This is a genomic window from Micromonospora sp. WMMD723 (assembly GCF_049863385.1).
Classification (GTDB): Bacteria; Actinomycetota; Actinomycetes; order Mycobacteriales; family Micromonosporaceae; genus Micromonospora; species Micromonospora wenchangensis.
This window is the reverse complement of sequence record NZ_JBMKNR010000001.1, coordinates 2,979,116-3,094,458: the sequence shown is the minus strand read 5'-3', so window position 1 is coordinate 3,094,458 and position 115,343 is coordinate 2,979,116. Positions and strand designations below refer to the sequence as shown.

Annotated in this window: 99 protein-coding genes, 1 tRNA gene, 1 other RNA gene and 1 pseudogene (2 of these 102 running past the window's edge); 33 read left to right on the top strand and 69 right to left on the bottom strand. The window is 72.6% G+C overall.

Features of this window, described 5'->3' with window-relative positions; translation table 11 throughout:
• Positions 1 to 1,047, bottom strand: partial view of a LamG-like jellyroll fold domain-containing protein gene (locus ACN261_RS14140; RefSeq protein WP_425850463.1) — the start only. 8,505 nt of this gene lie to the left of the window's left edge; only the first 1,047 of its 9,552 coding nucleotides appear in the window; it begins with the start codon at positions 1,045 to 1,047; the stop codon falls past the left edge of the window.
• 1,236 nt (positions 1,048 to 2,283) lie between these two features.
• Between ACN261_RS14140 and ACN261_RS14135 the strand changes: the two genes are divergently transcribed.
• Entirely contained in the window at positions 2,284 to 4,626 is a 2,343-nt protein-coding gene (locus ACN261_RS14135; protein ID WP_144081827.1) for a hypothetical protein, read from the top strand.
• Between the two features lie 124 nt (positions 4,627 to 4,750).
• On the opposite strand, the gene ACN261_RS14130 is transcribed toward ACN261_RS14135, so the two are convergent.
• Genes ACN261_RS14130 through ACN261_RS14115 form a run of 4 tightly spaced genes read right to left on the bottom strand, consistent with a single transcriptional unit; the run spans position 4,751 to position 8,328 of the window.
• On the bottom strand, positions 4,751 to 5,596 hold the full coding sequence (locus ACN261_RS14130; RefSeq protein ID WP_364311221.1) for an ABC transporter ATP-binding protein: 846 nt from the start codon (positions 5,594 to 5,596) through the stop codon (positions 4,751 to 4,753).
• A gap of 24 nt (positions 5,597 to 5,620) precedes the next feature.
• On the bottom strand, positions 5,621 to 6,463 hold the full coding sequence (locus ACN261_RS14125) for an ABC transporter permease (protein ID WP_204927311.1): 843 nt from the start codon (positions 6,461 to 6,463) through the stop codon (positions 5,621 to 5,623).
• Positions 6,460 to 7,311: an ABC transporter permease gene (locus ACN261_RS14120; protein ID WP_425850459.1), complete on the bottom strand. Its 852-nt coding sequence runs from the start codon at positions 7,309 to 7,311 to the stop codon at positions 6,460 to 6,462. Before ACN261_RS14120 ends, ACN261_RS14125 begins: the two co-directional genes overlap by 4 nt.
• A 51-nt stretch (positions 7,312 to 7,362) precedes the next feature.
• Positions 7,363 to 8,328: an ABC transporter substrate-binding protein gene (locus tag ACN261_RS14115; RefSeq protein WP_204927313.1), complete on the bottom strand. Its 966-nt coding sequence runs from the start codon at positions 8,326 to 8,328 to the stop codon at positions 7,363 to 7,365.
• Between the two features lie 521 nt (positions 8,329 to 8,849).
• On the opposite strand from ACN261_RS14115, the gene ACN261_RS14110 reads away from it, so the two are divergent.
• Positions 8,850 to 8,978: a hypothetical protein gene (locus tag ACN261_RS14110; protein WP_255553766.1), complete on the top strand. Its 129-nt coding sequence runs from the start codon at positions 8,850 to 8,852 to the stop codon at positions 8,976 to 8,978.
• A gap of 443 nt (positions 8,979 to 9,421) precedes the next feature.
• Here the strand turns inward: ACN261_RS14110 and ACN261_RS14105 are convergent.
• Both ACN261_RS14105 and ACN261_RS14100 read right to left on the bottom strand, forming a co-directional pair.
• Positions 9,422 to 9,494 (bottom strand) — tRNA-Ala (locus tag ACN261_RS14105).
• An 85-nt stretch (positions 9,495 to 9,579) separates the two neighbouring features.
• A complete protein-coding gene (locus ACN261_RS14100; protein WP_088642982.1) occupies positions 9,580 to 10,179 on the bottom strand; it encodes a YqgE/AlgH family protein in 600 nt (199 codons plus the stop codon).
• Between the two features lie 141 nt (positions 10,180 to 10,320).
• On the opposite strand from ACN261_RS14100, the gene ACN261_RS14095 reads away from it, so the two are divergent.
• Entirely contained in the window at positions 10,321 to 11,124 is an 804-nt protein-coding gene (locus ACN261_RS14095; RefSeq protein ID WP_421485730.1) for an S-methyl-5'-thioadenosine phosphorylase, read from the top strand.
• A 154-nt stretch (positions 11,125 to 11,278) separates the two neighbouring features.
• Complete coding sequence (gene mdlC, locus ACN261_RS14090) at positions 11,279 to 12,874, top strand: benzoylformate decarboxylase (RefSeq protein WP_425850455.1); 1,596 nt, start codon at positions 11,279 to 11,281, stop codon at positions 12,872 to 12,874.
• Positions 12,875 to 13,038: 164 nt separating this feature from the next.
• Here the strand turns inward: mdlC and ACN261_RS14085 are convergent, their stop codons facing one another.
• The 8 genes from ACN261_RS14085 to pruA form a co-directional block, all read right to left on the bottom strand.
• Entirely contained in the window at positions 13,039 to 14,019 is a 981-nt protein-coding gene (locus tag ACN261_RS14085; protein ID WP_425850453.1) for a hypothetical protein, read from the bottom strand.
• 213 nt (positions 14,020 to 14,232) lie between these two features.
• Positions 14,233 to 14,608, bottom strand: a transfer-messenger RNA (tmRNA) gene (gene ssrA, locus ACN261_RS14080).
• A gap of 105 nt (positions 14,609 to 14,713) precedes the next feature.
• The gene (gene smpB / locus ACN261_RS14075; RefSeq protein WP_204927317.1) at positions 14,714 to 15,193 is read right to left on the bottom strand and encodes an SsrA-binding protein SmpB; all 480 of its coding nucleotides are present in this window, start codon (positions 15,191 to 15,193) and stop codon (positions 14,714 to 14,716) included.
• 134 nt (positions 15,194 to 15,327) lie between these two features.
• Positions 15,328 to 16,203, bottom strand: coding sequence for a permease-like cell division protein FtsX (gene ftsX, locus ACN261_RS14070; RefSeq protein WP_204927318.1), 876 nt, complete (start codon positions 16,201 to 16,203; stop codon positions 15,328 to 15,330).
• Between the two features lie 70 nt (positions 16,204 to 16,273).
• Entirely contained in the window at positions 16,274 to 16,954 is a 681-nt protein-coding gene (gene ftsE / locus ACN261_RS14065) for a cell division ATP-binding protein FtsE (RefSeq protein ID WP_088642977.1), read from the bottom strand.
• A 118-nt stretch (positions 16,955 to 17,072) separates the two neighbouring features.
• The gene (gene prfB / locus ACN261_RS14060) at positions 17,073 to 18,194 is read right to left on the bottom strand and encodes a peptide chain release factor 2 (RefSeq protein ID WP_421485727.1); all 1,122 of its coding nucleotides are present in this window, start codon (positions 18,192 to 18,194) and stop codon (positions 17,073 to 17,075) included.
• A 64-nt stretch (positions 18,195 to 18,258) separates the two neighbouring features.
• The gene (locus ACN261_RS14055) at positions 18,259 to 18,774 is read right to left on the bottom strand and encodes a PadR family transcriptional regulator (protein WP_067306179.1); all 516 of its coding nucleotides are present in this window, start codon (positions 18,772 to 18,774) and stop codon (positions 18,259 to 18,261) included.
• Between the two features lie 220 nt (positions 18,775 to 18,994).
• The gene (pruA, locus tag ACN261_RS14050; protein WP_425850448.1) at positions 18,995 to 20,623 is read right to left on the bottom strand and encodes an L-glutamate gamma-semialdehyde dehydrogenase; all 1,629 of its coding nucleotides are present in this window, start codon (positions 20,621 to 20,623) and stop codon (positions 18,995 to 18,997) included.
• Positions 20,624 to 21,072: 449 nt separating this feature from the next.
• Between pruA and ACN261_RS14045 the strand changes: the two genes are divergently transcribed.
• Complete coding sequence (locus tag ACN261_RS14045; protein WP_425850446.1) at positions 21,073 to 22,059, top strand: hypothetical protein; 987 nt, start codon at positions 21,073 to 21,075, stop codon at positions 22,057 to 22,059.
• A gap of 15 nt (positions 22,060 to 22,074) precedes the next feature.
• Here ACN261_RS14045 and ACN261_RS14040 read toward each other — a convergent pair whose 3' ends face one another.
• A complete protein-coding gene (locus ACN261_RS14040) occupies positions 22,075 to 22,584 on the bottom strand; it encodes a DUF6912 family protein (RefSeq protein WP_425850444.1) in 510 nt (169 codons plus the stop codon).
• 196 nt (positions 22,585 to 22,780) lie between these two features.
• On the opposite strand from ACN261_RS14040, the gene ACN261_RS14035 reads away from it, so the two are divergent.
• Complete coding sequence (locus ACN261_RS14035; RefSeq protein ID WP_067306191.1) at positions 22,781 to 23,008, top strand: helix-turn-helix domain-containing protein; 228 nt, start codon at positions 22,781 to 22,783, stop codon at positions 23,006 to 23,008.
• 102 nt (positions 23,009 to 23,110) lie between these two features.
• A complete protein-coding gene (locus ACN261_RS14030) occupies positions 23,111 to 23,692 on the top strand; it encodes an Rv3235 family protein (protein ID WP_421485721.1) in 582 nt (193 codons plus the stop codon).
• Between the two features lie 306 nt (positions 23,693 to 23,998).
• Here ACN261_RS14030 and secA read toward each other — a convergent pair whose 3' ends face one another.
• On the bottom strand, positions 23,999 to 26,926 hold the full coding sequence (secA, locus tag ACN261_RS14025; RefSeq protein ID WP_421485719.1) for a preprotein translocase subunit SecA: 2,928 nt from the start codon (positions 26,924 to 26,926) through the stop codon (positions 23,999 to 24,001).
• A 170-nt stretch (positions 26,927 to 27,096) separates the two neighbouring features.
• Here secA and ACN261_RS14020 point away from each other — a divergent pair, with 170 nt between their 5' ends.
• Complete coding sequence (locus ACN261_RS14020; RefSeq protein ID WP_425850440.1) at positions 27,097 to 28,251, top strand: GNAT family N-acetyltransferase; 1,155 nt, start codon at positions 27,097 to 27,099, stop codon at positions 28,249 to 28,251.
• A 34-nt stretch (positions 28,252 to 28,285) separates the two neighbouring features.
• The gene (locus tag ACN261_RS14015; RefSeq protein ID WP_425850437.1) at positions 28,286 to 29,416 is read left to right on the top strand and encodes a GNAT family N-acetyltransferase; all 1,131 of its coding nucleotides are present in this window, start codon (positions 28,286 to 28,288) and stop codon (positions 29,414 to 29,416) included.
• Between the two features lie 90 nt (positions 29,417 to 29,506).
• On the opposite strand, the gene hpf is transcribed toward ACN261_RS14015, so the two are convergent.
• From hpf to mtrA, 5 genes are all read right to left on the bottom strand, one after another.
• Positions 29,507 to 30,127: a ribosome hibernation-promoting factor, HPF/YfiA family gene (gene hpf / locus ACN261_RS14010; RefSeq protein ID WP_421485712.1), complete on the bottom strand. Its 621-nt coding sequence runs from the start codon at positions 30,125 to 30,127 to the stop codon at positions 29,507 to 29,509.
• A gap of 257 nt (positions 30,128 to 30,384) precedes the next feature.
• Complete coding sequence (locus tag ACN261_RS14005; protein ID WP_425850434.1) at positions 30,385 to 31,086, bottom strand: ComF family protein; 702 nt, start codon at positions 31,084 to 31,086, stop codon at positions 30,385 to 30,387.
• Positions 31,087 to 31,093: 7 nt separating this feature from the next.
• Positions 31,094 to 32,917, bottom strand: a complete 1,824-nt coding sequence (locus ACN261_RS14000; RefSeq protein ID WP_421485708.1) for an LpqB family beta-propeller domain-containing protein — start codon at positions 32,915 to 32,917, stop codon at positions 31,094 to 31,096.
• Positions 32,914 to 34,671 (bottom strand): MtrAB system histidine kinase MtrB, encoded by a 1,758-nt coding sequence (gene mtrB, locus ACN261_RS13995; RefSeq protein WP_421485706.1) that lies wholly within the window; start codon positions 34,669 to 34,671, stop codon positions 32,914 to 32,916. Before mtrB ends, ACN261_RS14000 begins: the two co-directional genes overlap by 4 nt.
• A 13-nt stretch (positions 34,672 to 34,684) precedes the next feature.
• Entirely contained in the window at positions 34,685 to 35,374 is a 690-nt protein-coding gene (gene mtrA / locus ACN261_RS13990) for an MtrAB system response regulator MtrA (protein WP_067306208.1), read from the bottom strand.
• 215 nt (positions 35,375 to 35,589) lie between these two features.
• Here mtrA and ACN261_RS13985 point away from each other — a divergent pair, with 215 nt between their 5' ends.
• From ACN261_RS13985 to ACN261_RS13965, 5 genes are read left to right on the top strand one after another with little or no spacing between them, the layout of a single operon-like run.
• Positions 35,590 to 36,435 carry a hypothetical protein gene (locus tag ACN261_RS13985; RefSeq protein ID WP_425850431.1) on the top strand — a complete coding sequence of 282 codons (846 nt, stop codon included), beginning with the start codon at positions 35,590 to 35,592 and terminating at the stop codon, positions 36,433 to 36,435.
• The gene (locus ACN261_RS13980; RefSeq protein WP_421485702.1) at positions 36,432 to 37,037 is read left to right on the top strand and encodes a DUF4129 domain-containing protein; all 606 of its coding nucleotides are present in this window, start codon (positions 36,432 to 36,434) and stop codon (positions 37,035 to 37,037) included. The genes ACN261_RS13985 and ACN261_RS13980 overlap by 4 nt, the downstream gene beginning before the upstream one ends.
• A complete protein-coding gene (locus tag ACN261_RS13975) occupies positions 37,034 to 38,464 on the top strand; it encodes a DUF4350 domain-containing protein (RefSeq protein ID WP_425850429.1) in 1,431 nt (476 codons plus the stop codon). Before ACN261_RS13980 ends, ACN261_RS13975 begins: the two co-directional genes overlap by 4 nt.
• Positions 38,461 to 39,450: an AAA family ATPase gene (locus ACN261_RS13970; RefSeq protein ID WP_204928226.1), complete on the top strand. Its 990-nt coding sequence runs from the start codon at positions 38,461 to 38,463 to the stop codon at positions 39,448 to 39,450. Before ACN261_RS13975 ends, ACN261_RS13970 begins: the two co-directional genes overlap by 4 nt.
• Positions 39,447 to 40,757, top strand: coding sequence for a DUF58 domain-containing protein (locus ACN261_RS13965; protein WP_421485698.1), 1,311 nt, complete (start codon positions 39,447 to 39,449; stop codon positions 40,755 to 40,757). Before ACN261_RS13970 ends, ACN261_RS13965 begins: the two co-directional genes overlap by 4 nt.
• A 10-nt stretch (positions 40,758 to 40,767) precedes the next feature.
• On the opposite strand, the gene ACN261_RS13960 is transcribed toward ACN261_RS13965, so the two are convergent.
• Positions 40,768 to 41,808, bottom strand: coding sequence for a stage II sporulation protein M (locus ACN261_RS13960; protein WP_425850424.1), 1,041 nt, complete (start codon positions 41,806 to 41,808; stop codon positions 40,768 to 40,770).
• Between the two features lie 41 nt (positions 41,809 to 41,849).
• On the opposite strand from ACN261_RS13960, the gene ACN261_RS13955 reads away from it, so the two are divergent.
• Entirely contained in the window at positions 41,850 to 42,836 is a 987-nt protein-coding gene (locus ACN261_RS13955; protein WP_425850423.1) for an RDD family protein, read from the top strand.
• Positions 42,837 to 42,866: 30 nt separating this feature from the next.
• Here the strand turns inward: ACN261_RS13955 and efeB are convergent, their stop codons facing one another.
• The 3 genes from efeB to efeU are packed head-to-tail and all read right to left on the bottom strand — an operon-like array spanning position 42,867 to position 46,342.
• Positions 42,867 to 44,168: an iron uptake transporter deferrochelatase/peroxidase subunit gene (gene efeB / locus ACN261_RS13950; protein WP_425850421.1), complete on the bottom strand. Its 1,302-nt coding sequence runs from the start codon at positions 44,166 to 44,168 to the stop codon at positions 42,867 to 42,869.
• Between the two features lie 52 nt (positions 44,169 to 44,220).
• The gene (gene efeO / locus ACN261_RS13945; RefSeq protein WP_425850418.1) at positions 44,221 to 45,354 is read right to left on the bottom strand and encodes an iron uptake system protein EfeO; all 1,134 of its coding nucleotides are present in this window, start codon (positions 45,352 to 45,354) and stop codon (positions 44,221 to 44,223) included.
• Between the two features lie 31 nt (positions 45,355 to 45,385).
• Positions 45,386 to 46,342, bottom strand: coding sequence for an iron uptake transporter permease EfeU (gene efeU / locus ACN261_RS13940; protein ID WP_421485690.1), 957 nt, complete (start codon positions 46,340 to 46,342; stop codon positions 45,386 to 45,388).
• A gap of 300 nt (positions 46,343 to 46,642) precedes the next feature.
• Between efeU and ACN261_RS13935 the strand changes: the two genes are divergently transcribed.
• Positions 46,643 to 46,801 (top strand): hypothetical protein, encoded by a 159-nt coding sequence (locus tag ACN261_RS13935; RefSeq protein WP_204928231.1) that lies wholly within the window; start codon positions 46,643 to 46,645, stop codon positions 46,799 to 46,801.
• A gap of 80 nt (positions 46,802 to 46,881) precedes the next feature.
• Here ACN261_RS13935 and ahcY read toward each other — a convergent pair whose 3' ends face one another.
• The 13 genes from ahcY to ACN261_RS13870 all read right to left on the bottom strand — a co-directional run bounded on the left by ahcY (position 46,882) and on the right by ACN261_RS13870 (position 61,698).
• Positions 46,882 to 48,369, bottom strand: a complete 1,488-nt coding sequence (gene ahcY / locus ACN261_RS13930) for an adenosylhomocysteinase (RefSeq protein ID WP_088642955.1) — start codon at positions 48,367 to 48,369, stop codon at positions 46,882 to 46,884.
• 288 nt (positions 48,370 to 48,657) lie between these two features.
• Positions 48,658 to 49,893, bottom strand: coding sequence for a mannose-6-phosphate isomerase, class I (manA, locus tag ACN261_RS13925; protein ID WP_425850413.1), 1,236 nt, complete (start codon positions 49,891 to 49,893; stop codon positions 48,658 to 48,660).
• Positions 49,894 to 49,895: 2 nt separating this feature from the next.
• Positions 49,896 to 50,900 carry a cation diffusion facilitator family transporter gene (locus ACN261_RS13920; protein ID WP_421485686.1) on the bottom strand — a complete coding sequence of 335 codons (1,005 nt, stop codon included), beginning with the start codon at positions 50,898 to 50,900 and terminating at the stop codon, positions 49,896 to 49,898.
• Positions 50,897 to 52,093, bottom strand: coding sequence for an SIS domain-containing protein (locus ACN261_RS13915; protein ID WP_421485684.1), 1,197 nt, complete (start codon positions 52,091 to 52,093; stop codon positions 50,897 to 50,899). Before ACN261_RS13915 ends, ACN261_RS13920 begins: the two co-directional genes overlap by 4 nt.
• Positions 52,090 to 52,275 carry a Trm112 family protein gene (locus ACN261_RS13910; RefSeq protein ID WP_088642951.1) on the bottom strand — a complete coding sequence of 62 codons (186 nt, stop codon included), beginning with the start codon at positions 52,273 to 52,275 and terminating at the stop codon, positions 52,090 to 52,092. Before ACN261_RS13910 ends, ACN261_RS13915 begins: the two co-directional genes overlap by 4 nt.
• A gap of 63 nt (positions 52,276 to 52,338) precedes the next feature.
• Positions 52,339 to 53,721 carry a phosphomannomutase/phosphoglucomutase gene (locus ACN261_RS13905; protein WP_421485682.1) on the bottom strand — a complete coding sequence of 461 codons (1,383 nt, stop codon included), beginning with the start codon at positions 53,719 to 53,721 and terminating at the stop codon, positions 52,339 to 52,341.
• Positions 53,722 to 53,790: 69 nt separating this feature from the next.
• Positions 53,791 to 55,056: a hypothetical protein gene (locus ACN261_RS13900; protein ID WP_425850410.1), complete on the bottom strand. Its 1,266-nt coding sequence runs from the start codon at positions 55,054 to 55,056 to the stop codon at positions 53,791 to 53,793.
• Between the two features lie 141 nt (positions 55,057 to 55,197).
• Complete coding sequence (locus ACN261_RS13895; RefSeq protein WP_421485679.1) at positions 55,198 to 55,926, bottom strand: endonuclease V; 729 nt, start codon at positions 55,924 to 55,926, stop codon at positions 55,198 to 55,200.
• Positions 55,913 to 56,110: a hypothetical protein gene (locus ACN261_RS13890; RefSeq protein ID WP_421485677.1), complete on the bottom strand. Its 198-nt coding sequence runs from the start codon at positions 56,108 to 56,110 to the stop codon at positions 55,913 to 55,915. Before ACN261_RS13890 ends, ACN261_RS13895 begins: the two co-directional genes overlap by 14 nt.
• 62 nt (positions 56,111 to 56,172) lie before the next feature.
• Positions 56,173 to 56,610, bottom strand: coding sequence for a hypothetical protein (locus ACN261_RS13885; protein WP_425850407.1), 438 nt, complete (start codon positions 56,608 to 56,610; stop codon positions 56,173 to 56,175).
• Positions 56,610 to 60,914 (bottom strand): toxin glutamine deamidase domain-containing protein, encoded by a 4,305-nt coding sequence (locus ACN261_RS13880; RefSeq protein ID WP_425850405.1) that lies wholly within the window; start codon positions 60,912 to 60,914, stop codon positions 56,610 to 56,612. The genes ACN261_RS13885 and ACN261_RS13880 overlap by 1 nt, the downstream gene beginning before the upstream one ends.
• Before the next feature lie 15 nt (positions 60,915 to 60,929).
• Complete coding sequence (locus ACN261_RS13875; RefSeq protein ID WP_425850402.1) at positions 60,930 to 61,274, bottom strand: hypothetical protein; 345 nt, start codon at positions 61,272 to 61,274, stop codon at positions 60,930 to 60,932.
• Positions 61,267 to 61,698, bottom strand: coding sequence for a YbaB/EbfC family nucleoid-associated protein (locus tag ACN261_RS13870; protein ID WP_363652643.1), 432 nt, complete (start codon positions 61,696 to 61,698; stop codon positions 61,267 to 61,269). The genes ACN261_RS13875 and ACN261_RS13870 overlap by 8 nt, the downstream gene beginning before the upstream one ends.
• A gap of 73 nt (positions 61,699 to 61,771) precedes the next feature.
• On the opposite strand from ACN261_RS13870, the gene ACN261_RS13865 reads away from it, so the two are divergent.
• Entirely contained in the window at positions 61,772 to 62,995 is a 1,224-nt protein-coding gene (locus ACN261_RS13865; protein ID WP_425850400.1) for an SUKH-3 domain-containing protein, read from the top strand.
• A 17-nt stretch (positions 62,996 to 63,012) separates the two neighbouring features.
• Here the strand turns inward: ACN261_RS13865 and ACN261_RS13860 are convergent, their stop codons facing one another.
• The gene (locus ACN261_RS13860; protein ID WP_425850398.1) at positions 63,013 to 64,452 is read right to left on the bottom strand and encodes an aldehyde dehydrogenase family protein; all 1,440 of its coding nucleotides are present in this window, start codon (positions 64,450 to 64,452) and stop codon (positions 63,013 to 63,015) included.
• A gap of 142 nt (positions 64,453 to 64,594) precedes the next feature.
• Here ACN261_RS13860 and ACN261_RS13855 point away from each other — a divergent pair, with 142 nt between their 5' ends.
• Together ACN261_RS13855 and gabT are read left to right on the top strand one after the other, a co-directional pair.
• The gene (locus ACN261_RS13855) at positions 64,595 to 66,031 is read left to right on the top strand and encodes a gamma-aminobutyraldehyde dehydrogenase (protein WP_425850395.1); all 1,437 of its coding nucleotides are present in this window, start codon (positions 64,595 to 64,597) and stop codon (positions 66,029 to 66,031) included.
• A gap of 196 nt (positions 66,032 to 66,227) precedes the next feature.
• Positions 66,228 to 67,487, top strand: a complete 1,260-nt coding sequence (gene gabT / locus ACN261_RS13850; RefSeq protein ID WP_425850393.1) for a 4-aminobutyrate--2-oxoglutarate transaminase — start codon at positions 66,228 to 66,230, stop codon at positions 67,485 to 67,487.
• Positions 67,488 to 67,558: 71 nt separating this feature from the next.
• Here gabT and ACN261_RS13845 read toward each other — a convergent pair whose 3' ends face one another.
• Together ACN261_RS13845 and ACN261_RS13840 are read right to left on the bottom strand one after the other, a co-directional pair.
• Positions 67,559 to 68,272, bottom strand: coding sequence for a hypothetical protein (locus ACN261_RS13845; protein ID WP_421485663.1), 714 nt, complete (start codon positions 68,270 to 68,272; stop codon positions 67,559 to 67,561).
• Positions 68,273 to 68,435: 163 nt separating this feature from the next.
• Positions 68,436 to 69,044 carry an endonuclease domain-containing protein gene (locus ACN261_RS13840; RefSeq protein ID WP_421487007.1) on the bottom strand — a complete coding sequence of 203 codons (609 nt, stop codon included), beginning with the start codon at positions 69,042 to 69,044 and terminating at the stop codon, positions 68,436 to 68,438.
• Positions 69,045 to 69,095: 51 nt separating this feature from the next.
• Between ACN261_RS13840 and ACN261_RS13835 the strand changes: the two genes are divergently transcribed.
• Positions 69,096 to 69,386 carry a hypothetical protein gene (locus ACN261_RS13835; RefSeq protein WP_425853676.1) on the top strand — a complete coding sequence of 97 codons (291 nt, stop codon included), beginning with the start codon at positions 69,096 to 69,098 and terminating at the stop codon, positions 69,384 to 69,386.
• A 44-nt stretch (positions 69,387 to 69,430) separates the two neighbouring features.
• Here the strand turns inward: ACN261_RS13835 and ACN261_RS13830 are convergent.
• The 7 genes and pseudogenes from ACN261_RS13830 to ACN261_RS13800 form a co-directional block, all read right to left on the bottom strand.
• Positions 69,431 to 69,619: pseudogene (locus ACN261_RS13830) on the bottom strand (hypothetical protein); the annotation flags it as partial.
• A gap of 159 nt (positions 69,620 to 69,778) precedes the next feature.
• Positions 69,779 to 70,981, bottom strand: coding sequence for a saccharopine dehydrogenase family protein (locus ACN261_RS13825; protein ID WP_421485661.1), 1,203 nt, complete (start codon positions 70,979 to 70,981; stop codon positions 69,779 to 69,781).
• Complete coding sequence (locus ACN261_RS13820; protein WP_421485659.1) at positions 70,981 to 71,184, bottom strand: hypothetical protein; 204 nt, start codon at positions 71,182 to 71,184, stop codon at positions 70,981 to 70,983. The genes ACN261_RS13825 and ACN261_RS13820 overlap by 1 nt, the downstream gene beginning before the upstream one ends.
• Positions 71,181 to 72,023: an ABC transporter permease gene (locus ACN261_RS13815; protein ID WP_363652629.1), complete on the bottom strand. Its 843-nt coding sequence runs from the start codon at positions 72,021 to 72,023 to the stop codon at positions 71,181 to 71,183. The genes ACN261_RS13820 and ACN261_RS13815 overlap by 4 nt, the downstream gene beginning before the upstream one ends.
• Positions 72,020 to 72,922: an ABC transporter permease gene (locus tag ACN261_RS13810; protein WP_425853597.1), complete on the bottom strand. Its 903-nt coding sequence runs from the start codon at positions 72,920 to 72,922 to the stop codon at positions 72,020 to 72,022. The genes ACN261_RS13815 and ACN261_RS13810 overlap by 4 nt, the downstream gene beginning before the upstream one ends.
• A gap of 5 nt (positions 72,923 to 72,927) precedes the next feature.
• Positions 72,928 to 74,079 carry an ABC transporter ATP-binding protein gene (locus ACN261_RS13805; protein ID WP_421485656.1) on the bottom strand — a complete coding sequence of 384 codons (1,152 nt, stop codon included), beginning with the start codon at positions 74,077 to 74,079 and terminating at the stop codon, positions 72,928 to 72,930.
• 5 nt (positions 74,080 to 74,084) lie between these two features.
• Positions 74,085 to 75,269 carry a polyamine ABC transporter substrate-binding protein gene (locus tag ACN261_RS13800; RefSeq protein WP_425850388.1) on the bottom strand — a complete coding sequence of 395 codons (1,185 nt, stop codon included), beginning with the start codon at positions 75,267 to 75,269 and terminating at the stop codon, positions 74,085 to 74,087.
• Between the two features lie 210 nt (positions 75,270 to 75,479).
• Between ACN261_RS13800 and ACN261_RS13795 the strand changes: the two genes are divergently transcribed.
• Entirely contained in the window at positions 75,480 to 75,992 is a 513-nt protein-coding gene (locus ACN261_RS13795; RefSeq protein WP_421485653.1) for an Lrp/AsnC family transcriptional regulator, read from the top strand.
• 140 nt (positions 75,993 to 76,132) lie between these two features.
• On the opposite strand, the gene ACN261_RS13790 is transcribed toward ACN261_RS13795, so the two are convergent.
• The gene (locus ACN261_RS13790; protein ID WP_421485652.1) at positions 76,133 to 76,318 is read right to left on the bottom strand and encodes a DUF397 domain-containing protein; all 186 of its coding nucleotides are present in this window, start codon (positions 76,316 to 76,318) and stop codon (positions 76,133 to 76,135) included.
• Positions 76,309 to 77,076, bottom strand: coding sequence for a Scr1 family TA system antitoxin-like transcriptional regulator (locus ACN261_RS13785; protein ID WP_425850386.1), 768 nt, complete (start codon positions 77,074 to 77,076; stop codon positions 76,309 to 76,311). The genes ACN261_RS13790 and ACN261_RS13785 overlap by 10 nt, the downstream gene beginning before the upstream one ends.
• Before the next feature lie 571 nt (positions 77,077 to 77,647).
• Here ACN261_RS13785 and ACN261_RS13780 point away from each other — a divergent pair.
• Positions 77,648 to 78,994, top strand: coding sequence for an aspartate aminotransferase family protein (locus ACN261_RS13780; RefSeq protein WP_425850384.1), 1,347 nt, complete (start codon positions 77,648 to 77,650; stop codon positions 78,992 to 78,994).
• 29 nt (positions 78,995 to 79,023) lie between these two features.
• Entirely contained in the window at positions 79,024 to 80,400 is a 1,377-nt protein-coding gene (locus ACN261_RS13775) for an NAD(P)/FAD-dependent oxidoreductase (RefSeq protein ID WP_425850383.1), read from the top strand.
• Between the two features lie 132 nt (positions 80,401 to 80,532).
• Here ACN261_RS13775 and ACN261_RS13770 read toward each other — a convergent pair whose 3' ends face one another.
• Positions 80,533 to 80,913, bottom strand: a complete 381-nt coding sequence (locus ACN261_RS13770; RefSeq protein WP_421485646.1) for a DUF3499 domain-containing protein — start codon at positions 80,911 to 80,913, stop codon at positions 80,533 to 80,535.
• A gap of 154 nt (positions 80,914 to 81,067) precedes the next feature.
• On the opposite strand from ACN261_RS13770, the gene ACN261_RS13765 reads away from it, so the two are divergent.
• Positions 81,068 to 81,517, top strand: a complete 450-nt coding sequence (locus ACN261_RS13765) for a metallopeptidase family protein (RefSeq protein WP_088642935.1) — start codon at positions 81,068 to 81,070, stop codon at positions 81,515 to 81,517.
• A 233-nt stretch (positions 81,518 to 81,750) separates the two neighbouring features.
• Here the strand turns inward: ACN261_RS13765 and ACN261_RS13760 are convergent, their stop codons facing one another.
• The 6 genes from ACN261_RS13760 to ACN261_RS13735 all read right to left on the bottom strand — a co-directional run bounded on the left by ACN261_RS13760 (position 81,751) and on the right by ACN261_RS13735 (position 88,383).
• On the bottom strand, positions 81,751 to 82,008 hold the full coding sequence (locus ACN261_RS13760) for a WhiB family transcriptional regulator (RefSeq protein ID WP_007455784.1): 258 nt from the start codon (positions 82,006 to 82,008) through the stop codon (positions 81,751 to 81,753).
• Between the two features lie 475 nt (positions 82,009 to 82,483).
• Complete coding sequence (locus ACN261_RS13755) at positions 82,484 to 82,777, bottom strand: phospholipase (RefSeq protein ID WP_421487005.1); 294 nt, start codon at positions 82,775 to 82,777, stop codon at positions 82,484 to 82,486.
• Between the two features lie 73 nt (positions 82,778 to 82,850).
• Positions 82,851 to 84,248 carry a DUF4331 domain-containing protein gene (locus ACN261_RS13750; protein ID WP_421485644.1) on the bottom strand — a complete coding sequence of 466 codons (1,398 nt, stop codon included), beginning with the start codon at positions 84,246 to 84,248 and terminating at the stop codon, positions 82,851 to 82,853.
• Positions 84,249 to 84,423: 175 nt separating this feature from the next.
• Positions 84,424 to 84,702 carry a hypothetical protein gene (locus tag ACN261_RS13745; RefSeq protein WP_088642933.1) on the bottom strand — a complete coding sequence of 93 codons (279 nt, stop codon included), beginning with the start codon at positions 84,700 to 84,702 and terminating at the stop codon, positions 84,424 to 84,426.
• A 126-nt stretch (positions 84,703 to 84,828) separates the two neighbouring features.
• Positions 84,829 to 87,351: a bifunctional FO biosynthesis protein CofGH gene (locus tag ACN261_RS13740; protein ID WP_425850379.1), complete on the bottom strand. Its 2,523-nt coding sequence runs from the start codon at positions 87,349 to 87,351 to the stop codon at positions 84,829 to 84,831.
• A 123-nt stretch (positions 87,352 to 87,474) separates the two neighbouring features.
• On the bottom strand, positions 87,475 to 88,383 hold the full coding sequence (locus ACN261_RS13735; protein WP_425850378.1) for a hypothetical protein: 909 nt from the start codon (positions 88,381 to 88,383) through the stop codon (positions 87,475 to 87,477).
• Positions 88,384 to 88,481: 98 nt separating this feature from the next.
• On the opposite strand from ACN261_RS13735, the gene cofD reads away from it, so the two are divergent.
• Positions 88,482 to 89,429, top strand: coding sequence for a 2-phospho-L-lactate transferase (gene cofD, locus ACN261_RS13730; RefSeq protein ID WP_421485640.1), 948 nt, complete (start codon positions 88,482 to 88,484; stop codon positions 89,427 to 89,429).
• Positions 89,426 to 90,553: a coenzyme F420-0:L-glutamate ligase gene (locus ACN261_RS13725; protein WP_421485639.1), complete on the top strand. Its 1,128-nt coding sequence runs from the start codon at positions 89,426 to 89,428 to the stop codon at positions 90,551 to 90,553. Before cofD ends, ACN261_RS13725 begins: the two co-directional genes overlap by 4 nt.
• A gap of 227 nt (positions 90,554 to 90,780) precedes the next feature.
• Here the strand turns inward: ACN261_RS13725 and ACN261_RS13720 are convergent, their stop codons facing one another.
• Together ACN261_RS13720 and ACN261_RS13715 are read right to left on the bottom strand one after the other, a co-directional pair.
• A complete protein-coding gene (locus ACN261_RS13720) occupies positions 90,781 to 91,761 on the bottom strand; it encodes a transcriptional regulator (RefSeq protein ID WP_421485638.1) in 981 nt (326 codons plus the stop codon).
• Between the two features lie 279 nt (positions 91,762 to 92,040).
• A complete protein-coding gene (locus ACN261_RS13715) occupies positions 92,041 to 93,078 on the bottom strand; it encodes a hypothetical protein (RefSeq protein WP_425850374.1) in 1,038 nt (345 codons plus the stop codon).
• A gap of 39 nt (positions 93,079 to 93,117) precedes the next feature.
• On the opposite strand from ACN261_RS13715, the gene ACN261_RS13710 reads away from it, so the two are divergent.
• Positions 93,118 to 93,750 carry an NUDIX hydrolase gene (locus tag ACN261_RS13710; RefSeq protein WP_421485636.1) on the top strand — a complete coding sequence of 211 codons (633 nt, stop codon included), beginning with the start codon at positions 93,118 to 93,120 and terminating at the stop codon, positions 93,748 to 93,750.
• Between the two features lie 148 nt (positions 93,751 to 93,898).
• Here ACN261_RS13710 and ACN261_RS13705 read toward each other — a convergent pair whose 3' ends face one another.
• Both ACN261_RS13705 and ACN261_RS13700 read right to left on the bottom strand, forming a co-directional pair.
• On the bottom strand, positions 93,899 to 94,990 hold the full coding sequence (locus ACN261_RS13705) for a mannose-1-phosphate guanylyltransferase (protein WP_425850371.1): 1,092 nt from the start codon (positions 94,988 to 94,990) through the stop codon (positions 93,899 to 93,901).
• 63 nt (positions 94,991 to 95,053) lie between these two features.
• Entirely contained in the window at positions 95,054 to 96,199 is a 1,146-nt protein-coding gene (locus ACN261_RS13700) for a glycosyltransferase family 4 protein (RefSeq protein ID WP_421485632.1), read from the bottom strand.
• A 151-nt stretch (positions 96,200 to 96,350) separates the two neighbouring features.
• On the opposite strand from ACN261_RS13700, the gene ACN261_RS13695 reads away from it, so the two are divergent.
• On the top strand, positions 96,351 to 97,040 hold the full coding sequence (locus tag ACN261_RS13695) for a TIGR03089 family protein (RefSeq protein ID WP_421485630.1): 690 nt from the start codon (positions 96,351 to 96,353) through the stop codon (positions 97,038 to 97,040).
• 172 nt (positions 97,041 to 97,212) lie between these two features.
• Here ACN261_RS13695 and ACN261_RS13690 read toward each other — a convergent pair whose 3' ends face one another.
• Both ACN261_RS13690 and ACN261_RS13685 read right to left on the bottom strand, forming a co-directional pair.
• Complete coding sequence (locus ACN261_RS13690; protein WP_421485628.1) at positions 97,213 to 99,189, bottom strand: acetoacetate--CoA ligase; 1,977 nt, start codon at positions 99,187 to 99,189, stop codon at positions 97,213 to 97,215.
• A gap of 526 nt (positions 99,190 to 99,715) precedes the next feature.
• Entirely contained in the window at positions 99,716 to 100,231 is a 516-nt protein-coding gene (locus tag ACN261_RS13685; protein ID WP_204928266.1) for an acyl-CoA thioesterase, read from the bottom strand.
• Between the two features lie 23 nt (positions 100,232 to 100,254).
• On the opposite strand from ACN261_RS13685, the gene ACN261_RS13680 reads away from it, so the two are divergent.
• On the top strand, positions 100,255 to 100,926 hold the full coding sequence (locus ACN261_RS13680) for a hypothetical protein (RefSeq protein WP_425850367.1): 672 nt from the start codon (positions 100,255 to 100,257) through the stop codon (positions 100,924 to 100,926).
• A gap of 82 nt (positions 100,927 to 101,008) precedes the next feature.
• On the opposite strand, the gene ACN261_RS13675 is transcribed toward ACN261_RS13680, so the two are convergent.
• Positions 101,009 to 101,785: a GntR family transcriptional regulator gene (locus tag ACN261_RS13675; protein ID WP_421485625.1), complete on the bottom strand. Its 777-nt coding sequence runs from the start codon at positions 101,783 to 101,785 to the stop codon at positions 101,009 to 101,011.
• Between the two features lie 218 nt (positions 101,786 to 102,003).
• On the opposite strand from ACN261_RS13675, the gene ACN261_RS13670 reads away from it, so the two are divergent.
• Both ACN261_RS13670 and ACN261_RS13665 read left to right on the top strand, forming a co-directional pair.
• Positions 102,004 to 102,156, top strand: coding sequence for a hypothetical protein (locus ACN261_RS13670; protein WP_421485623.1), 153 nt, complete (start codon positions 102,004 to 102,006; stop codon positions 102,154 to 102,156).
• Positions 102,153 to 103,373 (top strand): helix-turn-helix domain-containing protein, encoded by a 1,221-nt coding sequence (locus tag ACN261_RS13665; protein WP_425850365.1) that lies wholly within the window; start codon positions 102,153 to 102,155, stop codon positions 103,371 to 103,373. The genes ACN261_RS13670 and ACN261_RS13665 overlap by 4 nt, the downstream gene beginning before the upstream one ends.
• Here ACN261_RS13665 and ACN261_RS13660 read toward each other — a convergent pair.
• A complete protein-coding gene (locus ACN261_RS13660) occupies positions 103,313 to 104,476 on the bottom strand; it encodes an acyl-CoA dehydrogenase family protein (protein WP_425850364.1) in 1,164 nt (387 codons plus the stop codon). The two genes, ACN261_RS13665 and ACN261_RS13660, sit on opposite strands and share 61 nt — an antisense overlap.
• Positions 104,477 to 104,725: 249 nt before the next feature.
• On the opposite strand from ACN261_RS13660, the gene ACN261_RS13655 reads away from it, so the two are divergent.
• On the top strand, positions 104,726 to 106,153 hold the full coding sequence (locus tag ACN261_RS13655) for a UDP-glucose dehydrogenase family protein (RefSeq protein WP_425850362.1): 1,428 nt from the start codon (positions 104,726 to 104,728) through the stop codon (positions 106,151 to 106,153).
• A 153-nt stretch (positions 106,154 to 106,306) separates the two neighbouring features.
• Complete coding sequence (locus ACN261_RS13650) at positions 106,307 to 111,208, top strand: SCO7613 C-terminal domain-containing membrane protein (protein WP_425850359.1); 4,902 nt, start codon at positions 106,307 to 106,309, stop codon at positions 111,206 to 111,208.
• Positions 111,209 to 111,492: 284 nt separating this feature from the next.
• Here ACN261_RS13650 and purE read toward each other — a convergent pair whose 3' ends face one another.
• From purE to ACN261_RS13635, 3 genes are all read right to left on the bottom strand, one after another.
• Positions 111,493 to 111,984: a 5-(carboxyamino)imidazole ribonucleotide mutase gene (purE, locus tag ACN261_RS13645; protein ID WP_204956508.1), complete on the bottom strand. Its 492-nt coding sequence runs from the start codon at positions 111,982 to 111,984 to the stop codon at positions 111,493 to 111,495.
• Complete coding sequence (locus ACN261_RS13640; protein ID WP_425850356.1) at positions 111,981 to 113,141, bottom strand: 5-(carboxyamino)imidazole ribonucleotide synthase; 1,161 nt, start codon at positions 113,139 to 113,141, stop codon at positions 111,981 to 111,983. The genes purE and ACN261_RS13640 overlap by 4 nt, the downstream gene beginning before the upstream one ends.
• 202 nt (positions 113,142 to 113,343) lie before the next feature.
• A protein-coding gene (locus ACN261_RS13635; RefSeq protein ID WP_425850354.1) for a thioredoxin domain-containing protein crosses the window boundary here: on the bottom strand, positions 113,344 to 115,343 show its 3' portion. It continues 91 nt past the right edge of the window; the window shows 2,000 of its 2,091 coding nt (coding positions 92-2,091); its start codon lies off the right edge, out of view — the gene reads right to left on this strand; it ends in the stop codon at positions 113,344 to 113,346.

Here is a 115,343-nt window from a genome sequence, read left to right as displayed (position 1 = left end):
GTAACCCGTACTGGCCGACCACGACTCCGTCACCGGATGCACGGTCACCTGACGCGATCGGCACGATGCAGCGTCAAAGTTGACCGCAGACAGGGCCACGCCGTGGATCGTGTGGTTCTGTAGTTGGCCAACCAGGCCGCCGAACTTGAGATAAGCAGCGGCATTGGACCCACCCGAGCGGCCCACCAGCAGGTCCTGCCCACCGACGGTCGACGATCCCCCGTGCACGTACATGCTGCTGTCGGCACCCACGCCGCTGACCGGCGGACCCACCGTCGGATCCACCTCAACCGGGAATCTCCGGTCCGGGCTCCGCAACCAGTCGCTGTCGAGCGTGACCTTCAACGCGGATCGCCCATTCGACGTGACCAGTTCGTAGGCAACACCTGCCGACGTCGCCGGCCCACGCGACTCACTGCCCGCATCCAGCATGTAGCCAGGGGGGATAACCGCGCGCCGACCACCAACCCGGTCGTTGAGCTCCACCTGTCCATCAACGAGCTTCGCCGTCAACCCGCGGAGCCTCAGGGGGAAGACGAACGATGTCGGCCCCTCGGCCGAATGCAGAACGATGGTCTCCTTGACGCCCCCTGCCCTCGGTGCGAGGCGAACATCGACGCCTGGCTGCACCTGGGAGTAGGTGACAGAGTCCGCATCCGCTCGCCCGACGCTACGTGCCCCGTCAGCCAGGCCGTAGGAGAACTCCTCCTCTGCCGAGAAGGTCAGCTTCACCAGCTCGCTGTCGTCAGCCCGTCCCGCCAGCTTGAGGGCGACCGCGTCGGCAACGTTGCGCCATCCGCTTCCATCCTCGTCGGGCGTGAGCCGAGTGTCGATGGATGCCCAACTGCCGTCCGACTTACGGTAGTTCAACGCGTCTGTCGACAGCTCGGTGGTCTGCGTACCGTCGGCGTTGTCGTAGACCCGCTTCGTCTCCGACCGCTCACTGAGGCGCTCACGGCTCGTCGCTCTGTCGTACCCCTCGACATCCACCACTGGTGCCGCGATTACCGACGCCCTGTTCCGGCCCGGAGCCGGCTCCTGCTTCAACCTGTGCAGCGGATACTGCCCCCGCAGGGACTTCGGCAGTTCCCGGTTACCCCGCCCACGAGCCAGCAGCGAAGACGTGTCCGACGCCGACCCCCACCGCTGTGAGGGGGCAGCCGTGGCCGCCCGGCCGCTCGCTGCTTTCCCTCGTTCGGAGGCTGCGGTAGACAACCCACTCGCGCCGCTGCCCCCCAGATTCACAACCAGGAGGCAGGCCAAAGACATCGAGATTGTTGACCGAACTGCGGTCGACCGCATAAACGACCCGCGTCTCCTTGAATGGGCCATCGGTCCAAAAAGCATGAACATCGCCAATCATTTAGGCGGACGAAGAGCGGCGAATGAATGTTGGATGCGAGAGTTCACCGGCAAGCCTGCCGCGTTTCCGCGCGGACAGCGCCTGCGGCGTTCCCAGAATGAACCTGGACAGGCGGGATTCCGCTGCCGGCCAATTCGGCGCGCCAACGGACCCGAGACCTCAGCCAGCAATCCACAACAGCCCCCGTGATCGATCTGAGAGATCACGGGGAACTTACAAGCCCCAGGGTGCGGCTAGGAAGCATCGTTACAAGTTGATGCCACGAAACAGGTCAGAGCCGGACGAAATGCCACGGCAGGTAACTGTGAGCAACGGATTCATAGCTGAAAGCAGTGCGCGGAAGCCGAGACGACACAGCAGGCCCCGACGAACCCATCGGACGGCACGAGAAGATGATCAACTTCATCCGAGCCAAGGACGTCACTCACCCACCACCCCCGCCAGGTCAACCACGACGGGCGATCGCGGATCAACTCGACGACTCGATGTCGACACAGCGATTTGCATCACTCAAAGTGATCACGCGACTACGTTCGGAACACCTATGCCCCGTTTTGTGGCATCAACTTGTAACGACACTTCCCATTCACGCCCCGGGATCTGTAAGTTCCCCGTGGTCTTTCGGAGCTAGCACGGGGGCCGTTGTGAATTGCTGTCTGAAGTCTTCCGCTCGTTGGTGTGCAAGACCCGACGCGAGCAGGCAACACGACTGAACCGGTCGCACCTCTTCGATCTATGGAGCCGATCTGTTTCCCACCGTCGAACTCGGTGGCTGACAGCCGCAGGAGCAAGTGCGTCAGTGTCCAGCAGATCGACGTCCAATGGAAACCCCTCAACAGTCGTCAAACTTCTGCACCCGCACCTACTGGCAATGGCCACCCTGCCACACAGTAACCACTGCGCCCACATGCGAGGATGGAATGACCGATTCGGGAAAGCTGGACATCAAGGCTCGATTGCTTTTAGCCTACCTATTAGCACCAATCTTGATCATTGCTACTGCCATTACTCAGGGGTCATCCCCGGCGCTGGCGGACGCAGCAGGCAAGGGTGGTGATTTCCTGGCGACAAACGGTGTTTTATTGGATACCCGCACGGGCGTGGGCGGCACGGCCGGCACGCGAGCAGCTGGTTCCGAGACGAAGGTGACCGCACTCGGGGTCGGGGGCATTCCTGCCAACGGCGTCCGCGCACTGCTGGTAGACGTCACGGCCATCAATCCAACGGCGAACACTTTCCTGACGGTTTACCCGGATGGATCCGATAGGCCCGACGCTTCCACGATCAATGCTTCCGCGGGTCAGGTGCTGTCGAATTCCGCGATCGTGGTCACCGTCGGCGCCAACGGCAAGATCGTGGTCTACAACCATTCAGGGAATACCCATATCAAGCTGGACGTCCAAGGCTACTTCACCAGTAGTACGGGCACCACGGGTGGAGGCCTGGTGTCCCTGCCGCACACCAAGTTGATCGATACCCGCAGCGGCCTCGGGACGACCACTGGCACGATCGCGGGCAACAGCAGCCGGACTGTGACCTTGACTGGAAGCGTCGTTCCTGCCGGCGCTTCGGCGGCAGTCATCGATGTGATCGTGACTGGCGCCACAGCACTTGGCTGGCTTTCTGTGGCACCCGAGAACGACGCCACAGCGGCCAACGCAATCGACTATCCGGCGGGCACCACGTCCATGGGAATGATCGTGAAGTTGCCCGCCAATGGCAAGGTTGTGTTGACGAACAAGGGTAGTGGCGCGGTACACGCGGTCGTGACCGTACAGGCATACTTCACTGCCACACCGACGACGGGCGCAGGGTTGCGTACGGTGGCAGCAAGCCGTTTGTTGGATACCAGGACGGCCGGCAGCGGACAGCCGGTGCCAGCAAACGGTACGGTTGATGTGGCCGTTGGTGGCGCGTTCGGCCTGCCAACCAGGGACATCGCCGCAGCAGCACTGAACCTGACTGCAGTGAGCCCGGCTAGCAGCGGTTTCTTGACGGTATGGCCGGTCGATGGCACTGCGAGTGCGGCATCGACGACGAACTTCACTACCGGCCAGCTCGCCCGGTCAAGCTTTGCCGTCAGCAAGCTTGGCACCGAGGGTAAGATCCGAGTCAAGAACAACAGCGCAGGGACGCTGCATATTCTGGTCGACCTGCAGGGCTGGTTCGCCGACCCGATCCTACCCCAGCCGGTGACACCATTTACTCGTACATCGGCTATTCAGCAGTCACCCAACGGCACCACTCTGGGCCTGTTGTTCTACGGGTACACCGACAACCTGGGGCGCATGCGCCGCGGTAAGGCAGACCCCGATAATCCCAATGACATCGCGTGGGAAACCCCGGAGAGCAGCGAGGCTTTCACGGGCCGACCCACGCTGAGCGAACTCTCCGACAAGCGAATTCAGGCAGCGGTGCAGAGCATCGACGGCAGCACCTGGAAGAGCACCCAGGCTGGCTCCAGCCTGCCTTCCTGGGAGAGCGCGCGGACCCTCGGTGGTTCGATGGCGGGCCCTCCGAGCGCACTGACGCTGGGAGACGGAACCAATGTGATCTTCGCCGTCGACATCGACGGACGGCTGTGGAACTACCGCCAAGCAGGAGCAGCACCTCTCTGGAAGAGCCTCGGTGACGCTGACCTAACCGGCACAGTTTCCGTAGTCAAGGACGGCGAGGATGCCCGACTGGTGGCGGTCAGCGCCACCGGCACGGTAAAGACAGCCCTGTATTTCGCCGATGGCGCGCTATCGAGCTGGACTGATCTGGGTGGTACCGCAGAGGGAACACCGGCGGCGTTGCTCTCGACCGCGCATCGCCTGCGCATCGTGATCCGTGACGCCAGCGGTCACATCTCGACCAAGTTCCAGAACCTGGACGGCACCTGGCCCACAACCTGGCAACAGGTGGGAAGCCTCACTGCCATCGGATCACCCGACACTATTCTGGACCCACCGTCCGGCCGTACCGCCATCGTCGTTCGTCGAGATGACAATACGCTGCAACACATCTTCGAAACGGCACCGGGATCGTCGAACTGGGGTCAGTGGCAGCCATTGAACCCGAACCCCGACAAAGCCGAAAATGCAGCGACCGACCCGACCATGACCGCAGTGACCGGAATCGATGGAACGTCCTACATCATCATCTTCCGGGACACCGACGATGTGATCCAGATCTACAGTCGTCAGCTGTCGCCTCAGCGAGTCGGGGAAGCGTCAGACGGGAAGTTTGTCCGCAGCTCAGCTCCAGCACCCAGGCCCTGAACCGGTCGTTCTCGCATGGCGAGTCCTAGCGCATCCTGAGCAGTAGAGCGCTACAGAAGGGCGGGACGGGTCCTGAGGGGCCCGTCCCGCCCGTAGCCGCGTCAGCGCGGCCCGGTTCACCCGGTCAGCTCGGCTCCCCGGCCAGGGAGGTCCGCCGCTGCGAGGCCATGACCAGGGAGTAGACGTGCTCGCGGAGTTCCCCGAAGAGCGGGGTCTGCTTGGTCGCGATCTGGTCGCGGGGCCGGTCGAGGGTGACCGGCAGGTCCGCCACGACGACCGACGGGCCCTGGGACAGTACGACCACCCGGTCGGACAGGTACACCGCCTCGTCGATGTCGTGGGTCACGAACAGCACGGTCGTGCCGGTCTCCGCCCAGACCTTGAGCAGCAGGTCCTCCAGGCTGGCCCGGGTCTGGGCGTCCACCGAGGCGAACGGCTCGTCCATGATCAGCATTTCCGGCCGGACGGCGAGCCCCCGGGCGATGGCGACCCGCTGCTGCATGCCGCCGGAGAGCTGCCACGGGTGCAACCCGGCGGCGTGGGCCAGGCCGACCATCTCCAGCGACTCCTGCACCCGCTGCCGGATCTCGGTGCGGGGCAGGCCCCGGTCGCGCAGCGGGAGGGCGACGTTCTTCTCGACGGTCAACCAGGGGAACAGCGAGCGGCTGTAGTCCTGGAAGACGACCGCCACGCCGTCGCGGGGGCCGGACATGCGTTCTCCCCGGAACATGACCGCGCCGCCGGAGATGGGCAGCAGCCCGGCGATGCACATCATCAGGGTGGTCTTGCCGCAGCCGGAGGGCCCCACCACCGACACGAACTGGCCGGCGTGGACGGCGAACTCGATGCTGCGTACGGCGGGCACGTCGCCCTTGCGGGACCGGTAGGACTTGCTCAACTCCTGCACGTCGAGCACGGGGGTGTCGAGGGCGGCACCGGGCTGGTGCGGTCGGGTCGTCACGGGGTTCATCCGGGGCTCCTACGTGGTGTCGGGTCAGTGGCTTTCCGCGCTGTCGGGGCGCACGTTGCGGTGCCACCGCAGCAGCACCCGCTCGACCAGGGCGAAGACGGCGTTGAAGAGGATGCCCAGCAGCGCCAGCAGGACGATCGCCGACCAGAGCTGCGGGAACTGGAACAGCCGCTGCTGGCTCACGATGTAGAACCCGAGGCCGGCCGTGGCGGCGTACAGCTCGGAGATCACCATCAGGACCAGCGCGATGCCGATGCTGATCCGCATCCCCGCGAAGATGGCGGGGCTGGCGCCGGGCAGCAGCACCCGCAGGAAGTAGCGCCGCCGGGTCAGTCGCAGGCTCCGGGCGGCGGTGACCACCGTCCGGTCGATGCCCCGGACACCGTCGTACGTGTTGATCAGGATCGGCCAGAGGCAGCCCAGCGCGATGAGGAAGACGTTCATCCCGCTGGTGATGCCGAACAGCACGATGGCGATGGGCAGCAGGGCGGTGACCGGCACCGACATGCCCAGCCGGATCAGCGGGTTGAAGAACGCGCCGGCCGGCCGCCACACCCCGATCAGGATGCCGAGTCCGACGCCGAGCACCGTCGCCGCGCCGTAGCCCAGGCCGAGCCGGACGAGGCTCGGCAGGACGTCGGCCCGGAACTGGGAACTGAGGAACAGCGACGACGGCGACGCGGACAGCCAGGTGTCGACGAACGCTCCGAAGATCTGCGACACCGGCGGTACGAACAGGGAGCCCACCATCCGGGCGGCGACCTCCCACACCACCAGCAGCAGGGCGAGCAGCCACAGCGACCGCACCCCGCGTCCCACCGCCAGCGCCGACGTGACCACCGGCCGGCTCAACCCCTGCCCGCTCATCGTCCACCCTCCCGCTGCGCCTGGCCCCACGGCACCACCAGGCGCTCGACCAGGTTGAAGCCGTAGTAGAGGCCCATGCCGAGCAGGCCGACGAGCAGAATCCCCGCATAGACGAAGTCGGGTCGCTGCGCCTGCTGGTACGTGGTGATCACTGTTCCCACCCCGTTGGTGGCACCGAGCAGTTCGGCGGAGAGCACCACGATGAGCGCCGTCGAGCTGGCCACCCGCAGTCCGGTGGCGATGGACGGGGCCGCCGACGGCAGCACCACCCGGGTCAGCAGCCGGGTACGCGTCCAGCCCATGCTCCGCCCCGTGGCCAGCATCAGCGGTTCGGTGTCGCGGACGCCGTACATCGCGTTGAGCAGGATCGGCCAGAAGATCGCGTAGATCGCCAGGGACACCTTCATCTGGGTGCCCAGGCCGAACATCAGGATGGCGATCGGCAGGAACGCCGAGGAGGGGATCGACCGGCCGGCGTGCACCACCGAGGACGACGGCCGGTAGAGGGCGGAGAAGTAGCCCAGGGTCAGCCCCAGCGGAATGCCGACGGCGCTGGCGACGAGCATGGCGAGCAGCCACGCCCACAGGGTCTGCGCCACCTCGGTCAGGAACGTCGCGTCGACGAGCAGTTCGCCGGCGCGTCGCAGGGTGTCCACCGGGTACGGCAGGGAGTCCACCGAGACCGCCCCGGACCGGACCACCAGGTCCCACAGCACGAACATGGTCACCACGCCCGCCACTCCCAGCACCCAGTCGGGTGTGGGGCCCCACCGGCGGGCCACGACGGGCCCGCCGGTGGGTCGGGCGTCCGCCTCGACCTGGTCAATCACGTGGACGTCCGACGCCATGTCACGTCCTCTCCCCTCATGGTGGCCCGCCTACCGCGACGACAGGACAGGTCAGGACCGCGCGAAGTCGGTGACGAAGGGCCCCAGGTCGGGCTTCTTCTGGAGCATCTTCAGGTCGACCATCTGCTGGGCCATCCGGTCCAGCGCGGCGACGTCGACGGCCGCTTCGAGGGCGTTCTGCGGCTGTGCGGCGAGGGTCTCCGCAGGCACCTTCTGGCACTCGGAGAGCAGCCGGAACGCCTCGTCCTTATTGGCCGGGTCGCTGAGCTGCTGCGCGGTCTCGGCGATCGCCTCGTGGAAGCGTTTGGCGGCGTCGCCCTTGCCGACGAAGCTCTTGGCGGCGACGTAGGTCGCGATGTAGATCTTGTCGCTGCTGGCGAAGGGGTCGGCCAGGCTGCGTACGTTGTCGTTGTTGTTGCCCAGCAGCGAGTAGCCCAGCTGCGCGGCGTCGACCCGTCCACTGAGCACGGCGGGGATCTGCTCGGTGAAGGGCAACGCCACGAAGCTGACGCTGTCCGGCTCGACCCCGTTGGCCTTCAGCCAGCTCGCGGTCACGATCTGGTTGATGCCGTTGATCTCGTTGACCGCGATCTTCTTGCCGGCGAGGTCGGCGGCCGCCTTGATCGGGGAGTCCTTGCCGACGAAGACGCCCTGCGCGGGCTTGGCCGGCGGCAGCGCGTTGACGTTCACCCCGGAGACCATCTGGATCGGGAAGCCGGTGTTGTAGGCGTTGATCGCGGTGTAGCCGTTGACGTAGCCGAAGTCGGCCGCCCCGGAGAGCACTGCGGCGACCGCCGCCGAGCCACCCCCGGAGCGGACCAGTTCGACGTCGAGGCGGTGCTTGCCGTAGACGCCCTTCCCGATCGCCCAGGTGTTCCAGATTTCGCAGCCGAACGTCGTGACGGAGACCTTCGTGGTGCCGTCCGCGTTGTCCGCAGCGCCTTCGGCTCCGCCGCAGGCGCTCGTGAAGAGCAGCGCGGCGAGGGCGACCATCGCACCGGTACGTCGTGTGTTCATCGTGATGCTCCTATGTGCTTCGCGCGTGGCCCCGACGTCTCCCGTCGCCGGTGCCGGTGGCGGGAATGAGGGCGTTCGGTGGATACGAAGGGACGGCTCTGCCGCGACGGATACGACCGCCTGGCTGCTGCGGTGCGGGTCCGACGCGAGCTGCATCGACTTGGTGATGGTGCTGAATGCCTGAATTGCCGGTTCGAGGGGATCAATCAGGGCCGCGAGAACCGCAGACGGCGTCACGGCATGGCCGGGCAACGCTGGTCACGGTCGGTTCGGGCGGTCGGGCTGCACCCCAGCAGCACCCTGACGCCTCGCCGACTTGCAGCGAAGGTACGGGGCCCGAAAACCCCTGTCAAGATGCGGAATGTTATCTCGCATTGCGTCACCGGCCGGCCGTCGGCACGCTGGCCGGCCCGGCGAACACGCAGGTCGGCGGGCAGATAACGATACGTCTCCCCTGGTTGACCGGGCCGGTGCCGGCGACTAGCTTCTCCACCAGATGCCGCCGGCCCCCGGGAGTGGACATGAGCGTGGAAGAGCCCGTCGCGGCCGTTCCCGCCATCACCCGCGCGCCGATCGGCCACTGGAAGGGACCGGAGTTCCCCGCCATCCGCCCCGGCACCGGCGCGGGCAAGGCCCTCGTTCCGTTCTGATCGGCAGCTCCGCGCCTCGGCGCACCCTGCCCGGATCCGGCCACACCGTCCGCGTCGGCCGCTCCTGTCCACCCCGTGGCGGAGCAGCCCGTCGTCGGTGACCCCAGCGCCCCGGAAGCTGCGGCAGTCCGTCGCCCGTACCCGTGACGGCCCCTCCGTCGTCGCGGCCGGCCCCGGCGCAGGAGACCGCCCACCCCCGCAACCCCAGCCGGGCAGGCGGGCCGGTCCCCACACCCCAGCGCGCGGGCGGCCGGCCCGGTACGGGCGGAGTCAGGACGACCGGCCACCCCGCGCCACCGACCCCAGCCGGTGCCGGGGTGTCCGGCATCGTCAGCCCGTCGACGCACGCTGCCCCGGCCCGGATGGTGTGGCCAACCGGGGCCGGACACGGAAAAGCGGCCCGGTCGATGCTCGACCAGGCCGCTGACCTGTTGACTCAAGGGTGGAGCCGAGGGGACTCGAACCCCTGACCCCCACACTGCCAGTGTGGTGCGCTACCAGCTGCGCCACGGCCCCTTGCGGTCGTCCCCGGTCGCCCGGGCACGGAGAGAACTATACACACGCGGCCGAGCATGGTCATCTCGCGGGGGTCCCCGGCGGATCAGTTCAACGCCACGTCCGGTGGGAAGTGTGCGACGGCCGCCATCATGCCGCCCTGTCGGCGCAGCACCATCGGCCAGAGGTCGTCCGGGCGGTCGACGAAGGCGTCCCCGGGCAGCGCGTCGAGCACGAACCAGGAGCCGTCCTCGATCTCCTGCTCCAGTTGCCCGGACCCCCAGCCGGAGTAGCCGGCGAACACCCGGATGCCGCCGATGCTGTCGCGCATCCGCTCCGGATCGGAGGACAGGTCGACGGTGCCGACCGCGCCGGAGATCGGCTGGAATCCCTTCAGCCGGCGCATCGGATGACGCATCCGGGCCAGGCAGATCGCCGACTCCGGCTGCACCGGGCCGCCCTCGAAGAGCACCGCCGGATGCCGGGCGAGATCGCTCCACTCGCCGAGGACGTCCGCGACGGCCACCTCGGTGGCCCGGTTGAGCACCACCCCGAGCGCCCCGTTGGCCTCGTGGGCGACCAGCAGCACCACCGTACGATCGAAGTTCGGGTCCTTGAGGGCCGGCGTCGCGACCAGCAGCCGCCCGGTCATCGACTCCACGGCACGACCGCTGATCGCCGGTCCCTCCCCCTGCGTCTCGGACATCGTCAGCCGCGCACCGGGTCCGACAACCGGGCACCACCGACCATCTGTGCTCTCACCGCCATGCCTGGCACCATAGCCTGCACCCGGTGCGGTGGCTAAGGTCTGACCGACAGGTGATCGAGGGCGGTCGAGGGAGGATCGATGGGTCCGACGGCGGACATCGCGGTGATCGGCGGTTCGGGGCTGTACGCGCTCCTCGACGACGCCACGGAACACCAGGTCGAGACCCCCTACGGCGCCCCCTCGGACGTCCTCACCATCGCCACCGTGGGCGGCCGGTCGGTGGCGTTCCTGCCCCGGCACGGGCGTGATCACCGCCACCCTCCGCACCTGATCCCGTACCGGGCGAACCTGTGGGCGCTGCGGTCGCTCGGGGTACGCCAGGTGCTCGCCCCCTGCGCCGTCGGCGGGCTGCGCCCCGAGTTGGGCCCCGGCACGTTCGTGGTGCCCGACCAGCTCGTCGACCGCACCAGCGGCCGGGTGCAGACCTACTACGACCAGGGCGCGGTGCACGTGGCGTTCGGCGACCCGTACTGCCCGGTCGGGCGGCGTACCCTACTCGACGCGGCGGCCGGGCGCGACGTGCCGGCGGTCGACGGCGGCACGGTGGTGGTGGTCGAGGGGCCACGCTTCTCCACCCGCGCGGAATCCCGCTGGTACGCCGCGATGGGCGGCACGGTGGTCAACATGACCGGCCACCCGGAGGCGGTGCTCGCCCGCGAACTGGCCCTCTGCTACACCTCCATCGCCCTGGTCACCGACCTGGACGCCGGGGTGGAGGCGGGCGACTCGGTCACCCAGGAGGAGGTGTTCCGGGTCTTCGGCGAGAACACCGACCGGCTGCGCGGCGTACTGCTGGACGCGGTGGCCGCCCTGCCGACCGACCGCGACTGCCCCTGCGGGCACGCGCTGGACGGCATCCGGACGCCGTTCCCCCTCCCCTGACCTGTCGCCGCACGCCCCGGACGCGTCCCCGCCCCGGACAGGGCAATAGCCGGTAAAGCGCGCGGAACGCCGGCTGCCGCCCGCTAGATTCGGCAGGTCAGGGGTCCGGTCCCGGCGGACACCGGACGGGTCGGGGACACGGAGGCGGAGGGCGATGGCGACCGTCCGGGAGACCACCTACGACCTGCTCCGCGCCCTCGGCCTGACCACGGTCTTCGGCAACCCCGGCTCGACCGAGGAGCCGTTCCTCCAGGACTTCCCGGCCGACTTCCACTACGTGCACGCCCTGCACGAGGCGTCGGCGGTCGCCATGGCCGACGGGTACGCCCAGGCCACCGGCCGGCCGGCGCACGTCAACCTGCACACCGCCCCGGGCACCGGCAACGGCATGGGCAACCTGGTCACCGCGTGGCACAACCGGACGCCGCTGATCGTCTCCGCCGGGCAGCAGAGCCGGGAGATGCTGCTGATGGAGCCCCGGCTGGCCAACCGGCACCCCACCGAGCTGCCCCAGCCGTACGTGAAGTGGAGCCACGAGCCGGTGCGGGCGCAGGACGTCCCGGCGGCGTTCATGCGGGCGTACGCCACGGCGGCGCAACCACCGAGCGGCCCGGTCTACCTCTCCCTGCCGCTGGACGACTGGCACCAGCCGGCGGACCCGCCGCCGCAGGTACGGACGGTGGCCACCCGGTTCGCCCCCGACCCGCGTCGGCTGCGGGAGTTCGCCGCGCTGCTCGCCGCCGCCCGCAACCCGGTGCTGGTGCTCGGCGCGGCGGTGGACCGGGCCGCCGCCTGGCCGGTGGCGGCGGCGGTGGCCGAGCGGCTCGCCGCGCCGGTCTGGTCCGCGCCGGCGCCGGAGCGGGCCGCGTTCCCGGAGCACCACCCGCACTACCGGGGGGTGCTGCCGTACGCGATCGCCCCGCTGGCCGAGAAGCTCACCGGGCACGACGTGGTGCTGGTGGTCGGCGCGCCGGTGTTCCGCTACTACCCGCACGTGCCCGGCGACCACCTGCCGCCCGGGGCCCGGCTGCTGCACGTCACCGACGACGCGGACGAGGCCGCGCGGGCCCCGGTGGGGGACAGCCTGCTCGGTGACGCAGGGTTGACCCTGGCCGCGCTGCTGGACCTGCTGCCGGCGGCCGACCGGCCGACGCCGCCACCCCGCCCGACGCCGGAGCCGCCAGGAACCGGCGACCCGCCCGACGCGGACGCGCTCTTCGCCGCGCTGGCCGCCTGCTGGCCCGCCGACGGGGTGCTGGTGCAGGAGTCACCGTCGAACCTCGCCGCGCTGCGTCGTCGGCTTCCGGTGACTCGCCCGGCGTCGTACTTCACCATGGCCAGCGGCGGACTCGGCTACGGGCTGCCGGCCGCCGTGGGTATCGCCCTCGCCGAGCGGGACACCGGGCGGGGCCGGCCGGTGGTCGCGGTGATCGGGGACGGTTCCTTCCACTACTCCGTGCAGGCGTTGTGGACGGCCGCGCGGCTGCGGCTGCCGGTGGTCGTGCTGGTCCCGGTGAACCAGCAGTACGCCATCCTCAAGGCGTTCGCCGAGCTGAAGTCCACCCCGGGGGTGCCCGGACTGGACCTGCCGGGCCTCGACCTCACCGCCATCGCCCGGGGCTACGGCTGCGCCACCCGCGTCGTCGACGCGCTGCCCGACCTGGCCGACGCGCTCACCGAGGCGCTACGCGCCGACGTCCCCACCGTGCTCCCCACCCCGATCAGCACCACCATCCCCACCCTCCTCTGACCCCGCCCCGCCCCCGCCCCCGTCCCCGTCCGCCCCCGTCCGCGTCCGCGGTGATCAAGAAGTTTGCGTCATCTTTGCCTGGGAAGGTGACGCAAACCTCTTGATCACCGGCCAGCGGGCGACGCTCCGGCGGGGAGCCCGGATACGGCGGGAGGCCGGGTGTGTCAGTGGGCGGTGAGGGTGAGCACCCGGCCGGTGGCGACGTCGAGCACCGGGCGTTTCCCGAGCGGGGCCGCCAACGTCACGGTGACCGGCTTGAGCACCGCCAGGTCGATGCACTCCCCGGTGCCCCGGACCACCCCGCCGCCGACCACCACCACGTCGTCGCGCTCCCACACCAGGGCGGTGGGTCCGCTGTCGCAGGCGCCCATGCCGACCGTGTACGTCAGCCGGGCGCCGTCGATCCGGCGGAGCCGGTCGGCACCGGCCACCCCGGCCGGCAGGGACCGGTCCGGGATAGCGGGCTCCGGGGCGGCGGTGACCGCCCGGGGCGACACCGCCAGACGGGCCACCGGGCTGGTCAGCTCCGCCACGGTGAAGATCCAGGCGGGTACGGCGGCGATCCCCCGGCTGGTACGCACCTCGGCGGTGCCCAGGATGACCCCGGTGACCGTCAGCGGGATGCAGGCGGCCTGGGTGGAGACCGGATCGTCCGGCCGGGTGCCGGCAGTGGGTTCGGCGGGCCGTGGTCCCCGGGGCCGTCCCTCGCACGGTGGCGGGTCGCCCTGGTCCAGCTGCCGGTACGCCTCGGCGGCACTGATCAGCGGGACGGTCAGGGCACCGTCGGGGAACCGGATCGCCCCGTCGGCGGGTACGGCGGTCGGCAGCGCGATCTGGTCCCGGTACCAGCCGGCGCGGAAGGCCGCCTCGGTGCCGGCGTCGAAGCCCGGCTGGCCGGTGAGCACCGTGGCGTCCTGCAGGGGCAGATAGCCGCTGGACCACTCGGGGCCGGGCCGCCACGCCCCGGCGACCTCGGCGGCCCGCTCGTCGAACGCCGCCCGCTGCCGACCCGGATCATTCCCGACCGCCCCGCCGTCCACCGCCCCACCGGGCACCGCACCACCGGGCACCGAGCCGGCTGCCGCACACCCACCCGCCGCCACCAGGAGCCCCAATCCCCACGCCAGCCCTACGAGTCGCCGCATCCCCCTGAGACGCCCACCCGCCCCTCCCGGTTCCCCTCCCCCTCAACGCCTCACCCCGCCCCACCGCCACCATCCCGTTGATCAAGAGGTTTGCGTCAAGCTTGGAGATCAACTTGACGCAAACCTCTTGATCAACCAGCGCGAGGCGGGCAGGGACGGGCGGGGAAACAGTGATGCGCCCCGGTCCGTGGGGACCGGGGCGCATCATCGAGGTGGTGGAGGTGCCGGGAATCGAACCCGGGTCCTTCGCCGGTTTGTCAGGGCTTCTCCGAGCGCAGCTCGCTATGCCTCTACTCGGCCCCACCGCTCACGCGAGCAAGTTGGTGTGACGGGCCCAGTCGCTGATTGATCTCGCCGCACGGACCCCGCGACCGGGTCCGATTGGCCAGCCTTCTAGCTGATGCCGGCTAACTGGGACGAAGGCGTTCCCAGGCCGACAGACTCACTACTCGCCTCAGGCGGCGAGAGCGAAGTCAGCGCGATTTTGCTTGGCGCTTATTGGTTTCCGACGACCGATTCTCGAGACGACGTCGGCTTCCTCGGCTCGCTTCCCCTGTCGCTGCGTACGAAGTCGAAACCAGTCACCCCCTCGACGGGCCGCCGGGTGTGGCGGCACTGTCCAGACTAACGCCTGCCGCAACGGGTTTCATCCCGAGCCCCGGCCCGGCACGCCGACCCGGACAGACGGGACGAATCAGTCGTCCATCCCCTTGCCCCGGCGACCGGACACCCGGGCGATCTCCCGGTCGGCGTCCCGCTTGGCGAGGTCCTGCCGCTTGTCGTACGACTTCTTGCCCTTGGCCAGGGCGATCTCCACCTTGGCCCAGCCGTCGGAGAAGTAGACCTGCAACGGGACCATGGTCAGGCCCCCCTCGCGGGTCTTGCCGATCAACTTGTCGATCTCCATCCGCTTCAGCAGCAGCTTGCGGGTACGCCGGGGCTCATGGTTGGTCCAGGTGCCCTGGGTGTACTCCGGGATGTGCATGCCGTGCAGGAACAACTCGCCGTCGCGTTCCTGGGCGAAGGCGTCGACCAGCGAGGCCCGCCCGGCACGCAGCGACTTGACCTCGGTGCCGGTCAACGCCATGCCCGCCTCGTAGGTGTCGAGGATGGCGTAGTCGTGGCGGGCCTTCCGGTTGGAGGCGACCACCTTGCGGCCCTTTTCCCGTGGCATCCGGCGCCACCTCCCTTCCACTACGCGCACCGACCACCCGGCCGGTGAGCGGGGATCATGCTACCCGAACGACAAGGACCCTCCCGCGCCGTTTATTCCGGCGCGGGAGGGTCCCCACGGAGAGCCTGCGGTGACTAGACCCGCAGGTAGAAGCGGAGCGTGACCCAGGCGGTGGCGGCGCTGATCAGGCCACCGACGCCGGCCATCAGCGGGAACATCAGGAAGATGTCCGACCACTGGACGGGCGAGAGCAGCCCCTCCAGCGCCTTCAACGAGCCGCTGAACAGCAGTTGTTTCGCCCCGATCAGCGCGACCAGGCCCAGCAGCGAGCCGATCAGGCCGGCGACCACCGCCTCCAGCACGAACGGCGCCTGGATGAACCAGTTCGACGCGCCGACCAGCTTCATGACCGCGACCTCACGCCGCTTGCTGTACGCGGCCACCTGGATGGTGTTCGCGACCAGCAGCAGCGCGGCGATCGCCATCACCACGGCGGCGGCCAGCGCGATGTTCTGGATCGCGGTGAGCACGTTGAAGATCTTGTCCAGCAGCCGGCTCTGGTCGACGATCACGTCGACGCCCTCGGTGCCCTGGTACTGGTCGTAGATGTTCTTGTACTGCTCCGGGTTGACCAGCTTCAGCCGGAACGACTCGGGCAGCAGGTCCGGCTTCACGGCGTTCACCAGGTCGGGTGCGTCCTGGTACATCTCCTTGAAGGTCTTGTACGCCTCGTCCTTGTTGACGTAGAGGACCTCCTTGACCAGGGGGTCGCTCTTCAGCTTGGCATCGAGGTCGGTGCGCTGCTGCTCGGTGACGTCGGTCTTCAGGAAGATCGAGACTTCGACGTTCTTGTAGTAGAGGTCCTTCATGTCGCCGACCTGCTTGTACATCAGGCCACTGGCGCCGAGCATGGTCAGCGAGACCGCCATCGTAATGATCATCGCGACGGTCATGGTGACGTTGCGCCACAGTCCGACCAGTACCTCGGACAGGACGTACTTCATCCGCATCGGGTGTTCCTCCGGCTCTCCGGCGTGAGGTGTTCGTCGTCAGGTCGTACGGCAGGGGTGGAGCGCCGGCTCACCCGTAGACGCCGCGGGCCTGGTCGCGCACGATGCGGCCGCTTTCGATCTCGACGACGCGACGGCGCATCTGGTTCACGATGTTGGAGTCGTGTGTGACCATCACGACGGTCGTGCCGGTGCGGTTGATCCGGTCCAGCAGGCGCATGATCTCGATCGAGGTGTCCGGGTCCAGGTTTCCGGTCGGCTCGTCCGCCAGCAGGATCAGCGGACGGTTCACGAACGCCCGCGCCACCGCGACCCGCTGCTGCTCTCCACCGGACAGCTCGTGCGGGTACCGGTGCTCCTTGCCACCGAGACCGACCAGCTCCAACACCTCGGGCACGACCCGGCGGGCCACCGCCTTGGTCTTGCCGATCACCTCCAGGGCGAACGCCACGTTCTCGTAGGCGGTGCGGTTCGGCAGCAGCCGGAAGTCCTGGAAGACGCAGCCGATGGAGCGCCGGAAGTGGGGTCGCTTCCAGGAGCGCATCGACGTGACGTCCTTGCCGTTGACGATGACCCGGCCCTTGTTGGGGGCGACCTCGTGCAGCAGCATCTTGATGATCGTGGACTTGCCGGAGCCGGATGGTCCGATGAAGAAGACGAACTCGCCCTTCTCGATCGAGACGGACACGTTGTCGAGCGAAGGCCGGGACGCCTTCGGGTACGTCTTCGTCACTTGCTCAAGCTGAATCACGGGTGGTGAGTCTACGCGGTGTAACCGCAGAGCCAAGTGGCACGCCCCGCCGATGCGGGACGCGTCATCGATTCGCCCGGTCAACCCGGGATCGACGACGCGCCCCGTTCACACTCGATCACGCAGCGTCGTTGGCGAGCTGCTGCTGCTTGCGCCAGCGGATACCGGCTTCGATGAAGCTGTCCAGCTCGCCGTCGAAGACCGAGGACGGATTGCCGGTCTCCTGCTCGGTTCGCAGATCCTTCACCATCTGATAGGGGTGCAGGACGTACGAGCGCATCTGGTCGCCCCAGGAGCTGGTGCCGCCGGTCTTCAGGCCGGCCAGCTTCGCCTCCTCCTCCTGCCGCTTGCGCTCCAGCAGCCGGGACTGGAGCACCCGCATCGCGGAGGCCTTGTTCTGGAGCTGGGACTTCTCGTTCTGGCAGGTCACCACGATGCCGGTGGGGATGTGGGTGAGCCGCACCGCCGAGTCGGTGGTGTTGACGCTCTGCCCACCCGGCCCCGAGGAGCGGTAGACGTCCACCCGGACCTCGTTCTCCGGGATGTCGATGTGGTCGGTCTGCTCGGTGACCGGCAGCACCTCCACCCCGGCGAAGCTGGTCTGCCGGCGGCCCTGGTTGTCGAACGGGCTGATCCGGACCAGCCGGTGCGTGCCCGACTCGACGCTGAGCGTGCCGTAGGCGTACGGCACCTTGACGGTGAAGGTGGCGGACTTGAGGCCCGCCTCCTCGGCGTACGAGGTCTCGTAGACCTCCGTCGGGTAGCCGTGCCGCTCCGCCCAGCGCAGGTACATCCGCAGCAGCATCTCGGCGAAGTCGGCCGCGTCCACCCCACCGGCGCCCGCCCGGATGGCGACCAGCGCCTCCCGGGAGTCGTACTCGCCGGAGAGCAGGGTGCGGACCTCCATCTCCTGGATGGCCTTGGTCAGCGTGGCGATCTCGGACTCGACCTCGCCCAGCGCCCCGGAGTCGGCCTCGTCCTCGGCCAGCTCCAGCAGCACCCGGGCGTCGTCGAGCCCGGACCGCAGGCTGCCCAGCTTGCTGATCTCGCCGTTGACGTACGACAACTGCGAGGTCACCTGCTGTGCCTTGGCCTGGTCGTCCCAGAGATCCGGCGCGGACGCCTGCTCCTCCAGCCGGGCCTTCTCCTCCCGCAGACGGTCGAGGTCGAGCACCGACTCGATGTTGCGCAGGGTCGCGTCGAGTTCCTTGAGCTGTTCGGCGTAATCGGCAGCGGTCACGACAGACAAGCGTACTGTGCGTGCGGCGGTCCGCTCACGTCACACCACCTACCAGGGCGGATGATCAGCCGACCGGGGCGGTCTTGAGCCAGGACAGCGCGGCCTTGTGGTAGGCGACGGCGAACTCCAGCGCGCTGGCGTCGTACTCGTCGCCCTCCTTCTTGGCGGTCTTGACCTGTTCGCGGACGTAGGCGAGGGCCTCGGTGTGGTATTCGTTCGCCGAGGCGTAGAGGTTCTTGAGCTGGCTGGCCGAGTGCAGGTTGCCGAACGCGATCCGCAGGGCGATCGGGTTGCGGATGGTGTCCCGACCGGGATTCTCCGCCAGCCAGCGGGAGAAGGTCCGCTTGCCGGCCGCGGTTATCGCGTAGGGTTGACTCATCCGCGGCCCGGGCTTGCCCAGCCGCACGAAACCACGCTCAGCCAGCACCGGCAACTCACGGTAGACCTGGCTGCGTGTCATCGACCAGTACGGCGCCAGTCGGCGCTCAGCGGCGGCCATCAGTTGGCCACCTGTCATCGGCCCCTCGTGCAACAGACCCAGCAGGGCCGCCGCGGTGGGGTTGACTCCGGAATCCGCCATGCCCTCTAAGCTGCCACTTTGCCGTCCCGGCGTCCAGGATTTCCGGATTTGCCACCCGGGAGGATTTCCAATGTGCACTGTCGGCCGACGACAGTGCTCCCAGGACCACCCCCGACCGCCGCCCCGGACCCGACCGCGCAGGGCGTGCCGGCCCGTCGCCGGGTCGGGCGGGCCCGGCCGGCGGGGACGTCGTCGCACGCCACCGCCGGCCGTCGCGGGCTCAGCCCATGTGCGGGTACGTGTGGTCGGTCGGCGGCACGAACGTCTCCTTGATGGTCCGGGGGGACATCCAGCGGACCAGGTTGTGCCAGGAGCCGGCCTTGTCGTTGGTGCCGCTGGCCCGCGCGCCCCCGAACGGCTGCTGCCCGACCACAGCGCCGGTCGGCTTGTCGTTGACGTAGAAGTTGCCGGCCGCGTACCGCATCTTCTCGGCCACCGCGTCGATCACCCGGCGGTCGGTGGCGAAGACCGACCCGGTCAGCGCGTACGGGGCGATCGACTCGGCCTGGGCGACCACGTCGTCGAACCGGGCGTCGTCGAAGACGTGCACACCGAGGATCGGGCCGAAGTACTCGGTGGTGAACGTCTCGTGGGCCGGGTCGGTGCACTCGAACAGGGTCGGCCGGACGAACCACCCGACCGTGTCGTCGGCGGTGCCACCGGCCAGCACCCGACAGCTGGGGTCCCCGCCGATCAGCTCCAGCGCGGCGGTGTGCCTGTCGAACGCGCGGGCGTCGATCACCGCACCGCCGAAGTTGCCGAAATCGGTCACGTCGCCGTAGGTCAACGCGTCGGCGGTGGCGGCCAGCCGGTCCCGCAGCCCGCCGGACCACAGCGACCGGGGCACGTACGCCCGCGAGGCGGCCGAGCACTTCTGGCCCTGGTACTCGTAGGCGCCCCGGATCAGCGCGGTGTGCAGGGCGTCGACGTCGGCGCTGGTGTGCGCGACGACGAAGTCCTTGCCGCCGGTCTCCCCGACCAGCCGGGGGTAGCCACGGTAGGAGGCGATGTTCTCACCGACCGTGCGCCACAGCTGCTGGAAGACCTTGGTCGAGCCGGTGAAGTGGATGCCGGCCAGGTCCGGGTCGGCGAGCACCACGTCGGAGACCTCCTCGCCCCGCCCGGTGACCATGTTGATCACGCCGGGGGGCAGGCCGGCCGCCTCGAACAGCCGCATGGTGAAGTGCGCCGCGAACTGCTGGGTCGGGCCCGGCTTCCAGACCACGGTGTTGCCGAGCAGGGCCGGCGCGGACGGCAGGTTGCCGGCGATCGCGGTGAAGTTGAACGGGGTCACCGCGTAGACGAACCCCTCCAGCGGGCGGTGGTCGAACCGGTTCCACACCCCCGGCGACGAGTTCGGCTGGGCGGCCAGCAGCTCCCGGGCGAAGTGCACGTTGAACCGGAGGAAATCGATGAACTCGCAGGCCGCGTCGATCTCGGCCTGGACGGCGGTCTTGGACTGGCCGAGCATGGTGGCCGCGTTGAGGGTGTCCCGCCACGGGCCGGCCAGCAGTTCGGCGGCGCGCAGGAAGACCGCGGCCCGCTCCTCGAACGGCAGCGCCCGCCACATCGGCGCGGCGTCCTTGGCGGCCCGCACGGCGGCGCGGGCGTCGTCGTGGGTGGCGTGACCGGTGACCCCGAGCACGTGCGCGTGCCGGTGCGGCTGGACCACGTCGATCGGGTCACCGCCGGCCATCCGCTGCTCACCGGCGATGGTCATCGGCAGGTCGATCCGGTCGGCGGCCAGCTCGGTCAGCCGCCGCTCCAGCCGCTCCCGGTCGGCGCTGCCCGGCTCGTAGGTGCGTACCGGCTCGTTGCGCGGCTCGGGTACGGAGAACACGGCGTCCATCACAGGCTCCTGGGCGATCTCGACAGCGGCGGCGAAATCGGACCCGCAGGCACCGACCGGACGGCCGGACGCCGGACACCGCGCGGGGTAGCTGATCGCGGCGGCGGGACCTCCGGCGATTCTCCCACGCCCGGCTCGGCAGGCTCACGCCCTGCCCGCCCCACACCGTGGATCACGAGGCGGACACCTGCTGTTCGGTGAAGATTCCGCAGCGGAAGCGCTATCCGAACGAAGAAAGACAGGGCGGACCGGTTCCCACGGCCGGGCCGGCCCGCCGGCACACCCAGGCACGTCGGCCCGGCGTCCCGGGCGGCCCGCCCGCGCCCGGCCCCCGGGCAGGCCGGGCGCCGCCACGCCCAGCCCGGGGCGGTCCGGCCCGTCCGCGTACGCTGGTTCGGAGGGTGAGGCCCGTCCCGGTGCCGGGGTGGCGCGGTGTCGAAGGGGAGACGATGAGCAACCAGCCCGGCAGCTCGACGGCCGAGTCCATCGACCGGTCGCCGGAGCGGCCGGCCGGGCGCACCGGGTACGCACCGGGCACGCCCGTGCTGGCGGCGCTGGCCCTCGGCTGGCTGGCGGCGATGCTCTGGTCCACCCGGGAGGCGATCCACTCGGCGGCGGTCGGCCTCACCGCGATCACGCTGTCCGCCTTCGCCCTGCCCGGGGTGATCTCCGCCGCCCTGGTCGCCGGGGCGGCCGTCGCGCTGGCCGCGAGCGAGCTGGCCGCCCGCCGGCTCGGCGACCGGGCAGCGCTGCGCTTCGCGGCGGCGATCGGAGCCGGCATGCTGGTCGGGCTGGGCGCCGCACTGGCGATCAACCTGACGTACGCCGACAACGCCACCACCAACACCATCGCCGGCACCAGCGCGGCGGCGGCCATCATCGGTGGGGCGCTGGCCGGGGCGCGTACCCCGGCCCCGGTCGGCGCGGTGGTCACCGCCGCCCTCGGCACACTGCTGTTCGTGGTGCTGTTCAGCCAGGCCCGGGACCCGCTGTTCGACCTGTTCGGGGCCGGCGACTCCCAGGCGTCGCTGGTCGGCGCCGCGAAGTGGGTCTCCCGCACCGAGTCGCTGCTCGGCGGGCTGGTGGCCGGGCTGCTCGCCTTCGGCTACCTGACCTGGGCCCGCCGCCGGGCCGTCCGGCACGCCCCGGAGGCCACGGCCCCGCGCTGGCCGGCCTACCTGCTGGCCGGGGCCGGGCCCGGCCTGCTCCTACTGCTCACCGAGGTGATCATCCGGATCGGCGGGCGGACCCTGCTGGACCTGGCGGGCGCGTTGAGCGAAGCGGACGCGGTGGCCCAGACCAGCATGGGCACCTCGCGGATCGACAACGGCATCTGGGTGCTCTTCGTGGGCGCGTTGACCACCGTCGTCCTCTTCGGCCGCACCCTCGGCCCGACCCCGCGCGACGACGACCCGGCGGACGCCGCCGAGGACTGATCCGGCCCGCCCCGCTCAGGAGGCGGTACGCAGCAGCAGCTCCCACTCGGACGGGTCGTACCACTCCAGCTCGTGGTCCTCGGCCCCGTCGACCGTGAACTGGGCGTCCGGGTCACCGGCGAGCGCCTCGACCACCACGTCCACGGCGGCGGCCACGTCCCCGACCGCCTCGGCCCCGTCCACGTGCAGTGCGGCCACCGCCGACGCCGGCAGCGGCCCGTCGAGGTCCACCACGCTGGAACCCAGCTCACCGTCACCCCGGCCGACGGCCCCGGCGGGCAGGTCCACCGACACCACGACCCGGCGACGGGGCGCGTCGGGGTCCTCCCGCAGCAGTTGCAGGGCGTCCTGGGCGGCCCGGGTGAAGGCGACGTACTCCAACTCCTCCTCGTCGCCCTCGGCGTACCACTCGCGCAGGGCGGGGGTGACCGCGTGGCCGCCGCTGGCCGGCAGCCCCCGCTCCCGCAGCAGGGCCAGCATCGGCACGGTCGCCGGCACGTACACCCGGACCAGCTCGTCGCCCACGGTCGTCTCCCCTGGTCGTCTCCACTCACCGGGGCGGCGGACGGCCGCCCCGAACGCCGATCATGCCGTACGTCCAGACCGTCATACACCGCGCACCGCCCCGGGGGAAGCCGCCGCACCCGTCGACGGGCGGTGCTGGGCGGGGAAGGCTGTCGGTGGCAAACTGGGCCGAACGACGCCAAGCCGAGGGGTTTCCGTGGAGCCGAGGTTTCTCCTGCTCTCCGACGTGGCCGCCGAGCTGAACGTGTCGGACTCGCAGGTCTACCACATGGTACGCAGCGGCGAGCTGCCCGCCATCAAGATCGGCGGACGGGGACAGTGGCGGGTCGAGCGGGCCCGGCTGGAGGAGTACATCCAGCTCAAGTACGCCGAGACCGCCGAGTGGGTACGCGGTAACCCGCTCACCGACCGCGACCCGGAGTGACCGGACCATCCCGCTGAGCCATTGACCCTGGGCGTTGCCGTGCCCGACAATCGACGCTGTCGAAAGCAAACGAAGGCAAACGCAGAGAACGAGGGGGCAACGATGGCCGACTCCCGCCGTCCGGGGCCGACCCGACCGCCGATCCGGTTACGCCCGGCCCCCGTCACCGACCCGCCCTACGTCGACGAGGTGCCGGATCTCTGGCCCCGGCCACCCGGCCAACTCGCCCTCGACCTGTTCGGCACGGGTCGGCCCGCCGCCGGCCGACCCACCGGCCGGCGGCCCGATCCCCCATCCCGGCCCGGGCACCCGGCCGCCCCGCCCCTGCCGCCGCCCGCCACCACCACGCCCGAGGCGACCCGGGCCGCCCACCGGTTCGTCGGCACCTGCCTGGAGATCCTCAACGGCTACCGGCCACCCGGCCAGATCCGGGCCCTGGTCGAGCCGGGGCGCACCGTCGAGGTGGCCGAGCAGCTCGCCCGCGCCGCTGCCCGCACCCCGCCGGTACGCCGCCGCTCCACCCGGCCCGCCGTGCACCTGCGCCGACTGCGGGTGTGCCAGCCGCGCCCGGCGGCGGTCGAGGTGGCCGCCGTGGTCACCGGCGGCAGCCGGAGCTGGGCGATGGCCCTGCGCCTCGAACACCGCCGGGGCAACTGGCTCTGCACCGCCCTCCAGGTCATCTGACCCACCCCGACCCGCCCGGCCCGGGTGGAGTCACCCGGACCCGGTGGGACCGCCTGACCGGGTGGGACCGCCTGGCCGGGTTGGACCGCCCGGCCCGATCCGCCTGGCCGGGTTGATCAAGAGGTTTGCGTCAATTTGATCTTCGAAGCTGACGCAAACCTCTTGATCACCGCACAAAGGCCGGGGCACAGAGGCGGGGGCGCAAAGGCAGGGGTGCGAAGGCGAAGGCGGGAGGGAACGGGAACGGGGACGCCCTCCCGCTCGACAGAGCGGGAGGGCGTCCCCGGATCAGGCTGGGGCGGTGGGTCAGGCGCCGCCGTTGGGGGCGCCGTGGCAGCGCTTGTACTTGCGACCGGAGCCGCACGGGCAGGGGGCGTTGCGGGACGGGCCACCCTCGGCGGCCCGGTCGACCGGGCCGGTGTTCCGCCGGGCGGTGCTGGCTGCGGCGGCCTGACCGCTCGCCCCGGCGGCAGCCGGGCGACGCGACCCACCGGCGGCCGGACGGGCCTGCGACGGAGCCTGCGGCTGCCCGCCCCCGATGCCGAGCGCCGGGGCGGACGGCTCGGGCTCGGGCCGCTCCACGGCCACCGCACCCGCGCCCGCCTCACCGTCGATCGTCGGGGCGGAGTATTGCAGCCCCTGCTGCTGCGGCGCACGGTTCAGACCCTTGGCCCGGATCTCGACCGGCTTCTCCAGCAGCTGGACCTCCTCGGCCTCCGGCTCCGGCTCCTGGACCTGCACCTCCAGGTTGTAGAGGAAGCCGACCGTCTCCTCCTTGATGCCCTCCATCATCGTGGCGAACATGTCGAAGCCCTCGCGCTGGTACTCGATGACCGGGTCGCGCTGGGCGTACGCCCGCAGGCTGATGCCCTCCTGGAGGTAGTCCATCTCGTAGAGGTGCTCGCGCCACTTGCGGTCGATGACCTGGAGCAGCACCATCCGCTCCAACTGACGGGTGGCCTCCTCGCCGAGGCTCTCCTCCCGCCGGTCGTACGCGGCGTTCGCGTCCTCCCGGAGGCGGGCGAGCAGGAAGTCCTGGTCGAGGCCCGCCCGGGAGCCGACCTCCTCCTCCAGCTCCTCGATGGTGACGCCCACCGGGTAGAGCTGCTTGAGGCTGGCCCAGAGCTGTTCGAGATCCCAGTCCTCGGCGTAACCGTCGCTGGTGGCGCCCACCACGTACGCGCCGACGGTGTCGTCGATCATGTTGCGGACCTGGTCGGAGAGGTCCTCGCCGTTGAGCACCCGCAGCCGCTCGGCGTAGATCACCTGGCGCTGCTTGTTGAGCACCTCGTCGTACTTGAGGACGTTCTTGCGGATCTCGGCGTTCTGGCCCTCGATCTGGGCCTGGGCGTTCTTGATCTGCCGGGTGACCATCTTCGACTCGATGGGCACGTCCTCGGGGATGTTGAACCGCTCCATCACCGCCTCGACCGCACCGGCCCGGAACCGCTTCATCAGCTCGTCCTGGAGCGACAGGTAGAACCGGGACTCACCCGGGTCACCCTGTCGGCCGGCCCGACCACGCAGCTGGTTGTCGATCCGGCGGGACTCGTGCCGCTCGGTGCCGAGCACGTAGAGCCCACCGGCGGCGGCGACCTCCTCGGCCTCCGCCTCGCACGCCTGCTTCCAGGTGGGCAGGACCTCCTCCATCGCCTTGGCGTACTCCTCCTCCTGCTCGGCCGGGTCGAGACCGCGCTGGCGCAGCTCGCTGGCGGCGAGGAACTCGGCGTTGCCACCGAGCAGGATGTCGGTGCCCCGGCCGGCCATGTTGGTGGCGACGGTGACCGCGCCCTTGCGGCCGGCCTGGGCGACGATCTCGGCCTCGCGGGCGTGGAACTTCGCGTTCAGCACGGAGTGCGGGATGCCCCGGCGGCGCAGCAGCGTGGACAGGATCTCGGAGTTCTCCACCGAGACCGTGCCGACCAGCACCGGCTGGCCGGCCTGGTGCCGCTCGGCGATGTCCTCGATGACCGCGTTGAACTTGGCCTTCTCGGTCTTGTAGATGACGTCGGCGCGGTCCTCGCGGACCATCGGCCGGTGCGTCGGGATGGTCACCACGCCGACCTTGTAGACCTTGTTGAACTCGCCCGCCTCGGTCTGGGCCGTACCGGTCATACCGGACAGCTTCTCGTAGAGACGGAAGTAGTTCTGGAGGGTGATGGTGGCCAGGGTCTGGTTCTCCTGCTTGATCTCCACCCCCTCCTTGGCCTCGATCGCCTGGTGCATGCCCTCGTTGTAGCGGCGGCCGTGCAGGATGCGACCGGTGAACTCGTCGACGATCAGGACCTCGCCGTCGCTGACGATGTAGTCCTTGTCGCGCTTGTAGAGCTCCTTGGCCTTGATCGCGTTGTTGAGGTAGCCGACCAGCGGGGTGTTCACCGACTCGTAGAGGTTGTCGATGCCGAGCCGGTCCTCCACCTTGGCCACGCCGCGCTCGGTGACCGCGATGGTGCGCTTGGCGTAGTCGACCTCGTAGTCGCCCTCGCCGTCCTTGCCGGCCTGGAGCCGGCCCACCACGGCCGCGAACTCGCCGTACCAGCGGGCGGAGTGCTCGGCGGGGCCGGAGATGATCAGCGGGGTCCGGGCCTCGTCGATCAGGATCGAGTCGACCTCGTCGACCACGGCGAAGTTGTGCCCGCGCTGGACCAGCTCGTCGCGGGACCAGGCCATGTTGTCGCGCAGGTAGTCGAAGCCGAACTCGTTGTTGGTGCCGTAGGTGATGTCGCACTCGTACGCGGCGCGGTGCTCGGCGGCCGGCCGGTTGGGCAGCACCACGCCGACGGTCAGGCCGAGGAACTCGTGCACCTGCCCCATCCAGGCGGCGTCGCGCTGGGCCAGGTAGTCGTTGACGGTGACCACGTGCACGCCCTTGCCGGAGAGCGCGTTGAGGTAGACGGCCATGACCGAGGTCAGCGTCTTGCCCTCACCGGTCTTCATCTCGGCGATGTTGCCGAAGTGCAGCGCCGCGCCACCCATCACCTGGACGTCGTACGGCCGCTGGCCGAGCACCCGGGCGGCCGCCTCGCGCACCGTGGCGAACGCCTCGGGCAGCAGGTCGTCGAGGGTCTCACCGTCGGCGAGCCGTTCCCGGTACTGGTCGGTCAGTGACCGCAGCTCGTCGTCGGTGAGATTGACGTAGTCGTCCTCGATCGAGTTGACGGCGGCGGCGATGGCCTTCAGCCGACGCACCATGCGGCCCTCGCCCGCGCGGAGGACCTTTTCCAGAATCGACACGGATCAACGCTCCCCTAGACAGTCTCGAACCATCGTAGGCGCTCAGTCGGCGCGATGGTCACTGGTGGCGGCGGTCCGACCCGACCAAACCGACATAACGCTCGGCTCAACCCGCCGCCCGGCGGTTATCCGGTTACGCCCACCGCGAACGATCCGGCACGATGACTCGGATGGAGCCTGTGGAGATCATCGAGGACGGCCTGCTGCTGCGTCCGTGGCTCGCCTCGGACGCGGACGACGTGCACCGGGCTTGCCAGGACCCGGACATCCAGCGCTGGACCACCGTACCGCGTCCGTACCGGCCTGAACACGCCCACGGGTTCGTCACCGGAATGAGCGCCCGTGCCTGGGCCGAGGGCAGCGGTGCCCCGTTCGCGGTCTGCGACGCCGCCACCGGCGAACTGCTCGGCTCCTGCGGCCTGGTCGCGATCGACCAGGCGGTCGAGACCGGCGAGATCGGCTACTGGACCGCCCCCTGGGCCCGGGGCCGGGGGGTCACCGTGCGGGCCACCCGGGCGGTCGCCCGCTGGGCCTTCGACGCCCTGCTGCTGCGTCGGCTGATCTGGCAGGCAGAGGTGGGCAACCACGCCTCCCGGCTGGTCGCCCTGCGGGCCGGCTTCCAGATCTCCGGTGAGCTGCGGCTCGCCCGGCCCGCCGGCGACGGCCGGGTCGAGGGCTGGGTCGGCTCGCTGCTGCCCGGCGAGGTGCCGGCGGCCGGCGCGGACGGTCCGGCCGGGCCGGGCACCCTGGACGCCCGGCGGGCCGCCGTGTTCGGTCGGCCGCAGCCCGTCCTGTTCGCCAGCGCCGGGAACACCGAGCTGCGGCTGCGGCCGATGGAGGAACGCGACCTGGACGGGGTGGTCGCCACCTGCCAGGACCCGGACACCGTCCGGTGGACCAGCGTGCCGCACCCCTACCGGCGCACCGACGCCGAGGGCTACCTGACCTACGGCGGGCTGGCCTGGGCGCGGGGCACCAGCGCGTGTTTCGTGCTGGCCGACCCGGACGACGCCTTCGCCGGCACCGTCGACCTGCGGTTGAACCCCGTCGACCCGCTGCGGGCCGAGGTGGGCTTCATGACGGCGCCGCACGCCCGCGGCCGGGGCTGGATGCCGGCCGCGCTCGGCGCGCTCGCCGCCTGGGGCGTCACCGGTCTCGGCCTGGTCCGGGTCGAGTGGAAGGCCCACGTCGGCAACACCGCCTCGCGCCGGGCCGCCGAGAAGGCCGGCTTCACCGTCGAGGGCACCCTGCGGGGCGGGGTGTCGCACCGGGGTGAGCGGGTCGACGCCTGGGTCGGCGCGCTGCTCGCCGAGGACCTGACGTGAACCCACGGACCATCGATCCTGGCGAGGACCTGACGTGACCCCGGCGGTCATCGAGGCCGGACCGGTGCGGCTGCGGCCGTTGCGGCGCGACGACGCCGGGGACCTCGCCGCCGGCTGCGACGACCCGGTGAACCTGCGCTTCAACCCGGTGATGCCACAGCCGTACACGGTCGCCGACGCGCACTGGTGGATCTCCGAGGGCGCCCCGGCGGCGTGGCGCAGCGGCGGCGCGGCGTACGCGATCGTCGATGCCGGGACCGACCGGCTGGTCGGCGGGGCCGGGCTCAGCCAGGTGGTGCCGGGCCGGGGGCAGGCGGAGCTGGGCTACTGGGTGGCACCGCGGGCCCGGCGGCGCGGGATCGCCACCGCCACCACCCGGGCCCTGGCGGCGGCCGCGTTCCAGGCCGGCCTGGCCCGGCTGGAGCTGCTGATCAGGGCCGAGAACCCGGCCAGCCAGCGGGTCGCGCTGGCCGCCGGCTTCCACCTGGAGGGGGTACGCCGGGCAGCCGGCCTGGACCGCGACGGCAGCCGGTACGACCTGCTCGCCTGGGTACGCCTCGTCGACGATCCGCCCGGCCCGGTCCCACGCCTGCTGCCGGACCTGCCCGACGGGCGGCTCACCGACACGGTGGTGACCCTGCGCCGGCTCGCGCCTGCCGACGCCGAGGTGCTGCACCGGCTGCACACCCGCGCCGAGGTGGTGGCGACCCGGGTCCGTCCGGTTCCACCGAGCAGGGCGGACATCGACCGGCGCTGCGCCGTCGCCGAGAGCGAGTGGCTGACCGGCCGGGCGGCCGACTTCGCGCTGTGCGACGCGGTGACCGGCACGATGGTCGGCGGTTGCGCCCTGATCCACGACGAGCCGGCCACCGGCCAGGCGATGATCGGCTACAGCCTGCTGCCCGAGGCGCGCGGGCGGGGGCTGGCCACCCGGGCGGTCCGGCTGTTGGCCGGCTGGGCGTGCGGCCCGGCGGGCCTGGCCCGCCTCTGGGCCGGTACGGCCACCTGGAACACCGCCTCCCAGCGGGTGCTGCGCCGGGCGGGCTTCCACCGGGAGGGCGTGATGCGCGCCCGCCTCCCCGCCCCGACGCCGGACACCCCCCGCCCCGACACCGTCCTCTGGTCCTTCCTGTCCACCGATCCCCGGCCCCTCCCGCTGCGGTGATCAAGAGGTTCGCGTCAGCTGGATCTCCGAAGGTGACGCGAACCTCTTGATCGACACCGCCGGGTGGGCGGAGAGAGCGGGGCGGGTGGGTCAGGTGTCGAGGGAGATGATGCCGTAGTCGTAGGCGTGGCGACGGTAGACGACGCTGGGGCGGCCGGACTCCTTGTCGTGGAACAGGTAGAAGTCGTGGCCGACGAGTTCCATCTGGAACAGGGCGTCGTCGACGGTCATCGGGTCGGCCGGATGCACCTTCGCCCGCGCGATGTGCCAGGGCTGGTCGTCGTGCTCCTCCGGGCGCTCCTCGACGGCGGTGGCCGTGCCACCGGCGGACACGTTCGTGTCGTCCAGGCCGGCCACCGGCAGACCGGCGGTGGCGGCGGCGACCGAGATCGGCGCGTGCCGGCCCCGGTGTACGCGGCGGCGGTCGGCCGCCCGGCGCAGTCGGGTGTCCAGCTTGGCGATCGCGGCGTCCAGTGCGCTGTAGAAGTCGTTCGTGCAGGCCTCGGCCCGGATCACCGGGCCCCGGGAGACGCAGGTGATCTCCACTCGCTGGCAGGTGTCGGACTGCCGGGGATTGCGTTCGTGGAACAGCTCCACATCGACCCGGATGAGCTTGTGATCGTAGCGCTCGATTTTTGCGAGTTTCTCCGCTACGTGTACCCGGTAATGGTCCGGCACTTCGACGTTTCGACCCTTGACCACGATGTCCACGTGACCTCCCTTTTCCGGATGGCCGGCTGATCTTTCGAATCCGGCCGCGCGACCTCGGGAGGGCCCCTGGGAGCGTCGACCGGTCAGGTGCGGCTACGCCTCCTTCCACCGTCGGGGGCTGGTGGGAAACCTTCCTACCCCCGACACGAAAACGCTAACTCCTGTACGGGCGACAGTCACCCCCGGTTGCGGGAAACCCTCAGAGAATTAACAGCAAGCAACACCATGGGGTGAAACGGAAACACGAAGCGTCACCATCACCGCCGTTTTTGCGTTGCACCCAGCACGGCCGCGCCGTATGGCGTCATTCCCGCCGCACGCAAAGTCCGACTCACCGCCGCCAGGGTCGCCCCGGTGGTCAGGATGTCGTCCAGCACCACCACCGCCCGGCCGCCGGCATCCCGCCCGGCCCAACCGGGCCGCAGCCGGAACGCCGACCGGGCCGCCGCGGCCCGCCCCGCCCGGTCCAGCTCCACCGAATCCGGCCGGGGCAACGCCCGCACCGGCACCGCCGTCCGTACGTCCCAGCCGGACCGCCGCAACCGGATCGCCGCGTGCCGGGCCAACCGGGTCAGGTGGTCGCCGTAGCGCTCCCGGGCCGCCGCCGCCCGGTCCGGCACCGGCACCAGCAGCACCGGGCGGGCCTCGCCCACCGAGGCCGCCACCACCTCCGCCAGCAACCCGCCCAACGGCCGGGCCAGCCCGTGCCGACCCCGTTCCTTGTACGCCAGCAGCGCCTCCCGCAGCGGCCCCGCGTACGGGCCGAGGGCGTGGCACGGGGGCAGGTCGGGCGGGGCCGGGGTGGGGCGCGCCGGTACCGGGCGCAGCGCGGTGAGCCCGCGTACGCACTGCGGGCAGCAGCCCTGCCGCAGGCGCGCGTCCCGCCGGCCGCACCCCGCGCACCCGGTCGGGAAGACCAGATCGCTCAGGTCGGCCCAGAGCCCGCCCACGTCCGGCACGGCGTGCTCAGAACAGGAAGAACGGCGCGGTCGGGCTGCCCGCCCGGCCACCGGCGGGCGGAGGCGGCACGTCGAGCACCTGCTCGCCCCGGATCGTCTCCGCCGACGACGAGCGGAAGCGGTAGGAGACCCCGTTGGCCTCGTACATCATCATCACCGTCGGCAGCACGTACGTCGGGTTGCCCGGGTACACCGCCAGGTGGGTCACCCGCGCGCCCACGTCGGTGACGAGGGGAGTCTGCTGCACTCCGTCCACGCCCACCTCGTACACGGCGGAACGGTTGGTGGAACCGGCCACGGCCAGCGCGTTCTCCTGCGCCCAGTCCACCGCCGACAGGTCGGTCAGCGTGGTGGCGACATGGCGTACCGGGCCGAGCGAGACCACCCCGCCGTCGAGGCTGGCCGTGCTGAGACAGAGCCGCCCACCGACGATCAGCGCGATCCGGTGTCCGTCCAGCGAGGCGGCCACCGCGCTGACCGGACCCGCCATGCCCACCGGCACCGGCACCATCCGGGCCCGGTCGTCGAACCGGTAGAGCCGCCCGTCGGCCACCACCAGCCCGTACGGCTGGGCCGCACCGAGCGGACGCAGCCAGACCGGCCGGCCGATCGCCGCGAAGGTCTGCGTCGCCGGGGTCATCACCTGCACCGGTGCCACCCCAGACCCGGTGACCAGCCGCTGCCGGCCGCCTGGGGCGGCGGTGACCAGGGCGGCGAGGGTCTTCTCGGCGGTCCGCCGCACGGCGGCCGAGACGACGTCGTGGTTGTCCTCGGTGCGGATCGGCACGGTGCCGATCGCCTCGGCCTCGAAGGCGAGCGGGTGGATCGCCCCGGCGTAGACGGTGAACCGCTGCGGCCCCTGCGTGAGCGGGTAGACCGGGTTGGCCAGGCGGTGCGCGGCGAGGTCGTCGATGGTCACCCGGGACTGGTTGCGGGTGGTGAGCTGGAGCGGCCCGTCCAGGTCGGACAGCGACCAGGCCAACTGGATGCCGAGCTTCTCCAGCTTGCGCCGGTCGTCGCCGGGCAGGTCGAGGTTGACCTCCCACCGGCCGTCGGTCTTGACGGCGTTGTTGATCAGGGCGGTGCGGTCCGGCAGGCCGCTCACCCCCTGCCGCAGCCACTCCGACGGCCCGGCGATCAGCCACTTGACCGCCTCGCTGACCAGCCGCTCGGCCGGCACGGCCAGCGGCAGGTAGCGCTGGTCGGCGACCAGCCGGGTGGCGTCGGAGTTCCAGAAGTAGACCGTCCGGGTCTGGTAGTAGTCCCGCAGGGACAGCGTGTCGAGCAGCAGCACGGAGGGCGGATCGGTGACGTAGTAGCCGCCGGCCTCGGTGCCCTCCTGGCCCGGCTCGGCGGAGCCGCGCAGCGAGAACTGGTACTCGGTGTCGGTCACCACCGGCGGGCCGAGCACCCCGTTGGCCCGCAGCACCCCCACCTGCTGCACCGGCACCCGGACGGTGAGCAGGCCACTGGCGTTCTCGGTGATCACCGGATTCTCGATCAGCCGGACCACGTTGATCGCGACCTCGCTGCCCTGCTTCTCGGCGAGCCGGCTGCGGTCCTCCCGGGCGATGAACTGCTTGACCCGGGCGTACGCCCGCTCGGGCTCGCCGGCCGCGGCGGCCAGGAAGTTGCGGACGAACGTCTCCCGGTCGGCGCCGCTGGCCGTCCGGGTGGGCGGCTCGCCGCGACCGAAGCTGGACGAGCCCGCCGACGCGGCCGGCCCGGAGCCGTCCACCTGCACGTCGGTGTGGTCGGGGATGCCGCAGCCGGCCACGGCGGCCAGCAGCCCGGCGCAGAGCAGCCCGGCCAGGCCGCGCAGCCGGCTCACGACCGGACCTCCGCCCGCTCGTCGGCACCGGTGGCGGACCCGGGGCCGATGGCCAGCACACCCCCGCCGGCCGGTCCGATGGCCAGCAGGTCGCCGTCGCGGGGGCCACCGAACGGCAGGGTGGCGTCGGCGGGCACCAGCCGCAGCGGTGAGGTGGTGAGCCGGTCCCCGGAGCGGACCGGCAGGGTGAGCCGGAACTGGGCGCCCTGCCCGGGAGCACCCCACGCCTCCAGCCAGCCGCCGTGCAGCCGGGCGTCCTCCAGGCTGATCGACAGGCCCAGCCCCGTACCGCCGGTCTGCCGGGCCCGGGACGGGTCGGCCCGCCAGAACCGGTTGAAGACCAGCTTCTCCTCGCCCGGCTTGAGCCCGACGCCGTGGTCGCGGACGGTGACCGCGACGGCGGTCTGGTCGACGCCGAGGGTGATCACCACCGGCTTCGCCTCGCCGTGCTCCACCGCGTTGCCGACCAGGTTGCGCAGCACCCGCTCGACCCGGCGCGGGTCCACCTCGGCGATGACCGGGGTGGTCGGCACGGCCAGCTCGATGGTGACGCCGACCCGTTCGGCCAGCCCGGCGAGGCGGTCGGCGACCCGGTGCACCACCGGCACCAGGTCGGTCGGCTCGGAGTCGAGCATGGCGAAACCGGCGTCGAAGCGGCTGATCTCCAGCAGGTCGGTGAGCAGCTCCTCGAACCGGTCCAGCTCCGCCTGGAGCAGCTCGGCGCTGCGCGCCACCGCCGGGTCGAACTCGTCGCGCTCGGCGAAGATCAGGTCGGCGGCCATCCGGACGGTGGTCAGCGGGGTCCGCAGTTCGTGCGACACGTCGGAGGTGAACCGGCGTTGCAGGCGGGACATCTCCTCCAGGCGGAGGATCTGCCGTTGCAGGTTGGTCGCCATCTGGTTGAACGAGGCGGCGAGCAGGGCGAGGTCGTCCTCGCCGTCGACCACCATCCGCTGGTCGAGCAGGCCGGCGGAGAGCCGTTGGGCGGTACGCGCGGCGACCCGCACCGGAGTCACCACCAACCGGGTGACCAGGGCGGCGAGCAGGCCCAGCAGCAGCACCAGGGCCACCCCGGTGGCCAGCACGGTGGCCCGCGCGTCGGCGGCGGTGGCGTCCTGCCGGTTGAGCGGGACGAGGTAATACAGCTCCAGCTGGCCGAAGCGGGTCGGCACCGGGGAGCCGTAGACCAGGTACTTCGTCCGTTCGCCGGCGAGGCGTCCGGTGCGGATCTGGTGGGCCACCTTGCCGTCGGCGACGGCGGCCCGCAACTCCCGGCTGACCAGCGGGCGCACGTCCATCGCCGGTGAGGTGCGGGTCTCGATGATGCCGGCGTAGTTGTCGGCGGTGATCGCGACCACCACCCCGCTGGTCTGCTGCGGGTCACCCCCGGCCAGGTAGTTGACCGTGCCCTCGATGGTGTCCTGGAGCTGCGCCTCCTGCGGCTGGCTGTAGAGGAAGAACTGCTTGGCCGAGTAGTCGCTGCCGTTGCGCAGCCGCAGCAGCACGTCGGTCTCGGCGTTGTCGAGCAGGATGGCGGTGATCTTGTCGGCGATGAGGTAGGCGAAGCCGCCGACCAGCAGGCTGGACACCACCAGCGTGATGGTCACCACCCGGACCTGCAACGACCGTCGCCAGGTCTGGCGCAGGCCGGCGGTCACCCGCAGCGCACGGCCCACCAGCACGCGCCGCAGCGCCCGCGCGGCGGGACGCCAGCCGGCGGTGTGCTCGGGGGTCGGGTCGGGTGCACTGGTCACGGTGCGACCCAGGCTATCCGGTACCCGCCTTGTAGCCCACGCCCCGCACGGTCAGGATGATTTCCGGCCGCTCCGGATCCGGCTCGATCTTGGCGCGCAGCCGCTGCACGTGCACGTTGACCAGCCGGGTGTCCGCCGCGTGCCGGTAGCCCCAGACCTGCTCCAGCAGGACCTCCCGGGTGAAGACCTGACGCGGCTTGCGGGCGAGCGCGACCAGCAGGTCGAACTCCAGCGGCGTCAGCTTCACCTCCTCGCCGTCGCGGCTGACGGTGTGCGCCGGCACGTCGATGGTGATCTGGTTGCCGGGCGGGCCGATGGTCAGCATCTCCGGTGCTACGTCCTCGCCCCGGCGCAGCCGGGCCCGCATCCGGGCCACCAGTTCCTTGGGCTTGAACGGCTTGACCACGTAGTCGTCGGCACCGGACTCCAGGCCGAGCACCACGTCGACGGTGTCGCTCTTGGCGGTCAGCATGACGATCGGCACGCCTGATTCGCCGCGGATCGCCCGTGCCACGTCGATGCCGCTCATTCCGGGCAGCATCAGGTCGAGCAGCACGATATCGGGGCGGCTGTCCCGGAACGCGGCCAACGCCCGTTCCCCGTCGGCGACGAAGGAGGGCAGGAAACCCTCGCTGCGCAGGACGATGCCGAGCATCTCGGCGAGCGCGGGGTCGTCGTCGACCACCAGTACCCGGGCTCTCATGGGGTTTATGTTTCCATCCCCGTTCAGTTGGTGGGATCGGCGTCTGGATGGCACGGTACTGCCGGACGAGGTACCTCCGCACGTCCCACGCGCGATATCTCCCCCGATGACCGCATCGCGTGAGCCGCACGGTGGGTCCGCCCCACCGGTCGTCCCGTGTCACCATGATCCCCGGGCAGGTCGCCGCCCGCCAGCCACCATCCGCAGGAGTACGCGTGCCCGACGTCGGCCCGACCGCCGTGCTTCCCCGGCGTCCGCTCACCGTCGGCGAACTGCTCGACTCCGCCGTCCTGCTGCTGCGCGACCAGGGCCGGGTGCTGGTCCCGCTGGGCGTCCTGCTCGCCGCCGGTGAACAACTGCTGCTGTATCCACTGCGCCGGCTCGCCGACGCGCTGCCCCCGGTCTGGTGGAGCGACAGCGGGGTGTTCCCGCTGTGGTGGCAACTGCTCGCGGTGGGCGCCGCCGCCGAGGCGGTGATCGTCCTGCTGCTCGGCAACCCGGCCGCGCGGGCGGCCGGCACGGCGCTGCTCGGCCGCCGGGCCACGGTGACGGAACTGCTCCACCCGGCCGGTGCCCGCTGGGGCGTCACCCTGCTGCTCGCCCCGGCGGTGGGCCTGCTGATGCTGATCGCGGCGCTGCTCGGCCCGGCCTGGTTGGTCGGCTACGGGCTGCTCGGCTCGGTCGCTGCCGCGGTGGTGCTGGACCGGGTGCCCGGGGTGGCGGCGGTGCCCCGGGCGGCCCGCGTCGCGGCACGGGGCCGGGCCGCCGCCGTCCGGCTGCTGGGCTACCTCGGCTGGTGGGTGCTGCGGGTCGGCCTGGCCCTCGGCCTCTTCTTCGGCGTCGAGTCGCTGCACCTGGTCGACCTGGCCGACCCGGGCGTACGGGCCGCCGCCGCCATGCTCGCCTGGGGTGCGGTGAACAGCGTCGCCTACCCCGCCCTGGCCTGCCTGGACGCGGTGATCCACCTGGACGGCCGGATGCGCACCGAGGGGCTGGACATCCAGCTCGCCCGTACCCCCGTGGGGCTCGTCGCGGCCGGCCTGCCGGCGGTCGACCGGTGAGCCGGTGGTGGACGGAGGCCGTCGCCGCGCTCGGCGACGTGCTGCCGCTGCCGCTCGCGGCGCTGCTGGTGGTGCTGCTGGCCGGGGTGGTGGCGCTCGCCTGGTACCACTTCCCGGCCTGGGTGCCCCGCCGGCTGCCCCGGCTGCGACTGCCCCGCCTCCGGTGGCCCCGGTGGCGGCTGCCCCGGCGGCGACGCCGGACGGCCGACGGGCCGGTCGAGGTCGCGGTGGCGCTGCCCCGCCCCCGTACCGCCGACGACGACCTCCCGGCCGACGCCGCGCGTTCCCTGGCCGACCGGCTGGCGGCCGAGGGCCGGTACGCCGAAGCCGTCCGCGAGCGGCTGCGCGCCATGGTCCGCCGGCTGGTCGCGGTCGGCGCGGTGGCCCCCCGGGCCGGGATGACCGTCACCGAACTGACCGACGCGGCGGCCCGCGCCCGGCCCCCGGTCGATCCGCCGCTGCGCGCCGCCGGGGCCCTCTTCGCCGAGCTGTGGTACGCCCAGCGCCCGGCCGCCGCCGACCACGACCGGCGGATGCGGGAACTCGCCGACGACCTGGACCGGGCGCTGGCCGCCCCACCACCGGACGGGGACACCAGGTGACCGGCCCCGCCACCGCCACGGTCGGCGGCCCGCCGCCGGCCCCGCCGGCCGCGGGCGGCCCGCCACCGGCCGCGTCCGTGCGGCGGCGACGCCGCCGGCACCGGGTGCTCGTGCCGTTGGCGCTGGCCGCCGCCCTGCTCGCCGGCACGATCGCCGCCCACGAGGTGGACCAGCCCGACCCGGGCGACCCCGGCTTCCTCTCCCCCGTCGCCACCGACGACGACGGGGGCAGCCGCCTCGCCGACGCGCTGCGCGCCCGGGGGGTCACCGTCGCGCGGGAGACCGACCTGCTGCCGGCCCTGCTCGGCCTCGACCGTGGCCCGGCCACCCTCTTCGTCCCGGCGGCGGAGCTGCTGCACCCGGACACCCTCGGCGCGCTGGGCGAGCTGCCCGCCGGCCGACGGCTGGTCCTCGTCGACCCGTCCCGCCGGGTGCTCGAATCCGCCGGCCTGCCGCTGGTGCCGACCGACCGCCGCTGGGCCACCCGGGCGGTCGGCCCGGAGGCCGGCGGCCGGCCCTGCGCGGTGCCCGAGGCGACCCGGGCCGGGGTCGCCGCCGCCGGGCTCCAGCGGTACGCCGCCGTGCCCGGCACCGCGACCGCCCTCGACCGTTGCTACGCCGACGGCCTGGTCCGGCTGCCCGGCCGGGCCGAGGTGGTGGTGATCGGTGCCAGCGACCCGTTCCGCAACGACCGGATCGCCGAGCACGGCAACGAGGCGCTCGCCACCGGCCTGCTCGGCGTCCACGGGCGGGTGGTCTGGCTGGACCTGGACGGCCCGGCACCGGCGCCGACGTTCGGCCGGCCCGGCGGCACCGGCGAGCCCGCCTGGTCGCCCACCCCCGGCGGGTCCACCGGGTACGACGGCGACGGCAGCGGCGAGGCCGGTCCGGGGGGCCCCGGCACCGCCCCCGGTGACGGCGACGGTTCGGGGGACGCCCCCGACTCGGCCGGTCCCCCACCACCTGACGACCATCCGCTGTTGGACGCCTTCCCGCCCTGGTTCTGGGCGCTACTGCTCCAGCTCGCCCTGGTCGCCCTGCTGATCGTGCTGTGGCGGGCCCGCCGGCTCGGCCCGCCGGTGACCGAGCCGCTGCCGGTCGAGGTCCGCTCCGCCGAGACCGTGCTCGGTCGGGCCCGGCTCTACCAGCGGGCCCGCGCCCGGGGCCCGGCCGCCGCGACCCTGCGTACCGCCGCGTTGGGGCGGCTGCGCGGCCGGCTCGACCTGCCCGCGACGCTCGGGCCGGCGGAGGTGGCGGCCCGGGTGGCCGGACCGGCCGGCGGCACCCCGGAGCAGATCCACGAGCTGCTCTTCGGCGCGGCCCCGCAGAACGACACCGAACTGCTGGAGCTGGCCCGGTCGCTGGAGCGGCTGACCCGTACCGTGGCGGCAGCGCCCGGCCGCCCGACCGAAGGAGACCCCCGGTGACCCGACCCGCCACCACCGCCGAGCCCACGGCCGGCCCGGACGACGCCCGGGCCGCCCTGCACCGGCTGCGCACCGAGGTGGCCAAGGCGGTCGTCGGTCAGGACTCGGTGGTCACCGGCCTGGTGATCGCGCTGCTGTGCCGGGGCCACGTCCTGCTGGAGGGGGTGCCCGGGGTGGCGAAGACGCTGCTGATCCGTACCGTCGCCACCGCACTGGACCTGGACTCCAAGCGGGTCCAGTTCACCCCCGACCTGATGCCCGGTGACGTCACCGGTTCGTTGATCTTCGACCCGCGTACCGCCGCGTTCACCTTCCGGGAGGGGCCGGTCTTCACCAACCTGCTGCTCGCCGACGAGATCAACCGGACGCCACCGAAGACCCAGTCGGCGCTGCTGGAGGTGATGGAGGAGCGCCAGGTGTCGGTCGAGGGTGCCCGCCGGCCGCTGCCGGACCCGTTCATCGTGGCCGCCACCCAGAACCCCGTCGAGTACGAGGGCACCTACCCGTTGCCCGAGGCGCAGCTCGACCGGTTCCTGCTCAAACTGACCGTGCCGCTGCCCAACCGGGACGAGGAACTGGGGGTGCTGCGCGCCCACCACGCCGGGTTCGACCCGCGTGACCTCGGCGCGGCCGGCGTACGCCCGGTGGCCGACGCCGCCGACCTCGCCGCCGCCCGGGAGGCCGTCGGTCGGGTGCACGTGGCCGAGCCGGTACTCGCCTACATCGTGGACCTGTGCCGGGCCACCCGGGTCACCCCGGCGCTGGAGCTGGGCGCCTCACCCCGTGGGTCCACCGGGCTGCTCAGCACGGCGAAGGCGTGGGCCTGGCTGGCCGGCCGCGACCACGTCACCCCCGACGACGTGAAGGCCACCGCCCGGCCGACGCTGCGGCACCGGCTGCGGCTGCGCCCCGAGGTGGAACTGGAGGGGGTCGGCGTCGACGCGGTGCTGGACACGGTGCTGGCCACCGTGCCGACCCCGCGATGACCTGGCGGGCGGCCGTCCTGCTGCTGGCGGGCGTACCCACCCTGCCGTTCTGGCCGGACCCGGTGCCCGCCGTCGCCGTGATGACCGCCGTCGTGCTGCTGCTCACCGCCGTGGACTGGGCGCTCGCCGCCCCGCTGCACGGGCTCACCGTCGACCGGGAGGGCGACCGGACCGTCCGGCTCGGCCACCGCGCTACCGTCACGCTGCGCCTGGCCAACACCTCCGGCCGTACGCTGCACGCCCAGGTGCGCGACGGGTGGGTGCCGTCGGCGGGGGCCCGCCCGGACGTACCCCCGGACCGGGTGTCCCGGGTCGGACCGGGCGGCGTGCTGGTGCTGCCCAACCGGCTCACCCCCACCCGGCGCGGCGACCGGCCGGCGGTGACGGTGACGGTGCGTTCGTTCGGGCCGCTCGGGTTGGCGTTCCGGCAGCGGGCCGGGCGGCCCGCCACCCCCGGCTGGACGCTGCGCGTGCTGCCCCGGTTCGACTCCCGGCGGCACCTGCCGGAGAAGCTGTCCCGGCTGCGGGTCATCGACGGCACCCAGGTCACCCGGGGCCGGGGCCAGGGCACCGAGTTCGACACCCTGCGCGAGTACGTCGTCGGCGACGACGTGCGCTCCATCGACTGGCGGGCCAGCGCCCGCCGCTCCGACGTGCTGGTCCGCACCTGGCGGCCGGAGCGCGACAGGCGGTTGGTGTGCGTGCTGGACACCGGCCGCACCTCGGCGGTGCGCGTCGGCGACGTACCCCGGCTGGACGCCGCCATCGACGCGGCGTTGCTGCTGACCGCGCTGGCCGCCCGCGCCGGGGACCGGGTCGACCTGCTGGCCGCCGACGCCACGATCCGGGCGACCGTCACCGGCACCGGACGACGGGACCTGCTGCACCGGCTGGTCGACGCGCTCGCGCCGGTGCACCCGGCGCTGGTGGAGACCGACTTCGACCTGATCGTCGCGGAGATCCTGCGCCGGCACCGGCGGCGCAGCCTGGTGGTGCTGCTGACCGCGCTGGAGCCGGGCGCGCTCGCCGAAGGGCTGCTGCCGGTGCTGCCCCGGCTGGCCGCCCGGCACCGGGTGGTGGTGGCGGCCGTGCACGACCCGGTGCTCACCGCGTTGACCACCGGCCCGCCGGTACGCCCCGGGGACGCCTACGCCGCCGCGGCCGGCTGGCGGGCGCTCGCCGAGCGGGACCGGGTCCGCGCCGCCCTCGGCCGGTACGGCGTGACCGTGGTGGACGCCCCGGCGGACCGGCTCGCCCCGGCCCTGGCCGACACCTACCTCCGGCTCAAGGCCCTCGGTCAGCTCTGACCCGGGCGGGTCAGCGGGGTGGCCGGGAGGTGGGGTGCCAGGCCCGGGCCGGGTCGGTGCTGGGCCAGAGTTCGGCCAGCCACGGGTCGACCCGTTCGGCAGGGGCCCGTTCGGCGGCGACCGCCCGCCGGCCGAGCAGCACCACGTAGGCGAAGAAGCCCAGCCAGACCGCCGCGCCGACGCCGACCCGCAGCGCCACCGGCACCGCTGCCGGGGTGACGAACGCCTCCAGCAGCGCGGAGACCGCGAACAGCCCGACCAGGCCCACCGCCACCAGGATCGCCGACCGGCCCGCCTCGGCGACCGACCGGCCCCGGCCCAGGTGCTCCGGCGGCGAGATCCACGCCCAGGCGGTACGCAGCCCGACCCCGGCGGCCACGAAGACCCCGGTCAGCTCCAGCAGCCCGTGCGGGGTGATCAGTCCGAAGAAGACGTCGGAGCGGCCGTAGGAGACCATCACGCCGCCCACCACCCCGATGTTCAGCGCGTTCTGCCACAGCAGGTAGAGCACCGGCACGACGAGCACCCCCGCGGCGAGGCACTGGGCGGCGATCCAGGCGTTGTGGGTCCACAGGTGGAAGGCGAAGGTCGGGGCGGAGAACTCGGTGTAGTAGCCGGCGAATCCGGAGTCGACCAGGTCGGCGGCGGCGTCCGGGCCGATGAACGCGGCGGCGGTGCCCGGGTTGCCGGCGACGTACCAGATGAGGAAGCCGCTGAGCAGGCTGAACCCGGTCGCCACCGCGCACCACCACGGCCAGGCCCGGTAGACCGCGGCGGGGAACCCGACGGTGAGGAACAGCCCGAGGGCCGACCAGGAGGCCCGCTGCCGGCCGGTGATCCGGGCCCGCGCCCGCAGCACGAGCTGGGAGAGCCGGCTGACCAGGGCCGGGTCGGGTGCCTGGCTGCGCAGCGCCGACAGGTGGGTGGCGGTGCGCTGGTAGAGGACGATCATCTCGTCGATCTCGTCGACGTCGAGCCGGCGACGGTCGCAGAGCAGCTCCAGCCGTCGCCACTCGTGGCCGTGCTCGGCGACGTACGCGTCGAGATCCACTGGTCCTCCCCCGTCCCGCGACCATAGTGTTCACTGTCCGGGTGAGCGCGCAACCACCGGTGCCGGCCGGCACCGTCCCGCCCGGCGTCGACCCGGCGGGGCGCTGGGCGGACGCGGGGCTGGTCAGCGGCGAGGCGGTCGCGCTGGACGTCCGGGCGGCACGGCTCGGTTCCCGGGTGTTGGCGCTGCTGATCGACATCGTCGGTCAGCTGTTCTGCGCGGCGCTGCTGGCCCTCACGCTGACCCCGCTGGTGCTGATCGTGCTCCCCGACCAGGTGGTGGACCGAGCCCTCACCGGCGCGTTGGAGACCCTCGGCCTGGTGCTGGTGGTGGTCGGCTACCCGGTGCTCTGGGAACGCCTCAACCACGGCCGGACGCCCGGCAAGCTCGCCGTGGGGCTGCGGGTGGTCAGCGCCGACGGCGGTCCGGTGCAGCTGCGTCAGTCGCTGACCCGGGCGCTGGTCGGCGCGGCCGTGGAGTGGCCGGGGCTGGTGCTGCCGCTGCTGAGCTGGGTGGCCGGGGCGACGGTGATGCTGACCGACCCGCGTGGCCGACGGCTGGGTGACCTGGTGGCCGGCACGATGGTGGTGCACACCCGCACCACGCACCCCTGGCGGCCGGCCCCGGGGATCGTCGCGCCGCTGGTCGGCTGGGCCACCACCCTGGACCTGACCCGGCTGGACGACGCGCTGGCCCTGGCGGTGCGGCAGTACCTGACCCGGGGACAGCAGATCGTCGAGCCGTACCGCAGCCGGCTGGCCCGGGAGCTGTGGCGTGAGGTGGCGGCGGTGACCGCACCGACGCCGCCGCCCGGCGTACCGGAGCCGTTGCTGTTGGCGGCGGTGCTGGCCGAACGCAACAGGCGCGGCTCGCTGCGCCTGCGCCACCAGCGGGCGCTCACCGCCTCCCTCTGGCCCGACCCGGCGACTCCCGCCGTCGCGCCGGCCGCCGTCGACCCGCCGGCCCCGGCCGGGGTACGACCGGCCGCGCCGGTGCTCCGGTCGGCGTCGCCGGACCACCCGGCCTGACCGGTACGCCTCCCAGCCGAACCACGCCGCTCAGCCGAACAGGGTGCGGCCCCACCAGTCGGCGGCGTCGCGGACCCCGGGCGGGCAGGCGAACAGGCCGCTGGAGACGTGCCGCAGGTACTCGTTCATCGCGTCGTTGCGGGCCAGCCGGGTCTGGATCGGCACGAACTGCCGGCGCGGGTCCCGCTGGTAGGCCATGAAGAACAGCCCGGCGTCGAGCCGGCCCAACCCGTCCGACCCGTCGACGTAGTTGTAGCCCCGGCGCAGCAGCCGGGCACCGTCGTTCTGCGTGGGGTGGGCGAGGCGCACGTGCGAGTCCACGGCGATCACCGGCTGGCCGTCGTCGCCCTTCGCGGCGAAGTCCGGCTCGTCGAACTCGTCGCGGCGGCCCAGCGGCGCACCACTGCCCTTGGTCCGGCCGACGATCTGCTCCTGCTCGACCAGCGAGCTGCGGTCCCAGGTCTCGATCTGCATCCGGATCTTGCGGGTGACCAGGTAGGACCCGCCGGTCATCCAGTCCGCGCCGTCCTCCGGCTGGGCCCAGAGCTGCTCGCGCAGCAACCCGGCGTCCTCGGCCTTGAGGTTGGCGGTGCCGTCCTTGAAGCCGAAGAGGTTACGCGGGGTCGCCTGGTCCCGCGACGTCGACGAGGTACGCCCGAAGCCGAGCTGCGACCAGCGGACGCTGACCACGCCCATCCCGATCCGGGCCAGGTTGCGGATGGCGTGCACGGCCACCTGCGGGTCGTTGGCGCACGCCTGCACGCACAGGTCGCCGCCGGAGATCTCCGGGCGCAGCGCGTCCCCGGCGAAGTGCGGCAGGTCGGCCAGCGCGGCGGGGCGGCGGCCGGCGATGCCGAACCGGTCCCGGCCCTGCGCGTCGCGGAACAGCGTCGCGCCGAAACCGACGGTCAGGGTGAGCTGCGACGGGGGCAGGCCCAGCGCCTCGCCGGTGTCGTCAGGCGGGGCCTCCGGCATGCCGCCGACGGCACCGATCACCCCGGCGTCCTTCCCACCGGTCATCCGGGCGGCGGCGGCCGTCCACTCCTGGAGCATCGCCACCAGCCGGTCCCGGTCCTTGGTGATCACGTCGAAGGCGACGAAGTGCAGCCGGTCCTGCGCCGGGGTGGTGATCCCGGCCTGGTGTTCACCGTGGAACGGCACCGCACCGGCGGCCCCGTCGTACGCGGCGGCCCGGTCGCCGTCGCGGGTCAGCGCGCCCGCTCCGGCGGCCACCCCGGCCACCCCGGCGACCCCGACCCCGGCGAGGGTGATCGCCCGCCGCCGGGACAGCCGGCGGCGTCCCCGGCCGGCGGTGCTGCTCTGCTCGCTCATCGACTCTCCTGGGAGGGACCGGCCGCCGTACGACGGCCGTGCTGACCCGTCGTCACCGGGCGACGGCGGCGGCGACCTTGCTGACCGGCTCGGCGAGGGCGTTGATGCTGTCCGACAGCTCCTTGAGGTCGGTCTTGCTCAGCTGGGTGTGCAGCTTCCAGCCGTCGCCGTCGCGGTGCTTGCCGAGCGCCGCCTCCACGTTGGCGAACTCCTTGTCGAGCTGGGCGACCAACTCCGGGGCGCGCTGCTCCAGCGCCGGCCGGAGCGCGGCGACGGCGGCCTTGGAGCCCTCCAGGTTGGCGTTGAAGTCCCAGAGGTCGGTGTGCGAGTACCGCTCCTCCTCGCCGGTGATCTTGCCGCTGGCCACCTCGTCGAGCAGGGCCTTGGCCCCGTTGGCGAGCTGGAGCGGGGTGAGCTTCTCGGCGTTGGCCCGGCTCACGATCTCCTTGACGTCGACCAGCAGCCGGTCGGCGATCGGACCGTCCTTGCTGATGTCGCCGGTGGTCCAGAGGTCCTTCTCGATCCGGTGGAAGCCGGTGAACTCCATGCCCTCCTCGATGACCTCCTCCCGACCGTCGATCTTCGGGTCGAGGTCGCCGAAGCTCTCCGCGACCGGCTCGATCCGCTCCCAGTAGGTGCGGGCCACCGGGTACAGCGCCTTGGCCTTGGGCACGTCGCCGGCCTTGACGGCGGTGACGAACTCCTCGGTCTTGGTCAGCAGGGCGGCGGTCTGGCTGGTCACGTACCGCTGGTAGCTGGCGGTGGCCTCGGTCAGCGCGGCGTCCGGGGCCACCGTCGCGGCGGTGCCGCTGACCTTCAGCGCGCCCCGGATGCCCCGGCCGCTCATGCCGGGCTTGCAGGCCGTCTCGTACGTCCCCGCCGGCAGCTCCACCCGCAGTTCCCGGCTCAGCCCCGGGGCGATGTTCTCCACCTCGCCCATCACCCGGTCACCGGCGGCGTAGACGTAGAACTCGTTGACCTTGCTGCCGGAGTTGGTCACGGTGAAGGTGGCCTGGCCGGCGTCCAGCTCGGTGACGTCGACCTCGCACACGCTGTCGGTGGCCTTCACCGTGACCGTGTTGCCGGCGCCGGCGTCGGGCTGGTCGTCCTTGCCACCGCAGGCGGTGACACCGGTGACGGCGAGTGCGCCGACGGCGGCGAGCACCAGGAAACGGGTGGTACGCATCGTTGCTTGTCTCCTTGCAGAGGGCGGTGGATCAGGCGCGCCGCGACCCGGCCGGCTGCACGGTGGCGGGGCCGTCCTGCGCGGCGGTGGCGTCGCCATCGGCGGCGGTGGTCGTAGGTCCGTCGGCGGCCGTGGTCGTGGCGTCGGCGGCGGCGGGGGCCGGGGTGGGCTTCGCCGGGGCGGCCGGTCGGCGCAGGAACAGCACCAGCACCGGTACGGCGTACGCGACCCAGGCGACCATCTCCAGCACGCTCGGCGCGGCGGTGACGTTGAACATCCCGGCCAGCAGGGCGGCGTACCAGGTGCTGGGGTCGAGCACGCCGGTGATGTCGAAGGCCAGGTCGTTCAGGCCGGGCAGCACCCCGGCCTCCTGGAAGTCGTGCACGCCGTACTTGAGGATGCCGGCGGCGACCAGGATCAGCAGCGCGCCCGTCCAGGTGAAGAACGTGGACAGGTTGATCCGCACGGCGCTGCGGTAGAGCAGGAAGCCGATCCCGACGGCGGTGGCGATGCCGCCGATCAGGGCCAGCAGCGGCCCGGAGCCGGTGCCGCCGGTCGCGCTCTGCGCCGCCGAGTAGAAGATCAGCGCGGTCTCCAGACCCTCCCGGACCACCGCGAGGAAGGCCATCCCGGCCACCGCGAGCGACCCGACCGCGAGTGCCTCGCTCAGCTTGCCGCGCAGCTCACCGGCGATGGTCCGGGCGGCCCGACGCATCCAGAAGATCATCCAGGTCACGAAGACCACGGCGGCGACGGAGGTGACGGCCTCGAACAGCTCCCGGTCCTCGGAGCGGGCCAGCAGCGAGGTCGAGGTGTACTCGATCAGCCAGCCGAACAGGACCGAGAGCGCCACGGCGAGCCCGACGCCGGCCCACACCTGCGGCAGCCGGTCCCGGCGCTGCGACTTGACCAGGAAGGCCACCAGGATGCTGACGACGAGCGTCGCCTCCAGGCCCTCCCGCAGGCCGATCAGGTACGTGGCGAACATCGGTGCTCCGTGTCGTGGTAAGGCTTGCCTCAGGCAACTTAGGGCAGCCATACCTTCCTCCTGATCGGTGCTTCCGTCAAGTCGTTCCTGACAGCTTCACCCTGGTCGGAAGGGTCGGCCCGGACCCGTCGCCAGGGGGTGCCGACCCGCCGCCCGACGTGGCAGGATGCGGCATACCCCCAGGACAGGACGCCCCGTGGACGACGCGCCCCGCAGCCCCACCCTCCGCCCCGCGGACACCCCCGCACCAGGGACTTCCGGCCCGTGTGCGCTACGCCACCGTCGGCCGGGCGGGCACCGGTGAGGGGCTTCGGCCCGTGGCTGGCCGTCCTCGCGCTGGTGATCGTCCTCAACGCCCTGCGGCTGCGCCCGCTGGCCGTGGCCGTCTCGCTGGCCTGGCTCGCCTGGTGCGTGTGGACCTGGGTACGCCCGACCCGCCGCGGCCCCGGCCCGTCCTGATCCCGCCGGCTCCGGCCCGACCCGCAGACGGGCGAGGGGCCGGCCACGACGTGGCCGACCCCCTCCTGCGTACGGGTTGCTCAGTAGCGGTAGTGCTCCGGCTTGAACGGGCCCTCGGGCGAGACGCCGAGGTAGGCGGCCTGCTCCTTGGTCAGCTCGGTCAGCCGGGCGCCGAGCGCGTCCAGGTGCAGCCGCGCCACCTTCTCGTCCAGGTGCTTGGGCAGCACGTAGACGCCGACCGGGTACTCGTCGGTCTTGGTGTACAGCTCGATCTGGGCGATCGTCTGGTTGGCGAACGAGTTCGACATCACGAAGCTCGGGTGGCCGGTGGCGTTGCCCAGGTTCAGCAGGCGACCCTCGGAGAGCACGATGATCGCGTGGCCGTCGTCGAAGCGCCACACGTCGACCTGCGGCTTGATGTTCTCCCGGGTGACGTCCGAGCGCTTCGCCAGGCCGGCCATGTCGATCTCGTTGTCGAAGTGGCCGATGTTGCCGACGATGGCCTGGTGCTTCATCCGGGCCATGTGCTCGTTGGTGATGACGTCGAAGCAGCCGGTGGCGGTGATGAAGATGTCGGCCTGCTCGACCACGTCCTCCAGGGTGGCGACCTGGTAGCCGTCCATCGCCGCCTGGAGCGCGCAGATCGGGTCGACCTCGGTCACCACGACCCGGGCGCCCTGGCCGCGCAGCGACTCGGCGCAGCCCTTGCCCACGTCGCCGTAACCGAGCACGACTGCCATCTTGCCGCCGATCAGCACGTCGGTGGCCCGGTTGATGCCGTCGATCAGCGAGTGCCGGCAGCCGTACTTGTTGTCGAACTTGCTCTTGGTCACCGAGTCGTTGACGTTGATGGCCGGGAAGAGCAGGGTGCCGGCCCGGTGCATCTCGTAGAGCCGGTGCACGCCGGTGGTGGTCTCCTCGGTGACGCCCTTGATGCCGGCGGCGATCCGGGTCCAGCGCTGGTTGTCCTCGGCGAGGCTGCGGTGCAGCACCTGGAGGATGACCGCGTACTCCTCGGAGTCGGCGGACTCGACCGCCGGGACCGCCCCGGCCTTCTCGAACTCGACGCCCTTGTGCACCAGCAGGGTGGCGTCACCGCCGTCGTCGAGGATCATGTTCGGGCCCTGCCCGTCCGGCCAGGCGAGCACCTGCTCGGTGCACCACCAGTACTCCTCGAGGCTCTCGCCCTTCCAGGCGTACACCGGGACGCCGGACGGCGCCTCCGGGGTGCCCTCGGGGCCGACCACGATCGCCGCGGCGGCGTGGTCCTGGGTGGAGAAGATGTTGCAGGACGCCCAGCGGACCTGCGCGCCGAGGGCGACCAGCGTCTCGATCAGGACGGCGGTCTGGATGGTCATGTGCAGCGAACCGGTGATCCGGGCGCCGGCGAGGGGCTGGGCGTCGGCGAATTCGCGGCGGATCGCCATCAGGCCGGGCATCTCGTGCTCGGCGAGGCGGATCTCCTTGCGCCCGAACTCGGCGAGCGACAGATCCGCCACCTTGTAGTCGCCCTCGGCGAGGGTGCTCGGCCGGGCGCCGCTGTGCGACGCCGGGAGGGTGCTGGTCATGAAGGCTCCTGTCGAACGATGGCTGCGCGACCATCAACCTTACGCCCGCCTCCTCGCGGCGCACTGTGGGCCGCCTCGAGACAGCGCACGGGGCGGTCGGCGTGGGACGAAACCTCCGTCCACCTGCCGGCCGCCCCGTGCATCCCCCCGGTTTGGTTACCCCCGCGCGCCGCCGGACCTTCGTCGCGACAACGCTGCGTACTCATGAGATTACCGTGAGGCACGGATCAGTCAAGCAATTCGGGAAAGTCGGACTTGCGGCGTGGCGCAGGTCGCTGCGCGGTGCCGTCAGCCGCCGCACGTGGCGACGAACGCCGTGCCCGTACCGGACAGCACCAGCGCCGCACCCGCGGCCCTGCCCACGGCGGCCTGCCCCGGGCCGAGCATCACCGCCCCCTGGCCGTCGTCCACCCCGACCTTGCCCCGGTGGCAGAACACCACCCGGGGGCCGGGCAACGGCAGCCGGACCTCCGGCCCGGCCTCGTCCACCGTCACCCGGTGCAGCGCGAAGTCGTCCACCGGCACCGGCCAGCAGACCACCCCGGGCGTCACCGGGCGGGCGACGAGGACCGGCTCGTCCAGCACCTCGAACCGCAGCACCCGCAGCAACTCGTCGACGTCCACGTGCTTCGGGGTCAGCCCACCGCGCAGCACGTTGTCACTGGCCGCCATGATCTCCACACCGGTGCCGCTCAGATAGGCGTGCAGGTTGCCGGCCGGCATCCAGATCGCCTCTCCCGGCGTCAGCCGAACGTGGTGCAGCAGCAGCGCCACCAGCACCCCCGGATCGGCCGGGTAGCGGGTCGCCAGGTCCCGGGCCAGTTCCGCGTCCGGCCCGGCGGCATCCGCCGTGCGCACCGCCTCGACCAGCCCGGCACGGTCGCCGTCCGGCCAGCTCAGCAGCGCGCGTACGGCCTCCCGCAGCCCCGTCGGCCCGGCCCGCAGCGCGGCCACCACCGAGGACAACTCCGGTACGCCGAACCCGGCCAACGCCGTCGCCGACAGCTGCGGGTCCCGGAACCCGCAGAGCGCGTCGAACGGCGTCAACGCGACGAGCAACTCCGGCTTGTGGTACGGGTCGACGTAGTTGCGTGGCCCCCGCGCCCGCTCCGCCACCCCGTCGACCCACCCGTCACCGGCCTGCCCTGCCCCGGCCGGCCCGTCGCCTGCCCGCTCGACGTCAGCCTGCTCGGCGGCGTAGCCGGCGCGGGCCTGCTCGGCGTCGGGGTGGGCCTGCAGGCTCAACGGGGCGTCCGCGGCGAGCACCTTCAACAGGAACGGCAGCCGGGTACCGAACCGGCCGACCACCTCCGTGCCGAGCCAGTGGTCCGGCTCGGCGACCAGCAGGTCGGTCAGGCTCACCCGCGCACCGTCCCGGTCGACCATGGCCGGGCCACCCGGGTGGGCGCCCAGCCACAGCTCCGCCTCCGGGCCGTCGGTCGGCGCCGGTCGCCCCTGCAACTCGGCGAGCGCCGAGCGGGACCCCCAGGCGTAGTCGCGGATCGACCCGTGCAGCAGTTCCACGGTCAGCCTCCGGCCCGCCCGGCCACCTCACTCGCCCCACCCGCCGGTGCCGCGGCGGTCGGCGCGGCCTTGCCGGTGCCCGCCCGCTCGGCGGCGACGCTGTAGATGTCCGGCTCCAGATAGATCACCCGGGCGATCGGCACGGCCGCGCGGATGCGCGCCTCGACCGCGTTGATGCCCCGGGCGAGTTCCTCGGCGCTCTCCCAGGCCGGCACGCCGATCTTCGCGGCCACCATCAGCTCCTCCGGACCGAGGTAGAGCGTCTTCATGTGGATGATCCGCTCGACCTCGGGGCCGTCGGTGACGGCCCGCTCGATCGTCGCCAGGTCGGCCGGGTCGGCACCCTCGCCGAGCAGCAGGCTCTTCGTCTCGATCGCCAGCACGATCGCGATGATCACCAGCAGCACACCGATCATCGCGGTGCCCGCGGCGTCCCACATGCCGTTGCCGGTGATCAGCGTCAGCCCCACGCCGAACAGCGCGAGCACCAGACCGACCAGCGCGCCGAAGTCCTCCAGCAGCACCACCGGAAGCTCCGGCGCCTTGGCCCGACGGATGAAGTTCACCCAGGACTGGCTGCCCCGGGTGTGGTTCGACTCCTTGATCGCCGTACGGAAGGAGAAGCCCTCCATCACGATCGCGGCCAGCAGCACCGTCACCGGCACCCACTGCCACGCGGTGATCGGGTGCGGGTCGGCCGCCTTGTGCCACGCCTCGTAGAGCGCGAACAGGCCACCGAGGCTGAACAGCACGATCGACACGATGAACGCGTAGATGTAACGCTCCCGGCCGTACCCGAAGGGGTGCTCCGGGGTGGCCGCCCGCTTGGCCCGCTTGCCACCGAGCAGCAGCAGCGCCTGGTTGCCCGAGTCGGCCACCGAGTGGATCGACTCCGCCAGCATCGACGACGAACTGGTCAGCAGGAACGCGATGAACTTGGTGATGGCGATACCGATGTTCGCCAGCAGGGCGGCGATGATCGCCTTGGTACCGCCGTTCGCGCTCACTGGTTCGACAGCTCCTTCATCTCGGTGACGGCCGGAACGGCCATCGGGTCCAGCCCGTGGGCCAGGGCAAGATAGACCGACGCGAAGTCGGGCACCGCGACGAGGGAGGCGAGCCGTTCCAGCGCGGAGCCGCCCTCGGCGGTGACCACGTCGCAACGCACCCCGCGCCGCTCGGCGAGGGTCTGCACCGCGTCGGCACGACGCTCCTCGACGGCCAGCGGCTCGTCGGTGTCGTCGTCGGCGTTGAGGCCACCGTCACGCAGCAGCACCAGCCGCAGCCGGGTCGGGTCGGGCTCGACCTCGTCGGGGTCGGCGAAGATGTCCCGCGTCGACTCCACCAGACCGCCGAAGACGCCGTCGAGCAGGCCGACCCGGCCCCGACCGGCCTCACCCAGCGCCCCGGCGACCACCGGGTAGCGGGCGTTGGCCGACAGCGTGTCACCGAAACGGCGGGCCGCCACGGTGGCCAGCGGGGACGAACCCCAGACGATCGGGATCGACCCGGCCAGCCCGAGGGCCAGTGACTTCGCCGGGTTGACGAAGGACTCGGCGGTCGACCGGCACCGGTCGGCGTCGGCGTCCAGCCGGGCCGCCGTCTCGGCCAGATCCGCCTCGTTGACCTTCACCAGGCCGAGCGTACGGGCGGCGAGCAGAACCGGCACGGTGAGCGCCCAGAGGCTGGCCCGGGCCGGGGCACGACGGGGCACCGGGATGAACGGCGCCCGGGCCCGTTCGGCCACCGACTGCAACTGCGAGTCGGGCGCGCCCACCGCGACCAGCCGGGCACCCCGGCGGTGCGCGGCCTCGGCGGCGCCCAACGCCTCCGGGCTTCGGCCGGACGCGCTGACCGCGATCACCACGTCGGCCGCGCCGACCCAGCCGGGCACCCCGGCGCTGCGGTGCGGGATCACCGGCACCGGGCAGCGCGGCCCGGCGACCGTGGCCAGCACGTCCCCGGTACGCCCGGCGGTGCCGATGCCGGCGATGACGACCGCACGCGGGCGGCCCTCGTCCTCCAGCAGCGCCAGGTTGGCCTCGGCGGCCAGCGCGGCGGACTCCCGCACCTGTGCCCCTGCCGAGGCGGTGAAGCGCAGCATGCCGCCCGGGTCGTGGGCGGCGACCGCCTCCGGGTCGTCCAGGATCGACTCGTCGGCCACCCGCCGGCCGCTGACGCCGGCCGTTCCGTCCATCACCGCTGCGCCTCCGGCCCGCCACGAGCCTCGTCCAGCAGCAGCACCGGCACGTCGTCGCGCACCTCGAAGATGCGGCCGCACTGCGTGCAGGTGAGGGTCTGGGCCTGAGCGTCGTAGTCCAGCGGTGCGTGGTGTGTGTCCGGGCAGGCGAGGATTTCGAGCAACTGCGGGTCCAGGGCCACGGCGCGGCTCCTTCCACGTGTGTGGTCTGTGCCGGTCGGCGGTGCCGACCGGCGGAGGGGATCTTATCGGCGAACCCGCTCCAGCACCTCGTCGCGCAGCGAGGTCATCCGCTCCGCGGTCGGGCCCTCGACATTGAGCCGCAGCAGCGGTTCGGTGTTGGACGCGCGCAGGTTGAACCACGCGCCGTCGGGGAACCGCAGGGTGAGCCCGTCCAACTCGTCGACCTCCGCCTGCGGGTACGCCGCCCGCACCGCCGCGACCCGGGCGGCCTGGTCGGTGACCGTGGAGTTGATCTCGCCGGAGGCGACGTACCGCTCGTACCCGCTGGCCAGCAGGGACAGCGGCTGGGACTGCTCACCGAGGGCGGCCAGGGTGTGCATGGCGGCGAGCATGCCGGTGTCGGCGAACCAGAAGTCCCGGAAGTAGTAGTGCGCCGAGTGCTCCCCGCCGAAGATCGCGTTGGTCCGGGCCATCTCGGCCTTGATGAAGGAGTGCCCCACCCGGGCCACCACCGGCACGCCCCCGTGCTCGCGGATGATCTCCGGTACGGCCCGGGAGGTGATCGGGTTGTGGATCACCGTGGACCCCGGGTGCTTGGCCAGCTCGCGGGCGGCGACCAGGGCGGTGATCGCCGACGGGGAGACCGGCTCGCCCCGCTCGTCGATCACGAAGCACCGGTCGGCGTCGCCGTCGAAGGCCAGGCCGAGGTCGGCGGAGTGGGTCACCACGGCCCGCTGGAGGTCGACCAGGTTCCTCGGGTCGAGCGGGTTGGCCTCGTGGTTGGGGAAGGTGCCGTCCAGCTCGAAGTAGAGCGGCACGATCTCCAACGGCAGGGCCGGCAACGCCGCGTCGCCGAGCACGCTCGGCACCGTGTAGCCGCCCATCCCGTTGCCGGCGTCCACCACCACCTTGAGCGGACGGATGGCCGACAGGTCGACCAGTTTGCGCAGGTGGGCCGCGTAGTCGGGGAGCAGGTCACGCCGGTCGGCGGGGGCCGGCGACGCGGCGGCCGGCCGGGTGCCGGCGTCCAGCAGCGCCTGGGCGCGGGCCCGGATGTCGGCCAGGCCGCTGTCCTGACCGATCGGGCGGGCCCCGGAGCGGCACATCTTGATGCCGTTGTACTGCGCCGGGTTGTGACTGGCGGTGAACATCGCCCCGGGCAGGCCGAGCGCGCCGGAGGCGTAGTAGAGCATGTCGGTGGAGGCGAGCCCCAACTCGATCACGGCCCGCCCCTCGGCCCGCACGCCGTCGGCGAAGGCGGCGGCCAGCCCCGGGCCGGTGGCCCGCATGTCGTGCGCGATCAGCACGGCCCCGTCCGGCTCGCCGGCCTCGTCGAGCACCCGGGTGAGGGCGGCACCGAGGGCTTCGGCCACCCGCTCGTCCCACTGGTCGGGCACCGTCCCACGGACGTCGTACGCCTTCACGATCTGGGACAGGTCAGACACCGGTTTCAGCTCCTCGACAGGGGTCGTCAACGACCCTGAGCGTATCGGAGCGGTGGCGTCCGTCCCCTCCTAGCCGGGGAGCTCGGGCATGATCGTCGTCGCTTCGCCCCCGGTGGGGGCCGGTGACGCCGGCCGGCCCGGCACGGGCGGGCCGGCGGACGGACCGGACGGGACGACGGCCGGCGGGGGCGGCACCGCGGGTGACGGGGCCAGCGCGGCGGACGGCGGGGTCGGCGCGGCGGGTGGCGGGGTCGGGGCGGCGGACGGCGGGGTCGGCGCGGCGGGTGGCGCGGAGACCGGGCCGCCCTGGGCGGGTGGGACTGACGCCGGGCGGCTGCCGTACACCCCACCGGCCGGGCGCGGGGTGGGCGTCACCGTCGGATAGGCGGCCGGTGCCCCGTACAGGCCACCCGGGCGGGCGGGCACGGACGGCTGCGGCTGCGGCTGCCCGTACACCTGGCCGGAGGGGGCCGGGGCCGGAGCCGCCACCGCGCCGCCGGAGCGGTAGGTGGTCGGGCCGGGGTTGCGGGGTTGCGGCAGGACCGGAAGGTCGACCGGGTCGGCGGTCCGGCCCGGGTCGACCGCGGCCCGGTCGGCGCGGGACCGGAAGATCAGCAGGGCGATGAGCCCGGCACCCAGGATCACCAGGGCGATGCCGGCAAACATGGTCATGGATCCTCCGGAGGTCTCTGCGGCGGCGGTACCGGCCGGGCCGGCCGCCGGGGCGGCCAGCGCGGCCCCGGTGGTCGCCGCCGTCGGGGCGGGCGCGGACGTGGTCGCGTCGGGAGTGGGAGTGGGCTTCCTGGTCGGGGTGGGGCTCGGCGTCGGGGAGCCGGCGGCCCGTCCGCCGACCCGGGACGTGTCGGCGCCCCGGCCGATCAGCCGGCCGACCGCGGTCGTCGCCTCACCGACCACGTCCAGCCGGCCCGCCGGCGCCCCGGCGAGGAACGCCACCCGGTAGCGGACGGTGCTGCTCTTTCCCTTGCACAACGGTGGACCCGCCGACGAGGTACGGGAGACCTGGAGCACGCCGCCGCCACCGGTGACGGGCACAGTGGACCATCGCCCCCCGACACTCACCTCTACCCGAACCTGGTCCGCGCCAACCCCGGTCAGGCTCAGCCCCAACGCGGTCCGCAGCAGCACACACCCGTCGGTGCGTTTGCGCACCTCGATCACGATCCCGCCCGGGGAACCACCGGCGGAGAAGCCGCCCGAGGCCCGCACCCGTACCCCGTCCTCGTCCGCGTGGGCGGGGGGCGCACCGAGGGTCACCAGCCCGGCGAGCAGCGCACCGACGGTCACCACCCGCGCCGCCTGCCGACGCACGGACATCTCCCACCTCACCCTCCGCCCCGGCGGGGGCCGCCGGCCAGGTTACTACCAGCGCGACAGGGCACCCGGTGACAGAGCGTCCCGCCTGTGGGCCGCGTTACCCTCGACCCGGCCGCCCGGGTCGGCCGCCCCGCGCACCCCTCAGCCGGCGACGCGGGCCGGGCCGGTGGCGGCGGCGAGGGTCTCGCGGCAGAGCCGGTCGGCGGTACGGGTGGTCTCCGGCAGCCGGAACCGCGGGGTCAACGCGAGCACCTGCGCGACGGCGTTGTCCAGCCCCATCCGGTGCCCGACGCTGACGAACACCGGCTTCACCCCGTCCCGGGTACGCAGCACCCGGCCGACCACCTCACCGGCGTCGACCAGCTCGGCGGCGTCCCCCCGGCGCGGACCCGGCCCGGTCCACCCGCCGACCAGCGGGGTCTTGCCCACCCCGATCGCGGGGAGCCCGGTCACCACGCCCAGGTGGCAGGCCAACCCGAAACGGCGTGGATGGGCCAACCCGTGCCCGTCGCAGACCAGCAGCTCGGGACGGGTGGTCAGCCGGTCCAGGGCGGCCAGCAGGGCGGGCAGCTCACGGAAGGCGAACAGCCCCGGCACGTACCCGAACGCGGGCCGACCGACGCTGACCGCATGGTCCACCACCGTCAGGGTCGCGGTGTCGAGCACGGTCACCGCCGCGGCGAGCAGGTCGCCGTCCGGCGCGTACGCCACGTCGAGGCCGGCCACCGTCGCGGGCCGGCGCGGACCCGGCCCGACCAGGTCCACCCGGGGTCGCAACCGGTCCTGTACGGCCACCGCCTCGGCGACCGTCAACCCGGGCGACCCGGCGTCCCCGTGCTCCGGCCGTCCCTCCGTCTCAGCCGGGCTCACCGTCGCGTCCACCCTCCTTCTTCTTGTCGAAGGCACCGAAGGCGATGGCGAAGGCGATACCGATGGAGATCCCGAACGCCACACCGACGGCGTCCCGGAACATGATCAGCCCGATGACGATGCCGATGGCCATGCCCGACACCCAGGCGGTCGTCTGACGCTTCTTGGCAGCAGGGTCCGTCATCGCCCCACCCTAATCGGGCACCACCGGTCACGCGCTCCACCAGTCACCGGCACCGGGTGCCATCAGGCACCGACATCCGGATCAGCGGCGGGATCTCCGGCGGAATGCAGCGCCTCCTCGAACATGACGAAGCTCTTCCGTCTGATACCGCGCACCATCGCCTGTTCCCCTGGGGTGGGGTTGCGCCGCTCGCGCCGAGCTGAATCGAGAATCGCCGCCGCAGTCTCGTAGAGGGCGAACACGGGACCGTCGCCGGACAGGTAATTCGACCGGTATCTCTCCACGTCCTGCACGAACTCCTCAGCCGAACGCTTCGCAACCTCACCTGAAGCGGCGAAGAGCAGTTCGCCGAGGAGTTCATCCTCCCGACTCCAGCCGCCCGTCTCCATCACGACGCGCCACACCTGGGGCACCCCGCCCTCCGCAGCGACGACCTTCACAGGAGAGTCGTAATAGGAGTAGTAGGCGGGCAGTTCGATGCCCACACCCGCGCCCGACATCACGTCTCCCCGATCGTCGACACCAACGCTTGCCAGAACAGCCGTTGCTGCTCACGCAGGATGCCAGTCACGAGCGCCCACTCCACCCCGGTCATCGTCCTGCTGTCCTGCCGAGCAAGGCTGTCCAGGTCGCGACGAACCTCGTACAGGGCATGCTCCCAGACCGCCACCTCATCGAGGGCAGCCAGGTGCAGCCGGAACTCGGCGAGATGGCCGTTCGACATTTCCAGAACGAGCTGCACATCCCGGTAGCCGCTCTCCTGCGGGAGGACGAACCTGTCCTCGCAACGCACGATCCGGATTCCTGGGCGGTCGCACAGGCGATCGAGTGCCCGATAGAGATCACTGAGGGACCGGAACTCGATCTTCGCGCCGGCAAGGTCCCGTAGGAGGGAGACGTCACCCCGGTACTTTCGGACCTTGTCCTCGGCCCGTTGGCGGTCCTTGGGATGTCGCCTCCAACCGGCCGAGCCGACGACCGTATCGCCCTCATGCGCAAGGTCGATGGCGAGCCCGTTCAACTCTTCCTGCGCCACGACGGCGGCGGCATACAGCGAGTCGAGGTATGCGGAGCGGTAGTCAGGGTCCGCAACCCGTCGACTGTCGAACCCCGGTTGCCGCACGTTCTCACCGGGCGTAGCAGCACGTTCACTGACCCGCAACTGCTCCGCAGACAGCGGTGTCGGCAGCGGCACCGGCGGCTGCTCGGTGGGGATCCTCTCCACGCCCTGTGTAGTCATCTCGTCGAGCACCGATCCGAGAGCGTCGATCGCCGCCGGATGCGAGGCCAGGTGGTGCAGCGTCAAGGGACGGGCGGTCAGCGAGGTGGCCAGTTCGGGCATGGCCAGGATCATGCGGGCAAGGTCCGGCTGACACGCCAACTGCCGTAAGAGGGTGCCGGCGAGCGCCCGCCGCTGACCGTCGGAAGAGTCACGCCAGGTCTCGTCCAGCATCCGTACGACCCGCGGATCGCCGAGCAACCTCGCCGCGTCCGCCGCGTCCGCCGCGTTCAACTGTGGGACGAGCCGTCGGAGCATCGGGGCGTCGACGTGCACACAGATTTCGGCAGGGGACAGACCGGCATCGAGGAGCCCGCCGAGATCGGCACCACCGGACAACAGTGTCGAAATCCCAGCGGGGCGTTCAGGCGTGGGCCGCTGCGGTTCGTCGTTCCGGCGGGAGCCGGCGGGTCCCGGCGGTCGACCGAGGTCTTCCGACGCCTGGCCCGCCTGGTCGGCAGATCCCGGCCCGTCGAGGAGGTGGACGCGGTTGAGATAGGGGTCGCCGTAGCCCTGCTCGTCGTCCGGCACCGCAGGGTGGTCGGGCAGGTCGGGACGGACGCTGAAGCGTCCCCGCGCCAGCCCGCCCAACGGCATCGGCCGGCCGTCCCCGCCGAGGATCAGCGCGTCGATGCCGACGACGTTGTCAGGTCGTCGCCGGCCCGCGTGTCCGTAGAGCGGGCGGTCGTGCACCGTGCCCGCCTGGGGGTCGAGATAGAGCACCGTGCCGTTCTGGTTGAGCGCCACCCAGGCGTGCGAACCGCCGTTCTCCCACTCGGTGATCAGGAAGGCGTAGCTGCCGTGGCCGCCGAGGACGAGTTGGTCACGCAGGTTGCGGTAGCCGCGCTCGACCGACGTACGCAGGGCTGCCGGGCCCGGCCGGACACCCTCGTCGACAACAGCGAACAGCTTCTGGAACCGCCCGCCGGTGACCTCCTCCACCCGGCCGGGTCCACCGGTCTCACCGTTGACCGGACGCCGAACGTCGCCCTGCAGGTAGCCGTCGAACGTACGGGGTGCGGCCACCCTGGGCCGGCCGTGCAACCACGTCTCGTAGAGGGACAGGGTGCAGTCCAGGCAGTTGATGCCCCGGGTCGGATCGGCCTGCGGCCCTCCGTCGTTGGTCAGCGCGAACCAGCCGCCCTGCCGGGGATCGGCGGTACGCACGACGCCGCCGTCCGCAGTGCGGGGCATCTGCCGTTCGAGGTCGGTCTGGTGCAGCGCGAGGGGAGGACGTAGCCCGCCGAACTCCCCGTACCGGCGGGAACGGTCGATGGGCGGTGGATCGTCGTCGCCGGTCAGCGCCGACCTGTCCCCCGTCTCGACCGCACCACCGGCCAACTCGGCCACATCGTCGTTGATGCGGGAGAAGTCGGCAGAGTCGGCTACGAACACCGCCTCCGGAGCGATCCGGCCGGCCAGGATCTCTTCCGCGAGATCCTGGTAATGGTAGGCGTCACGCTCGGCCCGGCGGGCTATTCCGTGGAACCTCTCGGCCAGGTCCGGCCGACCCTCACGCTGGAGTTCGAACGCCTGACGGGCGGCACGTCTGGCGACCCCCTCGCGCCTTCGGGCCGTCTTCTGCCGGCGGGCTGCCGCGTCCGTGCGTCGCCGGTCCTCGAACCAGTGCCGCTGTGCTTCGAAGTAGCCCTGGTAGCGACGGCGCTCCAGCGCCTCCCGCTCGGCCGCCCACCTGGCCGCGTACCACCGTGGGGTTCGGGGGCGGGGTGGTTCGTCGTTCGCCGATGGTCCCGGGTCGTCGGGTCGTCCGGTGGTCGGGGAGGCCACGGGTCCGGGTGCCAGCGCCGCCAGGAGCGGAAACCGCCCGACCCGCTGCCGCCCGATGTCACCGTCGGCGGTGCCCGGTCGCTCCGGGGCGGTCGACGGGCCGTGCGGCCCGATGACCGGCACGCTGCTGGGCGGTGGGACCGTCGTCGGAGCCGGTCCCACCGGCGCACCAGCGGTCGGCGTCATACCCATCACGGGTGCCGGTGCCGCAGCGGCTCCTGTCGGTGGTCCGCCCGCCGTCGTCACGCCCCCGGCCGGATTGCCCTGGGCGGGGGCGGCAGCATGGGGCACCGCCGTGTCGACCGCCTCACCGGGTCGGCCTGCCGTGGCGGGGGAGGCAGCCTGATCCACCGCGATCGACGACAGTGTGGGGCTGTCGGGCACCGGGCCGGCGGAGACCGACGGTGTCGCAGCGTCGACCGCGTGCGGGGCGACGGGTTCGGGTCGGGCCGGAGGTGCCGGCGGGGTCGGCTCGGCCGGCGAATCGACCTGGCCTGCGGCAGCGGCCCGGTCGGGGCCGGCCGGCCCCGGTGGGTCACGGGGTGGCAGCGGCTCCGTTACCGCACCACCGGTCACGACGACCGGATCGGCCGGCATCGCCGGCCTCGGTGCGAGGGTGTCAGCGGGCGACCGTGCGAGGACGTCGGCGGACGGCGTCACCTGGTCACCGACCGGCGGAACGGGAAAGGCATCGGACGGCGGGGAGGCGGAACCGGCGAGCGCGGTCAGCCGCGCGTCGAGCCGGGCGCGCAGCGCGGCGTCCGCCTGCCCGGTCGCCGAGCCGGCGACCCCGGACACGGCGGCCCGGCTGGCGTCCTCCAGCGACGGCATCCCCTGACCGGTGGCCAGACCGGCCGCACCCTCCGCCAACACCTCACCGGTCATCTCGCGGCCGACGTGTTCACCGACCCGGGCTGCACGCCCGGTGGCGTGCCGTCCCAGGCCCGCCAGCGGCGCGACCGCTCCGCCGGCCAGTCCGCCGAGCGCCGACGCACCGAGATCGCCGAGGTCAAGGCCGTGTCGACGACCGGTGGAGTTCTGGTACGCCTGCGTCGCCAGGCTGACCCCGGCCTCCTGCCCGGCCTCGAACAGGCCCCCCTTGACCGCCCGCCTGCCGAGCCCGCGCATCCCCTCCCGCGCGACTTCCTTCGCAGCCCGCTCGCCGGCCTCCTTGAGGCCCTGCCGGAGCGCCTTCTTGGCCAGTTGGGCCAGTAACCGGCGGAAGATCTGCTGGATCACCAACCGGCTGGCGGTGACCGCCGCGCCTGCTGCGGGTGAGGCGGCCCCGGCGGTGAGCGCGGCGGCGACGGCGAGCGCGAGCAGTTCCGCGACCAGGATGCCGAGTTCGATCCACACCTCGAGCTTGGCGGCCTCGATGTCGCTGCCGCACTCCTCGACCAGCCGCCCCAGGTCGGCGCTGACCGCCAGCAGCACCGGCAACGGGGCCTCGTCACCCTCGGCCAGCCGCCGCCACGCCGCCTCGAACGCCTCCGGCACGGCCCCGGTGCCGCCGTAGCCGCTGCGTACCTCGGTGGCGGCGGCGATCGCGTCGGCCCGGGGGCCGGTCAGGGCACCCGCCACGGCGTACCACTGGTCGGCGAGGTCCCAGACGGCGCGTTCGTTTCCCTCCGGCCACTCGACCCCGACCACCCAGTCGAGCGCCTCGTAGGCCCAACCCGGCAACTCCCAGGGGCTGTAGTCGAGCGGGTGCGGAATCGGGCTCGGCAGCACACTCACGGCTTTCCCCGCAGGTCAGCGCTGACGGCCGCGCGGATCGGCCACCCCGTCGAGTCGCCGTCCGCTCGTCGTGTCCGTCCGGACGTTGGCGTCGACCGAGGTGACCACGTCCGCGCCGAGCCGCTCGAGGGACCGGCCGAGCCCGGCCCAGGCGCGCAGCAGAGTCTCCTCGTAGGCCCGGTAACTCCTGTCGAAGGCCGCGCCGATGTCGTCCCGACCCCACGGACGGCTGGCGCTGGCCCCGGCGATCTGCCCACCGAGCGCTGCCCGACGCGCCGACATCGACGCACCGGCCAGGTGCAGGTCTGCCCCGGCCCGTCGGGCCCGGTCGGGATCGAGCCAGAGGTGCCCCTCACCCATGCCGTTCCGCCTCCCGTCGGAGCACCGCGTCGGCACGCCCGAGCAGTGCGCCGAAATCGCCGGTACGCAGGAACTCCACCGATCCCGAACCGGCCGGCAGGTGCGCGGCGACCAGTTCCTGGGTGGCCGTGGTGGCACGGGCGCAGGCCCGCTGCACCGTCGTGGTGATCTTCCGGCTCAACGCGTGGTGATCGCGGTCCCGGTAGACGGCGGCGTCCAACTCCACCGAGATCAGCTCGCCGCGCGCCCCCACCGTGGCGGTGACCTGGCCGTCGTCCGAGCGTTCCGTGACCCGCAACTCCGCCAGTTCGGCACGCAGGTCGTCCACACCGGACCGCATCCGCTGGTACTGGCCGTACACCTCGTCGAACCGCGCCCGGAGCGCCTGGTTCGCGTCCCGGTCCACCCTTTCGGCCAACGCCATCCTCCCCCGTCACCGTCAGTCAGGCGAACCATACCGGGCGCCACGATCCCGTGGTGTCCGGTAGTTTCGGGCCGTGATCGATCGACGACAGGCCGAGCAGCTCGCCGACGTGTGGGCCCGCCGGGACTCGCAGCGCCTCGGCTACGAGTGCCGGCCCACGCTCGACGAGTTCGACCTGGGCTACGTGATCCGGTCGACCGTCGACCGCGCCGTCGACACGAACCCCGGTGACCTACCGACCACCGTCGTCGACAAGCAGACCGGCGAGGTCACCACCTGGCCCCGGGTGCCGGCGGCGGTGGTGCAGCAGATGTACCGGCGCAGCCGCCCCACCGGCACCCCGGCACCCCGCACCGTCGACCCGGCCAGCCTGCTGCTGCGCGAGATCCGACGGCTGCCGACGCCCGCCGCCGTGGCCCACCTGACCGTCGAGGGTCGCACCTACGTCGGGCACGGCGTCAAGGGGGACGTGCCGCTGCGGCACCACCCCCTCGTTCGGGCCTACCTGGACGAACTGCCCGCTGGGCACCTGGTCCGTGGCGGCGACCGGCATGCCGAGCTGGTAGTCGTCTCGGACGTCCTGCACGAGTACGACCATCGACGCGCCGCCGCCGGTCTACCCCCGCTGACCATGCGCGAGGCGGAGTCGCTGCTGACGGCGACCGGAATCGACGTGTTTCTGGTCCGCGAACCAGGCGATCCGGACGCCGGCCCGGCGGAACGTCCCTGCGACTCCTGCCTGAACTTCCTGGTGCACTTCGCGGTCGTCGGCTGGTCGGAACTGGCGTTCACCAGGCAGTGGCGACCAGAGCCCGCACCAGCCCCCGAACCTGACCGGTTCGTCGCAGAGGTTGCTCACGCGCTTGTCGAAGGGGGTTGGCAACCCACGTTCGGTGACGAGGGTCTGGCGCGAATGGCCATTCTGGAAGCCCACGAGCTGCGAAGAGGGCACCCTGAGATCCGTGCGGCGTTGGACACGTTGACCCGCTTCCCCTCGCTGGAGAGCAGCCGGCGCGGGCCCGGTCGGGAGGTGTGGATCTCCCGGTTCTCCGTCGACCCGGTGCACGCCGCGTACACCGCCGACACCTTGGCGGACTTCGGTGCCGTGCTCGGCGTGCGGCTCTTCCCGATCGGCGCGGGGCATCCGGACGCGATCCTGGCCGTGGACGACCGCGGCCGGGTCTTCGCGCTGGACCAGGCGGGCGAGTGGTTCCTCGGCGACGACATCGACGTCGCGCTGACCACCCTGCTGCTCGGCCTCGCCCCGCCCCGGGTCCGGGACGACGGCACCTGGTGACGAGGGAGGCGCCGGGGCTACAGCGGCATCCCGGTCAGCACCAGCACCCTCGGCTCGGTGTAGTCGTCCATCGCCGACCGCACGCCCTCCCGGCCAACGCCGCTGCCCTTGACGCCCCCGTACGGCATCTGGTCGGCCCGGTACGACGGCACGTCGCCGACGATCACCCCGCCCACCTCCAGCACCCGCGCGGCGGTGAACGCCACGTCGAGCCGGTGGGTGAACACGCCGGCCTGCAACCCGTACGCCGAGTCGTTGACGGCGGCGAACGCGGCGTCGTCGGTCTCCACCGACGCCACCACCAGCACCGGCCCGAAGACCTCCTCCGCGCGGACCTTCGCCGACGGCGGCACCCCGGTCAGCACGGTGGGTGGATAGCTGGCGCCGTCGCGGCGGCCCCCGACCTCGACGGTGGCCCCGGCGGCGACGGCCTCGTCGACCCACGTCTCGACCCGGCGGGCGGCCTCGACGGAGACCAGCGGCCCGACGTCGGTCGACCCGGCGGTCGGGTCGCCGGTGCGCAGTGCCCGCACGGCGGCGACCAGCCGGGGCAGGAAGGCGGCGTAGCGTCGCTCGTGCACGAGGACCCGCTGCACGGCGATGCAGGACTGCCCGGCCTGGTAGTTGCCGAAGGTGGCGATCCGTCGGGCGGCGAAATCCAGGTCGGCGTCGGACGACCAGTCGGCGCAGATCACCGCCGCCGCGTTGCCGCCGAGTTCCAGGGTGACGTGCTTGGCCGGCACCTGACGGCGGATCTGCGCCCCGACCGGCCCGGAGCCGGTGAACGACACCACCGGCAGCCGGGGGTCGTCGACCAGGGCGGCGGTGCGGTCGTTGGGCAGCGGCAGTACCGACACCATGCCGGCCGGCAGGTCCGTGCCGGCGAGGATCCCGCCGAGCAGCAGCGCGGACAGCGGTGTCGCCGGGGCCGGCTTCACGATGATCGGCGCACCGACCGCGAGGGCCGGGGCGACCTTGTGGGCCACCAGGTTGAGCGGGAAGTTGAACGGGGTGATGCCGAGCACCGGCCCCCGGGGCACCCGCCGGACCAGGGCGATCCGGCCGGTCGCGGCGGGGTCGGTGTCGAGCCGCTGCAACTCGCCGGAGAACCGTCGGGCCTCCTCGGCCGCCCAGCGGAACGTGGACACCGCCCGGCCCACCTCGGCCCGCGCCCAGGTGACCGGCTTGCCGTTCTCGGCGGTGATCAGGTCGGCCACCTCGGCCGCCCGGGCGGCGAGTTCCCGGGACACGTGGTCCAGGGCCGCCGCCCGGACGTGCGCGGGCAGCGCCGCGGCCTCCGCCGCCACCCGGGCCGCCGCGGCGACGGCGGCCTCGACCTGGTCGGGCGTGGCCCAACTGGTACGCCCCACCACCCGACCGTCGTACGGGTGGGTGACGGTCACCTCGTTGTCGCCGTGGACGGCCCGACCGGCGACCCAGAACGCTCTCGGTTCCACGTCGGCAGCGTAGACGACAGGCAGTCGCACGGAAACAGTCGCCCAAGCCCTTGTCTGCCGCGAATTCAGTAGCCAAGATGGCAGTCAGACTGCGATTACGTCCGCTGATTCCACTCCCAGCCACCCCTGGAGAGACCTCACCATGAGCGACCAGCAGCAGCTACGCAACTTCGTCGACGGCACGTACGTCGACCCGGTGGACGGCGGTCACGCTGACCTGATCGACCCCTGCACCGGTGACGTCTTCGCCCAAGCCCCCGTCTCCGGCGCGGCCGACGTGGACGCGGCGATGCGGGCCGCCGCGACCGCCTTCGAAACCTGGCGGGACACCACCCCGGCCGAGCGGCAGCGGGCGCTGTTGAAACTCGCCGACGCGGTGGAGTCCCGGGCGGCCGAACTGGTCGACGCGGAGGTGCGCAACACCGGCAAGCCGCGTCAGCTCACCGCCGAGGAGGAGCTACCACCGGCGGTGGACCAGTTCCGGTTCTTCGCCGGGGCGGCCCGGCTGCTGGAGGGCCGCTCGGCCGGGGAGTACCTGGCGGGGCACACCTCGTACGTGCGGCGGGAGCCGATCGGCGTCTGCGCGCAGGTCACCCCGTGGAACTACCCACTGATGATGGCGGTGTGGAAGATCGCCCCGGCGTTGGCGGCCGGCAACACGGTGGTGTTGAAGCCGTCGGACACCACGCCGGTGTCGACGTTGCTGCTGGCCGAGATCGCCGCCGAGTTCTTCCCGCCGGGGGTGTTCAACGTGGTCTGCGGCGACCGGGACACCGGCCGTACCCTGGTGGCGCACCCGACCCCGCAGCTCGTGTCGATCACCGGCTCGACCCGGGCGGGCATGGAGGTCGCGTCCGCCGCCGCGCCGGACCTCAAGCGGACCCACCTGGAGCTGGGCGGCAAGGCCCCGGTGGTGGTCTTCGACGATGCGGACGTGGCGGCGGCGGCCGAGGCGATCGCGACGGGCGGCTACTTCAACGCCGGCCAGGACTGCACCGCCGCGACCCGGGTGCTGGCCGGGCCCGGTGTGCACGACGACTTCGTGGCGGCCCTCACCGAGCAGGCCCGCAACACGCGCACCGGGGCCCCGGACGACGCCGACGTGCTCTACGGCCCGCTGAACAACGCCAACCAGCTCGCCCGGGTCAGCGGCTTCGTCGACCGGCTCCCCGATCATGCCGACCTGCACACCGGTGGCACGCGGGTGGGCGGGCGCGGCTACTTCTACTCTCCCACCGTGGTCTCCGGGGTACGCCAGGCAGACGAGATCATCCAGCAGGAGGTGTTCGGTCCGGTCATCACCGTGCAGCGGTTCACCGACGAGGACGAGGCGGTGCGCTGGGCCAACGGCGTCGACTACGGCCTGTCCGCCTCGGTCTGGACCCGCGACCACGGCCGGGCGATGCGGATGACCCGCCGGCTCGACTTCGGCTGCGTCTGGGTGAACACCCACATCCCGTTCGTCTCGGAGATGCCGCACGGCGGCTTCAAGCACTCCGGGCACGGCAAGGACCTGTCGGTCTACAGCCTGGAGGACTACACCCGGATCAAGCACGTCATGCACCACATCGAGGGCTGATCCCGTGAGCGCGAGGAGTGAGCCGGGTTTGCGAGCCCCGCAGTCGCGAACAGAAGACAGCCCCGTGAGCGCGAGGAGTGAGCCGGGTTTGCGAGCCCCGCAGTCGCGAACAGAAGACAGCCCCGTGAGCGCGAGGAGTGAGCCGGGTTTACGAGCCCCGCAGTCGCGAACAGAAGACAGCCGAGCGGTTTCCAGTGTGGAGCTGCACCGGCGGCGGGGTGCCGCCGTGGCCCGGGGCGTCGGCAGCGTGATCGACTCGTACGTGGACACCGCCAGCGGCGGCACGATCGTCGACGTCGAGGGGCGGGAGTGGATCGACTTCGCCGCCGGCATCGCGGTCACCAGCGTCGGCAATGCCGCCCCGCGCGTGGTGGAGGCGGTACGGGCCCAGGTCGAACGGTTCACCCACACCTGCTTCATGGTCGCGCCGTACGAGTCGTACGTGGCGGTCTGCGAGCAGCTCAACGCGCTGACCCCGGGTACCTTCGCGAAGCGCTCGGCGCTGTTCAACTCGGGTGCCGAGGCGGTGGAGAACGCCGTGAAGATCGCCCGGCACGCCACCGGACGGCAGGCGGTGGTGGTCTTCGAGCACGCCTACCACGGCCGGACCAACCTGACCATGGCGTTGACCGCGAAGAACATGCCGTACAAGCACCGGTTCGGGCCGTTCGCCGGGGAGATCCACCGGGTGCCGATGTCGTACCCGTTGCGCGACGGCGGGCTGTCCGGGACGCAGGCGGCGGCGCGGGCGCTGGATCTGGTGGACAAGCAGGTCGGGGCGGAGAACGTGGCCGCGCTGCTGATCGAGCCGATCCAGGGCGAGGGCGGTTTCGTCGTACCGGCGACGGGTTTCCTGCCGGCGTTGCGGGAGTGGGCGACGGCGGCCGGGGCGGTCCTCGTCGCCGACGAGATCCAGACCGGCTTCTGCCGCACCGGCGACTGGTTCGCCTGCGACCACGAGGGCGTGGTGCCGGATCTGGTCACCCTGGCCAAGGGCATCGCCGGTGGGTTGCCGCTGGCGGCGGTGACCGGCCGGGCGGAGCTGATGGACGCGGTGCACGTCGGCGGCCTCGGCGGCACCTATGGTGGCAACCCGATCGCCTGCGCGGCGGCCCTGGCCAGCATCGCCACGATGCGGGAGCTGGACCTGGCCGCCGCCGCACGGCGGATCGGGTCGGTGCTGGCCGAACGGCTGCGGGCCGTCGCCGCCCGTGACCCCCGGATAGCCGAGGTACGCGGCCGGGGCGCGATGCTGGCCGTGGAGCTGGTCCGGCCGGGCGGCCTGGTTCCCGACCCGGCCGCCGCCAGCGCCGTCTCGGCGGCCTGCCACGCCGCCGGCCTGCTCACCCTCACCTGCGGCACCTACGGCAACGTGCTGCGGTTCCTGCCGCCGCTGGTGATCTCCGACGACGAGCTGGCCCGTGGGCTGGACATCCTGGACGCCGCCTTCGGCTGACGTCAATGCCTCTGACGTGCGGGCCGCTGACGTCCAGGCTTCCGGCCGCCGCCGGGTGACAGGTGGCGCGCTCAGCGCACCAGCTCGACGAAGTTGCGGCGGATCACGTTCTTGCCCGGCTCCCGCAGCAACTCCATCGCGGCGGCGTTGAGCAGCACGCAACTACCCGACGGCCCACTCACCGACACCGTCGCCACCTTCCCGTTGTCCAGGTTCGTCACCCGCAACCGTGTCCCCACCGGAAACCTGTCACTCGTCGCGGCAGGCGCACCGGCCTCGGCGGAGAAGGTGACCGGGCCGGAGCAGATGCTCGGCCGGGCCGCCACGCCGGTCGCCGGTGGCGTCGGGCGCTGGGTCACCGGAGGCTGGGCGGCGCCGGGCCGGGTCTCACCGGGAGCCGGGGCGGCCGGCACGTCGGCACCGACCCGCTCGACCACGTTGCGCCGGATCACGTTCTTGCCCGGCTCCCGCAGCAGCTCCATCGCGGCGGCGTTGAGCAGCACGCAACTACCCGACGGCCCACTCACCGACACCGTCGCCACCTTCCCGTTGTCCAGGTTCGTCACCCGCAACCGTGTCCCCACCGGAAACCTGTCACTCGTCGCGGCAGGCGCACCGGCCTCGGCGGAGAAGGTGACCGGGCCAGAGCAGATGCTCGGCCGGGCGGACGTGGTGTCGGCGAACCCGAATCCGGTCCCCACCGCGACCACCGCCGTGGCGACCACCGCCACCCCCGCCGCCAGTACGTGCTTGCGCTGCACCTTCACCACGCCTCCCGTCGTCACCGTTGCCTGCACCGCCTGGTACGTCCCGAACCCGCCCCCCGTTCAACCCAACCCGCCGCCATCCCGCACTTCCGCTGTCGATCAAGGAGTTGTGGTGGCCTTTCCCACCCTTTGATACCGATTTCCGCCCGCCACAACTCCATGATCGGCTGGGCGGTGCGGGTCAGGGGTGGAGGAGGTGGGCTATCTGGGTGGTGATCAGGGAGGGGCGGCGGTAGAGGTCCCGGGCGGTGAAGTGGCGCATGCGCCAGCCGTGGGCCGCCAGCCAGTTCATCCGGGCGCGGTCGTGGTGGAGACGGTCGCGGTCGAGATGGGACAGGCCGTCGTACTCGATGCCGACCCGGGACCGTCGGTAGCCGAGGTCCAGTCGGTAGCGCCGGAAGCCCTCGTCATCCGACACCCAGATCTGCGGCTCCGGTGCCGGCAGCCCACCGTCGATCAGGACGAGCCGGAGCTGGCTCTCCTGCCGGCACTCCGACCGGGGGTCGGCGAGCCGCACCAGTTGCCGCGCCTGGTCGACGCCCCGCAACCGCGCGTGTCGGGCAAGCTCGGCAGTCAACCCCGCGGGGCGGCAGGCTCCCACCCGCAGGCACAGGTCGAGAAGGGGCAGCGCGTCCAACCGGGCGACCGTCCGGGCCAGGTCCACCGCGCACCGGTCCGCAGGCGCGCACGGCAGGCCGGCCACCAGGACCGGCTCGGGTACGGCAAGCACCGCCTGATGCACCACGACGCCCCGGATCCGCGGCACCCGCCCACCGGCGGGCACGATCACATGGAGATCGTCGCTGGGTACGGTCCCGAACCCGTGCAGGTGAGCAGCCGAATGGAAGCCGACGACCGCCCCCTCCGGAAGTCGACTCAGGAGCGCCTGCCACCGCACGCCCCGCTCACCCACCACCCCACCCACACCCCTCGGAGGCCACCCCCGCCCTGTCTCCCGACCCCTCCCCCACCCACCGCCCTCTCCCACCCCACCGACCTGGCCTGGCCCGCCGATCTCCCCCACCCACCGACCCGGCTCGGCCAACCCACCCCCACCCCGCCGACCCGGCTCGGCCAACCCACCCCCACCCCGCCGACCTGGCTCGGCCCACCGGTCTCCCCCGGCCCGTAGACACCCCGCGACCATCGGCGCAACTCCCCCGCCCCGACCGCCCGCCGAACCCCCTCCCGACTCCATCCAGCCGACAACAACTCCGAGTACCGAATCAGCCGCCCCGCCACACCCACCAACCCTGCCCACCACCCCACCTCCCCACCACCCCCTGTGGACAACCCCCCACCCCACCCACACCCCCACCACCCCCTTATCCACAACCCCCCACCCCACCCACTCGCCCGACCCATCCCGCACCACCCCCCAACCCTGTCGATCATGGAGTTGTGGTGCTGCATGAAAGTGATGCAACCCCACTAATCGCCCACCACAACTCCATGATCGATGGGCAGGGCGAGGGGCGCGAAGCCCGGGCGGGGTGGGGGCGCAAACCCCGGGCCAGTCGGGGGTCAGCGTTCTTCTATTGCCCACGGGGAGCCGTAGGCGGTGAGCAGGTCGAGGAAGGGGCGGGGTGGCAGCGCCTCCGGGCCGAGCACCCCGACCCCGGACCAGCCGCCGGTGGCGAGCAGTTCCAGTGCCACCACCGGGTTGACCGCGGTCTGCCAGACCACCGCCTGGTGGCCGTACTCCCGCATGGACCACTCGTTGTCGACCACGTGGTAGAGGTAGACCTTCCGGGGTCGGCCGTCGACGCCGGTGCCGGTGACGTACGTGCCGGCGCAGGTCTTGCCGCGCATCCGGTCACCGAGGGTGGCCGGGTCGGGCAGGCTGGCGGCGACCACGTCGCGGGGCGAGACCTGCACACCGCGCACCGACACCGGGGTGGTCGAGTCGAGGCCGACCTTGTGCAGGGCCCGGAGCACCTCGATGAACTCGTTGCCGAGGCCGTACTTGAAGGTGACCCGCCGCGCCCTGACCCAGCGCGGGATCAGCAGCACCTCCTCGTGTTCGACGTTGACGCACTCGACGGGACCGATGCCGGCCGGGAAGTCGAAGACCTCCGGTTCGCTGAACGGTTCGGTGGTGAACCAGCCCCGGTCCCGTTCCCAGATCACCGGCGGGTTGAGGCATTCCTCGATGGTGGTCCAGATGGAGAACGACGGGGCGAAGTCGTAGCCGTCGACGGTGAGGTTCGCGCCGTCCCGGATGCCGATCTCGTCGATGTCGGTGAACAGTTCGTCGGCGGCGTACCTGGCGAACACGTCGGACAGGCCCGGTTCGATGCCGATCCCGCACAGCGCCAGCCGACCGGCGTCCGCCCAGGTCGCGGCGGCGGCGAACTGCGCGTCACCGAGCTTCACCCCGGTCTCGGCGTACGGTCGGGCCGGGTGCGGGTGGGACAGCGACATCGCCATGTCCAGGTAGTCCGCCCCGGCGGCGAACGCCCCGTCGAAGATCGGCATGACGAAACGCGGGTCGACGGCGTTGAGCACGTGGGTGATCCGGTGTTCCCGGCAGAGCGCGGCGACCGCGTCCGCCGAGGCGGCGTCGACCCGGGCGGCGACGAACCGGTCGCCGTGCCCGGCGACGGCCCGCTCGGCCCGGATCGCGTCGTAGTCGGCGACGACGACGGTGTCGAAGAAGGAACGGCGGGCGGCGATGGCGACGGCGGCGGAGCCGACCCCGCCGGCGCCGACGAGCAGGATACGCATCAGGAATCGAACCCCAAACCAAGACGATCGAGCGTACGGAGCCAGTGCTGATGCCGGTCGTCGTGCGCGTACGCGTCGGCGCGGGCCGGCGACCAGCGGGTGAGGTGGATGTCGGCGGCCGGACGGGGAGGATCGGGGCGGTGGTGCGCATACCGGCCGGGCGTCGCCTCGACGAGCGCCCGGCCGGTATGCGGGAGGATCATGACGGTCCTGTCGCCCGTCGGCCGGTCACGTCGGCGACCGGTAGCGCGGCCCGTCGGGCCCGTCGACCGCGCAGCATGCTCAGCCCGACGAGCAGCAGCGCGATGCCGAACATCGCCGTGCCGATCACGTTGACCTGTGGGGGGATGCCCCGCTGGGCGGCACCCCAGACGTACATCGGGAAGGTGACGGTGGTGCCGGCGTTGAAGTTCGTCACGATGAAGTCGTCGAAGCTGAGCGAGAAGGCGAGCAGGGCGGCGGCGACGATGCCGGGCAGCACCAACGGCAGGGTGATCCGCCGGAACGTCTGCCACTCGCTGGCGTAGAGGTCCATCGCGGCCTCCTCCAGCCGCCGGTCCATCCCGGCGAGCCGGGCCTTGACCGTCACCACCACGAACGACACGCAGAACATCACGTGCGCGATGACGACGGTCCAGAAGCCCTGCGGCACCCCGGCGGAGACGAACAGGGCGAGCAGCGAGGTGCCGAGCACCAGCTCCGGCGTCGCCATCGGCAGGAAGATCAGCAGGTTGATCCCGCCGCGCCCCCGGAACCGGTGCCGGACGAGGGCGAACGCCATCAGCGTGCCGATCACCGTGGACCCGACGGTGGCGAGGAAACCGATCTGCACGCTGCGGACCACCGCGTCGCACATCTCAGGGGTGGCGCAGGGCTGCCGCCAGTTGTCCAGGGTGAACTCGTTGAAGTCGTACGACAGCCGGCTGGACGGCCGGTTGAGGGAGAGGCCGGCGACCACGGCGATCGGCAGGAACAGGTAACCGAGCACCAGCAGCGCGACGATCATCACCCACCGGTCGGCCAACCACCGCGACACCCTCATAGAACATCCTCCGTGCCGGCCCTGCGCAGGTAGACGAAGACCACCGCGAGGATCGCCGCCATCAGCAGGAAGGACAGGGCGGCCCCCTGCGGGTAGTCCAGCCGGACCAGGAACGCCGAGTCGATGACGTTGCCGATCATGTACTCGTTGGGGGTGCCGAGGAGTTCGGCGTTGATGTAGTCGCCGGTGGCCGGGATGAAGAACAGCAGCGTGCCGGCGGTCAGGCCGGGCATCGACAGCGGCAGGGTGACCGTGCGGAAGGCGTGCAGTGGGCCCGCGTACAGGTCGCCGGCCGCCTCCAGCAGCCGGCGGTCGAGCCGCTCCAGGCTCGCGTACAACGGCAGCACCAGGAACGGCAGGAAGTTGTACGTCAACCCGAGCACCACCGCGACGGGGGTGGCGAGCAGCCGCCCGTCCGGGCCGAGCAGGTGGACGTCGCGCAGCAGCCCGACCAGCACACCGTTGTCCGACAGGATGGTCTTCCAGGCCAGGGTGCGCACCAGGAAGCTGGTGAACATCGGGGCGACCACGCAGACCAGCAGCAGGTTCTTCCACCGGCCGGCCTTCTGCGCGATCGCGTAGGCCAGCGGGTAGCCCAGCAGCAGGGCCAGCACCAGTGCCGCCCCGGCGTAGCCGAACGACCTGGCGAACTGCGGCGCGTACGCCTGCAACGCCGCCGGATAGTTGCCGAACGCCCAGGTCAGCACGTACCCGGTGGACAGCGAACCGGTCGGGTCGTAGAGGCTGGCGGCGGCGAGCTGCACCAGCGGGACGACGAAGAACAGCACCAGCCAGGCCGCCCCCGGCAACAGCAGCAGGTACGGCAGCAACCGGTGCCGGCCCGGCCGGGCCGGTGGGGCCGCCCCCGACGCGGGCACCCCGCCGCCGAGCTGCGCCAGGGCGGTCACGACGGGACCTTGACCGGCTCGTCGAGCAGCGGCGTGGTGCGGTCGTCCTGGCCCGGCTCGCGGGGCAGCAGGAAGGCGTGCCGGGGGTCCCAGTGCGCCACCACTGACGCGCCGACCGGGTGTTGCCGGCCGACGCCGCTGTTCGCCGCGAACGCGGACAGTTCACTGCCCCACCCGGTGCGCACCAGGTACTGCGTGCTCACCCCCACGTACGACGCGTCGGTGATCACCCCCGGCACGTGCTGGTGGCCGGCGGGCACCTCGTCGGCGGCCCCGGCCAGGTGCAGCTTCTCGGGACGTACCCCCAGGTAGACCGGGCCCCGGTCGGTGCGGGCGCGGTCGACGGGCACCGAGAAGCGCGTGCCGTGCGCGGTGACCGGCACCTCGGGCCCGGCCGGGCCGGCGGCCTCGGCGGCGAGCAGGTTGGACTGGCCGAGGAAGTTCGCCACGAACGCGGTCGCCGGATACTCGTAGAGTTCGGCCGGGGCGCCGAGCTGCTCGATCCGCCCGGCGTTCATCACCGCGACCGTGTCGGCCATCGTCATGGCCTCCTCCTGGTCGTGGGTGACGTGCACGAAGGTGATGCCGACCTCGGTCTGGATGCGTTTCAGCTCGATCTGCATCTGCCGGCGCAGCTTCAGGTCGAGCGCGCCGAGCGGCTCGTCGAGCAGCAGCACCTGCGGGTGGTTGATCAGGGCTCGGGCCAGCGCGACCCGCTGCTGCTGGCCGCCGGAGAGCTGCGCGGGGCGACGCCTGCCGAACCCGTCGAGCTGGACCAGCGACAGCATCCGCCGGACCTGGTCGTCGACCTTGCGGATGCCCCGCCGCCGCAGCCCGAAGGCCACGTTCTCGGCGATGTCCAGGTGCGGGAAGAGCGCGTAGCTCTGGAAGACCGTGTTGACCGGCCGCTTGTACGGCCGCAGCCGGCTGATGTCCCGGTCGCCGAGGAGCACCTGCCCGCTGGTCGGCTCCTCCAGCCCGGCGATCATCCGCAGGGTGGTCGTCTTGCCGCAGCCGGACGCCCCGAGCAGGGCGAAGAAGGACCCCTGCGGGACGGTCAGGGTGAGCTCGTCGACGGCGGTGAAGATGCCGAACCGTTTGGTCAGGTCGATCAGCCGCAGGTCACCGGCGGGTGCTTCGTTCGCCATCCCGCTCACGCCCCGATGACCTGCTGGAACTTGGACTCGTATTCCTTTTCCTGTTTCTCGTCCAGGGCCATGAAGACCTTGGACTTCGCCAGCAGGGCGTCGTCCGGGAAGATCAGCGGGTTGGCGGCCAGCTCCGGGTCGATCTTCTCCATCTCGGCCTGGGCACCCTTGACCGGGCAGATGTAGTTGACGTACGCGGCGAGCTTCGCCGCCACCGCCGGCTGGTAGTAGTAGTTGATCAGCTCTTCGGCGTTGCCCTTGTGGGTGGCCTTGTTGGGCACCAGCATGTTGTCGCTGAACAGCATCACCCCCGAGTCCGGCGCGACGAACTTGATCTTCGGATCGTCGCCCGCCAGCTGGATCACGTCGCCGGACCAGCCGATACACGCGGCGATGTCGCCCTTGGCCAGGTCGGGGGCGTAGTCGTTGCCGGTGAACCGGCGGATGTGCTTCGACTCGACGGCCTTACGCAGCTTGGCGAGGGCGTCGTCGAACTGGGCGGCGGTGAAGTTCGACGGGTCGTGCCCGTTGGAGGAGAGCAGCAGGCCCATGGTGTCCCGCATCTCCGACAGGGCGGTCACCTTGCCCTTGAGGTCGGCGCGGGTGAGCAGCTCGTCGACGGTGCGGATCTCCCCGGTGACGCTGCCGTTGTAGGCCAGCCCGGCGAGGCCGGACTGCCACGGGATGGCGACCCGGTTCTCCTGGTCGAAGGAGCGCCCGCGCAACGACGGCAGCAGGTTGGCCGTCACGTTCGGCAGCTTGGCCGGGTCGAGTTTCTGGATCCAGCCGAGCCGGATCATCCGGGCGGCCATCCAGTCGGTCAGGACGATGATGTCCCGCCCGGTGCTCTGACAGCCGGCCAGCTGGTTCTGCACCTTGCCGAAGAACTCGTTGTTGTCGTTGATGTCCTCGGTGTAGGTCACCGTGATGCCGCTGGCGGCGGTGAACGCGTCGAGGCTGGGGCGTTTGGCGGCGTCCTTGTCGTCCACGTCCATGTACTGCGGCCAGTTGGAGAAGGCGAGGGTCTTCTCCGTGGCGGACAGGTCGTCGCTCGTGCAGCCGGCTTCGGTCTGGGTCGCCGCCTTGGTGCCGCAACCGGTGAGGCTGCCGCCCGTGGCGAGCAGGGCGGCCGATCCGAGGGTGCCGGTGAGCAGTCCACGCCGGGTGAGGGGCCGGAGGGGAGTACGCATGTGACGACTCCTAGGGGTCGTCCGACGGCGGCGGGGACGGGGGTGCGGCGCCGGCGGGAGGGTCGGGTGCCTGAGACGACTGATCCTGGCATGAGGTCACCGGCCCCACAAGGGATTCCGTTGCTGGAATAGGCTGTGACGACGAATTACGCCAGCATGCGCGGGTGGCACTAAGCTCGACCCGGGGGAAACGGACATGGGGAGCGAACGATGACGATCCGGCAGCAGGAGCACAGCCCCGGCGGGCGACGCGTCGCGGTGCGTGAGGGCGCCAGCCACGCGCTGTTGGACGACGTGGCGAAGCAGATCATCGAACAGTTGCAGGAGGACGGCCGCCGACCGTACGCGACGATCGGCAAGGCGGTCGGGCTCTCCGAGGCGGCGGTCCGCCAACGGGTGCAGCGGCTGCTCGACGCCGGGGTGATGCAGATCGTCGCGGTGACCGACCCGCTCCAGCTCGGCTTCCCCCGCCAGGCCATGATCGGCCTGCGTACCGACGGCGACCTGGAGGCCGTCGCCGACCGGCTGGCCGGGTTCGACGAGATCGACTACGTGGTGATCACCGCCGGATCGTTCGACCTGCTCGCCGAGGTGGTCTGCCGCAACGACGCCCACCTGCTGGAGATCCTGCAACGGCTGCGGTCGGTGCCCGGGGTGCTTGCCACCGAGGCGTTCGTCTACCTCAAGCTCCGCAAGCAGACCTACAGCTGGGGTACGGCCTGAGCCCGGTTGATCCACTCCCGTGGGCCCAGGTAGCGGTATCCGCGCGCCCGGACACCGCTATCTGGCCGACATTGAGTCGATCATGCGGCCCGCTCACCGGACGGAGGGCGGCGTACGGAGCCGGCCGGGGTGACGGGCGTTCAGCGGGAGGTGGCGGCGACGAAGGCGCGCCAGGCGTCAGGGGCGAAGCTCAGCGTGCCGCCGGCCCGGTCCTTGCTGTCCCGCACCAGCACCCGCCCCGGCAGATTGTCCGCCACTTCGACACAGTCACCACCGTTGTTGCTGCTGCGGCTGGCGGTCCGCCAGCGGGGCCCGATCACGTCCACCTCTGCACCGCTTCCCGGATCAGCTCGATCGATCGGCGAGCGGGCAGCGCCTCGCCGGCCACGCTCTCCCACCTCCTGCCCAGGCTAGCAATGTCGGCGCTCTCGGTCACCATCTCGCCACGGAGCTGATTGTCCAGATAGGCCACCTCGCTGCCGTCGGGCAGCCGGGCCAGCATGAACGGCCCGGCCAGACCGGTGTGCCAGGGTCCACCGAGCGGAATCACCCGTAGCTGCACGTGCTCCCGCCCGGCGACGGCCACCAGGTGGGCCACCTGTCCGGCCATGGTCACGCGATCGCCAACCAGTCGGTGGAGCACCGCCTCGTCGATCACGAAAACCAACTGGGCCGGCGGGTCACGATCGAGCAGAACCTGTCGTTCCAACCGTCCGCTCACCAGTTGCGCAACCTCGTCGGGCGGGAGCAGGCCGCCGGTCCCCAGCACCGCTCGGGCGTACTCCTCGGTCTGGAGCAGGCCCGGCACGAGCAGTGACTGATACGAACGGATCGAGGTGGCGTCCTGTTCCAGTTCCGCCCACGGACGGAACCAGGGCAGGTCGCGGCGACGGTAGGGCTCGGGCCAGAGTTCGGCCGACTCCCGGCCGAGGACCCCGGCCACCGCCACCCGGGTACGCGGAGGGGGCACCCGCCCCGAGCTGAGCCACCGCCCGGCCGTCTTCGGATCCACCCCGACCTGATGCGCCAGCGACTCGACCGTCTCCCCACGCTCTGCCATCGCCACCCGAAGCACCTCGTTCACCGGCAGCCCCTTCCGCCCGACCGATACGCTCCGGCGCACCATAACGACAGTGCGTGTCGATGTCCGCCGGTCAACGGCGTGTCGGCGAGAGACCTCTCCAAGGGTCCGCAAGCTCCCCGGAAGGTCCGCGAAGTGCCCCGGAAGTGCACCTGGAAACACCCGGCCCCGGGCCACTCCGGTCGACTCCCCCAGGGATCCCCACCCCCGGGCCGAAACAGGGGTGTCCCGCCTCCCGGAGGCCCGGCGCGCTGCCCGTCGACATCCTTGATCCACTCTCGGGAGCCGATATAGCGGCCTCCCCGTGCCCGGATACCGCTGGCTGGCCCCAATCGAGTCGATCATGCGACTCACCCCGCCGAGGCCGGCCGGCGCGGGGCCGACAGGGCAGGCATCCCGCCGGACCGCCACCACCCCCAGAGCGTACGGATTCCGTTGCCTTTCTCCATCACTCACGCTGAATCCGTCGTTCCCAACGCGAACTAGGCTTGCATTTCGCGGCGATGCTGTGGGATAACCGTTGGTAGAGCGGCCGGTGCCACCCCTGCCCGGCCCGAGACCCGATGGGGCTGACATGGCCGACGCCACCGACCACCTCTGGATGCACTTCACCCGGATGGCCAGCTACGCCGCCGGGGAGGTGCCGACCATCGTGCGCGGCGAGGGCGCGTACGTCTGGGACGCGCAGGGCCGCCGCTACCTGGACGGGCTCGCCGGGCTGTTCGTCGTCAACGCCGGACACGGGCGCACCGAGCTGGCCGAGGCCGCCGCGAAGCAGGCCGGCGAGCTGGCGTACTTCCCGCTGTGGTCGTACGCCCACCCGAAGGCCGTCGAGCTGGCCGAGAAGGTCGCCTCGCTGACGCCCGGCGACCTCAACCGGGTCTTCTTCACCACCGGCGGCTCGGAGGCCGTCGAGGCGGCGTGGAAGCTGGCCCGCGCCTACTTCAAGCGCACCGGCAGGCCGACCAAGCACAAGGTGGTCAGCCGCTACCTCGCCTACCACGGCACCTCGATGGGCGCGCTGTCGATCACCGGCCTGCCCGGCATCAAGACCGACTTCGAGCCGCTGGTGCCCGGCGGGATCAAGGTGCCGAACACCAACTTCTACCGGGCCCCCGAGCACGGCGACTCGCCCGAGGCGTTCGGCGCCTGGGCCGCCGACGAGATCCGCCGGGCCATCGAACGGGAGGGGCCGGACACCGTGGCGGCGGTGTTCCTGGAGCCGCTGCAGAACTCCGGCGGCTGCTTCCCGCCCCCGCCCGGCTACTTCCAGCGGGTACGCGAGATCTGCGACGCGTACGACGTGCTGCTCGTCAGCGACGAGGTGATCTGCGCCTGGGGGCGGCTCGGCGAGTACTTCGGTGCCGCCCGGTACGGCTACCAGCCCGACATCGTCACCACCGCCAAGGGCATCACCTCCGGCTACGCCCCGCTGGGCGCGATGATCGCCAGCGACCGGCTGATGGAGCCCTTCCTCACCGAGACCGGCATGTTCGCCCACGGGGTGACCTTCGGCGGGCACCCGGTGTCCTGCGCGGTGGCCCTGGCCAACCTGGAGGTGTTCGCCCGGGAGGACCTGGTCGGCCACGTCCGGGCCAACGAGGGCGCCTTCCGGGCCACCCTGGAGAAGCTCACCGACCTGCCGATCGTCGGCGACGTCCGGGGCGACGGCTACTTCTACGGCATCGAGCTGGTCAAGGACAAGGCGACGAAGGCCACCTTCGACGAGGCCGAGTCGGAGCGGCTGCTGCGCGGCTTCCTGTCCTCGGCGCTGTTCGCGGCCGGGCTCTACTGCCGGGCCGACGACCGGGGTGACCCGGTGGTCCAGCTCGCCCCGCCGCTGATCGCCGGGCAGGAGCAGTTCGACGAGATGGAGCAGATCCTGCGCGCCGTCCTCACCGAGGCGTGGTCCCGCCTGTAGACCACCGGCGTTCTCCCCCGGAGCCGCACATGCGCTACCAGGAACTGTCCCACTGGCTGTCCACGGTGGACGACCCGTTGACCCCGCGGCCGGCGTTGCCCGGGGACACCGACGCCGACGTGGTGGTCGTCGGTGCCGGCTACACCGGACTGTGGACGGCGTACTACCTCGCCCGCGCCGATCCGACGCTGCGGATCGTCGTGCTGGAGGCCGAGATCGCCGGCTACGGCGCGTCCGGGCGCAACGGCGGCTGGTGCTCGGCGCTGTTCCCGACCGCGCTGCCGGCCCTGGTCCGTCGGCACGGCCCGGCGTCGGCGCTGGCGATGCAGCGGGCCATGCACGACACCGTCGCCGAGGTCGGCCGGGTGGTCGCCGCCGAGGGGATCGACTGCGACTGGCGGCACGGCGGGACGGTCCTGCTGGCCCGCACCGACGTGCAGCTCGGCCGGGCCCGGGCCGCCGTGGCCGAGGCCCGGGAGCACGGGCTCGGGCCGGACGACCTGGTGCTGCTCGACGCCGCCGGGGCCGCCGCCCGGTGCGCCGCCGAGGGGGTACGCGGCGGAACGTACACCCCGCACTGTGCTGCCGTGCACCCGGCGAAGCTGGTCCGGGGGCTGGCCCGCGCGGTGTGCCGGCTCGGGGTACGGCTGCACGAGCGTTCCCCGGTGACCGCGATCCGGCCCGGCGCGGTGGTCACCCCGCACGGCACGGTACGGGCGGAGGTGGTCGTGCGGGCCACCGAGGCGTACACCCCGGCGCTGCCCGGCCACCGCCGCACCGTCGCCCCGGTGTACTCGCTGATGGTGGTGACCGCGCCGCTGCCCGGGCGCACGTGGGAGCGGATCGGGCTGGCCGACCGGGAGACCTTCTCCGACTACCGGCACCTCATCGTGTACGGCCAGCGCACGGCCGACGGGCGGCTCGCCTTCGGCGGGCGGGGTGCCCCGTACCATTTCGGCTCCCGGGTCTCCCCCGGCTACGACCGGGAGCCCCGGGTCTTCGCCGCGCTGCGTCGGACGCTGGGGGAACTCTTCCCGGTGCTCGGGCCGGACGTGCCGGTCGAGCGGGCCTGGGGCGGCCCGCTCGGGGTGGCCCGGGACTGGTCCGCCTCGGTCGGGCTGGACCGGTCGACCGGGCTGGCCTGGGCCGGCGGCTACGTCGGCGACGGGGTGGGGACGAGCAACCTGGCCGGCCGTACCCTCGCCGACCTGGTCCGCGGCGTTGCGTCGGAGCTGACGGCGTTGCCGTGGGTGGGCCACCGTTCCCCCCGCTGGGAGCCGGAGCCGCTGCGCTGGCTGGCGATCAACGCCGGCCTCCGGGTGATGTCCTCGGCCGACGAGGTCGAACGCCGCACCGGCCGCCCGGCCCGCCGCGCCACCGCCCTCTCCCCCCTCCTGGGCCACTGACCCCACCCGCCCGCTCACCCGCCGCCGACGCCTCGGTGATCAAGAGGTTTGCGTCAGTCTGAAGATCAACCATGACGCAAACCTCTTGATCACCGGGGCGACCCAGGCGGGCAGAGAGGGAGGGAGCCGGGGTTAGTGGTTGGGGGGGATTACGCGCAGGTGGCCCCGGCGGCCGGTGGGCGGGGTCTGGGGGGTGGGGTGGTGGGGGTCGTGGTCGTCCTGGGGCGGGCGGGGGGCGACCGGGCGGGCCGCCTCGCGGACGGCTTCGGCCAGGGCGACCAGGTCGTCGGTGGTGGGCGGTGGCGGTTCGAACTCGCCCTCGTGCCGGACGACGTCCCAGCCCCGGGGGGCGGTCAGGCTCCGCGCGTGCTGCTCGCACAGGTCGTACGTGTGCGGCTCGGCGAATGCCGCCAGCGGGCCCACCACCGCCGTCGACTCGTTGTAGACATAGGTCAATGTGGCGACCGCTTGCCGGGGGCAGCCGTTACGGGAGCAGCGCCGTGGTGACCTCACGTGCGGCAGGGTATCCCCATTACCGGGTCCGGCGCACCGGTTCGCTTTGCGACACGCCCGTCACCGTGATCACAATTCGCACCTGGTGCTCCCGCCGCGCCCGTCGACGCGCGCCGCCACCGGCCGGGGCGGGCCGAGGGCTACCCTGTGGCTCATGACGAGCCCGGAACACCGCCGCCCCGGCTCCGGCCGGCGCAACCACCGCGACCGCCACGGACGTGGCCTGCGCGGGCGGCTGGTGCCGGCGACCGTGCCGTTGGCCCGGACCAAGGCCGAGATCTTCGACGACCTGGTGCTCGACACGGTGGAGACGCTGGAGCGCCGGTTCGCCACGGAGCTGGCCGGCGTCGAGTTCGCCGTCGAGGACGTCCCCCCGGACCTCAACGTCTACGACTCCGACGTGCTGGAGGACGGCGAGGTGCCGCTGGCCCGGCTGCTGCCCGGCCGGCCCGGTCGGCAGGAGGTGCCGCCCCGGATCGTGCTCTACCGCCGGCCGCTGGAGTTCCGCGCGATGGACCGCGAGGACCTGGCCGACCTGGTCCATGACGTGATCATCGAGCAGGTGGCGAACCTGCTCGGGGTCGATCCGGACGAACTGGCCTGACCGAGCCGCTGTCGCGCACCGTCGCCAACGCGTCGTTGGCCGGGCCGGGCAGGCTCCCGGGACCGCCCCGACCCCACCCCGCCGGCCGCTGGCTCCCCCGTGGACACGGGGCCGGTCGCCCCGGATGCGGCCGGCCTCCCCGTTGGCCGGCCACCGGCCCGACGTCGGTCACCCCCGCGACCCCGTCGGGCGTGAGCCGGGCGGCCCCCACCGCCCCGGCTCGACCCGTCGACTCAGGCGGCCCGCCGCTTGAGCTTGCGCCGCTCCCGCTCGGAGAGTCCACCCCAGATCCCGAACCGCTCGTCGTGCCCGAGCGCGTATTCCAGGCATTCCGTCTTGACCTCGCACCGCGAACAGATCCGCTTCGCCTCGCGGGTCGAGCCGCCCTTCTCGGGGAAGAACGCTTCCGGGTCGGTCTGCGAGCACAGTGCCCGCTCCTGCCACTCCGGCGCGTTTCCGAGCAGGTCGGCCACCTCAAGCTGGCCGTCCATCAGATGCCTCCTTGTCGCGCACCGACGTCACCGCCGCTGCAACCCCCCACGCGAAAGGCGTGCTTGTCCGTCCGGTCCCTATTTGTTGCGTTCCGCGCGAACAACCCCATCGAAATTACACGCGTGTAATGCGTGCGCCGTCAAGCCGAACTTGATAATGGAGTCGCCCTCCCGACACGCCACCGGACGGTCACCGGACCACCCGGCCCTCGCAACCTGCCCTATCGATTCAGACCCCGGGCGAGTAACGCCCTCTCCGGCGAGTTGCCCCAGATTTCTGCCGTGGCGTCGCCGCCCCGGACGACACCCGGGAACGCCGTCGGACACTCCGTCCGACCGTCTCGCCAAGATCATGAGCATGGTGGGGGACAGGTTAACGCGGTTGGCCCCGGACCGCCCGTCCAGCCGGAAATGCCGACAGCGCCCCGTCCACAATGTGGACGGGGCGCTCGGGTCGGGACGCCTGTGGCGACGCTCAGGTCGACCGGGGTGGGCTGCTCGGCCAGACGAATTCGGCGATCGCCCCACCGTTGACGGAGATCGTTCCGGCGGGCGTCTCCTCGTCCCACCAGACGGTATAGAGACCCGCCGTCAGATCCGGGTAGACGGCACTGTGGAACACCCCGTCCCGGACGATCCGCTCCCGGACGGCGGAGTGCGTCCGCACCGCGCCGTCCCGGTCGACCCGGCTGATCTCGATCTCCCGACCGTGCAGGTCACGTCCGGTGTAGATGATCAGGGCACCCATCTCCCCGCCGACGTCGAGCATCACCGTGCCGCTCTCCGTCGGCCCGTACTGGTGGTGATGGTGGTGGTGTCCGTTCACGCCGCACTCCGTCCGCTCAGGAGTCCGCCGCGGGCGGGTTGTTGAACCCGTCGTACGGCGTACCGAGGAAGGGGAAGTCCCGCAGGAACGGCGCGGTCACGTCGGCGGCACTCAACCCGGGGGTCACCGCGCCGGCCGCCGCGTCCGGCTTGAACTTCTTGTCCACCAGCGGCACGGTCACCCCGGCCACCGCCCGCAGTGCGATGCTCACCACGTCGTCGACGACCCGGCGGCCGTTGGGGAACCCGGCCAGGTCCCCACCGAGCAGACCGAACTGGTTCGGCTTGCTGCTCGGTTTGATCGCGGTGTTCAACCGCAGCATGTCGGCCTGCACGTCACCGGTGAGGTTGGTGAAGCCGTCGATCAGCCCGGACGGGATGCCGGTCAGCAGGATGGCGAGCAGGTCGGCCCGGGGCTTCTTGGACTTGTTCAGCGCGTCCAGGTTGGGGAACACCCCCGGGTAGAGCACCGGCAGCAGCGCCGCCAACTCCGGCTGCTCGACGAACCGGGCGAACCGCTTGTCCTCGGTCGGGGGCAGCGTGTTCCACAGGTCCTTCTTGGACATCGGCACGATGACCTCGTTGAACAGCGGGTTGCCCAGCCGGGACACCTGGGTCCACGGGCCGACCGCCGCGTCCGCCGCGACCTTGTCGCCGAGCACCCGCACCTGCTGCCGGGAGGCGGTCGTCCACACCCCGATCGTCGAGGCCCGGTCACCCACGCCGTACCGGTTGGCCCGGCGGCGCACCTTGCTCAGCGGCACCTGCACCGCGATGCTGTGCACGTTCATCCGGTCCACCGCGTTGACCGGCTCGCCCTCGGCCTTGAACAGCTTCTTGCCGGCCACGTGCAACTGCTGGAACGGGCGCAACGTGCCCAGGTCGAAGATCGCGCCCAGGTCGACGAAGAAGCCGTCCGCGCGCTGCCCGGCGAACACCTTCTCCCCCGTCGACAGCTTGAACGTCGCCTGCCGGACCAGGTCGTTGTACCTGGGGATGGAGAGCGGCCCGACGTTGCACGGCGGGCAGGGCAGCTTGTGCGCGAGCACGTGCTCCTTGCCGTCGGTGACCCGGGTCAGCTTGTAGAACTGCCGCCGGTTCCAGTTCTTGCTGTCCAGCGAGTCGATCGGGCCGGTGTTGTAGAGAAAACTGTTCTGGTTCGTGATCTCGGTACGGAATTCGAACCGGTAGGTCACGTCGGGATGGCCGTCACCGTCGTTGTCGATATGGATCTCGTACCGCACGTCGTCGCCGAACTCGAAGAAGTTCGGGCCGCCCGAGGGGAGCTGCAACGGCACGTAGTTGGCGATCAACGTCACCGAGTCGGGCCGGTCGGGGCTGACGAAGGCGTACAGGTCGGAACTGTCGGCGACCGGGTCCTTGCTTATTTCCGGTGCTTCGCGGTGGGACGACATGGCGGACCAACCTTTGCGGGATCATGAGGAATCAGGGCATGACGGACCGGGCGCGGCACCTGCGCCTGGCGGTGAAGGGGAAGGAACGCGGCCGGTCGACGCCGCGCGGCGGAAGCGGACGGGTCAGGCCGCCCGCTGACAGCGGTCGGGGCGGCCCGTCCGGACGACGGACAGGTCAGCCGCGCCCGGCGGCACGGCGCAGCCGGTCGGCCAGCCCCCGGTCGCGTACCTCGATCCGGGACGAACCGACGAAGACGTCCATCGTCCCCGACCTGGCGTCCCGCAGGTGGACCACGATCGGGCCGTCCGCGCCGGCCGCCGCCGGGGAGTTCTGCGCCACCGACACACCGGTGACCGTCAGGGCCGCCGCACCCAGCGTGGCGCTCGCCGCGGCGGTCAGTGTCTGCCGGCGGGTCAGTCGCGGCCAGGAACGCTTCCGCACTTCGCTCGTCATGGGGAACCTTTCCTCCGGCGGCGCGTGAGCGCGCGCGGTGTGGAGCGCGAGGTTGCCGGCGGCGGCCCTCGCCTCAACCGCCGCCGACGAACACTGGTACGGCCCGCACGCGCGAAAGGTTCGATGTCATCGCGACGGATGACCGTAAGCGGTCGTCCGTCTGCGCGCCGGCCGTCCGGCGGCGGCGGCGATCGCCCGCAACTGCTCCTCGGTACGCGCCGAACCGTTGCCCGAACCCGCCATCCGGGAGATGGTCTCCTCCATCAGGGTGCCGCCCAGGTCGTTGCAGCCACCCTGCAACATCGCCACGGTGCCCTCGTCGCCGAGCTTCACCCAGGAGCACTGGATGTTGTCGATCCGCCCGTGCAGCAGCAGCCGGGACATCGCGTGCACGACCCGGTTCTCCCGCCAGGTGGGGCCGGGCCGGGCGATGCCGGCCAGGTAGATCGGGGCGTTGGTGTGCACGAACGGCAGCGCCACGAACTCGGTGAACCCGCCGGTGCGGTCCTGCACGCCGGCCAGCACCCGGAAGTGCGCCAGCCACTGGCCGGGGTGGTCGACGTGGCCGTACATCATCGTGGAGCTGGAGCGGATGCCCAGCTCGTGCGCGGTGGAGACCACCTCGACCCAGGCGGCGGCCGGCAGTTTGCCCTTGGTGAGCACCCAGCGCACGTCGTCGTCGAGGATCTCGGCGGCGGTGCCCGGGATGGTGTCCAGGCCGGCCTCGCGCAGCATCGACAGCCAGTCCCGCACCGGCACGCCGGCCTTGGCGGCGGCGGTGGCGATCTCCATCGGGGAGAACGCGTGCACGTGCATGCCGGGCACCCGGGCCTTGATCGCCCGGACGATGTCGGCGTACCCGGTCACCGGCAGCTTCGGGTCGATGCCACCCTGGAGGCAGACCTCGCCGGCACCGGCCGCCCACGCCTCCTCGGCCCGGTCGGCCACCTGCTCCACCGACAGCCGGAACGCGTCGGCGTCCCGCTCCCGCTGGGCGAACGCGCAGAACCGGCAACCCACGTAGCAGACGTTGCTGAAGTTGATGTTGCGGTTGACCACGTAGGTGACGTCGTCGCCGACGGTGTCCCGGCGCACGTCGTCGGCGAGCCGGCACAGGTCGTCCAGGGCCGGGCCGTCCGCGCCGAACAGCGCCAGCGCCGCGGCGGCGTGCCGGGGCGCCAACAGCGCCGCCGGATCGTCGGCCGCCAGCCGCAGCCCCGCCCGCAGGTCACCGTCGGCACCCGCCGCCGGCCCGGCCGACGCGGCCGGGCTCACCTTGCCGGCGACCTGCGACCAGTCGCCGTAGACGCTGTCGAAGTCGCCCCGCCGGTCGTCGGTCCGACCGGTGGAGTCGATGGTGGCGTGCAGGTCCACCCGGCCGCCACCGAAGACCTCCTCCGGCTCCTGCCACGGGCGGCCCACCGGCCGCGCCGCCTCGACGGCCAGCCCGGTCGCCGGATCGGCCAGCGCGGCGACGTGCGGCGACAGCCGGGGGTCCAGCCACGGGTCGCCGGCCCGAACGTACTCGGGGTAGATGGTCAGCCGCTCGCGCAGGGTGAAGCCGGACTTCTCGGTCTGCCGGGCCAGCTCGTCGAGCTGCGGCCACGGCCGTTCCGGGTTGACGTGGTCCGGGGTGAGCGGGGAGACCCCGCCCCAGTCGTCGATGCCGGCCCGCAGCAGCAGGTCGTACTCGTCCTCGATCAGGTTGGGCGGGGCCTGGAGCCGGGCCCTCGGGCCGAGCAGCAGCCGGGCCACCGCCACGGTGGCCGCCAGGTCGTGCAGCTCCGCGTCGGGCAGGCCGCCCATCGCCGTGTCCGGCTTGGCCCGGAAGTTCTGCACGATCACCTCCTGGAGGTGGCCGTACTCCCGGTGCGCGCGGCGGATCGCGAACAGCGCGTCGACCCGCTCGGCGGGGGTCTCGCCGATGCCGATCAGGATGCCGGTGGTGAACGGCACCCCCACCCGGCCCGCATCGTCGAGCACCCGTAGCCGGACCGCCGGCTCCTTGTCGGGCGAGCCGAAGTGCGGGCCGCCCGGCTCCGACCAGAGCCGGGTGGCGGTGGTCTCCAGCATCATCCCCATGCTCGGCGCGACCGGCTTGAGCCGTTGCAGCTCCGACCAGGAGAGCACCCCCGGGTTGAGGTGCGGCAGCAGGCCGGTCTCCTCCAGCACCGCCACCGCGCAGGCCCGCAGGTAGTCCACTGTGGAGTCGTAGCCCCGCTCGTCCAGCCAGGCGCGGGCCGCCGGCCAGCGTTCCTCCGGCCGGTCACCGAGGGTGAACAGGGCCTCCTTGCAGCCCAGCGCCGCACCCTGCCGGGCGATCGCCAGCACCTCGTCGGTCTCCAGGAAGGCCGCCGGAAGCCGGTGCGGCACCGTGGCGAAGGTGCAGTAGTGGCACCGGTCCCGGCACAGCCGGGTCAACGGAATGAAGACCTTCTTCGAGTACGTCACCACGCCGGGCCGGCCGGCGTCGCGCAGCCCGGCGTCCCGGACCTCCCCGGCGATCCGGAGCAGTTCGTCCAGTTCGGGGCCCCGGGCGGTCAGCAGCGCGGTGGCCTCGTCGACGTCGAGCGCCCGCCCGGTGGCGGCCCGGCGCAGCGCCCGGCGTACCGCCGCCGGGGTCGGGCCGGAATCGGTGCGGTCAACCATCCGCCCAGCCTAGGCGCTTGCGGCGGCGATCCGGCAGGCACGCGGGCCGGGTGTGACATCTCCCCGGCGCCGCACCGGCCGGGTCGGCACGCGCGCCGCAGCGCGCCGACCCGGGCGGGTGGCTCAGTGCGGGGTGTTCGGGTCGTCGCGGCGGAAGGTCTGGGTACGGTCACCGTCGGTGTCGCTCGTGCCGGTGGTCGGCTCACCGGGCTGCCGGGGGATCGCCTGGGTCGGGTCGGCCGACGGGGGCTGCCCGAACGGCGGCCCGGCCGGCGGGGCGCCGAACGGCGGAGCCGACTGCGGCGCACCGAACGGCGGGGCCGACTGCGGAGCGGCACCGGCCGGCGGAGCCGACTGTGGGGCACCGAACGGCGGAGCCGACTGGGGAGCGCCGAACGGCGGAGCCGACTGCGGCGGCGGAGCGAAGCCGGGCTGGCCGTACTGCCCGGTGCCGGGCTGCCCCGGGTAGCCGGCGCCCGGGTAGCCGCCCTGCTGCGGCCAGCCGGGCTGCGGCTGACCGTAGACGCCGGGCTGCGGCTTCGGCTTCGGCACGTGGTAGAGGGTGCGCCAGATCCGGTAGACCACGAAGGCGGCCACCCCGAAGAGCGCGAACCAGGCGGCCCGGGTCAGCATGCCGAGCAGGGCGTCCAGCACCTCCGCCTCGGCCAGCCGGCCGACCAGCCAGATCAGGAAGGTCAACACGCCGAACAGGGCGGCGAAGGCGTACTCGCCGACGGCGATCTGGGTGAACTGCCGGGCCCGGCCGGACACCGGCGCGAGGTGGGTGACCAGCAGCACGGCCAGCAGCGGCAGCACCGTCGACTCGACGCCGACGAAGGCGAAGAACTCGCTTCCCGCCCGCCCCGAGAAGGTGCTGTAGTCCGATGTCGGCACGAGCAGCCGGACGAACCCGACGAAGAGCAGCACGGCGTTCGCGCCGAGCAGGACGAGCGCGGCGAGTTCGCGCAGGGGTGCGGTGATCTGGCGGGCCTGCGACGCGTCGTGCGACGCGGGCTCGGCGGGGCTGGTCACGAACTCTCCCTCGGGGCGAAACGGACAGAGGCCGACGTGAGCCTAGTCTCCCGGGCCGCCCGGCGGCGGGACACGTCCCGTACGGGAGGATGGACGGCATGCGCATCGTGGTTCTGACCGGCGGAATCGGGGGTGCCCGATTCCTGCTCGGCGTCCGGGCGTACGCCCGCGAGGTGGGTGCCGAGGTGACCGCCGTGGTCAACGTCGGCGACGACCTCTACCTGCACGGCCTCAAGGTCTGCCCCGACCTGGACAGCGTCCTCTACACCCTCGGCGGGGGCGCCGACCCGGAACGCGGGTGGGGGCGGGTCGGCGAGAGCTGGACGATCAGGCAGGAACTGGCGGCGTACGGGGCCGAGCCGAGTTGGTTTAACCTCGGTGACAAGGACGTCGCCACCCACCTGGTGCGCACCACCATGATCAACGCCGGCTATCCGCTGTCGCAGGTCACCGAGGCGCTGGCCGCCCGCTGGCAGCCCGGCGTACGGCTGCTGCCGGCCACCGACGACCGGCTGGAGACGCACGCGGTGGTCGACCTGGACGGCGAGCGGCGGGCCATCCACTTCCAGGAGTGGTGGGTCCGGTACCGGGCGGGCGTGCCCACCGACCGGTTCGTCTTCGTCGGTGCGGACACGGCCAAGCCGGCCCCCGGGGTGGCCGAGGCGCTGGCCGCCGCCGACGTGGTGCTGGTCGCGCCGAGCAACCCGGTGGTGAGCATCGCCCCGGTGTTGGCGGTGCCCGGCCTGCGTGACGCGGTCGCCACCGGCCCCGCCCCCGTCGTCGGGGTGTCCCCGATCATCGGCGGCGCACCGGTGCGCGGGATGGCCGACCGCTGCCTGGAGGTCCTCGACGTCGAGTGCAGCGCGGCCGGGGTGGGCCGGCTCTACGGTGGGCGCAGCGAGGGCGGCCTGCTCGACGGCTGGCTGGTCGCGCCGGAGGACGACGGGGTGGCGGTGCCCGGGGTGACCGTCCGCGCGGTCCCGCTGCGGATGACCGACGAGGCGGCGACCACGGCGATGGTCCGGGCCGCGATGGAGCTGGTGTGAGACTGGAGATCCTGCCGGTGCCCGGCATCGGCGACGTGACCGAGGGCGACGACCTGGCGGTGCTGATCGGCACCGCCGCGCCGTGGCTGCGCGACGGCGACGTGCTGGTGGTCACCAGCAAGATCGTGTCGAAGGCGGAGGGCCGGCTGGTGGACGTGCCGGCCGACGGGCCGGAACGGCTCGCCGCCCGGGACGAGGTGCTCGCCGCCGAGACCGCCCGGGTGGTGGCGACCCGGGGGGCGACCCGGATCGTGCAGACCCACCACGGCTTCGTGATGGCCTCCGCCGGGATCGACGCCTCGAACGTCGACAAGACCCGGCTGGTGCTGCTTCCGGTCGACCCGGACGCGTCCGCGCGGGCGCTGCGCGCCGCCCTGCGGGACCGCTACCGGATCGACGTCGCGGTGATCATCAGTGACACGATGGGCCGGCCCTGGCGCAACGGGCTGACCGACGTGGCGCTCGGGGTGGCCGGGATGCCCGCGATCCGCGACCACCGGGGCGAGGTCGACCCGTACGGCAACGAGCTGCAACTGACCCAGATGGCAGTGGTCGACGAACTGGCCGGCGCGGGCGAACTGATCAAGGGCAAGTGCGACCAGGTGCCGGTGGCGGTGGTCCGTGGCTACCTGCCCGCACCGTCCCCGCCCGCCGAGGCTGCCGGGCCGGCGGCGACCCGCCCGGCCGAGGACGGCGTCGGCGCGGCGGCCCTGGTCCGGGAGAGCGACCTGGACCTGTTCTCCCTCGGCACCGCCGAGGCGACGGCGGCCGGCCTGCGGGCCGCCGCGACCCTCGCCGACGGACCGGGCGCGACGCCCGCCGACCCCGCCGCCGTCGACCGGGCCATCACCGCCGTGGCGACGGTGGTCGCGCCCGGCACCACCTTCACCCACGTCACCGACGACGAGGTACGCACCGGCCTCGCCGCGACCGTCGACGGCTGGCCGGCCGGGGCCACCGGACTGGTGCTCGGCGCGGCACCCACCCCGGTCGACCAGCCCGACCTGGTGCGCTTCGGTGCCGACCTGTACCGGCTGCGGATCGCGCTGGCCGCCGAGGGTGTCCCGTCCACCCTGCTGCCGCCGCCGACGGGCAGCATCGCCAGCGCCTGCCTGGCACTCTGACCGGCCCCGCCCGTCGCGCCGGCCGTCTCGACGGCCGGGCCGGCCAGGCTCGGGCCCGCCGTGATCCGGCCGGCCGTGATCCGGCCCGCGGTGATGCGGCCGGCCGTGATGCGGCCCGCGGTCGTGCCCGACGGTGATCGACACGCGATCGCCGAAGTTGCGGTGTCCGCTCCACGGGATACCGCAACCTCCGCCCCATTGCGCCGCCCGCCGGCGGGGCGGCGGGCTCAGGCGTCGAGCATGGCCCGGCCGAGGGGGGTCAGGGTGTGCAGGACCGTGTTGCGGTCGCGGCGGCTGACCAGCAGACCGGCGTTGCGCAGCACGGCGGTGTGCTGGCTGGCCGCGGCGGCCGAGATGTGCAGCCGGCGGGCCACCTCCCCGGTGGTCGCGCCGTCGTCGCTGACTTCGAGCACCGCCGCCCGGGTGCGGCCGAGCAGCGCCGCGAGCGCCTCCCGGCCGCCCTCTCCCGGTGACGGGTCCAACCCGCCGAGCCGGTCGGCCGGGTAGACCAGCACCGGCGGGAGCGCCGGGTCGAGCAGCGCGACCGGGGTACGCGCGCAGAAGAACGACGGCACCAGCAGCAGCCCCCGACCGTCCAGGTGCAACTCCCGCCGGTTCGGATAGTCCACGACCTGGAGCACGCCGGAGTCCCAACGCATGCCCGGTCGCAGGCTCGCCAGCAGCCCCTCCGCGCCGCCGTCGAGCAGCGCCCGGGCCCGTACCGCGCGGTCGGCCTCCACGGCGGCCCTGATCCGCCCCCAGTACGGGTCGATCGCCACCGAGCGGTACTGCGTCATCGACTCGGTCAGGTGGCGCAGCACCTCCGGCTCGCCCCGGGCCAGCGCGGCGGCCGACGACGGCAGCGGGTTCGCCCCGGCCAGCAGGGTCAGGTCCCGGCGCAGCAGCTCGGTCGGAGTGGACCGGACGGCGTCCAGGCCCGCCTCGAAACCGTCGAGGCTCTGGTAGGGGGTGAGGAAGTCGGGGAAGTAGCCCCGGGGCGGGTTCAGCGCGAACAGCAGCCGGAACTGGTCGGCGGCGGTGTCCCGGCGCAGCCCGGCGGCGACCCCCTGACGCCAGCGCGCCATCAGTGGGTCGCGGGTCCGCCCCTGGAGCAGGTGCAGGCTGAGGACCAGCTCCCACACCGGGTCGGCGGCGGGGGCGACCCGGGTCCGGAGGATGTCCTCCCGGGAGAAGTGGATCGTCAGCATGGAGCGCTCCTGGGGCGGGGCAGGGGGAGGCCCGCCGACCCACTGAACTGTACCGGGCGGCACTTATCTCCACTTTTAAGCGTGGGCTGAAAGACCTCGACGCCCGTCCCGCCGGTTGGCATGCTCCTACTGCCCGGTACGACACGCGGGGTTCTTCCCGCTGCCGGTCGGGCGCGTCGGGGTCCACCGAAGGTGGCGCCCGGGAGGCACTACGAGGGTCTGCGGCCCTGGTTCCGCAGAGGTGTCACCCGGGCCCCACCGCCCCTGTCGCGGGTGGGGTCAACCGATCCAGAGCGCCACCCGGTGGTCCTCGTCGGTGACGTAGAAGCTGCGTCCGTCCACCTCGGCCACCCCCTCCACGTGCCGGAACGGTGCCAGTTCCGCCACCACCTCGCCGGCGATCCGACCGTCGTCGGCGGGATCCCAGCGGAACCTGACGTGCCGCGAGGTGACCTCGCCGCCCGTGGGGTGGTCGTCCAGCAGCACCGATCCCTTGCCCAGCGCGTCGATCGAGCCGACCACCGCCGCGTACCCGCCGTCGGCGGTCGGGGTGACCGCGCGGAAGCCGACCAGCGCACCGGGCGGGGTCACCCCGGTCAGCACGTACGCCCGGCCGGCACGCGGCCAGCCGCCGCCCGGGGTGAACATCTCCGGCACCCCGGCCAGCTCGACCAGGACCGGTTCCCCGTCCACGGTCACCGGGAAGCGCAGCCCCAGCAGCACCGTCCCCTCCGGGGTGAACGCCGCCGCCTCCACGTTCAGCGGCAGGTCGTCGTCGGCGAGCCGGCGTACCCAGGACTTGGCCCGCGCGGTGCCCCGGGACACCGTCTCGCCGATGAACCGCTGGCGCACCCGCTCACCCGGCGGCAACGGGGTGAACGCCGCCTTCACCAGCGCGTCGTTGACCGCCCGGTGCACCCGGAACCGGTTGCGGACCACCTGCACCGGCAACGTCCCGGTGGCCGCGTCGTCCTCCCGGAAGCGGGCCACGAACGCCCGGCGGGGGCGCAGCGGGCCGGCCTTGGACCCAAAGTGCGACCCGAAGACGTACACCCAGCCGTCGTGTGCGGCGAGCGCCTCGCCGTCCTCGGTGCGGCCGTTCTCGACCCCGGCGTCGGCCGGCACGTGGTGGGCGACCCACTCGCCGTCGGTACGTTCCAGCAGCAGGGCCAGGCAGTGTTCCACGGGCCCCTCGTCGAGCACCGTCCAGAAACCACGTACGGCGTCGTGCGCCCGCAGCAGGGACCGGGAGCGGACCGGCAACAGGTCACTGGCCTCGTTGCCGGCGACCACGAACTCCAGAAGTCTCAGGTTCACCGCGCCAGGGTACGGAGCGCGCGCTCGTAGAGTGTCGGAATGCCCGACGCCTTCCCCGCCCCTCCCCCGGCCGCCGCGACCACCCCACCCCAGCCCGCCGGGCCCGACGGTGCCGGCGGGAACGCGACGCTGCACGCGGACGCGGTGGCCTTACTGACCGGCTGGACGCCGACCGGGCCGGCCGCCGCCGGGGCCCGGGACCGCACCATCGACCTGCTCGCCGACGGCCCGGTCGCGCTGACCCGCCACCACCTGCCGGGTCACCTCACCGCGAGCGCGCTGATCCTCGACGCCGCCGGGGAACGGGTGCTGCTCTGCCTGCACGGGAAGCTGCACCGCTGGGTGCAGTTGGGCGGGCACTGCGAACCTGGTGACGCGACGCTGGCCGGGGCGGCGCTACGCGAGGCCACCGAGGAGTCCGGCATTCCCGGGCTGGTCATCGACCCCGTACCGATCGACGTGGACATCCACCCGGTGCGCTGCCAGGGCGGCTCGCTGCACCACGACGTCCGGTTCGCGGTCTTCGCCCCGCCGGGCGCAATCGAGCAGGTCAGCGACGAGTCGGAGGCACTCGGCTGGTTCCCGACCGACCGGCTGCCGGAGCCGCTCGCCGGGGGGACCGCCAAACTCGTCGCGCCGGCCCTGGCCGTGCACGCCCGCCGGCCCCGCTGACCGCGCCACCCGGCTCCGCTGACTGCGTCCACCGGCCCTGCGGCAGCGTTCAGGGGCCGCGCGCACCGTGCTCCGGCCCCGCCCGGGTACCGACCCGCCCGGCGGTCGGCGGGTGCCGACGCCGGGCGGGGTCAGGCCACGCGGTGGCTCAGACCAGGCCGTCCTCGCCCCGGGCCTTCAGCTCGTCGACCAGCGCCTTGACGTCCTGCGCCCGGTCGCGCGGGCACACCAGCACCGCATCGGGGGTGTCCACCACGATCAGGTCACGGACCCCGACGGCGGCCACCAGCCGACCCGACTGCGGCACCACCACCAGGTCGTGGGCGTCGTGCAACAGCACCCCCGGCTTGGCGTCGGCCCCCAGCACCACGTTGCCGTCCGGGTCGGCCGGCAGCACCTCGCCGAGGGTGTGGAAGTCGCCGACGTCGTTCCAGCCGAAGTCGCCAGGCACGGTGGCGACCCGGCCGGCGGTGGCCGCGTCCTCCATCACCGCGTAGTCGACGGAGATCTTCGGCAGCGTCGGCCAGACCGTGCCGAGGACGTCGTCCTGCTCGGGGCCGCCCCAGGCCGCCGCGATCGCGGTCACCCCGGCGTGCAGGTCCGGCTGCTGGCGGGCCAGCTCGGCGAGGAAGACGTCCACCCGCCAGACGAACATGCTGGCGTTCCAGAGGTGCCGACCCGAACGCAGGTACGCCTCGGCGACCGGCGCGGCCGGCTTCTCCTTGAACTCGGTCACCGGGCGCAGCGGGCCGTCACCGGTCGGCTCCCCGGTCTCCAGGTAGCCGTAGCCGGTCTCGGCCCGGGTCGGGGTGATCCCCACCGTCATCAGCAGACCCTGCTCGGCCCCCTGCACCGCCGCCCGGACAGTTTGCACCCAGGCGGCCGGGTCCCGGATCAGGTGGTCGGCGGCGAACGAACCCATCACCGCCGACCCGTCACGCCGCGCGATCACCGCCGCCGCCAGCGCGATCGCCGCGCAGGAGTCCCGGGGGGACGGCTCCACCAGGATGTTCTCCTCGGGCACCCCGCGCAGTTGCCGGGCCACCGCCGCCGCGTGGGCGACGCCGGTGACCACCAGGACACGCTCCGGTGTGGTCAGCGGCGTCAGCCGGTCGACGGTCGCCTGGAGCAGCGACGCATCGGTGCCGGTGAGCGGGTGGAGGAACTTGGGGTGCCCCGCGCGGGACAGCGGCCACAACCTCGTGCCGCTGCCACCCGCCGGGATGACGGCGTAGAGCATCAGCACATCATGCCCGAACCACCTCAGGTCGGATGGCGGCTCGGCCGTACCGTCAGCGACCACTCAGGAACGGGCCCGGCTCCAGGCGGCGATGTGCACCTCGGCGCTGGACGCCCAGGTGAACTCCTTGGCCCGGTCGAAACCGGCCTTGGCCAGCGACGACCGGCGCTGCTCGTCGTCGAGCAGGGCGGCCAGGTCGGTGGCGATCTGGTCCGGGTCCTCGCTGGTGTAGGCGACCGCGTCGCCGCCCACCTCGGGCAGCGAGAGCCGGGGGGTGGTGAGCACCGGCGCGGCGCAGGCCATCGCCTCCAGGATCGGCAGGCCGAACCCCTCACCGTACGACGGGTAGGCGGCGACCAGCGCGCCGCCGAGGAAGCCGGGCAGGTCGGCGTAGCGCAGGTAGCCGGGGCGCAACAGCCGCAGGTGCGACGGGACCTCGGCCACCGCGCGGTCGATGTCGTCGTCGTGCCCCTGACCGCCGGCGACCACCAGGGCCGGCGGGTCCTCCCGGTCGGCCACCGCCCGCGCCCAACCCCGGATCAGGTTGGGTACGTTCTTGCGCGGCTCCTTCGCCCCGAGGAAGGCGACGTAGCTGCTGCCGCCGAGCCCGAGCCGGGCCCGTACCCGCGCCTTCTCCTCCTCACCCGGGGCGTGGAAGGCCTGCTGGTCGACCCCGTGGTAGGCCACGTCGATCCGGGTCGGGTCGGCGTCGAGCAGCCGGATCAGCTCGTCGCGGGTGGCCTTGCTCGGCACGATCACCCGGCTGGCCCGGCGCAGCGACGTCTTGATCGCGCTGCGGAAGAACGTCCGGCGGGACTTGTCGTAGTGCTCCGGCTCGGTGAAGAACGTCGCGTCGTGCACGGTCACCGTGACCGGGCAGCCGGCCCGCAGCGGGCAGGTGTAGAACGGCGAGTGCAGCACCTCGGCACCGACCTGCTGGGCGAGCAGCGGCAGGCCGGTCTGCTCCCAGGCCAGCCGGGCCGGGCGGTGGGCGACGGCGGCCGGGGCGGGGATCACCTCGGCCTTGGGCAGCATCCGGGTGTAGCGCTCCAGGTCGGTGCGGAGGCTCACCACGACCAGGTCGACCGTCTGACCGCACACTGTGCCCAGGGCGCCGAGCAGGCCATCGACGTATCTACCGACGCCGCCTCGGTCGGCGGGGACACTCGTGGCGTCGATGAGCACGCGGGGCGGGCGACCGGCGGTCACGGGGCGACTCCTTGCAGTGGCGGGTCTGTGGGGAACAACACTCCGGGCAAGCCTACGCCGGAGCGCGGCACGGACGCTGACTCCGACCCGACCGTACGCCGACTTGTCATCGCCATCGGATACGGACGGCAGGGGCGTATCGTTCGCGCCGATGGCCGACAACATTGCCCGAGTGTTCGCCGCCGCGATCGCGGCCGACCCCGCCCGCCCCCTGCTGACCTGGTACGACGACGCCACCGGCGAACGCACCGAACTCTCCGGCGCGACCCTGGCGAACTGGGTGGCCAAGACCGCCAACCTGCTCGTCGACGAGTTGGCCCGCAGCCCCGGCGACCCGGCCGGGGTGCTGCTGCCGCCGCACTGGCAGACCGCCGCGGTGCTGCTCGGCTGCTGGTCCGCCGGCTTGACGGTGCGTGACGAGCCGGGTGCCGTGGACGTGCTCTTCGCCGCCGCCGACCGGGTTGCCGAGGGGGACGCCTGGCCGGCCGGCGACCGCTACGCCCTGGCGCTCGCCCCGTTCGCCGCCCCGCTGCGCGAGGTCCCCGCCGGGTACGCCGACTACGTGGTCGAGGTACGCACCCAGGGTGACCACTTCACGCCGTCCACCCAGGGTGGTCCGGCCGACGCGGACCTGCTGGCCGAGGCGGACGCCCGCGCGACGGCCCTCGGCATCTCCCCCGGCGACCGGCTGCTCGTCGACGCGGCGGTCCACCCCGACCCGCGCGACTGGCTGCTCGCCCCCCTGCTCCGCCGGGCGACGATCGTGCTCACCGGCAACGCCGACCGGTCCCGCTTCCCCTCCCGCGCCGACACCGAACGCACCACCCACACCCTGACCTGACCCCGCCCCCTCCCTCCCCTCCCCCCTCCGCCCCTCCGCCCCTCCGAACACTGCGTCGATCATGGAGTAATGGTGGGAGAAAACTAGCCTTTCGCCCCTTTTGCAGGGCACCACAACTCCATGATCGGCGCGGCGCGGCGCGGCGCGGCGCGGCGGGGCGGGGCGGGGCGGGTTAGGGGGTGGGGCGGGTCTGGGCGAAGGCGGCGAAGGCGGTCAGGGACTCCGGGTTGGCCAGGGCGCCCTTCGCGGCTGCCGACTCCACCGGGGTGCCGGTGAGGATCTTCTTGACCGGCACCTCCAGCTTCTTGGACGACAGGGTGCGCGGCACCGCCCTGACCTGGTGGATCTCGTCGGGGATGTGCCGGGGCGACAGCGCGGTGCGCAGCTCGCGGGCGATCTTCTTCCGCAGCGCGTCGTCGAGTTCCAGGCCCTCGGCGAGCACCACGAACAGCAGCAGCTCCCCCGCGCCGCCCTCGTCGTCCTCCAGGTGCACCACGACCGAGTCGACCACCTCGTCGAGGCCCTCCACCACCGAGTAGAACTCGGCCGTGCCGAGCCGTACGCCTCCCCGGTTGAGGGTGGCGTCGGAACGGCCGGTGATCACGCAGCCGCCCCGCTCGTTGATGGTGATCCAGTCGCCGTGCCGCCACACCCCGGGATAGACGTCGAAGTACGCCTCGGTGTAGCGGCTGCCGTCCGTGTCGTTCCAGAACCCCACCGGCATGCTCGGCATCGGCGCGGTGATCACCAACTCGCCCAGTTCGCCGAGGACCGGGGTGCCGTCGGCCGAGCGGGCCTCCACCTTCGCCCCGAGCGCCCGGCAGGTGATCTCCCCGGCGTGCACCGGCAGCAGCGGCACCCCGCCGACGAAACCGGTGCAGACGTCCGTCCCACCGGACAGGGACTGGAGCTGGAGGTCGGTGCCGACCGTGTCGTACACCCAGGTGAAGCCCTCGGCGGGCAGCGGCGCGCCGGTGGAGCCGACCCCGCGCAGCGCGGACAGGTCGGCGATCTGCTTGGGCACCAGGCCGGACTTGCGGCAGGCCAGCAGGAACGGCGCGGACGTCCCGAAGTAGGTGGTGCCGGTCTCCTCGGCCAGCCGCCACAGCGCACCCAGGTCGGGGTGGCCGGGGTTACCGTCGAACAACACGATCGTCGCCCCGACGGCCGGCCCGGAGACCAGGAAGTTCCACATCATCCAGCCGGTGGTGGTGAACCAGAAGAACCGGTCGGCCGGGCCGAGATCGTGGTGCAGGGCCAGCATCTTGAGGTGTTCGAGCAGGATGCCGCCGTGCCCGTGCACGATCGGCTTCGGCAGCCCGGTGGTGCCCGAGGAGTAGAGCACGTAGAGCGGATGGTCGAACGGTACCGGGGTGAAGGTCAACGGCTCGTCGGTCGCCGCCGCCAGCTCGGCCCAGCTCAGCGCAGCCTGCGGTACGTCGGCGGTGCCGCTCGGGTGCAGGTAGGGGACGTGGACGGTGTGGGTCAGCGACGGCAGGGCGGCCCGGATGGCGGCCACCTCGGCCCGCCTGTCGACCGGCTTGTCGCCGTACCGGTAGCCGTCCACGGCCACCAGGACCTTCGGGGCGATCTGCTGCCAGCGGTCGACGACACTACGGGTGCCGAACTCCGGGGCGCAGGACGAGAAGATCGCCCCGAGGCTGCTGGTCGCCAGCAACAGCACGTACGTCTCGGGGATGTTCGGTGCGTACGCGGCCACCCGGTCCCCGGCGGTGACGCCGAGCCGGCGCAGCCCGGCCGCCACCCGGCGGACCTGCTCACGCAGCTCGGCTACGGTCAGGGTGACCGGCGCGCGGGTCTGGGAGTGCGCGACCACCACCGGGTCGTCGTCGGCCCGGCCGGGCATCCGCAGCACGTTCTCGGCGTAGTTGAGCGTCGCGCCGGGGAACCACCGGGCACCGGGCATCGCCGCATCGCCCAGGGTCGCCGTCGGCGGAGTGTGCGCGACGACCGCGAAGTGATCCCAGATCGAACGCCAGAAGGCGTCCAGGTCGGTGACCGACCACTGCCACAGCGCGTCGTAGTCGGCGAAGTCCAACCCCCGGTGCTCCCGCAGCCACCGCAGGTAGCCCCCGATCCGGGACCGTTCGCGTACGTCCGCCGGCGGCGTCCACAGCACGTCACCCACCGCTCCACCCTCCCTGAGGCCCCACACGGCACTGTGCCCGGCCATGCCGCCATCTTGCCTACCTCGCAGCGCCATCATCCACACCGGGGCCCGACACGGAAACGTGCCCCGCGCACACAATCCGTCCCCACCTGCACACATGACCCTCCACCACAGGGGCCGGCCTCGGGCTGGAGGCCGGGCTGGGCCGGGCTGGACTGGGCGTAGGCCAGGCCAGGCCAGGCCAGGCCGGGGCTGGGCTGGGGCTGGGCTGGGGCTGGAGGCCAGGGCGCAGCCTGGGGCTAGGGCTGAGCCGGGCCCGAGGCCACAGCCGGGCTCAGGCTCGGCCGGGCTCGGTGATCAAGAGATTCGAGTCAGCTTTCAGCCTGAAGTTGACGCAAACCTCTTGATCACCGACCCACTCCCCGGTGATCAAGAGGTTTGCGTCAGTCTCGCGCCGCACACTGACGCGAACCCCTTGATCACCGGGACGAAAGCGGGCGGGGCAGGGGCGGGGAGGGCGGAGGGTAGGGCCGGGAAGTGGGGGTCAGGAGGCGCGGTGGGCCTGGATGGCGCGGCGTTTGGCGAGGCGGTGGGCGCGGCGGATCTCGGCCTCCTTGTAGCGGCGTTCGTCCTCGGCGGTCTCCGTGAGCACCGGCCGGACCGCCCGGGGTGCGCCGCCCACGTCCACCCCGACGAAGACCAGGTACGCGGTGGCCACCCGGACCGGTTCCTCCTCGGCCGAGTCCCACCGCTCGGCGACCACCTTCACGCCCACCTCCATCGAGGTGTTGCCGGTCCAGTTGACCTGGGCGTGGGCGTGCACCAGATCGCCCACCCGGACGGGTTCGGAGAAGACGATCTCGTCGATCGAGGCGGTCACCGCCGTACCGCCGCTGTGCCGGGCCGCCGCCGCTCCGGCCACGTCGTCGACGAACTTCATCAACACCCCACCGTGCACGGTCCCGTACAGATTGACATCGACAGCGGTCATGATGCGACTCAGCGTGACCCGGGAGTACGACGTCGGCTTGCCGGCAGGGGTGGTGGGGTGCTCGGTCATGGCAGAAACGGTACGGTGCGCCAATGCGACATCTCTGGAGCTTCCTCGCCGGGTTGGTGGTGGCGCCCGTCACGTGGGTGTTGATCACTCTCGGGCAGGACGGGTCGGGCCGCACCGTGGACCGCTGGGTGGAGATCGGCACGTACAGCACGGCCAACCTGATCGAGCCGGCCGTCTACCTCGGCGTCGCCGGCATCCTGCTCGGCCTGGTCGGCACGCTGCGCACCTCGCCGGTCGGCCCGCTCGTCGCCGGGCTGCTGCTGGTCACCCCGTACGTCGGGATGTTCATCGCACCGTTCACCGTGCTCGACCGGATCCCGGGCGACTGGAAGGTGCTCGGCGACCCGCTGCCGCTGCACCAGCCGGTGCAGGACGGCACCCTGTTCCTGATCGGCCTGCTGCTGCTGATGGCCGTGTTCAGCGCCCAGCGGTGGCGGCGCTGGCCGCAGCCGGCGACCGGCGCGGAACCGGCCCCGGCCGACGACGACACCCCGCCGCCGCCCAGTTTCGCCACGAGCGACTGGCCGCCGCCCCCGCCGGCCCGCAATGAGCCGGACACGGCCCCGCTCACCCTGGGCTACCCCGATCTGGACACCCCCACCGAGCCGCTGCCCCGGCGGACCAGCAGCGAGTCGCCGTGGTCCGCGCCGCCGCGCTACGGCGCGAAGCCGGAGAACAGCACCGACAACCGTTGACGTCGCCGGGTGGGCCGGACTGGAGCCGGCCCACCCGCACCCGGCCCTTCCACAACCGGGCCACGGTCAGGCCGGTTCTGGCTCAGTCGGACGGCGACCAGGGATCGACGGGCAACTCGTAGACGAGTCGGTAGCGGTCACCAGGAAACACGATGTCGGCGGTTTCCACTGCGGCCTGCCCGGCGAAGTAGGTGCGCTCGACTTCGATCACCCACCTGCCGCCGCGCCGGTCGAGTTCGAGGGCGGCAGCTTCCTCGGGCATCGCCTGCCTGGTCGTCACCTCTTCCACGAACCGGTCGATCGTCACGCCGATGGAATCCATCCGGGCGACCACGCCGATGATCGGACCTCGCTCGGGGTACTCGATCGGCGTACCGCCGGTGAGGGCCAGCGGCTCGTACGAGTCGGCAAGTTGTATCGGGACTCCGTCGGCCAGGTAGCGGTACCTGGTGTGCATGACGGTGTCGCCGGGCTGAATGCCGAGCCGTTCGGCGATGCGGGGCGTCGCGGGAATCTTCCTGCTCTCGGAATCCCAGCTCGGTTGCTTGCCTGCGGCTTCGCTGTCCCGGGCGAACGGTGACGTGCTGCCGATACGGTTGCGCAGGTCCCGGGAGTGGGCGCGACGCACGAGCGGTGTGCGGTTGCGGACGTAGTTGCCCGATCCCCGTCGGCCTTCGATGAGCCCTTCGCTGCGGAGCATGGTGAGGGCGTGCTTGATGACGGTGCTGGAGAAGCCCCAGCGCTGCTGGAGTTCCCTCTCGGTGGGCAGCTTGTCCCCAGAGGACAGTTCACCGCCAAGGATCCGCTGTCGCAGGTCATCAACGACGCGCTGATAGTTGGGCGGCTCCCTGCCGGTCATGGATGACCCCTCTACGTGGACGCACCTGCTCACGGTCAAGTCGACCACGTCTCCGCAGGCGCAGCAAACAATGTCGAAGGTTCATGATCCGAAAGTTAGAACAATTAGATCCTTTACTGACCCAAAGTTAGTGCGCTAACTTTGGGTCAGTGCGGAAACGCTCACTCAGGGCTATCTGCGCAGCTCGCAGCCCCGCTTGCCCCAAGGTAAGAGTGATCATGAAATCTGAAGTGGTATCGATCGTGTTCGGGGGCCTGGTGCCGGGTTTCCTGGTCGGGCTGCTGGCGTTCCGGGTCAAGTCGAGGTGGTGTCCGCGCTGCGGGGAGTCCACCACCGTGGCCGCACCCCCGCCGGTGGAGCGGGACCGGTGACCCGGCCGACCCGGCCCGACGTCGACGAGCTGCCGATCGGCCGGCGGGTGGCCCGCTGGCGGGTACGCCGCCGGATGACCCAACAGATGCTCGCCGACCGGCTCGGCAAGTCGAAGAGCTGGGTGGACAAGGTCGAACGCGGCGTACGAAGCCTGGACCGGTACTCGACCGTCCAGGAGATCGCCGAGGTGCTGCGCCTCGACCCGGCCGTCCTGCTCGACCCCCGCCGGCCGCTACCGACGGTGGCCGTCGGCCTCGACGGGGTGGACGCGGTCCGCGCCGCCCTGGCCCGCTACCACCAGCCGCCTGTCCGGACGGTGCCGCCCGACGAGGTGCAACGACACGTCGCCCACGCCTGGCTCACCTACCAGCACGCCCACTACACGCAACTGCTCCGCGCCCTGCCCACCCTGTTGGATGCCGCCCGTGCCACGCCGGGGCCACTGGTGTCCGCGTACCGGATCACCGCCTCGGTGCTGGTCAAGCTCGGCGAGGCCGACCTCGGTTGGCTCGCCGCCGACCGGGCCGTCGCCGCCGCCGTGGGCGACCCGGTCCGTGCCGGCACCGCCACCATCGCGGTCGCCCAGGCGCTGCGCGCGCTCGGCCGCGACCGGCTCGCCCTCACCGCCGCCGTCGCCGCCATCGGCACCGCTGCCGACGACGCGGTACGGGGGACGCTCTTCCTCCAGGCCGCGCTGGCCGCCGCCGGCTGCGGTGACGGCCGCCGCGCCGACGACCTGATCGGCCACGCCCGCGTCCTCGCCGACAGGTGTACGGGCGACGACGACCCGCACCACACCGCGTTCGGTCCCGTCGCCGTGCTGCTGGCCCGTTTCCTGACCGCTCAACGCCTCGGTGACACGGCCGAGGCCGTCTACCACCACGAGAAGGCGCTCGGCCGCGAGGACTGGCGGCGGCTTCCCGTCGAGTATCGGGCGGCACACCTCGTCGACGCCGCCCGCGCCTACCTCGACGCCGGTGACCTCGCCGCCGCCGGTCGTACGCTGATCGACGCCGACACATCGCGCCCGCCGAGGTCCGCTACCGCCCCGCCGCGCGTACCCTCGTCGCCGAGATCGCCCGCAGCGGCCCGCCGGCCGCCGACGTGGCCCGCCTCGCCACCACCGTCGGCCTCACCCGCTGACCGTCAGGGCGGTCAGTCCTTGAGGAGCTGGCGGGCCATGACGATCCGCTGCACCTGGTTGGTGCCCTCGTAGATCTGGGTGATCTTGGCGTCGCGCATCATCCGCTCGACCGGGTAGTCGCGGGTGTAGCCGTATCCGCCGAGCAGTTGTACGGCGTCGGTGGTGATCTCCATCGCCGCGTCCGAGGCGAAACACTTCGCCGCCGCGCCGAAGTAGGTCAGGTCCGCGTCACCACGTTCGGACTTCCCGGCCGCCGCATAGGTCAACTGGCGGGCGGCCTCCAACTTCATGCCCATGTCGGCGAGCATGAACTGGATGCCCTGGAACTCGGCGACCGGCTTACCGAACTGCTTGCGCTCCTGCACGTAGCCCTTGGCGTAGTCCAGAGCCCCCTGGGCGATCCCGACGGCCTGGGCGGCGATGGTGACCCGGGTGTGGTCCAGGGTCCGCATCGCCGTACCGAACCCGGTGCCCTCCGCGCCGATCATCCGGTCCGCCGGGATCCGCACGTTGTCGAGGTAGACCTCCCGCGTCGGGGAGCCCTTGATGCCGAGCTTCTTCTCCGGAGCGCCGAAACTCACCCCCGGGTCGGACTTCTCCACCACGAACGCGGAGATCCCCCGCGACCGCGCCGCCGGGTCGGTCACCGCGAACACCGTGTAGAACTCGGAGACGCCGGCGTTGGTGATCCACCGCTTCACCCCGTTGAGCACCCAGTGATCACCGTTACGCACCGCCCGCGTCGTCATCGACGCCGCGTCACTGCCCGCCTCCGGCTCCGACAGGCAGTACGAGAACATCCCCTCACCCGAGGCGACCCGGGTCAGGTACCGCTGCTTCAACTCCTCGGAGCCGGCCAGGATCAGCGGCATCGTGCCCAGCTTGTTCACCGCCGGGATCAGCGACGACGAGGCGCACGCCCGCGCCACCTCCTCGATGACGATCGCGGTGGCCAGGGCGTCCGCGCCGGCCCCGCCGTACTCGACGGGGATGTGCGGGGCGTGGAAGTCGGCGGCCCGCAAGGCGTCGTACGAGGACTTGGGGAACTCCCCCGTCTCGTCGGCCTCGGCCGCGTGCGGGGCCACCTTGGCGGCACAGACCTCGCGGACCGCCTCGCGGACCGCGTCGTGCTCCTCGGGCAACCGGTAGACGTCGAACGTCTGTTCTGCGGCCATGTCGGCCCTCCCCTTTCACCGCTATCATGCGCAGTCTGTGTGCCGTCTCCAGGCCGCCGACTGCCGCAGACTGAAGGATAGCCATCGTGGTTCCCCACCACGTTACCGGCCGGTAGGATCGTGCCGGGCAGGCGTCGACAGCGCACAACTACGCTGACCGAACGACAGGTTTTCCATCGGTGCCCGGCCAGGCGCCGCAGCCGATTGCGACGCAGTGAAGCGCCGCCAGTGCGAGCGGAGAAGACAGGCGTGACGATCCCGTACCCGAACATCCAGCCGGCGCCGACCATCTCCCCGGTGGCGCCCCCCTCGGGTGCGCCGCGTCCCCGGGTGACGTTCCTGGGCACCGGCTACCTCGGCGCGACGTACGCCATCTGCTACGCCGAACTGGGCTACGAGGTGCTCGGCTTCGACGTCGACGCCGACAAGATCGCCAAGCTGAACGCGGGCGAGGTGCCGATCCACGAGCCGGGCCTCGACGAGCTGCTGCGGCGCAACCTGGCCGCCGGCCGGCTGCGGTTCTCCACCGACATCGCCGAGACCGCCGAGTTCGGCGACGTGCACTTCATCTGCGTCGGCACCCCGCAGCGGGCCGACGGCATGGGCGCCGACCTGTCGTACGTCGAGGCCTCGGTGACCGCCCTGGCCCAGCAGCTCACCCGCAAGGCGCTGATCGTCGGCAAGTCCACCGTGCCGGTCGGCACCGCCGAGTGGGTGGAGCAGCTCGTCGGCAAGCACACCCCGGACGACCTGGGCGTCGAGGTGGCCTGGAGCCCCGAGTTCCTCCAGGAGGGCTTCGCCGTCGACGACGTGCTGCGTCCCAACCGGATCGTGGTCGGCGTCAAGACCGAGTGGGCCAACGCCATGCTCTACGCCGCCCACAAGGGCGTCTTCGACCTGGCCGCCACCGAGGACCGGGAGGTTCCGCTGGTGGTCACCGACTTCGCCACCGCCGAACTGGTCAAGGTCGCCGCGAACGCCTTCCTCGCCACCAAGATCTCCTTCATCAACGCGATGGCCGAGGTCTGCGAGGCCAGCGGCGGCGACGTCACCCAGCTCGCCCGCGCCATCGGCTACGACCCCCGGATCGGCAACCGGTTCCTCCAGGCCGGACTCGGCTTCGGCGGCGCGTGCCTGCCCAAGGACATCCGCGCCTTCCAGGCCCGCGCCCAGGAGCTGGGCGCCGGTGAGGCGCTGCGCTTCCTGCACGAGGTCGACCTGATCAACCTGCGTCGCCGCACCCGGGTCCTCCAGCTCGCCGCCGACCTGCTCGGCCGCCGCTCCGGCCCGGCCGGCCCGGACTTCTCCGGCACCCGGATCGCGGTGCTCGGCGCGACCTTCAAACCCAACACCGACGACGTCCGCGACGCCCCGGCCCTCGCCGTCGCCGCGCTGCTCGCCAAGGCCGGCGCCGACGTGCACGTGTACGACCCCCAGGGCACCGAGAACGCCCGCCGGGTCGCCCCCGAACTGGTCTACGAGTCCAGCGTGAACGACGCCGTCTCCGGGGCCGACCTGGTCTGCGTGCTCACCGAGTGGGCCGACTTCCGCAACGCCGACCCGATCGCCCTCGGCGAGCTGGCCGCCGGCCGTCGGGTCGTCGACGGCCGCAACTGCCTCGACGCGGCACTGTGGACGCAGGCCGGCTGGGAGTACCGGGGCATGGGTCGCCCCTGACGACACCGCGACGCGCCGGCGGGGAGGTGATCCTCCCCGCCGGCGCGTTTTTTGTACCCCTAACGGAGCGGCAGGTGTCGAAATCCACGCCCGCTCAGGGCATGCTGCGTGGGGGCGGCGTCCACAGTGCGTCCGGCCGGGTGGAGGGATGTCGTGGAGAGCTTCCAGTGCTCCTCGTGCGGGCGGCAGATCAAGCCGGCGGCCCGCTGCCCCAACTGCGGGGCCGAGCAACCGCAGTGGCGCGAACACCTGGCCGAGATCGAACGCTCCATCGCCGAGATGAAGGCCCGCGACGCCGAGATCGCCCGGGAGCAGCGGCAGATCGCCGCCAAGATGCAGGCCGCCCTCTTCCAGCGGGACATCCTCGCCCACGCCGGTGAGGAACGCATCAAGCAGGCCACCCGGCCGCGCCGGGTGTTACGCCGCAAGGCGGACCGGCGACCGCCCACCGCCACCACCGGGGCACCGCCCCGGGTGCCCCGGCAGGGTGCCCCCACCGGGCCGGCCGGCCCCGACGAACCGCCGCTCCCACCGCCGTACCGGACCGCGACCTGGCTGGGCGTGGACAACCCGGAACACCCGGCCGAGGCCTCCTCCCGGGAGGTGCAGAACATCCCGCTCGGGCTGGGCGCGCTGGTGCTGGCCGTGGCCGCGGTGGTCTTCGCCGCCGTCGCGACCAGCTCGATGGACGCCCTCGCCCGGCTCGGCATCCTGCTGGTCGCCACCGTCCTGCTGCTGCTCGCCCCGCCGGTGCTGGCCCGCCGGGGGCTGACCTCCACCGCCGAGACGATCTCCACGGTCGGCCTGCTGCTGGTGCCGCTGGCCGGGTACGCGCTGTGGGCGGTCGACCGGATCGGGGCGTCCGGGGCGGTCTTCTCCGGGGTGATCTTCGCGCTGACCACCGGCGTCGCCCTCGCCTACGCGCTGGGCACCGGCCTGCGGGCACCCCGGTTCGCGGCGGTGCTGGCCGCCCAACCCGTGGTGCCGCTGCTCGTCTACGAATGGATCAGCGGCCCGACCGGCTGGGCGGTGGTGCTCACCGTGGTGGCCGTGCTCGACCTCGCGCTGGTCCGCTCCGGCATCATGCGGGAACGGCCGGCCGCGCCGGAATCCACCCCCGACCGGCCGGCCGGGCCGCCCCGGCAGCGGGTCGCCCCGGACGGCCGGCCGGAGGGGGCACCCGAGGAGTCGGGCGAGGTGCTCGACGGCACGGCAGCCACCCCGGGCGGCGCCCCCCGGCCGGTGCCGTGGCTGGCCCAGACGACCTGGCTGCTGCACGGGGTGGCGGTGGCCCTCGCCCTGGCGTACGCGGTCACCGCGCTGCTGCGGGCGCAGACCGTACCGGCGGCCACCGCCGCCGGCGCGGCGCTGCTGCTGGCTGCGGCGGTGGGCCTGGCCGGCACCCTGCTGCTGCGCCGCCCACCGTTGCCCGACGTGGGCGCCGGCATCCTCACCCTGGCCGTGATCGGCGCGCTGGGACGGGTCGCCTCGGTGGCCTTCCCGGGGCGGGCGCTGCTGCTGATCGCCGCGGTCATCACGGTGACCGGGCTGGCCGTGCGGGCCGTACCGGAAGCCGCCCGGCGGGGGCCGCAGCTCGCCTCCGCGGCGGCGCTGACCGTCAGCGGCCTGGTGGTGGCCGGCGGTGCGCTGCGGGCCGGGCTGGCGCCGGTCCAGGCGGCGCTGCCCGCCTGGCGGGCCGACCTGACCGCGTTCCCCGGCGAGGTGGTGGCGGCGGCCGGTCCGTCCGCCGGGCAGCTCGCCGCCAGCGCCCTGCTGCTCACCATCGCGGCGGTGCTCGCCCTGCCGCCGGAGATCCGCCGCGAGTTCGCGGTGGTCGGCGCGGGGCTGACCGCGCTGGCGGTGCCCGCCTCGCTGGGTCTGGGCTGGGCGACGGCACCCTGGCCGATGGTGCTGGCGGCGGTCGCGATCGGCGTGGCCGGGCTCTGGGCCGGCACCACCCGGGCGGCGGTGGTGCACGCGGGGTCCGCCACCGTGGTCGGGTTCCTCGGGGCCGGTGCCGCGCTGAGCCGACCGGCGCTGACCGCCGCCGCCCTGGCCGTGCTGATGCTGGCCGGCGTGCTGGTGGCGCTCGCGCCCCGGGTCCGGATCGCCCCGGCCGCCGCCGACGTCCTCTCCGGCTGGGCCGCCGGCGGCGCGGCGCTCGCGCTGCCCGGCGCGGTCACCGCGTTCGTCGCGGCCACCGAGCCGTCCGGGCCGGTGCTCACCCCCGCGGTGCTGCGGGAGCTGACGGTGCCGATCCTCGCGGCGGGGTTCCTCGCCGTCTGCGTCACCCTCGGCTATGCGGCGATGATGCAGGTGTCGCAGCGGCACCTGAGCCTGCCGCACGCCGTCGGCACCGGGCTGGGCGCGCTGGCGGTGATCGGGGCCGCCTTCTTCGCCCCGGGCCGCACGGCCGCCGACGCCTGGCTCGGCGGGCTGGTGCTGATCGCCACCGTACTGCTGCTCTTCGCCGGCCGGATCGACGCACGTCGCCGCTCGGATCTGGCGCTGGACGGCGCCGACCTGGCCGCCGCCGCCGTCACCACGGCGCTGATCGCCACCCTCGCCCGGATCACGGCGGTCATCTCACCCGGCGGGCAACTCGCGGTCGCCGCCGTACTGGTGCTGGTGGTCGCCGTCGCCGCGCGGGCGATGCCCGAGGAGTGGCGGCGCGGGCCGGTGCTCGGCATCGCCGTCGGCGCCGCCCTGATCGGGGTTCTGGCCGGCTGGTCGGCGCTGCGCGGCGGGGTGGGTGTGCTGGCCACCCCGGGTCCGATCTGGGCCGGTGACCTCACCGGTTGGCCGGCCGCGCCGACCGGCGGCTCGACCTGGCAGGCCCCCGTCGCGCTGGCGCTGCTCGCGCTGGCCGCCGCGATCCTGCTCCCCACCCCCTGGAAGTACGACGTGGCCGGGGTCGGCGTGGTGCTGGCCACCGTCGGCGTCCCGGCCGCCTTCGACCTGCCGTGGTGGTCGCCAGTCCTGGTGGGGCTGACCGTCGCCACCGTCTTCGGCACCGCCGCGGTGGCCTCCGCCGACCCGCGCGCCGGGCTGTCCCGGGCCACCGTGGCCGGGGTGGTCGCGCTGCACGCCGCCGGGGCCGGGCTGGTGCGCCCGTGGACGACGGCGCTCGCCCTGGGCGGCATCGCACTGATCGGCCTGACCGTGGCGGCGATGGCCCGGTCCCTGGCCCCCTCCCTGGTCGAGGACGTCGAGACCGAGGGGATGCCGCCGCACCTGGTGCAGATCGGTGGCCTGGCGACCGCCGCCGCACTGCTCGCGCTCCCCGGCGCGGTCGCCGCGCTCGCCGCCGAGTTCGGCCACGGCGCGCAGGTGGTGCTGACCGCCGCGCTGGCCGCGTCCAGCTTCGGGCTCGCCGCGGTGGCCGCCGTCCGCCGGCAGGTCCCGCAGTATCTGCCGTACGCGAGCGCGGCGGTCGCCGGCGGGGCGACCGTCAGCGCCGTGGCCGCCATCTTCGTCGACCTCCCGTCCGGGGTGTTCGCCGCCGCGGCGGCGCTGCTCGGGGTCCTCGCCGAACTGGTCCGGGCGGCGACCGTGCCACCGGTCGGGTCCGCCCGGCCGGTACGCCGCTGGGCGGTCCTGCTGGACGGCGCGCTGCGCCGGCTGCCCGACGACGGCACGCAACGACGCTGGCGGATCGACCCGGCCGCCGGGGCGCTGGCGGCGGCGGCCGTGCCCACCGTGCTGGCCCTGATCTCCCTCGCGCCGCTGCTGTTCGTGGCGCTGGTGGAGCCGCACCGGATGCTCGCCCACGTCTGGCAGGGGCCACCGCCGCAGTTGCGGACCCCGCCACCGGAACTGGTGGACCCGACGCACGTGCTGACCGCGCTGCTGCTCACCGGCACCGCCGCGCTGGCCGCCACCGGGCTGGCCGGTGGCCGCCGGTCCCGGGCGGTGCCGGTGGTGCTGCCCGGTCTCGCGGTGACGCTGCTGATCACCCCGATCGCGTTGGGGATGGCCTGGCCGCAGAACGCCCTGGCCGCCCTCGCCGTCTTCACCATCTCGATGCTGGGGCTCGCGTTGACCCCGCCGCCCCCGCTTGCCGAGCGGGCCCGGTCGCTGCGGCTGGCCCGGGTGCTGGTCTTCGTCATCGGGTTGGCCGGCGGCGGCGCGGGGCTGGCCGGCAGTCTCGCCAGCGAGGGGCTGACCCTGTTCACTCTCGGTGGCGCGGTCGGCGTCGGGGTGGTCGCCGCGCTCTTCGGCACCACCGGGCGGGCCCGCATCCTCGGCTGGCTGTTCGCCTCACTGATGGCGCAGCTCTTCGTGCTCACCGCCGGTCTGGTGGCCGGCTTCCCCGCCGTCTGGTCGGCGTTCGGGGTGCTCGCGGTGGGCGCGGCGTTGCAGGTGTTCGCCGCGACGCTGCCCCGGCTGCGGCGGCCCGAGGCGCACCGGGAGGCCGCCACCGTCGAGTGGAGCGGGTACGCCGCAGCGCTCATCGCCCTGGCGCTGGCGTTCGACTCGCCCCGGCACATCGCCGCTCTGCTCGCCGCCTGGGGTGCCGTGCTGGGGGTGGCCGCCGTCCGGCCGGGGCGGCGACCGGTGGAACGCCGCATCCTGTTCTGGGCGGTGGTCGCCTGCGAGATCATCGCCTGGTGGATCATGATGCGGGTCGCCGACGTGGCGCTGCCCGAGGCGTACACGTTGCCGTTCGCGGCGCTCGCCCTGCTGGTCGGCATCCTCGAACTGCGCGACCGCCCCGACCTGTCGAGCTGGGTGGCGTACGGCCCGGCGCTGGTCGCGGCGTTCGTGCCGACGCTGGCGATCGTGCTGGCCACCGACTCCAGCATGCTGCGTCAGGTGCTGCTGCTGCTCGGCGCGGTCGCGGTGCTGGTGTACGGCTCGACCAGCCGGCAGCAGGCCCCGGTCATCGTCGGCGCGGCGGTGACCGCGATCGCGGCGGTGCACGCCCTGTTCAGCCTCGGCCCGTGGCTGGTGCTCATTCCGGTCGGCCTGGTCCTGCTGGTGCTCGGGGCGAGCAACGAACGCCGCCGCCGCGCCCAGGACCGGCTCCAGACCGCCCTGCGTTCCATGCGGTGAGATCGGAGGGTCACGGCGGGGTCGGACGTGGTCGGGCTCGGTGGGCCGGGCGGTCGTGGGCGGGCGCATCGCGGCCAGGGGTGGACCGGGCGATCACGCCCCGGCCGGAACAGCCCGGGGCCGAGCATGGTGATCGACTCGCTTGGGACGACGTTGCGGTATCGACGGGGCCGAATACCGCAACATCGGCCCCATTGCGCGGGCTGCCTGGCCCGAAGGGCGGCCCGCCCGGGGGCGGCCCCGCGCGGGGGCGGCCCCGCCTCGCGGGCGGTCCCGCCTCAGGGTCAGGTCAGGGAGGCGCGGAGGGCGGCGTCCTTCTCGGCGACCAGGTCCTCCAGGTCGGCCTGGAAGGCGGTCATCCGGGCGCGCAGGGCCGGGTCGGTCGCGGCCAGGATACGGACCGCGAGCAGGCCGGCGTTACGGGCGTTGCCGATCGACACGGTGGCCACCGGGATCCCCGCCGGCATCTGCACGATGGACAGCAGCGAGTCCATCCCGTCCAGGTGCTTGAGCGGCACCGGCACCCCGATCACCGGCAGTGGGGTCACCGAGGCGACCATGCCGGGCAGCGCGGCGGCCCCGCCCGCCCCGGCGATGATCACCTTGAGTCCCCGGTCGGCGGCGTCGCGGCCGTACTCGATCATCTTGACCGGGGTGCGGTGCGCGGAGATCACCGCCACCTCGTACGGGACGTCGAACTCGTCCAGGGTGGCGGCGGCAGCCTTCATCACCGGCCAGTCCGAGTCGCTGCCCATGATCAGCCCGACGGTGCTCACCCGCGCCCCTCCCGCAGCCAGCGGGCGGCCCGCGCCGCCCGCGCCCGTACGTCGTCCAGGTCGTCGCCGAGCACCGTGACGTGCCCGATCTTGCGGCCGGGCCGGACCTGCTTGCCGTACAGGTGGACCCGGGCGCCCGGCTCGGCGGCGAAGAGGTGGTGCAGCCGCTCGTCGAGGGAGATCCCGCCCGGCTCACCGCCGAGCACGTTCGCCATCACCACCACCGGGGCGGCGAGCGAGGTGTCCCCCATCGGGTAGTCGAGCACCGCCCGCAGGTGCTGCTCGAACTGGGAGGTCCGGGCCCCCTCGATGGTCCAGTGCCCGGAGTTGTGCGGGCGCATCGCCAGCTCGTTGACGACCAGCCCGGTGTCGGTCTGGAACAGCTCCACCGCCAGCAGGCCGACCACGCCGAGCGCGGTGGCCAGGTCGATGGCGAGCTGCTGGGCGGCGACGGCGGACTCCTCCGCCAGGTCGGGCGCGGGGGCGAGCACCTCGACGCAGATCCCGTCCCGCTGCACGGTCTCCACCACCGGATAGACGGCGACCTGCCCGAACGGCGAGCGGGCCACCTGCACCGCCAGCTCCCGGCGCAGCGGCACCCGCTCCTCGACGAGCAGCGAGGTGCCCCCGGCGAGCAGGGTCGCGGCCAGTTCGGCGGCCTGCCCGGCGTCGTCGACCAGCCACACGCCGCGCCCGTCGTAGCCGCCCCGGGCCGCCTTGAGCACCACCGGCCAGCCGTGCTCCGCGCCGAAGGCGAGCAGGTCCGCCGGGTCGTCCACCGGCCGCCACGCCGGGTTGGGGGCACCGAGCGCGCCGAGCCGTTCCCGCATCACCCGCTTGTCCTGGGCGTGCAGCAACGCGTCGGCGGGCGGGAACAGCTTCACCCCCTCGGCGGCGAGGGTGCGGATGTGCTCGGTCGGGACGTGCTCGTGGTCGAAGGTGACCACGTCGCAGCCCTTGGCGAAGGTGCGCAGCGCGGCGACGTCGGTGTGGTCGCCGTACTGCACGTCGGCGGCGACGAGCGCGGCACCGTCGTCGGGGGCGAGCGCCAGCACACGCAGTGACTGGCCGAGGGCGATGGCGGCCTGGTGGGTCATCCGGGCCAGTTGGCCGCCACCCACCATGCCGACGACGGGCAGACCGGTACGGGAGTCCATAGCGCCGCCAGCCTAACCGGGCCGGCCCGCCGGCCGACCCGAGGGCCACCCGTCCCTGGCCGGGCGGCCGTGCACCCGACGGCCCGGAGCCCGGGCGGACCGCCGGAGGGACCGGGGTCAGGTGGATCCTCAGCGGGGAACGGCCGCCGGACGACGCAGGCCACTCCGGCGGCCGGCGGCCCGCCGGAGTAGGGCCGACCAGTCAGGTGAGCTGGGCGACCAGGTCGTCGACCGAGGTCACCGGCCGCTGGCAGACGAACCCCCGGCAGACGTACGCGGTGGGCCGCCCGTCGAGCAGCGGCCGGTCGGCGAGCAGCGGCACGCCTGGCTGGTCGGGCCGGCCGGCGACCACCACCGCGCCGGGTGGGGCGTGCCGGTGCGCGGCGGCGACCAGCGGGTCCCCGGCCGGGTCGTCGGTGACCACCGCGATCTCGTACGGCCCGGACAGCAGCGCCTCCCCGGTGGTGGCCGCGTACCCGGTGAACCGGGCGTGCCGGCCGACGATCGGCGCGACCGTCGACAGGGCCACCTCGGCCGCCTCCCGGTAGCGGGTCTCCCCGCTCAACGCCGCGTACGCGGTCAGCGCCGCCGCGATCGCCGACCGGCCCGACGGGGTGGCGTTGTCGGTCGGGTCGGCCGGCCGGGCGACCAGCCGTTCGGCGTCGTCGGCGGTGTCGTAGAACCCGCCGTCTCCGGCCGCGAACCGGGCCAGCGCGACGTCGAGCAGGCCACCGGCCAGTTCCAGCCAGCGTCCCTCGCCGGTGAGCTGGTGCAGCGCGCAGAACGCCTCGGCGACGCAGCCGTAGTCCTCCAGCACGCCGGCCGGTTCGCCGACGACGCCGTCGCGGGAGGCCCGCCGCAGCCGACCGTCGACCAGGTGCACGTCGGCCAGGTGGGTGGCGGCGTCGCGCAGCGCCCCGTCGGCGACGATGGCGATCCCGTCCATCAGGTTGGCGTCCTCGTCGTCGGAGGTCACCCGGACCGCGACGACCTGGAGGAACTCGACGAGCGCGGTGATCGCCAGGCCGTTCCAGGCGGCCACCACCTTGTCGTCGCGGGCCGGTTGGGGGCGGGTGTCCCGGGCGGCCAGCAGCCGGCCCACCACGCTGCGCCAGCGGTCCCTGATCTCCGGGTCGGCGTCGTCGACGTCCCGGGCCAGCCGCAGCACGCTGGTGCCGGCGGTGCCGTGCCCGGTCGCGTCCGCGCCACCGTCCGACCCGGCGGCCGGGCGGGGTTCGAAGGTGCCGACCTCGGTGACGTCGAACAGGTCGGCGGCGAAGCGGCCGTCGTCCTCGCCGAGCACCGCGACGAGCTGCGCCGGGGTCCAGACGTAGGTGAGGCCCTCCACCCCGTCGGTGTCGGCGTCGAGCGCGGAGGCGAAACCCCCGCCGGGGCGGTGCAGTTCGTCGGCGAGGAAGCGGGCGGTGTCCCGGGCCACCCGGCGGGCCAGCGGGTCGCCGGTGAGCCGCCACAGCTGGGTGTAGACCCGCAGCAGCAGGGCGTTGTCGTAGAGCATCTTCTCGAAGTGCGGCACCGTCCAGTGGGCGTCCACCGAGTAGCGGGCGAACCCACCGGCGAGCTGGTCGTGCAGGCCGCCCCGGGCCATCGCCTCGGCGGTGTGCCTGACGATCTCCAGGCTGCGCGCCGAGCCGGTCCGTCGGTGGTGCCGGAGCAGGAACAGCAGGTTCATGTGCGGCGGGAACTTCGGTGCGCCCCCGAAGCCGGCGTTGGTCTCGTCGTACTCGGCGGCGAGCTGGTCGGCGGCGGCGTCGAGGAGTCCGGCGGTGAGCGGGGCGGTGGGACCGCCGACGGCCTGGGCCCCGCCGATCGCCTCGACCACCGCGGCCCCCTGCCGCAGTACGGCCTCCCGCTGCTCCCGCCACGCGGTGCCGACCGACTCCAGCAGCCTGACGAAGTTGGGCTTCGGGAAGTAGGTGCCGCAGAAGAACGGCGTGCCGTCGGGGGTGGCGAAGACCGTCATCGGCCACCCGCCCTGGCCGGTCATCGCCTGGGTGGCGGTCATGTAGACGGCGTCGACGTCGGGCCGTTCCTCCCGGTCCACCTTGACCGCCACGAAGCCGGCGTTGACCAGCGCGCCGACCGTCTCGTCCTCGAACGACTCGTGGGCCATCACGTGGCACCAGTGGCAGGCGGCGTAGCCGACCGAGATGAGCACCGGGACGTCGCGTCGTTTCGCCTCGG

Coding starts and splice junctions, on each gene's coding strand:
- ACN261_RS14135 (WP_144081827.1), top strand. CDS start 2,284: ATGACCGATTCGGGAAAGCTGGACATCAAGGCTCGATTGCTTTTAGCC.
- ACN261_RS14130 (WP_364311221.1), bottom strand. CDS start 5,596: ATGAACCCCGTGACGACCCGACCGCACCAGCCCGGTGCCGCCCTCGAC.
- ACN261_RS14125 (WP_204927311.1), bottom strand. CDS start 6,463: ATGAGCGGGCAGGGGTTGAGCCGGCCGGTGGTCACGTCGGCGCTGGCG.
- ACN261_RS14120 (WP_425850459.1), bottom strand. CDS start 7,311: ATGGCGTCGGACGTCCACGTGATTGACCAGGTCGAGGCGGACGCCCGA.
- ACN261_RS14115 (WP_204927313.1), bottom strand. CDS start 8,328: ATGAACACACGACGTACCGGTGCGATGGTCGCCCTCGCCGCGCTGCTC.
- ACN261_RS14110 (WP_255553766.1), top strand. CDS start 8,850: ATGAGCGTGGAAGAGCCCGTCGCGGCCGTTCCCGCCATCACCCGCGCG.
- ACN261_RS14100 (WP_088642982.1), bottom strand. CDS start 10,179: ATGTCCGAGACGCAGGGGGAGGGACCGGCGATCAGCGGTCGTGCCGTG.
- ACN261_RS14095 (WP_421485730.1), top strand. CDS start 10,321: ATGGGTCCGACGGCGGACATCGCGGTGATCGGCGGTTCGGGGCTGTAC.
- mdlC (WP_425850455.1), top strand. CDS start 11,279: ATGGCGACCGTCCGGGAGACCACCTACGACCTGCTCCGCGCCCTCGGC.
- ACN261_RS14085 (WP_425850453.1), bottom strand. CDS start 14,019: ATGCGGCGACTCGTAGGGCTGGCGTGGGGATTGGGGCTCCTGGTGGCG.
- smpB (WP_204927317.1), bottom strand. CDS start 15,193: ATGCCACGGGAAAAGGGCCGCAAGGTGGTCGCCTCCAACCGGAAGGCC.
- ftsX (WP_204927318.1), bottom strand. CDS start 16,203: ATGCGGATGAAGTACGTCCTGTCCGAGGTACTGGTCGGACTGTGGCGC.
- ACN261_RS14055 (WP_067306179.1), bottom strand. CDS start 18,774: ATGGCGGATTCCGGAGTCAACCCCACCGCGGCGGCCCTGCTGGGTCTG.
- pruA (WP_425850448.1), bottom strand. CDS start 20,623: ATGGACGCCGTGTTCTCCGTACCCGAGCCGCGCAACGAGCCGGTACGC.
- ACN261_RS14045 (WP_425850446.1), top strand. CDS start 21,073: ATGAGCAACCAGCCCGGCAGCTCGACGGCCGAGTCCATCGACCGGTCG.
- ACN261_RS14030 (WP_421485721.1), top strand. CDS start 23,111: ATGGCCGACTCCCGCCGTCCGGGGCCGACCCGACCGCCGATCCGGTTA.
- ACN261_RS14020 (WP_425850440.1), top strand. CDS start 27,097: ATGGAGCCTGTGGAGATCATCGAGGACGGCCTGCTGCTGCGTCCGTGG.
- mtrA (WP_067306208.1), bottom strand. CDS start 35,374: ATGAGAGCCCGGGTACTGGTGGTCGACGACGACCCCGCGCTCGCCGAG.
- ACN261_RS13965 (WP_421485698.1), top strand. CDS start 39,447: ATGACCTGGCGGGCGGCCGTCCTGCTGCTGGCGGGCGTACCCACCCTG.
- efeB (WP_425850421.1), bottom strand. CDS start 44,168: ATGAGCGAGCAGAGCAGCACCGCCGGCCGGGGACGCCGCCGGCTGTCC.
- efeO (WP_425850418.1), bottom strand. CDS start 45,354: ATGCGTACCACCCGTTTCCTGGTGCTCGCCGCCGTCGGCGCACTCGCC.
- efeU (WP_421485690.1), bottom strand. CDS start 46,342: ATGTTCGCCACGTACCTGATCGGCCTGCGGGAGGGCCTGGAGGCGACG.
- ahcY (WP_088642955.1), bottom strand. CDS start 48,369: ATGACCAGCACCCTCCCGGCGTCGCACAGCGGCGCCCGGCCGAGCACC.
- ACN261_RS13900 (WP_425850410.1), bottom strand. CDS start 55,056: ATGTCCGTGCGTCGGCAGGCGGCGCGGGTGGTGACCGTCGGTGCGCTG.
- ACN261_RS13890 (WP_421485677.1), bottom strand. CDS start 56,110: ATGACGGACCCTGCTGCCAAGAAGCGTCAGACGACCGCCTGGGTGTCG.
- ACN261_RS13885 (WP_425850407.1), bottom strand. CDS start 56,610: ATGTCGGGCGCGGGTGTGGGCATCGAACTGCCCGCCTACTACTCCTAT.
- ACN261_RS13875 (WP_425850402.1), bottom strand. CDS start 61,274: ATGGGTGAGGGGCACCTCTGGCTCGATCCCGACCGGGCCCGACGGGCC.
- ACN261_RS13870 (WP_363652643.1), bottom strand. CDS start 61,698: ATGGCGTTGGCCGAAAGGGTGGACCGGGACGCGAACCAGGCGCTCCGG.
- ACN261_RS13855 (WP_425850395.1), top strand. CDS start 64,595: ATGAGCGACCAGCAGCAGCTACGCAACTTCGTCGACGGCACGTACGTC.
- ACN261_RS13835 (WP_425853676.1), top strand. CDS start 69,096: ATGGAAGCCGACGACCGCCCCCTCCGGAAGTCGACTCAGGAGCGCCTG.
- ACN261_RS13825 (WP_421485661.1), bottom strand. CDS start 70,981: ATGCGTATCCTGCTCGTCGGCGCCGGCGGGGTCGGCTCCGCCGCCGTC.
- ACN261_RS13820 (WP_421485659.1), bottom strand. CDS start 71,184: ATGATCCTCCCGCATACCGGCCGGGCGCTCGTCGAGGCGACGCCCGGC.
- ACN261_RS13815 (WP_363652629.1), bottom strand. CDS start 72,023: ATGAGGGTGTCGCGGTGGTTGGCCGACCGGTGGGTGATGATCGTCGCG.
- ACN261_RS13805 (WP_421485656.1), bottom strand. CDS start 74,079: ATGGCGAACGAAGCACCCGCCGGTGACCTGCGGCTGATCGACCTGACC.
- ACN261_RS13800 (WP_425850388.1), bottom strand. CDS start 75,269: ATGCGTACTCCCCTCCGGCCCCTCACCCGGCGTGGACTGCTCACCGGC.
- ACN261_RS13795 (WP_421485653.1), top strand. CDS start 75,480: ATGACGATCCGGCAGCAGGAGCACAGCCCCGGCGGGCGACGCGTCGCG.
- ACN261_RS13780 (WP_425850384.1), top strand. CDS start 77,648: ATGGCCGACGCCACCGACCACCTCTGGATGCACTTCACCCGGATGGCC.
- ACN261_RS13775 (WP_425850383.1), top strand. CDS start 79,024: ATGCGCTACCAGGAACTGTCCCACTGGCTGTCCACGGTGGACGACCCG.
- ACN261_RS13765 (WP_088642935.1), top strand. CDS start 81,068: ATGACGAGCCCGGAACACCGCCGCCCCGGCTCCGGCCGGCGCAACCAC.
- ACN261_RS13760 (WP_007455784.1), bottom strand. CDS start 82,008: ATGGACGGCCAGCTTGAGGTGGCCGACCTGCTCGGAAACGCGCCGGAG.
- ACN261_RS13755 (WP_421487005.1), bottom strand. CDS start 82,777: ATGCTCGACGTCGGCGGGGAGATGGGTGCCCTGATCATCTACACCGGA.
- ACN261_RS13750 (WP_421485644.1), bottom strand. CDS start 84,248: ATGTCGTCCCACCGCGAAGCACCGGAAATAAGCAAGGACCCGGTCGCC.
- ACN261_RS13745 (WP_088642933.1), bottom strand. CDS start 84,702: ATGACGAGCGAAGTGCGGAAGCGTTCCTGGCCGCGACTGACCCGCCGG.
- ACN261_RS13740 (WP_425850379.1), bottom strand. CDS start 87,351: ATGGTTGACCGCACCGATTCCGGCCCGACCCCGGCGGCGGTACGCCGG.
- cofD (WP_421485640.1), top strand. CDS start 88,482: ATGCGCATCGTGGTTCTGACCGGCGGAATCGGGGGTGCCCGATTCCTG.
- ACN261_RS13720 (WP_421485638.1), bottom strand. CDS start 91,761: ATGCTGACGATCCACTTCTCCCGGGAGGACATCCTCCGGACCCGGGTC.
- ACN261_RS13710 (WP_421485636.1), top strand. CDS start 93,118: ATGCCCGACGCCTTCCCCGCCCCTCCCCCGGCCGCCGCGACCACCCCA.
- ACN261_RS13705 (WP_425850371.1), bottom strand. CDS start 94,990: ATGCTCTACGCCGTCATCCCGGCGGGTGGCAGCGGCACGAGGTTGTGG.
- ACN261_RS13695 (WP_421485630.1), top strand. CDS start 96,351: ATGGCCGACAACATTGCCCGAGTGTTCGCCGCCGCGATCGCGGCCGAC.
- ACN261_RS13685 (WP_204928266.1), bottom strand. CDS start 100,231: ATGACCGAGCACCCCACCACCCCTGCCGGCAAGCCGACGTCGTACTCC.
- ACN261_RS13680 (WP_425850367.1), top strand. CDS start 100,255: ATGCGACATCTCTGGAGCTTCCTCGCCGGGTTGGTGGTGGCGCCCGTC.
- ACN261_RS13675 (WP_421485625.1), bottom strand. CDS start 101,785: ATGACCGGCAGGGAGCCGCCCAACTATCAGCGCGTCGTTGATGACCTG.
- ACN261_RS13670 (WP_421485623.1), top strand. CDS start 102,004: ATGAAATCTGAAGTGGTATCGATCGTGTTCGGGGGCCTGGTGCCGGGT.
- ACN261_RS13660 (WP_425850364.1), bottom strand. CDS start 104,476: ATGGCCGCAGAACAGACGTTCGACGTCTACCGGTTGCCCGAGGAGCAC.
- ACN261_RS13640 (WP_425850356.1), bottom strand. CDS start 113,141: ATGGACTCCCGTACCGGTCTGCCCGTCGTCGGCATGGTGGGTGGCGGC.